Annotated in this window: 92 protein-coding genes and 1 pseudogene (2 of these 93 running past the window's edge); 43 read left to right on the plus strand and 50 right to left on the minus strand. The window is 70.1% G+C overall.

Annotated elements, in window-relative coordinates; genetic code table 11:
• The 4 genes from OG379_RS29530 to OG379_RS29545 all read left to right on the plus strand — a co-directional run.
• Nucleotides 1-1,358, plus strand: the final stretch of a protein-coding gene (locus OG379_RS29530) for an amino acid adenylation domain-containing protein (RefSeq protein ID WP_405666004.1). It extends 6,208 nt beyond the left edge of the window; the window shows 1,358 of its 7,566 coding nt (coding positions 6,209-7,566); its start codon lies beyond the left edge, outside the window; its stop codon occupies nucleotides 1,356-1,358.
• Between the two features lie 71 nt (nucleotides 1,359-1,429).
• The gene (locus tag OG379_RS29535; RefSeq protein ID WP_405666005.1) at nucleotides 1,430-1,882 is read left to right on the plus strand and encodes a GNAT family N-acetyltransferase; all 453 of its coding nucleotides are present in this window, start codon (nucleotides 1,430-1,432) and stop codon (nucleotides 1,880-1,882) included.
• A 99-nt stretch (nucleotides 1,883-1,981) separates the two neighbouring features.
• On the plus strand, nucleotides 1,982-3,040 hold the full coding sequence (locus OG379_RS29540; RefSeq protein ID WP_405666006.1) for a VWA domain-containing protein: 1,059 nt from the start codon (nucleotides 1,982-1,984) through the stop codon (nucleotides 3,038-3,040).
• 296 nt (nucleotides 3,041-3,336) lie between these two features.
• Nucleotides 3,337-4,404, plus strand: coding sequence for an NlpC/P60 family protein (locus tag OG379_RS29545; RefSeq protein ID WP_405666008.1), 1,068 nt, complete (start codon nucleotides 3,337-3,339; stop codon nucleotides 4,402-4,404).
• Nucleotides 4,405-4,502: 98 nt separating this feature from the next.
• Here OG379_RS29545 and OG379_RS29550 read toward each other — a convergent pair.
• The 9 genes and pseudogenes from OG379_RS29550 to OG379_RS29590 all read right to left on the minus strand — a co-directional run.
• Nucleotides 4,503-4,843, minus strand: a pseudogene (locus tag OG379_RS29550) (hypothetical protein); the annotation flags it as partial.
• 167 nt (nucleotides 4,844-5,010) lie between these two features.
• Complete coding sequence (locus OG379_RS29555; RefSeq protein ID WP_405666009.1) at nucleotides 5,011-5,511, minus strand: response regulator transcription factor; 501 nt, start codon at nucleotides 5,509-5,511, stop codon at nucleotides 5,011-5,013.
• Complete coding sequence (locus OG379_RS29560; RefSeq protein ID WP_405666010.1) at nucleotides 5,409-6,518, minus strand: PAS domain S-box protein; 1,110 nt, start codon at nucleotides 6,516-6,518, stop codon at nucleotides 5,409-5,411. The genes OG379_RS29555 and OG379_RS29560 overlap by 103 nt, the downstream gene beginning before the upstream one ends.
• Nucleotides 6,515-7,171 carry a response regulator gene (locus tag OG379_RS29565; protein ID WP_393764540.1) on the minus strand — a complete coding sequence of 219 codons (657 nt, stop codon included), beginning with the start codon at nucleotides 7,169-7,171 and terminating at the stop codon, nucleotides 6,515-6,517. The genes OG379_RS29560 and OG379_RS29565 overlap by 4 nt, the downstream gene beginning before the upstream one ends.
• Nucleotides 7,172-7,203: 32 nt before the next feature.
• A complete protein-coding gene (locus OG379_RS29570; protein WP_405666011.1) occupies nucleotides 7,204-7,632 on the minus strand; it encodes an STAS domain-containing protein in 429 nt (142 codons plus the stop codon).
• Nucleotides 7,633-8,004: 372 nt separating this feature from the next.
• Nucleotides 8,005-8,502 carry a hemerythrin domain-containing protein gene (locus OG379_RS29575; protein WP_405666012.1) on the minus strand — a complete coding sequence of 166 codons (498 nt, stop codon included), beginning with the start codon at nucleotides 8,500-8,502 and terminating at the stop codon, nucleotides 8,005-8,007.
• Nucleotides 8,503-9,336: 834 nt separating this feature from the next.
• Nucleotides 9,337-10,224, minus strand: coding sequence for a carbohydrate ABC transporter permease (locus OG379_RS29580; RefSeq protein WP_405666013.1), 888 nt, complete (start codon nucleotides 10,222-10,224; stop codon nucleotides 9,337-9,339).
• Nucleotides 10,221-11,192 (minus strand): carbohydrate ABC transporter permease, encoded by a 972-nt coding sequence (locus tag OG379_RS29585; RefSeq protein WP_405666014.1) that lies wholly within the window; start codon nucleotides 11,190-11,192, stop codon nucleotides 10,221-10,223. The genes OG379_RS29580 and OG379_RS29585 overlap by 4 nt, the downstream gene beginning before the upstream one ends.
• Nucleotides 11,193-11,285: 93 nt before the next feature.
• Entirely contained in the window at nucleotides 11,286-12,608 is a 1,323-nt protein-coding gene (locus tag OG379_RS29590; protein ID WP_405666015.1) for an ABC transporter substrate-binding protein, read from the minus strand.
• Nucleotides 12,609-12,874: 266 nt separating this feature from the next.
• Here OG379_RS29590 and OG379_RS29595 point away from each other — a divergent pair, with 266 nt between their 5' ends.
• Together OG379_RS29595 and OG379_RS29600 are read left to right on the plus strand one after the other, a co-directional pair.
• Nucleotides 12,875-15,274 (plus strand): glycosyl hydrolase 2 galactose-binding domain-containing protein, encoded by a 2,400-nt coding sequence (locus tag OG379_RS29595; RefSeq protein WP_405666017.1) that lies wholly within the window; start codon nucleotides 12,875-12,877, stop codon nucleotides 15,272-15,274.
• A complete protein-coding gene (locus OG379_RS29600; RefSeq protein ID WP_405666019.1) occupies nucleotides 15,271-16,302 on the plus strand; it encodes a LacI family DNA-binding transcriptional regulator in 1,032 nt (343 codons plus the stop codon). Before OG379_RS29595 ends, OG379_RS29600 begins: the two co-directional genes overlap by 4 nt.
• Nucleotides 16,303-16,409: 107 nt before the next feature.
• On the opposite strand, the gene manA is transcribed toward OG379_RS29600, so the two are convergent.
• Together manA and OG379_RS29610 are read right to left on the minus strand one after the other, a co-directional pair.
• Nucleotides 16,410-17,603: a mannose-6-phosphate isomerase, class I gene (gene manA / locus OG379_RS29605; protein WP_405666020.1), complete on the minus strand. Its 1,194-nt coding sequence runs from the start codon at nucleotides 17,601-17,603 to the stop codon at nucleotides 16,410-16,412.
• A gap of 102 nt (nucleotides 17,604-17,705) precedes the next feature.
• Nucleotides 17,706-18,671, minus strand: coding sequence for an ROK family protein (locus tag OG379_RS29610; protein ID WP_405666021.1), 966 nt, complete (start codon nucleotides 18,669-18,671; stop codon nucleotides 17,706-17,708).
• Nucleotides 18,672-19,678: 1,007 nt separating this feature from the next.
• On the opposite strand from OG379_RS29610, the gene OG379_RS29615 reads away from it, so the two are divergent.
• Nucleotides 19,679-20,989, plus strand: coding sequence for a cellulase family glycosylhydrolase (locus OG379_RS29615; RefSeq protein ID WP_405666022.1), 1,311 nt, complete (start codon nucleotides 19,679-19,681; stop codon nucleotides 20,987-20,989).
• A gap of 232 nt (nucleotides 20,990-21,221) precedes the next feature.
• On the opposite strand, the gene OG379_RS29620 is transcribed toward OG379_RS29615, so the two are convergent.
• The 4 genes from OG379_RS29620 to OG379_RS29635 all read right to left on the minus strand — a co-directional run bounded on the left by OG379_RS29620 (nucleotide 21,222) and on the right by OG379_RS29635 (nucleotide 25,565).
• Entirely contained in the window at nucleotides 21,222-22,751 is a 1,530-nt protein-coding gene (locus OG379_RS29620; protein ID WP_401520186.1) for a helix-turn-helix domain-containing protein, read from the minus strand.
• Nucleotides 22,752-22,930: 179 nt separating this feature from the next.
• The gene (locus OG379_RS29625) at nucleotides 22,931-23,125 is read right to left on the minus strand and encodes a DUF4236 domain-containing protein (RefSeq protein WP_401520189.1); all 195 of its coding nucleotides are present in this window, start codon (nucleotides 23,123-23,125) and stop codon (nucleotides 22,931-22,933) included.
• 107 nt (nucleotides 23,126-23,232) lie between these two features.
• Nucleotides 23,233-23,895, minus strand: a complete 663-nt coding sequence (locus OG379_RS29630) for a GNAT family N-acetyltransferase (RefSeq protein ID WP_405666024.1) — start codon at nucleotides 23,893-23,895, stop codon at nucleotides 23,233-23,235.
• Nucleotides 23,896-24,020: 125 nt separating this feature from the next.
• On the minus strand, nucleotides 24,021-25,565 hold the full coding sequence (locus OG379_RS29635; RefSeq protein WP_405666025.1) for a PucR family transcriptional regulator ligand-binding domain-containing protein: 1,545 nt from the start codon (nucleotides 25,563-25,565) through the stop codon (nucleotides 24,021-24,023).
• 451 nt (nucleotides 25,566-26,016) lie between these two features.
• On the opposite strand from OG379_RS29635, the gene OG379_RS29640 reads away from it, so the two are divergent.
• The 5 genes from OG379_RS29640 (at nucleotide 26,017) to OG379_RS29660 (ending at nucleotide 33,761) form a co-directional block, all read left to right on the plus strand.
• Nucleotides 26,017-27,477 carry a purine-cytosine permease family protein gene (locus OG379_RS29640; RefSeq protein ID WP_405666026.1) on the plus strand — a complete coding sequence of 487 codons (1,461 nt, stop codon included), beginning with the start codon at nucleotides 26,017-26,019 and terminating at the stop codon, nucleotides 27,475-27,477.
• Between the two features lie 115 nt (nucleotides 27,478-27,592).
• Nucleotides 27,593-28,099 carry a nucleoside deaminase gene (locus OG379_RS29645; RefSeq protein WP_405666028.1) on the plus strand — a complete coding sequence of 169 codons (507 nt, stop codon included), beginning with the start codon at nucleotides 27,593-27,595 and terminating at the stop codon, nucleotides 28,097-28,099.
• Nucleotides 28,096-29,454 (plus strand): amidohydrolase family protein, encoded by a 1,359-nt coding sequence (locus tag OG379_RS29650; RefSeq protein ID WP_405666030.1) that lies wholly within the window; start codon nucleotides 28,096-28,098, stop codon nucleotides 29,452-29,454. The genes OG379_RS29645 and OG379_RS29650 overlap by 4 nt, the downstream gene beginning before the upstream one ends.
• Nucleotides 29,455-29,746: 292 nt before the next feature.
• Nucleotides 29,747-32,461, plus strand: a complete 2,715-nt coding sequence (gene acnA / locus OG379_RS29655; RefSeq protein WP_405666031.1) for an aconitate hydratase AcnA — start codon at nucleotides 29,747-29,749, stop codon at nucleotides 32,459-32,461.
• Between the two features lie 70 nt (nucleotides 32,462-32,531).
• Nucleotides 32,532-33,761 carry an ROK family protein gene (locus tag OG379_RS29660; RefSeq protein ID WP_393764502.1) on the plus strand — a complete coding sequence of 410 codons (1,230 nt, stop codon included), beginning with the start codon at nucleotides 32,532-32,534 and terminating at the stop codon, nucleotides 33,759-33,761.
• A 42-nt stretch (nucleotides 33,762-33,803) separates the two neighbouring features.
• Here the strand turns inward: OG379_RS29660 and OG379_RS29665 are convergent, their stop codons facing one another.
• The 6 genes from OG379_RS29665 to xylA all read right to left on the minus strand — a co-directional run bounded on the left by OG379_RS29665 (nucleotide 33,804) and on the right by xylA (nucleotide 40,844).
• Nucleotides 33,804-34,883 (minus strand): YihY/virulence factor BrkB family protein, encoded by a 1,080-nt coding sequence (locus OG379_RS29665; protein ID WP_405666032.1) that lies wholly within the window; start codon nucleotides 34,881-34,883, stop codon nucleotides 33,804-33,806.
• Between the two features lie 150 nt (nucleotides 34,884-35,033).
• Complete coding sequence (locus OG379_RS29670; RefSeq protein ID WP_405666033.1) at nucleotides 35,034-36,413, minus strand: GH1 family beta-glucosidase; 1,380 nt, start codon at nucleotides 36,411-36,413, stop codon at nucleotides 35,034-35,036.
• 9 nt (nucleotides 36,414-36,422) lie between these two features.
• Nucleotides 36,423-37,277: a carbohydrate ABC transporter permease gene (locus tag OG379_RS29675; RefSeq protein ID WP_393764496.1), complete on the minus strand. Its 855-nt coding sequence runs from the start codon at nucleotides 37,275-37,277 to the stop codon at nucleotides 36,423-36,425.
• Nucleotides 37,278-37,282: 5 nt separating this feature from the next.
• The gene (locus tag OG379_RS29680; protein WP_393764494.1) at nucleotides 37,283-38,254 is read right to left on the minus strand and encodes a carbohydrate ABC transporter permease; all 972 of its coding nucleotides are present in this window, start codon (nucleotides 38,252-38,254) and stop codon (nucleotides 37,283-37,285) included.
• 11 nt (nucleotides 38,255-38,265) lie between these two features.
• Nucleotides 38,266-39,528, minus strand: a complete 1,263-nt coding sequence (locus OG379_RS29685; RefSeq protein ID WP_405666034.1) for an ABC transporter substrate-binding protein — start codon at nucleotides 39,526-39,528, stop codon at nucleotides 38,266-38,268.
• Between the two features lie 146 nt (nucleotides 39,529-39,674).
• The gene (gene xylA, locus OG379_RS29690) at nucleotides 39,675-40,844 is read right to left on the minus strand and encodes a xylose isomerase (protein ID WP_405666035.1); all 1,170 of its coding nucleotides are present in this window, start codon (nucleotides 40,842-40,844) and stop codon (nucleotides 39,675-39,677) included.
• Nucleotides 40,845-41,327: 483 nt separating this feature from the next.
• Between xylA and yicI the strand changes: the two genes are divergently transcribed.
• Nucleotides 41,328-43,565 (plus strand): alpha-xylosidase, encoded by a 2,238-nt coding sequence (gene yicI / locus OG379_RS29695; protein WP_405666036.1) that lies wholly within the window; start codon nucleotides 41,328-41,330, stop codon nucleotides 43,563-43,565.
• Nucleotides 43,566-43,663: 98 nt separating this feature from the next.
• Here yicI and OG379_RS29700 read toward each other — a convergent pair whose 3' ends face one another.
• Together OG379_RS29700 and OG379_RS29705 are read right to left on the minus strand one after the other, a co-directional pair.
• On the minus strand, nucleotides 43,664-44,998 hold the full coding sequence (locus OG379_RS29700; RefSeq protein ID WP_405666037.1) for a diaminopimelate decarboxylase: 1,335 nt from the start codon (nucleotides 44,996-44,998) through the stop codon (nucleotides 43,664-43,666).
• Between the two features lie 183 nt (nucleotides 44,999-45,181).
• Complete coding sequence (locus tag OG379_RS29705) at nucleotides 45,182-46,822, minus strand: PucR family transcriptional regulator (protein WP_405666039.1); 1,641 nt, start codon at nucleotides 46,820-46,822, stop codon at nucleotides 45,182-45,184.
• Nucleotides 46,823-46,983: 161 nt separating this feature from the next.
• On the opposite strand from OG379_RS29705, the gene OG379_RS29710 reads away from it, so the two are divergent.
• Nucleotides 46,984-47,607 (plus strand): histidine phosphatase family protein, encoded by a 624-nt coding sequence (locus OG379_RS29710; protein WP_393764249.1) that lies wholly within the window; start codon nucleotides 46,984-46,986, stop codon nucleotides 47,605-47,607.
• Nucleotides 47,608-47,613: 6 nt separating this feature from the next.
• Here the strand turns inward: OG379_RS29710 and OG379_RS29715 are convergent, their stop codons facing one another.
• From OG379_RS29715 to OG379_RS29745, 7 genes are all read right to left on the minus strand, one after another.
• Nucleotides 47,614-47,820, minus strand: a complete 207-nt coding sequence (locus OG379_RS29715; protein ID WP_393764247.1) for a DUF397 domain-containing protein — start codon at nucleotides 47,818-47,820, stop codon at nucleotides 47,614-47,616.
• Nucleotides 47,817-48,650 carry a Scr1 family TA system antitoxin-like transcriptional regulator gene (locus tag OG379_RS29720; RefSeq protein WP_405666040.1) on the minus strand — a complete coding sequence of 278 codons (834 nt, stop codon included), beginning with the start codon at nucleotides 48,648-48,650 and terminating at the stop codon, nucleotides 47,817-47,819. The genes OG379_RS29715 and OG379_RS29720 overlap by 4 nt, the downstream gene beginning before the upstream one ends.
• Nucleotides 48,651-48,667: 17 nt before the next feature.
• Nucleotides 48,668-49,333, minus strand: coding sequence for a signal peptidase I (gene lepB / locus OG379_RS29725; protein ID WP_405666041.1), 666 nt, complete (start codon nucleotides 49,331-49,333; stop codon nucleotides 48,668-48,670).
• 104 nt (nucleotides 49,334-49,437) lie between these two features.
• Nucleotides 49,438-50,076 (minus strand): class F sortase, encoded by a 639-nt coding sequence (locus tag OG379_RS29730; RefSeq protein ID WP_405666042.1) that lies wholly within the window; start codon nucleotides 50,074-50,076, stop codon nucleotides 49,438-49,440.
• Nucleotides 50,077-50,140: 64 nt separating this feature from the next.
• The gene (locus OG379_RS29735) at nucleotides 50,141-50,848 is read right to left on the minus strand and encodes a hypothetical protein (RefSeq protein WP_405666043.1); all 708 of its coding nucleotides are present in this window, start codon (nucleotides 50,846-50,848) and stop codon (nucleotides 50,141-50,143) included.
• 184 nt (nucleotides 50,849-51,032) lie between these two features.
• A complete protein-coding gene (locus tag OG379_RS29740) occupies nucleotides 51,033-52,496 on the minus strand; it encodes a hypothetical protein (RefSeq protein ID WP_405666044.1) in 1,464 nt (487 codons plus the stop codon).
• Between the two features lie 79 nt (nucleotides 52,497-52,575).
• The gene (locus tag OG379_RS29745; protein ID WP_405666045.1) at nucleotides 52,576-56,424 is read right to left on the minus strand and encodes a GH92 family glycosyl hydrolase; all 3,849 of its coding nucleotides are present in this window, start codon (nucleotides 56,422-56,424) and stop codon (nucleotides 52,576-52,578) included.
• Nucleotides 56,425-56,923: 499 nt separating this feature from the next.
• Here OG379_RS29745 and ngcE point away from each other — a divergent pair, with 499 nt between their 5' ends.
• The 9 genes from ngcE (at nucleotide 56,924) to OG379_RS29790 (ending at nucleotide 69,047) form a co-directional block, all read left to right on the plus strand.
• Nucleotides 56,924-58,372, plus strand: a complete 1,449-nt coding sequence (ngcE, locus tag OG379_RS29750; protein WP_405666046.1) for an N-acetylglucosamine/diacetylchitobiose ABC transporter substrate-binding protein — start codon at nucleotides 56,924-56,926, stop codon at nucleotides 58,370-58,372.
• Between the two features lie 50 nt (nucleotides 58,373-58,422).
• Nucleotides 58,423-59,346, plus strand: a complete 924-nt coding sequence (locus OG379_RS29755) for a carbohydrate ABC transporter permease (RefSeq protein ID WP_383734880.1) — start codon at nucleotides 58,423-58,425, stop codon at nucleotides 59,344-59,346.
• Nucleotides 59,347-59,443: 97 nt separating this feature from the next.
• Entirely contained in the window at nucleotides 59,444-60,361 is a 918-nt protein-coding gene (locus OG379_RS29760) for a carbohydrate ABC transporter permease (RefSeq protein WP_393764233.1), read from the plus strand.
• Between the two features lie 268 nt (nucleotides 60,362-60,629).
• On the plus strand, nucleotides 60,630-61,829 hold the full coding sequence (locus OG379_RS29765; protein WP_393764231.1) for an ROK family protein: 1,200 nt from the start codon (nucleotides 60,630-60,632) through the stop codon (nucleotides 61,827-61,829).
• A 119-nt stretch (nucleotides 61,830-61,948) separates the two neighbouring features.
• Complete coding sequence (locus OG379_RS29770; RefSeq protein ID WP_405666047.1) at nucleotides 61,949-63,061, plus strand: sugar ABC transporter substrate-binding protein; 1,113 nt, start codon at nucleotides 61,949-61,951, stop codon at nucleotides 63,059-63,061.
• A gap of 189 nt (nucleotides 63,062-63,250) precedes the next feature.
• Nucleotides 63,251-64,039: an ATP-binding cassette domain-containing protein gene (locus OG379_RS29775; protein ID WP_362939014.1), complete on the plus strand. Its 789-nt coding sequence runs from the start codon at nucleotides 63,251-63,253 to the stop codon at nucleotides 64,037-64,039.
• Nucleotides 64,036-65,313 carry a sugar ABC transporter permease gene (locus tag OG379_RS29780; protein WP_393764227.1) on the plus strand — a complete coding sequence of 426 codons (1,278 nt, stop codon included), beginning with the start codon at nucleotides 64,036-64,038 and terminating at the stop codon, nucleotides 65,311-65,313. Before OG379_RS29775 ends, OG379_RS29780 begins: the two co-directional genes overlap by 4 nt.
• Nucleotides 65,314-65,486: 173 nt before the next feature.
• Nucleotides 65,487-67,400, plus strand: coding sequence for a 1-deoxy-D-xylulose-5-phosphate synthase (gene dxs, locus OG379_RS29785; protein ID WP_405666049.1), 1,914 nt, complete (start codon nucleotides 65,487-65,489; stop codon nucleotides 67,398-67,400).
• Nucleotides 67,401-67,544: 144 nt separating this feature from the next.
• Entirely contained in the window at nucleotides 67,545-69,047 is a 1,503-nt protein-coding gene (locus OG379_RS29790) for an amino acid permease (protein ID WP_405666050.1), read from the plus strand.
• A 5-nt stretch (nucleotides 69,048-69,052) separates the two neighbouring features.
• Here the strand turns inward: OG379_RS29790 and OG379_RS29795 are convergent, their stop codons facing one another.
• Both OG379_RS29795 and OG379_RS29800 read right to left on the minus strand, forming a co-directional pair.
• Nucleotides 69,053-69,454: an NTP pyrophosphohydrolase gene (locus OG379_RS29795; RefSeq protein ID WP_405666051.1), complete on the minus strand. Its 402-nt coding sequence runs from the start codon at nucleotides 69,452-69,454 to the stop codon at nucleotides 69,053-69,055.
• 17 nt (nucleotides 69,455-69,471) lie between these two features.
• Nucleotides 69,472-70,575, minus strand: a complete 1,104-nt coding sequence (locus OG379_RS29800; protein WP_405666052.1) for an LCP family protein — start codon at nucleotides 70,573-70,575, stop codon at nucleotides 69,472-69,474.
• Nucleotides 70,576-70,765: 190 nt separating this feature from the next.
• Here OG379_RS29800 and galE point away from each other — a divergent pair, with 190 nt between their 5' ends.
• From galE to OG379_RS29840, 8 genes are all read left to right on the plus strand, one after another.
• The gene (galE, locus tag OG379_RS29805; RefSeq protein ID WP_405666054.1) at nucleotides 70,766-71,752 is read left to right on the plus strand and encodes a UDP-glucose 4-epimerase GalE; all 987 of its coding nucleotides are present in this window, start codon (nucleotides 70,766-70,768) and stop codon (nucleotides 71,750-71,752) included.
• A gap of 111 nt (nucleotides 71,753-71,863) precedes the next feature.
• A complete protein-coding gene (locus OG379_RS29810; RefSeq protein ID WP_405666056.1) occupies nucleotides 71,864-72,967 on the plus strand; it encodes a hypothetical protein in 1,104 nt (367 codons plus the stop codon).
• A gap of 114 nt (nucleotides 72,968-73,081) precedes the next feature.
• The gene (locus OG379_RS29815; RefSeq protein WP_405666057.1) at nucleotides 73,082-74,581 is read left to right on the plus strand and encodes a hypothetical protein; all 1,500 of its coding nucleotides are present in this window, start codon (nucleotides 73,082-73,084) and stop codon (nucleotides 74,579-74,581) included.
• A gap of 191 nt (nucleotides 74,582-74,772) precedes the next feature.
• Nucleotides 74,773-76,035, plus strand: a complete 1,263-nt coding sequence (locus tag OG379_RS29820; protein WP_405666059.1) for a CDP-alcohol phosphatidyltransferase family protein — start codon at nucleotides 74,773-74,775, stop codon at nucleotides 76,033-76,035.
• Nucleotides 76,032-80,510 carry a glycosyltransferase gene (locus tag OG379_RS29825; protein ID WP_405666060.1) on the plus strand — a complete coding sequence of 1,493 codons (4,479 nt, stop codon included), beginning with the start codon at nucleotides 76,032-76,034 and terminating at the stop codon, nucleotides 80,508-80,510. The genes OG379_RS29820 and OG379_RS29825 overlap by 4 nt, the downstream gene beginning before the upstream one ends.
• Nucleotides 80,500-81,306: a rhamnogalacturonan acetylesterase gene (locus tag OG379_RS29830; protein ID WP_405666061.1), complete on the plus strand. Its 807-nt coding sequence runs from the start codon at nucleotides 80,500-80,502 to the stop codon at nucleotides 81,304-81,306. Before OG379_RS29825 ends, OG379_RS29830 begins: the two co-directional genes overlap by 11 nt.
• Nucleotides 81,303-82,049: an Ig-like domain-containing protein gene (locus OG379_RS29835; protein WP_405666062.1), complete on the plus strand. Its 747-nt coding sequence runs from the start codon at nucleotides 81,303-81,305 to the stop codon at nucleotides 82,047-82,049. Before OG379_RS29830 ends, OG379_RS29835 begins: the two co-directional genes overlap by 4 nt.
• Nucleotides 82,050-82,074: 25 nt before the next feature.
• Nucleotides 82,075-83,328, plus strand: a complete 1,254-nt coding sequence (locus tag OG379_RS29840) for a phosphodiester glycosidase family protein (protein ID WP_405666064.1) — start codon at nucleotides 82,075-82,077, stop codon at nucleotides 83,326-83,328.
• A gap of 78 nt (nucleotides 83,329-83,406) precedes the next feature.
• Here OG379_RS29840 and OG379_RS29845 read toward each other — a convergent pair whose 3' ends face one another.
• From OG379_RS29845 to OG379_RS29865, 5 genes are all read right to left on the minus strand, one after another.
• On the minus strand, nucleotides 83,407-85,536 hold the full coding sequence (locus OG379_RS29845) for a 3-hydroxyacyl-CoA dehydrogenase NAD-binding domain-containing protein (RefSeq protein ID WP_393764206.1): 2,130 nt from the start codon (nucleotides 85,534-85,536) through the stop codon (nucleotides 83,407-83,409).
• The gene (locus OG379_RS29850) at nucleotides 85,533-86,753 is read right to left on the minus strand and encodes a thiolase family protein (protein ID WP_405666066.1); all 1,221 of its coding nucleotides are present in this window, start codon (nucleotides 86,751-86,753) and stop codon (nucleotides 85,533-85,535) included. Before OG379_RS29850 ends, OG379_RS29845 begins: the two co-directional genes overlap by 4 nt.
• A gap of 260 nt (nucleotides 86,754-87,013) precedes the next feature.
• A complete protein-coding gene (locus tag OG379_RS29855; RefSeq protein ID WP_405666067.1) occupies nucleotides 87,014-88,288 on the minus strand; it encodes an HRDC domain-containing protein in 1,275 nt (424 codons plus the stop codon).
• 117 nt (nucleotides 88,289-88,405) lie between these two features.
• Entirely contained in the window at nucleotides 88,406-89,068 is a 663-nt protein-coding gene (locus OG379_RS29860; RefSeq protein ID WP_103517292.1) for a response regulator transcription factor, read from the minus strand.
• A gap of 224 nt (nucleotides 89,069-89,292) precedes the next feature.
• Nucleotides 89,293-89,952 carry a DUF3000 domain-containing protein gene (locus tag OG379_RS29865; protein WP_405666068.1) on the minus strand — a complete coding sequence of 220 codons (660 nt, stop codon included), beginning with the start codon at nucleotides 89,950-89,952 and terminating at the stop codon, nucleotides 89,293-89,295.
• Nucleotides 89,953-90,044: 92 nt separating this feature from the next.
• Between OG379_RS29865 and hemE the strand changes: the two genes are divergently transcribed.
• Nucleotides 90,045-91,154, plus strand: coding sequence for a uroporphyrinogen decarboxylase (gene hemE, locus OG379_RS29870; RefSeq protein ID WP_401520302.1), 1,110 nt, complete (start codon nucleotides 90,045-90,047; stop codon nucleotides 91,152-91,154).
• A 12-nt stretch (nucleotides 91,155-91,166) separates the two neighbouring features.
• On the opposite strand, the gene OG379_RS29875 is transcribed toward hemE, so the two are convergent.
• Nucleotides 91,167-92,546 carry an FAD-dependent oxidoreductase gene (locus OG379_RS29875; RefSeq protein ID WP_405666069.1) on the minus strand — a complete coding sequence of 460 codons (1,380 nt, stop codon included), beginning with the start codon at nucleotides 92,544-92,546 and terminating at the stop codon, nucleotides 91,167-91,169.
• Nucleotides 92,547-92,599: 53 nt separating this feature from the next.
• A complete protein-coding gene (locus OG379_RS29880) occupies nucleotides 92,600-93,580 on the minus strand; it encodes a DUF4349 domain-containing protein (RefSeq protein WP_405666071.1) in 981 nt (326 codons plus the stop codon).
• A 127-nt stretch (nucleotides 93,581-93,707) separates the two neighbouring features.
• On the opposite strand from OG379_RS29880, the gene hemG reads away from it, so the two are divergent.
• Nucleotides 93,708-95,195 carry a protoporphyrinogen oxidase gene (gene hemG, locus OG379_RS29885; RefSeq protein ID WP_405666072.1) on the plus strand — a complete coding sequence of 496 codons (1,488 nt, stop codon included), beginning with the start codon at nucleotides 93,708-93,710 and terminating at the stop codon, nucleotides 95,193-95,195.
• A gap of 4 nt (nucleotides 95,196-95,199) precedes the next feature.
• Nucleotides 95,200-95,913: a hydrogen peroxide-dependent heme synthase gene (gene hemQ / locus OG379_RS29890; RefSeq protein WP_356714022.1), complete on the plus strand. Its 714-nt coding sequence runs from the start codon at nucleotides 95,200-95,202 to the stop codon at nucleotides 95,911-95,913.
• A 283-nt stretch (nucleotides 95,914-96,196) separates the two neighbouring features.
• Here hemQ and OG379_RS29895 read toward each other — a convergent pair whose 3' ends face one another.
• From OG379_RS29895 to OG379_RS29905, 3 genes are all read right to left on the minus strand, one after another.
• Nucleotides 96,197-96,973, minus strand: coding sequence for a TIGR04222 domain-containing membrane protein (locus OG379_RS29895; protein WP_405666073.1), 777 nt, complete (start codon nucleotides 96,971-96,973; stop codon nucleotides 96,197-96,199).
• A 117-nt stretch (nucleotides 96,974-97,090) separates the two neighbouring features.
• A complete protein-coding gene (locus tag OG379_RS29900) occupies nucleotides 97,091-98,098 on the minus strand; it encodes a TIGR04222 domain-containing membrane protein (protein ID WP_405666074.1) in 1,008 nt (335 codons plus the stop codon).
• 6 nt (nucleotides 98,099-98,104) lie between these two features.
• A complete protein-coding gene (locus OG379_RS29905; RefSeq protein WP_405666075.1) occupies nucleotides 98,105-99,397 on the minus strand; it encodes a DUF692 domain-containing protein in 1,293 nt (430 codons plus the stop codon).
• A 529-nt stretch (nucleotides 99,398-99,926) separates the two neighbouring features.
• Between OG379_RS29905 and OG379_RS29910 the strand changes: the two genes are divergently transcribed.
• Nucleotides 99,927-101,285: a family 43 glycosylhydrolase gene (locus OG379_RS29910; protein WP_405666076.1), complete on the plus strand. Its 1,359-nt coding sequence runs from the start codon at nucleotides 99,927-99,929 to the stop codon at nucleotides 101,283-101,285.
• A gap of 6 nt (nucleotides 101,286-101,291) precedes the next feature.
• Here OG379_RS29910 and OG379_RS29915 read toward each other — a convergent pair whose 3' ends face one another.
• Both OG379_RS29915 and OG379_RS29920 read right to left on the minus strand, forming a co-directional pair.
• Nucleotides 101,292-102,044 (minus strand): DUF4142 domain-containing protein, encoded by a 753-nt coding sequence (locus OG379_RS29915; RefSeq protein ID WP_393764261.1) that lies wholly within the window; start codon nucleotides 102,042-102,044, stop codon nucleotides 101,292-101,294.
• A gap of 192 nt (nucleotides 102,045-102,236) precedes the next feature.
• Nucleotides 102,237-103,184: a LysR family transcriptional regulator gene (locus OG379_RS29920; protein WP_405666077.1), complete on the minus strand. Its 948-nt coding sequence runs from the start codon at nucleotides 103,182-103,184 to the stop codon at nucleotides 102,237-102,239.
• Between the two features lie 114 nt (nucleotides 103,185-103,298).
• Here OG379_RS29920 and OG379_RS29925 point away from each other — a divergent pair, with 114 nt between their 5' ends.
• Together OG379_RS29925 and OG379_RS29930 are read left to right on the plus strand one after the other, a co-directional pair.
• Nucleotides 103,299-104,192, plus strand: a complete 894-nt coding sequence (locus tag OG379_RS29925) for an NAD(P)H-binding protein (protein WP_405666078.1) — start codon at nucleotides 103,299-103,301, stop codon at nucleotides 104,190-104,192.
• 89 nt (nucleotides 104,193-104,281) lie between these two features.
• Nucleotides 104,282-104,647 carry a darcynin family protein gene (locus OG379_RS29930; RefSeq protein WP_405666079.1) on the plus strand — a complete coding sequence of 122 codons (366 nt, stop codon included), beginning with the start codon at nucleotides 104,282-104,284 and terminating at the stop codon, nucleotides 104,645-104,647.
• A gap of 21 nt (nucleotides 104,648-104,668) precedes the next feature.
• On the opposite strand, the gene OG379_RS29935 is transcribed toward OG379_RS29930, so the two are convergent.
• Nucleotides 104,669-105,433, minus strand: a complete 765-nt coding sequence (locus OG379_RS29935; protein WP_405666080.1) for a peptidyl-tRNA hydrolase — start codon at nucleotides 105,431-105,433, stop codon at nucleotides 104,669-104,671.
• A 73-nt stretch (nucleotides 105,434-105,506) separates the two neighbouring features.
• On the opposite strand from OG379_RS29935, the gene OG379_RS29940 reads away from it, so the two are divergent.
• From OG379_RS29940 to OG379_RS29950, 3 genes are read left to right on the plus strand one after another with little or no spacing between them, the layout of a single operon-like run.
• Nucleotides 105,507-106,181, plus strand: a complete 675-nt coding sequence (locus tag OG379_RS29940) for an AIM24 family protein (protein WP_104784728.1) — start codon at nucleotides 105,507-105,509, stop codon at nucleotides 106,179-106,181.
• Nucleotides 106,178-107,872 (plus strand): ATP-binding cassette domain-containing protein, encoded by a 1,695-nt coding sequence (locus tag OG379_RS29945; protein ID WP_405666081.1) that lies wholly within the window; start codon nucleotides 106,178-106,180, stop codon nucleotides 107,870-107,872. The genes OG379_RS29940 and OG379_RS29945 overlap by 4 nt, the downstream gene beginning before the upstream one ends.
• A 14-nt stretch (nucleotides 107,873-107,886) precedes the next feature.
• Entirely contained in the window at nucleotides 107,887-108,066 is a 180-nt protein-coding gene (locus tag OG379_RS29950) for a hypothetical protein (protein WP_393764173.1), read from the plus strand.
• A 17-nt stretch (nucleotides 108,067-108,083) separates the two neighbouring features.
• Here OG379_RS29950 and OG379_RS29955 read toward each other — a convergent pair whose 3' ends face one another.
• The 5 genes from OG379_RS29955 to zapE form a co-directional block, all read right to left on the minus strand.
• Nucleotides 108,084-108,998, minus strand: a complete 915-nt coding sequence (locus OG379_RS29955; protein WP_405666082.1) for a polysaccharide deacetylase family protein — start codon at nucleotides 108,996-108,998, stop codon at nucleotides 108,084-108,086.
• An 87-nt stretch (nucleotides 108,999-109,085) separates the two neighbouring features.
• Nucleotides 109,086-110,462 (minus strand): alkaline phosphatase PhoX, encoded by a 1,377-nt coding sequence (locus OG379_RS29960; protein ID WP_405666083.1) that lies wholly within the window; start codon nucleotides 110,460-110,462, stop codon nucleotides 109,086-109,088.
• A 241-nt stretch (nucleotides 110,463-110,703) separates the two neighbouring features.
• On the minus strand, nucleotides 110,704-111,144 hold the full coding sequence (locus OG379_RS29965; protein WP_405666084.1) for a peptidase inhibitor family I36 protein: 441 nt from the start codon (nucleotides 111,142-111,144) through the stop codon (nucleotides 110,704-110,706).
• 260 nt (nucleotides 111,145-111,404) lie between these two features.
• Complete coding sequence (locus tag OG379_RS29970) at nucleotides 111,405-111,830, minus strand: OsmC family protein (RefSeq protein WP_405666085.1); 426 nt, start codon at nucleotides 111,828-111,830, stop codon at nucleotides 111,405-111,407.
• Nucleotides 111,831-111,912: 82 nt separating this feature from the next.
• The gene (zapE, locus tag OG379_RS29975) at nucleotides 111,913-113,052 is read right to left on the minus strand and encodes a cell division protein ZapE (protein ID WP_405666087.1); all 1,140 of its coding nucleotides are present in this window, start codon (nucleotides 113,050-113,052) and stop codon (nucleotides 111,913-111,915) included.
• Nucleotides 113,053-113,089: 37 nt separating this feature from the next.
• On the opposite strand from zapE, the gene OG379_RS29980 reads away from it, so the two are divergent.
• The 3 genes from OG379_RS29980 to murC all read left to right on the plus strand — a co-directional run.
• Nucleotides 113,090-113,869, plus strand: a complete 780-nt coding sequence (locus tag OG379_RS29980; RefSeq protein ID WP_405666088.1) for a pyrimidine reductase family protein — start codon at nucleotides 113,090-113,092, stop codon at nucleotides 113,867-113,869.
• A gap of 158 nt (nucleotides 113,870-114,027) precedes the next feature.
• Complete coding sequence (locus tag OG379_RS29985) at nucleotides 114,028-114,480, plus strand: indole-3-glycerol phosphate synthase (protein ID WP_405666089.1); 453 nt, start codon at nucleotides 114,028-114,030, stop codon at nucleotides 114,478-114,480.
• A gap of 46 nt (nucleotides 114,481-114,526) precedes the next feature.
• A protein-coding gene (murC, locus tag OG379_RS29990) for a UDP-N-acetylmuramate--L-alanine ligase (RefSeq protein WP_405666090.1) crosses the window boundary here: on the plus strand, nucleotides 114,527-115,343 show its 5' portion. The gene runs 578 nt beyond the window's last position; only the first 817 of its 1,395 coding nucleotides appear in the window; its start codon is at nucleotides 114,527-114,529; the stop codon falls past the right edge of the window.

Consider the following 115,343-nt stretch of genomic DNA (forward strand, 5'->3'; position numbering starts at 1 on the left):
GCCACTCGCTGCTCGCCGTGACCCTGGCCCAGCGCATCGGGGAACGCTGCGGCCGGCGCCCCTCCCTGCGCGCCCTGTTCGCGGCGCCGACCGTCGAGGGCGTGGCCCGTCTCCTGGAGAACGAGGCGGGGGAGGAGAGCCAGGCGGGCTCCGTCGCACCGGATCTCGCCGCCGAGGTGCGCCTGGCGGCGGACATCACCGGCACGCGGCGGGACGGCACCGTCCCGGGCCGGCGGCTCTCCCGCCCTTCCTCCCGGCCGCTGCTGACCGGTGCCTCCGGTTTCCTCGGCGCCTTCCTCCTGCGCGACCTCATCGAGACCACCGACGGTCCGGTCGACTGCCTCGTACGTGCCGAGGACGAGCAGCGCGCCGCACACCGGCTACGGGCCAACCTGGAGCGCTACGGCCTGTGGCGCCCCCGGTACGCGGGTCTGATCCGCCCGGTCCCCGGAGACCTCGCCGCCCCCGGCCTCGGCCTGTCACCCGAGGGCCGGGCCGCCCTGGTCCGTCGACTCGGACCCGTGGTCCACAACGGCGCGCGCGTCAACTTCGCCGCCGGTTACGGAGATCTGCGCGCCCCCAACGTGGCAGGCACCGAGGAACTGCTGCGTCTGCTCGCCGACTCCGCGTCACCCGGGATGCATTACGTCTCGACCACGAGCGTCTACGCCCCGGTGGCGGGCCCGGATCCCGTCACCGTCACGGAGTCGACCCCGACAGGACCGGCGTCCGGCCTGCCCGACGGATACGCGCAGAGCAAGTGGGTCGCCGAGCAACTCGTCGGCCTGGCCCGCGAACGAGGGCTGCCGGTGACCGTCTACCGGCCCGGCCGCATCAGCGGCGACACCACCACCGGCGCCTGCCAGGACCGCGACCTGCTGTGGCAGCTCATCAAGGGGTGCCTCCAGGCGGGCGCGGTGCCGGACCTGCCGTACGGGTCGACCGACTGGGTGCCCGTGGACCACGTCAGCGCGGCAGTGGTGGCGCTCTCCGCGTCCGGTCGGACGGGTGCCGAGACCTACCACCTCACCAACCCGGACGCACCGGGGCTGGACCGTGTCTTCGAAGCGGCCACCCGCCTTGGCCACGAGCTGCGCACCGTCCCCGCACCGGACTGGCAGGCCCGCGTCGCGGCGCAGCACGACAACGCGGCTCAACTGTTCCTCGGCGACGCGGGGCAGACCGGGCACGAGGCGACGGACCACCGCGACTTCGACTCCAGCCGGACGGCAAAGGCCGCAGCGGCACTGGGCGTCCACATGCCACTCTTGACGGACGACATCCTGACGCGCTACCTGACCTACTTCCAGGAAACGGGCTTCCTGCCCACTCCGCGGGGGGTACGGGCGACGAGGTAGCCTGCCGCGCGCCTGAAGGCCGCGACGGCCGGCGCCGGGATTGTCAGTGGCGGATGCCAGACTCCGCCGGCATGAGTGAACAGGTGCGTCTGAGAGATGTCGGTGTGTCCGATCTGGAGGTGTTCTTCGCGCAGGAGCACGACCCGGAGTCCGTGCGCCGGTCGAACTTCCCGCCCCGGGAACGCGAGGCTTTCATGAGGCACTGGAGGACGAAGGTCCTGGGTGAGCCCTCCAACCTGGTGCAAGCCGTCACCGTGGACGGGGCGCTCGCGGGCAACCTGGTGGCGTGGTGGGAGGAGGACCGGCGCTTCATCGGGTACTGGCTCGGCCGGCAGTACTGGGGCCGGGGCATCGGTACCCGGGCGCTGGCGCTCTTCCTCGACCTGGAGACGGCCCGGCCTCTGTACGCCGACCCCTTTGCGGGGAACACCGGCTCGGTGCGGCTGCTGGAGAAGCACGGCTTCCGGCGTACCGGCACGGTCATGTACGGCGAGCAGGAGCACATCATGCTGATGCTCCGATAGGCAGCCGACGGGCGGGTGATCGGCGGTCGAGCTCCGTTGTCAGTGGCTCCTCATACAGTGAAAACATCACTGGGGGAGCTTCGGAGAAGGAGCAGATACATGTCCGCAAACAAGATCCAGCACAAGGTGAACCACGTCGCGCTGGTAGTGGACAGTTCGGGTTCCATGTATCAGCACCAGGGTCAGCTCATCCGTGTCGTCGACGAGTTCGTGGCCGGTCTGAAGGCCGAGTCGGACAACCTCGGACATGAGACGCGCATCAGCCTCTACTCCTTCGACCACAGGGTGGAGAACCTGGTCTGGGACATGGATGTGAAGCATCTGCCGTCCATGCGCGGTCTGTACAAGGTCAACAACGGTGCTACGGCCCTCATCGAGGCCTCGCTGAAGTCCCTGGAGGACCTGGGGCACATCTGGGAGGAGTACGGCGAGCACAGTTTCCTCCAGATCGTCGTGACGGACGGCGAGGAGAACGCCTCCGGCGGCGACAGACGGCACGACGGGGACATGTCCATACTCGGCCCCTGGCTCGACAGGATCACGGCGAAGATGGGCGGGCTCCCGAGCCACTGGACCTCCGCGATCCTCGTCCCCAACTCCCTGGCGAAGCGGACCGCCCAGAACTACGGCTTCCCGGCCGGGAACATAGCCATCTGGGACGCCGATTCCCAGAAGGGCGTCGAGGATGCGATCGGCACCGTCCGCGCCGCCGCCACCAGCTTTCTGCGGGGCCGTGAGCAGGGCGTGCGCGGCACGAAGAACCTGTTCGCCGTCGGCCAGGACATATCGGTCGACGAGGTGCGGGCGAACCTCGAACCGGTCTCGGCCGACAGGTACCGGCTCCTGAAGGTCGACAAGGAGGTCGAGATCCGCGCCTTCGTCGATTCGCATCCGGGCGTGTCGTACCAACGCGGCTCGTGCTACTACCAGCTGGGCACCCGGGTCCAGGTTCAGCCCGACAAGGAGGTCATCGTGGTCGAGAAGGACACCGACCGCGCGTACACGGGTGACGCGGCGCGCAGCCTCCTGTTCGGCACGGGCATCCATGGGACCGTCTCGGTCAAGGCGGGGAACAACCCCAAGCTGGAGGTGTACGTGCAGAGCCGCTCGGTGAACAGGAAGCTCAAGGCCGACACACGCCTGCTGATCATGCTCTGACGTGTGGTGCCGGCTCCGCCGGTGCGAATACGGGGCGTCTGAGTCAACGGCCCGTCAGGTCATGGCTACGCGGCGTGTGTTGAGGACTGCGAGGCCGCCTCGCGTGTCGACATTCACGCTGTGAAGATTGCATGGATAACGAGATGGTTACTAAGGTCAGGGCTCGAACCTTCGCACGGTTGATCGCCCACCCGGGGTGACGGCGGAGGAACCGCCGAGTCCGTGACGTGCACGGAGCCGGGGATCACGTCCCCCACAGCCCGGTCGGCGGCTCGAGGAAGAAGGAGCCCGCCTTCGTGGCGTCCCACCGTCGTCCCAAGCAGCCGAGCCGCGCCCGCGTGACCGTGCTCACCGCGACCGCCGCCGCGGCCGTGGCTCTGACCTCCCAGGCCGCCCACGCCGACCCCAAGCCGACCAAGAGCGAGGTCAAGGCGAAGGTCGACAAGCTCTACCACGAGGCCGAGGTCGCCACCGAGAAGGCGAACGGCGCCAAGGAGCAGCAGGACAAGCTCAAGAAGCAGGCCGACGCGCTCCAGGACAAGGTCGCCCGCGGCCAGGACGAGCTCAACACCCTGCGAGGGCAGCTCGGTTCGCTGGCGACCGCGCAGTACCGCTCCGGTGGTCTCGACCCGTCGGTCCAGCTGCTGCTCTCCTCGGACCCGGACAGCTTCCTCGACCAAGCCTCCGCGCTCGACCAGCTGACGGCCAAGCAGGCCGAGTCGCTGCAGAAGATCCAGGCGAAGCAGCGCACCCTCGCGCAGCAGCGCAAGGAGGCACAGGGCAAGCTCGCCGACCTCGCCGAGGTCCGCGAGACCCTGAACGAGAACAAGAAGAAGTCCCAGGGCAAGCTGGCCGACGCCCAGAAGCTGCTGAACACCCTCACCGCCGCCGAGCGCGCCAAGATCGCCGAGGACGAGCAGCGCGCCAGCCGAGCCGCCGGCGAGCGGGTCGACCTCGGGAACAAGACCTCCTCCTCAGCCGGCGGGCAGGTCGACCTCGGCGACGAGGTCCCTGCCTCCGCCCTCGGCGCCGCCGCCCTGCAGGCCGCCAGCACACAGGTGGGCAAGCCCTACGCGCGTATGGGCACGGGTCCCGGCTCGTACGACTGCTCGGGTCTGACCCAGTGGGCCTACGCCCAGGCCGGTGCCCAGATCACCCGCACCACCTTCACGCAGATCAACCAGGGCACCCGCATCGCGCGCAGCCAGTTGAAGCCGGGCGACCTGGTCTTCTTCAACAACACCTCGCACGTGGGCCTCTACGCGGGCAACAACACGGTGTTGCACGCCCCGTACCCGGGCACGTACGTCCGCTACGAGTCGATGAACACCATCGGAAGCTTCCAGGCCGGGGTGCGCATCTGACCGAGCCCGAGGCCGCGCCTCCGGGAGAGCGGCGGCGCGGCCTCGGACGGGCCGCCTCCCGCCCTCGCTGCCTGCCGCGCGCGAGGGCGATCGCGCCCTGGATTGTCCGGATGTTCGGTGAACGGGCCCTCCAGTGAGTCGCTGCAGGCCAGGCAGATGCCGCCGGGCGCGTCGTGCGGCGCGTAGTAGAGGTAGTACCGGCCCAGCGCCGAGGAGATCCGGCCCACCGTGCCCCGGACGCACGGGAAGATGATCTCCCCGGTGGGGTTGTAGGCGAGGGCCTCGGGCCTCAGCAGGGTCCTGACGTAGGTGTAGCCGGGAAAGCCGCCGGGCGCCGACGAGGCGGACGACGCCGCACCCGCGCCGATGGCGAGGGCCGTGCCGGTGACGCCGCGCCGCGCAGGAAGACGCGGCGGGAGAGGAAGGCGGAGCCGGGCAGCGGCCGGTGGACGGCTGCGGTCCCCGTGGCGCGCCAGCCCAGCCGGAGCTGGACCGTCGGTCTTCGCCACCTCGACGCGCCTTCACCGGCCGTGCCGGCCGACGCCGGGGCCGGGCGGCCGGGCGGAGTGCCACTCAGTGGCGGACCGAAACCAACCCCGGCCGCCCTCATCGGGGTTCTGCCGCCCGGCGCATGGCCGCGAGGAGCTCCCGGTTGCTCATCCCTTTGAGCACGTACTCGGAAACGCCGGCGCTCGTCATCTGGTCGATTGAGCCCTTGTCGTCGTACGCGGAGAACGCCACGATTCGGCTGGCCGGTGAACACCGCGCGATGTCCCTGGCGACGGCGTGGCCGCCGCCGGGGAAGCGGACGTCCAGGATGACGAGGTCCGGTTGATGACACCCGGCGAGTCGAAGCGCCTGCTCGTCGTCGCACGCGGTGGCCACGACCTCCATGTCGGGCTGGGCCCGAATGACTTCGCTCAGAGTCTCCAGGAGCATCACGTTGTCGTCACACAGGAGCACGCTGAACGGTGAGCTGAGAGAACTGTCCGGTGGCGTCGCGATCACGGTGCACCGTCCGTCGGTTCCGACGCCGTGAGCGGGAGTGGATTCGGCACCCAGAACTCGACCGTGGTCCCCGTTCCGGGACGGCTGTGCATGGACCACCAACCTCCTGCCGTCTCGGCTCTCTCCCGCATTTCGATGACCCCGAAATGCTCGCGGATACCGTCCATGGGCATCGGTTCGCCGGTTCCGTCGTCCATGACCTGCGTCAGGATGCCCCCGTCGGCCGATTTGACGCGCACGTCGACTCTGCTCCCACGTGCGTGCTTGTGCACGTTCAGCAAGGCTTCCTGGACGATACGGAAGATGGTGATGGCCGTCTCCGGCGTGGGCTCGCGGTCCAGCTGGTGATCGAACGAGTACGCCATCCCCCAGGATGAGCGGACGACGTCGTCCAGGTGACTTGCGAGCCCTTCGACCAGGCCATGCCGGTCGATCCCGGGCGGATGCAACCGGAAGGTCAGGCTTCGGAGACGGCCTATGGCTTCGCGCACCGTCGTGTCGAGCCGCTGCAGTTCTGCGGAGTGCACCTCCGGCACCCGCTCAGCCAGCAGTTCCAGTCGCATCCCGACAGCGACCATGGCCTGGATGGAGTCGTCGTGGACGTCCCACGCGATGCGGCGTCGTTCCGTCTCCTGCGCCTGGACGAGGTGATTGAACAGCCGCCGCCGCTCGCTGAGGGCCTGCTGCGCCGCCCGCCGTTCGGACATGTCGCGGGTGACTTTGCCGAATCCCTGCAGTACGCCTTTGTCATCCCACAGGGCGGTGATGACCACGTTCGCCCAGAACCGCGAACCGTCCTGGCGGACGCGCCAGCCCTCGTCCTCCAGTCTGCCTTCGGCCACAGCGGTTTCGAGCTCCCACTGCGGCTTTCCCGACGACTGGTCCTCAGGCGGGTAGAAAACGGAGAAGTGCTGTCCCAGGATGTCTGCTGCTCCGTATCCCTTGATCCGCTCCGCCCCCGCGTTCCAGCTGATGATGTAACCCTGCGGGTCGAGCATGAAGATGCCGTAGTCCAGCACTCCCTGAACCAGCAGTGTGAAGGCCGTTTCCGACAGAGGAGCCGCCTGCTTCCGCGCCCACTTCTGCGGTCGCGGTTCCCGCGTCATCCGAGGAGTCCTTCACGTCGCGCGATCGTCACGGCTTCCAGCTGTGAACGTGCTCCCAGTTTTTCCAGCACCCGCTGGACATGGTTGCGCACCGTGTTCAGCGCGACCCCCAGCTGATCGCTGATCTCCGCGGTGGTGTGCCCTTCCCCCAACAGGGCAAGGGCTTCCCGCTCCCGCGGAGTCAGGTTCGCACCGACCCCCTGCGTCCTGCCGCTCAGCCGTCCCAGTACGTCACCGAGCACGTCCTGGCTGAACACCATTTCGCCCGCTGCCACCCTGCGAACGGCGTCCTCCAGCTCGCTCAGACCGCGGGCCTTCAGGATCAGACCGGCTCCGCCGGCCTCCGCGACCCGGACGGCCACCGACCCGCTGCCTTCGCCCGCCAGGATCAGTACGCGCCCGTCCGGCACGATTGCCCGCAGATCTGCAATGGCGGTGACCCCGTCACCGTCCGGCAGGCGACGGTCCATGAGTACGACATCCGGCTCGCAACGCCTCGCGTCGGTCAGCGCCGACGCCACCGAGGCCGCGCGCGCTACGACCCGCAGGTCGGGTGAGCGCTCCAGGGCGAGACAGATCGCCTCGGCCACCATGTCGTGGTCCTCGACCAGCAGGATCTTGACCGGTCGACTGTGCGGGGAGGGTGAGGGCATCGGTGCTTCCTTGCATGGGGCGGACCGCATGATCATGCCAGGAGGTCCCGAAGCGGTGCCTCCGCGGTGATCGCGGGTTCCGCGTCACGGCGAGCCGCGACCGTCGCCGAAGCGTGATGGGCCGGCTTCGTGCGCGTGGCCGCGTTCCTCTCGGCGAGGATGTGGTCGGCCCCGACGAGGGAGAGCAGCCGCGCCAACTGGGCGCCGATTCCCTCCACGACGAGATCCACGCCTGCCCGAAGAACGAACGTCCGCGCCCTGAGCAAGGCGCCCAGTCCGGCGCAGTCGCAGAAGGAGACGCCGGTCAGATCGAGGCAGATGCTCATCGGTTGCTTCGGCAGACAAGCCGACACCGCCTCCAGGACGTGGGGGGCGGTGTCCAAGTCGAGTTCGCCGGCGAGGGTTACTCGCGCGACGCCCGAGCGAACCACGACGTTCGAGGTGAAGGGGTGAGCGGTCACGGCGTTCCGCACCTCTCCGGGCTCACGTGCAGCGCGGTCCCATGAGCCCTCTCTGTGGAGCGGGCAGTTGTCGTCAGCTGTCGCATCACTACCTCATAGTGCGAGGACACCAGAACTTATAGTGAATCTGCACTAGGCGTGGAAGTCAACATGCGTCGACAGAGGGTGAGGGGAGGGCGGCGGGAGAGGGGCGCAGAAGCGCATTCGAGCCGTCAGAGTTCTACCGCCTGGCCATGCCCGTGCTCTGCCGATGTATGACGGTCGGTGGCCCGGCGGACACCGCGGACAATGCCCTGAACCGCCAGGAGGCATGGCGTCAGACGACGGCACCCGCCCGGACTCTCCGGGCGGGTGCTCGCGCAGCTGTGAGGATCAGTGGGCCCCGACGACGACTGCGCGGACGCTGTCGATGTGCCTGCAATCGGCCTTCAGGTGCTTCTCCCGGTCACGGAGGAAGACCCTGCCGAGTTCGGTGCGACGCTTGTCCGGCACGTTCTCCCGGGCCCCGTTGAGGATCGTGCGCTCCTCCTCGTCGAGGTGGTGGGTGACGGCCGTTGCGAGTTCCTCGAGCTTCTCGTCCCACTCGTCGGAGCCCACCTCCTCCACCTCCATCAGGGCGAGGAGCGCCTCGTTGCCCTCGTGGTGTTCCTCTTCTCCGTGCTCGACTTCTTCGTTGTCCACGTTCCGGAACCGCTTCAGCGCGGGGTAGACCTCGGCCTCCTCCGCCTCCCCGTGAGCGATCAGGAGCGCGGCGAAGTCCCTCAGGGCCGCCCCCCGGTCCTCCTCGACGCTCCGCATTCGCCGCAGCAGCTCCTCCATGGTGCGATGGTCCTCGAGAATTACGGCCACCACGTCGCGCGCTTCGGACACCACATGCTCCTCTCCACAAACGGTGTTCGGCTGGTACCCCGGGAGGGAGCGGACAAGCCGCCACGGTCACGCGGGCGCCCGTCCTGCTCGGTCCGTCAACCACGTGCCATCCCGGGGCTCCAGCAGTCGAACTGGCCGCACGGTACGACGGCGGCCCTTGCGGGGAAGGTGGTCAGGCGCAGGCGCAGGGCCGGGGATGCGACAGCGACCTCCAGAGCGCCGGGGTGCTCTGCGCTGTCGCACGCACTGTTGGAGGCCGCCGTGGGTCGGCGACCGGTCGCCATCGGCGGTTCGGCTCATCCGGTCGAGCAACCGCGTGATGCCCTGTCGGCGTGGCAGCCCTTTTACGCTTGGGCACCTTCAGGTACGGGCCGCAGTCGCCGCCACACTCCTCCGATACTGCATTTCTGCAGGTCGGGCGGAGTGTAGAGACAGCAGGGCAGACGGACGGCCTGTGGCCGTATGAGTTCGCCCGGCACCTCTGGCACGGCCGAAAGCCGCAGGATCACGGACCGGTATGACCACAACGTGACCAGGCTCGGTGGGGTGAGCGTGCATGACGGTCACGGCGCCGCTCTCGATTGTCTGGAGGCGAGATTCGGGGTGCACCGGTCGTCCGACGACCTGCTCGCCCGGGTTTACAGCGGCGCTGTACCACGATGGTTCCCCGGCTTGCCTGCACATCAGGCTTCGTCGGCGCGGGGCGCCCGCCCCAGCGCATGTCCTTCCCGGCCAGGCTTCCGGGGCGCTGTGAAATCCGGGTCGAGTCGTCCTCGCCTTCAGGGCAGCAGGTTCACACGACGTGTCAGGTACAGGGCCCACGTTAGACGCCCGTTACTTCGTCGCGCCCTGGGCGAAGCCGTTGTAGATGTAGCGCTGGAGGAACAGGAACGCGATCAGGGTGGGAAGGATGACGAGTACGGCTCCCGCAGAGATGTTCTCCCAGTGGGCTCCGAAGGGACCCTTGAAGCGGAACAGGGCCGTGGAGATCGTGCCGAGTTCCTGGGAGGGCATGTAGAGGAACGGGATGTAGAAGTCGTTGTAGGTGGTGATGCCCTTGATGATCACCACGGTGGCGATCGCAGGCTTGAGCAGCGGGAAGATGATCTTTCGGTAGATCGTGAAGGAGTTCGCTCCGTCCAGCCGCGCGGCTTCGTCGAGGGAGACCGGGATGCCGCGGATGAACTGCAGGAAGATGTAGATCGAGACGATGTCCGTGCCCATGTAGAGCAGGATCGGGGCCCACCGTGTGTCGAACAGGCCGAAGCTGTTGATCACCTGGAAGGTGGCCACCTGTGTGGTGACCCCGGGGACCAGGGTGGCGATCAGGAAGAGCGCCATGACGAGCTTCTTCGCGCGGAAGTGGAAACGGTCGATGGCATAGGCCGTCATCGACCCGATGATCACGGTGCCCGTGATCGAGAACAGCAGGATGAACGCCGTGTTGCCGAACGCCGTCACCATGTGGCCGTCGGAGAAGGCGGTGGCGTAGTTGCTGAAGTTCAGCCAGTCGCCGGGCAGCGAGAGTGCACCGCCCTCGGTGACCTCGTCGGACGTCTTGAGAGAGGTGAGGAAGACGACCGCGAGAGGGAGGAGCACGACCAGCGAGGCGACGACGAGCGACAGGTAGACGAGCGTCTGTCCGAGTCGGCCGCGCCGGCGAGCGCGTCGCGGGTCGGACCCGGGACGGGGGTGAGAGGCGGTCTGCGGGGCCGTGGTCATACGAGGTCCACCTTTTCGTCGGGCACGAGCCGGCGCTGGATCCAGGTGATCAGCAGAATGATCAGCAACAGCACCACCGCGGCGGCCGAGGCCAGCCCCGTCTTGTTGAACTGGAACGCGAGCTTGACTGTCTGGATGACGAACGTCGAGGTGCCGGTCGCGCCGCCGGTCATGATGTACGGGATCTCGAAGACCGCCAGGGATCCGGAGATCGCCAGAATGATGCTGAGACTCAGGACTGGCCTGATGCTCGGCGCGATGATGTGGCGGAACTGCTGCCATCTGGTCGCACCGTCCAGTTGGGCGGCTTCGTAGAGCTCGCCCGGGATGGACTGGATGGCACCGAGGAACAGGACGAAGTTCAGGCCGGTGAAGCGCCAGACCGAGACACCCGCGAGCGAGGTGTTGGCCGATGCGGGGTCTCCCAGCCACGCGTGGTCGGTGTCCGAACCGAACCAGGACAGGACCGAGTCCAGGGTGCCGCCGTCCTGGAAGAAGTACAGGAAGACGAATCCGATGGCCACGCCGTTGACGAGGTAGGGGAAGAACAGGAGTCCCTTGAACAGGTTGCGGTACCGCAGGTTGAAGCTGAGCACCGAGGCGAAGTAGAGCGCGATGGCGATCTGCGCCGCGGAAGCCGCGAGGTAGTAGAAGCTCACGAAGAACACCCGGAAGAGCTCGGGCCGGGTGAAGATCTGGACGTAGTTGTCCGCGCCGGTGAAGTTCCGGTCCGGGCTGATGCCGTCCCAGTCCGTGAAGCTGTAATAGATCATGTTCCCCACAGGTACGTAGGTGAACGTGACCAGCAGTACCAGCGGTGCCAGCAGGAAGAGCCACGGGGTCGCGCGTCGCAGCATTCGTCCACGCGTCAGGTGTCCTCGCGGACCCCTGCCGCTCCGGGTGGTCCTGCGAGGTGAGGGGGTGGCGTGGTGTGTCTTCACGCTCGCCACCTCGGTCGTCTCGGTCATGTCGGGCCTTTCGTCATCCGCGTCGTCGTCCTGTGTGCGCGGGAGGACCTGGGCCCCGGCCGGTGTCGTGCGGCCGGGGCCCGCCTCACCGGCTCAGGAGCCGGCGGTCTTCGCCGCCTCGTCCCACTTCTTGTTCAGCTCGGTGAAGTAGTCCTCGAGGCTGCCCTTCTCCGCACCACGGGCGATGTCGATCAGCTTCTGGCGGTAGTCGGGCTTGTTGAGCCCGATCTCGGCCGCGTTGTCGATGTCATTGACCTCGCCGGTATTCCGCTCGGAGCGCTCCACGAACGTGACATCGTTGTCAATGAAATCCTTGAGTGTGTCCGGCATCGGAGCCGACTTCAGAGTGGGAACGGCGCCCTCCTTGGCCGAGTAGCCGGACTTCTCGGTGAACCAGTCGACCCAGGCCCGAGCGGCGTCCTTGTGCTCGGAGTGGGCGTTGACCGCCTGCTGGTAGTCCGAGACAAGCGTGGCGCAGTACTTCTTGTTGCCCTTCTGGACCGGGAACGGCATGAAGCCGAGGTCGTCGGGGTTCGTCCCGGCCTTCTCGGCCGCGTCCTTCATCTGCGTGATCGACCAGGAGCCCAGCATCATGGTGCCGATCTCACCCTTGGCGATCCTGGTCTTGGAGGCTTCCCAGTTCGTGGTGCTGGGGTCCTTCTCCGAGAGGCCACCCTTGACGGTGTCGTGCAGCAGGGTGTCGATCACGTTGAGCTCGCTGCCCTCCTTCCAGGGGGAGACCGCGTCGGCGAGGTCGTTGGTGGCGTAGTTCTCGCAGGTCACCGACCCGATGTTGGCGGTCCACTGGACCAGCGGCCAGCCGTCCTTGAAGTTGGTGTAGTAGGGGACGGCGTCGGTCTTGGCCTTGACCCCCTTGAGCCCCGCGATGAACTCTTCCGGTGTCTTCGGCCACTCGGTGATGCCGGCCTTCTTCCAGACGGCCTTGTTGTAGACGAAGCCGTTGGCGGTGCCGAACTGGGCGAGACCGTAGACCTTGCCGTCGACGTCCGTCTTGTCGCTGAAGCGGTACTTCTCCGACATCTCCTTCGAGGTGCCGAGGGGGGCGAAGAACTTCGGGTAGTCGTTCTTGGAGACGGCGGCCGGGATCATGAGGACGTCACCGTAGTCCTCGGTGTTCATCCGGATCTTGACTTCACCCTCGTAGTCGGTGAGTCCCTCGAATTTCACCTTGACCTTGGGGTAGGTCTTGTTGAACTCCGCCGCGTAGGCGTCCATGGCGCCGCTCTGGACGAGGTCCGTGCGCTGTGTGAGGACGGTGATCGTGCCGGTCGTCTTCCCCGGATCCTTGGGCGCCTTCGCCGTCTCGGCCGACGCCGCGCCTCCGCCGCTGCACCCGGTCACGGCCAGTGTCGCAACGGTCAGAAGCGCGCCTGCGAGCGTCTTCGTCTTCCCCATGTGCCCAACTCCTTTAAATGGCGGCTCAGCTCTGCGGTGGGATGTTGGCACTATGGCAGGAGTGTGTGAACCGGTAAAGCTCTGATTTCCATGGCGATGCCGAATCGTTACCGGCAAGCCCGTCGGTGCAGGTTGGAAGACCTCTTCATGGTCGTGACGTTACGAAAGCATGACTAGACCGGTTTATGGACAGTGTTCACTTGGCGGGCTAAGTTGTGCGGCGTCATACATATGCCAGCGCGCCTGAAGGCGATTGGAGCCGCACCATGAAGGACGTCACCCCGCTCACCGACGGCTGGAGCCTGCGTCATGGCCAGGCGCTGCTGCCGGCGCAGGTCCCCGGCTGCGTGCACACCGATCTGCTCGCCGCCGGAGTCATTCCGGACCCCTTCCTCGAACTCAACGAGACCGAGGTCGCTTGGGTCGGCCGACGGGCGTGGACGTATGGCAACGATGTCTCGCACGACAGCCGGCATGAGCGGACCGACCTCGTCTTCGAGGGCCTGGACACCGCGGCCGGGATCACCTTCGCCGGGCGGGAGGTCGGTACGACCAGGAACATGCATCGCACCTACCGGTTCGATGTCACGGGGCTGACGGGTCGCCTGGAGGTGCGCTTCGCCTCGGCCTACGACGAGGCCGAGGCGGTGCGTGCCCTCACCGGGGACCGGCCCAACGTGTATCCCGAGCCATTCCAGTACATCCGCAAGATGGCCTCCAGCTTCGGCTGGGACTGGGGTCCGACCCTCGTGACCGCCGGCATCTGGCGGCCCGTACGCCTGGAGCACTGGTCGACCGCGCGTCTCGCGTCAGTCCGTCCCCTGGTGACCGTCGACGAAGCCACGGGAAACGTCGAGGTCAGGCTTCAGGTGCAGCGCACGGCCCAGGGGGCGGGCAGGAGTCTGCTGGCCCGCGCCGTGGTCGCCGGTGAGACGGCGGAGGCCCGCTTCGAGGGCGACGAGGCCGTGCTGCGTCTGACGGTCGAGCGACCGAGTCTCTGGTGGCCGCGCGGATACGGCGATCAGGCCCTCTACGACCTGGACGTCACGCTCCTCGACGAGGACGGGGAACTGGACACCTGGCACCGGCGCATCGGGTTCCGTACCGTCGAGCTGGACCGCAGCCCCGACGCGCGGGGCACGGGCTTCACCCTCGTCGTCAACGGCGAGCGAGTGTTCGCCCGAGGGGTCAACTGGATCCCCGACGACGTGTTCCCCTCACGCATCACCCCGGAGCGATACCGCACCCGCCTCGCCCAGGCAGCGGACGCCAACATCGACCTCGTCCGGATCTGGGGCGGGGGCGTCTACGAGGACGAAGCGTTCTACGACGCATGCGACGAACTCGGGTTGATGGTCTGGCAGGACTTCCTCTTCGCCTGTGCCGCCTATCCGGAGGAGCAGCCCCTGCGGGGTGAGGTGGAGGCCGAAGCTCGCGACAACGTTGTCCGGCTCATGCCGCACGCCAGTCTTGTGCTCTGGAACGGCAACAACGAGAACCTCTGGGGCTTCCGTGACTGGGAGTGGGAGAGCGGACTCGCCGGGGACTCCTGGGGCGAGGGCTACTACCTCGGTCTGCTGCCCCGCGTGGTCGCCGAGCTGGATCCCACCCGCCACTACACCGCGGGCAGCCCGTGGTCCGGTTCCTGGGACCACCACCCCAACGACCCCGACCACGGCACGTACCACTCGTGGGAGGTGTGGAACCGCCAGGACTACGCCGAGTACCGCGCGAACGTCCCCCGGTTCGTCTCCGAGTTCGGCTGGCAGGCGCCTCCCACCATGGCGACGCTCCGACGCGCCCTTCCCGGGGAGATCCTGGCACCCGACTCCCCGGGCATGCTGCACCACCAGAAGGCTGAGGACGGCAACGGCAAGCTCAACCGCGGCGTCGAACGCCACTTCACCCTGACCGAGAGCGACTTCGACCGGTGGCACTACCTGACCCAGGTCGTCCAGGCCCGTGCCGTCGCCGCGGGTATCGAACACTGGCGCTCGCACTGGCCCACCTGCGCGGGCACCGTCGTCTGGCAGCTCAACGACTGCTGGCCGGTCAGTTCCTGGGCCGCGATCGACGGGGACGGCCGCCCCAAGCCGCTCCACCACGAGCTGCGCCGCGTCTACGCCGACCGGCTGCTGACCCTGCAGCCCGGCGACGAGGGCCTGGTGCTCGCCGTCGTCAACCAGTCCGCCACACAGTGGCGCACGTCGGTGACACTCCGCCGACTCGAAGCCGACGGCACGCAGCTCGGCCGCAGCGTACTGGAGGCGACCGTCGCCCCGCGTACCGTCCTGCGGCTCCCGGTTCCCGGCGAGACGGTGCCGGCCGGGTCCACCGCCAAGGAGTTCCTCGTCGCCGATGCCGACGGACTGCGGGCCACGTACTTCCCGGTGCCCGACAAGGACTTCGCCTATGTGCGGCCGGACTTCGACGTCGAGGTGGAACCGGTTTCGGTCAGCGGCGGTAGGGTCGACGTCGTGGTCAACGCACGCACCCTCGTCAGGGATCTTCTGCTTCAGGCCGACCGGCTGGGCCCCACCGCCGCCGCCGACCGCGGTCTCGTCACACTGCTGCCCGGCGAGCAGGTCCGCATCCGGCTGGATGGCTGCGGTGACGTGGCCGCGGATGACGTCCGGGCTGCCCTGTCCTGCGCGGATACGAAGTGAACAGTCCGGCACGCATCACCATCAAGGACGTCGCAGCCCGGGCGGGTGTCTCCAAGGGGGCCGTCTCGCTGGCGTTCAACCAGAAGCCGGGTGTCTCGGACGCCACACGCCGGCGGATCTTCGAGGCCGCGAAGGAGCTGGGGTGGGCGCCCAACCTCACCGCGCGCAGCCTGTCCAGTCAGCGGGTCGACATCATCGGACTGGCACTGTGCCGTCCCGCCCGGCTGCTCGGACTCGAACCGTTCTACATGGACTTCATCTCCGGCATCGAGAGCGTGCTTGCCGAACGGTCGTACTCGCTGCTCCTGAGGCTCGTGCGAGACCTCGACGAGGAGACCGAGCTCTACAAGTCCTGGTGGCGCAGCCAGACGATCGCCGGCGCCATCCTGGTCGACTTCCACGAGGACGACCCGAGGGTCCCGTCGCTGCAGTCCATCGGGCTTCCGGCGGTCGCAGTCGGGCATCCGTCCCTCACGGGTTCGTTTCCAGCGGTGTGGACCGACGACGCCACGGCCGCCGCCGAGGCCGTCCGGTATCTGGCGGCGCTCGGGCACCGGCGCATCGCACGTGTCGGCGGTCCGGTCGGTCTCGGGCACAGCGCCATCCGGGCCACCGCCTTCGCACACACGATGCGGGAGCTGGGCCTCGAAGAGGGTCGGCAGATCGCGACCGGTTTTGACGGAAGCGAGGGGGCCAGGGCCACTCGCTCCCTTCTGGTGTCGGCCGAGCGTCCGACGGCCATCGTCTACGACAACGACATCATGGCCGTTGCGGGCGCCGGCGTCGCCGCCGAGATGGGCTTCGTGGTTCCCGATGACGTGTCGCTGCTCGCCTGGGACGACTCGCAGCTGTGCCGCATCACACATCCCACCCTGTCCGCCATGAGCCATGACGTGCACAGCTTCGGGGCACAGGTGGCCCGCACCCTGTTCGCGGTCATAGGAGGTCAGCACACCGGTTCCGTGCAGGTTCCGACACCGTCACTCACTCCGCGCGGTTCCACCGCGCAGGCGCCTGTCCGGAGCTGACAGCCGCATACGCGAAGCACCGCGGCCTCCCCGACCGGACCGGCGGGGAGGCCGTTCTGCTGTCCGGTGCGGGGAGGCCGCGGATCGTGGTGGTGCGTACGAAGGTGTCAGGGAAAGCTGACATCCACGGTGGCGCGGAACGCGGTTCCCCGTCCAGCGACCGTCACCGGCTCACCGACGGGCACGTACACGGCACTGCCGACGGGCACCTCGAGCTCGCCTGCCGGGCCGGTGACGGTGACGGTGCCCGCGGTGCAGACAAGGATCTGCGGGGCGAGAGAGCCGAGCGTCACTGCTCCCTGGCGGGCACCGGGCCGGACGACCGAGAGCTGGAAGTCATCCACGGGGGACGCGAACACCTCCTCACCGTCGGCCGTGGCGGTGGGTCGCAGAACCCGTAGCCGGTGCGCCGAGAACCTGATGACACGCAGCAGTTCCTGCGGGTCCACGTGCTTGGACGTCAGACCGCAGCGCAGCACGTTGTCCGAAGCCGCCATAACCTCCACCCCCAGGCCCCGTACGTACGCATGCGGGATTCCGGCTCCCAGATACAGTCCCTCGCCCGGGGCCAGGCGGAAGTGGTTGAGCATCAGAGCGGGCAGCAGACCCGCGTCGCCGGGGTGGGCCGTCGCGATGGAGTCGTAGACGGCGAACACTTCCCGGAGCGGGCCGCCGCTGCGCGCCTCACGTGTCACGGCGCGCGTGACCTCCTCCACGAGGGAAGGCCCTTCGGACAGGAAGGCGGAGAAGACCTGTCCGAGCGCGGATTCCTCCGGTGCCGAACGCAGGACGCCGATGTGCTGTCTGAGGCTGTCCAGCTCCAACGCGCTCAGCACGTCGGCGCAGTCTCGCACCTCGCGAAAGCCGCAGAGGCCGTCGAACGAGCTGAGCGCGACGATCATTTCGGGCTTGTGATTGCCGTCGGGGTAGTTGCGGTGCGGGGCGTCGAGGGGGACCCGGTGCGCGTTCTCCCGCGCATGGCCGGCGGCAGCCTCCGCGAGGCCGGGGTGCACCTGGAGAGAGAGCGGTGCGTCCGCCGCCAGCAATTTGAGCAGGAAGGGGAGACGTGGCCCGAAGCGCCGCAGAACCGGTTCGCCCAACTCTGCTGCGGGCGCGTTTTCGACGACCCGGTTGAGGGGCTGGAGCTTTCCGTCACGCTCGATCAGGGACGGAGCGGTCGGATGGGCGCCCATCCACAGCTCGGCCTGGGGTGTTCCGTCCGGCTCGACTCCCGTCAGCTCGGGAAGAGCCGTGGTGGATCCCCAACTGTGGCGACGGATGGTGCTGATCATGCGGTCCACTCGGTGGTTCCCTTTCGTGGGTCGCCGCCGACCGACCGGACTGCGGCTGAGGTGTGAACCCTTGGACGGTGCGAGGTACAAGATCCGTCTTCCGCTGAGGAATCACGGGCGGGGTGAAGCCGCGAGCGCGGGGGTGCCGGCCTGCGCGGACGCGACGGCGGCTGCCCCGATGAGCCCGGCGTCCAGAGCCAGGAGCGCCGGCACCACGGGCAGTCCGCGGGTGAAGTCGAGGACGGCGTAGTCGGCCAGGTGCCGTCGCAGTGGCGCGAAGAGCGTGTCACCGGCCTGTGCCACGCCACCACCGATGACCACGATGTCGAGTTCGACCAGGGCCGCCGTCGCCGCGATGGCTGCTGCCAGCGCCTGGGCGGCGCGTGAGTATGCCTCCAAGGCACGCCGGTCCCCACTCCGCGCCGCGGCCGCGACCGCCGCAGCCGTCGGTGCCACCCCGGGCGGCGCGGACCACCCGGCAGCCTGCGCCTGTGCGGCTATCGCCGTACCGCTGGCAAACCCCTCGACACAGCCAGGAGCTCCGCACGGGCACAGCGAACCGCCCAGATCGACGGTGATGTGCCCGATGTGACCCGCGTTTCCCGTCCGGCCGGTGCGGAGCCGGCCGTCAAGGATCAGGCCGCCTCCCACGCCGGTGGACACCACCATGCAGAGAGCGTTCTCGGACTCCCGCGCCGCGCCGAGCCAATGTTCCGCTGCGGCCATCGCCACCGCATCCCCGATCAGAACCGGGCGCAGCCCCACAGGAAGCCGTGGGTGTGCGGCCACCTCGGCGACCAGCGGGAAGTGCCGCCAGGCGGGGATGTTGACCGGACTGACCGTGCCTGCGGCGGTGTCGACCGGACCCGCGCTGGCGATGCCGAGACAGGTCATCTCGTCCCACATCGGGTGGGCCGCCAGTTCGTCGATGACCGAGGCCACCGCTGCCATGAGTTCAGCTGCGGACCTCTGTGCCGGAGTCGGCCGCTGCGCACGCAGCACCAGCGTGCCTGCGTCGTCCACGAGCGCGCCGGCGATCTTTGTGCCGCCGATGTCCAGTGCTCCGTACACGGTCAATCACCTTTCGTGAGGGGGAGCGGGGCTCCATGCGCCCCGGAGCTCACTCTGACGGGTGGTGACAACGTTGTCTAGTAAACAGTTTAGTTTAGGTCAAGGTTTAGTAAAGTGAGGAATCGTGGCTCGTGGCCGATCCGGGCCCGAATTCGCTTCTTCGTCTCGTCCGGTGTCGGCCCGGTGCTCAGGTGGGTACGGGGGCGCCGACGTGAAGCCCAGGTACGGCGGCTGCTGCAGGTGGGCGAAGGTGTTGCCCTCATCGCTGCCGAACCCGGTACTGCGTGCGGTGGCCCTCGATGCCGGCCCCGAGCAAATGATTCGGGTCGACCTTCTTGGCGAAGGTGCCCGTCTCGTCGCCCCCAGGCCCGCAGGGTGGGCCTTCTCGAGGGGTCTCTTCCGGGCTCTGGGCCTCGTCCAGGAGTGGGTGCGCATCGCGTCTCTTTCGTCCTGAGGGGCGGAGCCCGGCCTCGGGAAGGTGTGGCAGGAGGACGGGCCGAATTCTGCGGGTCGGCGAGGTGAACTCCGGCCCTGTACCTGACTCTGTACCGGTTTATCGATCAGAAACGTAGGGGTGTGTCGTGTGACTGTCAATCAATCCAGCCGACCTGTTCTTGCTGGTAGGCGACCGCTTTTGGGTACATGTAAGGGTTGGCCTGGGTGTTTAGCGGTTTAGTCGCGCGGAGAGGTTTGTGGTTGGTGGATGGATCGTGAACTCGCTATTGACAGGGACGCAACACCCGGTGCCTCATGGTGTGGCGACGGCCTGTTCGAGCCACATCCGGCCGAAGTCGCGGCTGGTCGACGTCAGTTGTCCGGCGCTACCCCCACTGCCACGACGCCTGCGAAGCCTGCCCTCGGCGCCCCCGTCGAAGCGCATCCGGCGCTTACCAAGCGTGCCCTCATGGGCTGGTGGGCACGTCAGACATCGTTGTCAGGGGGTGTCGCCCTCCTGCGGCCGCGTCCCGCTCCGCACCCGTCCACGCACCCGCATGCGTATCCGAGGAGAGAAAATGCGAAAGCCGAGAAGCACCCTGATCACGACGGCGGGCATGGCGTTCGCCGCCGCCCTGGGCCTGCTGGGCTCCATCGTCGGCCCTTCCGTCGGCGAGGCCGCGGCGGCGCCCACCGGTATCCGCGTCAGTGACGGAGACGTGGTCGAGGCAAACGGGAACAAGTTCGTCATGCGTGGGGTCAACCACGCCTACGCCTGGTACCCCGAGCGGACGACCGCCCTCGCCGACATAGCGGCCAAGGGCGCCAACACCGTCCGTGTCGTCCTCGGAAGCGGCGACCGGTGGACGAGGACAAGCGCCTCCCAGGTCTCCGCCATCATCGGCCAGTGCAAGGCCAGCAAGGTCATCTGTGTGCTGGAGGTGCACGACACCACCGGGTATGGAGAGGACGGCGCCGCCACCACGCTGGACAAGGCTGCCGACTACTGGATCGACGTGAGGAGCGCGCTCGAGGGCCAGGAGGACTACGTCGTCGTCAACATCGGCAACGAACCGTACGGCAACACGAACGCCGCGGCCTGGACCGGCGCCACGAAGAGCGCGATCAGCAAGCTGCGGAACGCCGGCATCGACCACGCCCTGATGGTGGACGCCCCCAACTGGGGTCAGGACTGGTCCGGGACGATGAGGGACAACGCGGCCTCGGTCTTCGCGTCCGACCCTGACCGCAACACCATCTTCTCGATCCACATGTACGGCGTCTACGACACGGCCGCCGAGGTGCAGGACTACCTGCGCCACTTCACCGACAACGAACTACCCATCGTCGTGGGCGAGTTCGGTGACCAGCACAGCGATGGGAACCCGGACGAAAACGCCATCATGGCGACCGCGCGGTCTCTGGGCGTCGGGTACATCGGCTGGTCCTGGAGCGGTAACGGCAGCGGCGTCGAATACCTCGACATGGTCAACGGCTTCGACGCGAACTCCCTCACGACCTGGGGGAATCGCTTCATCAACGGCGCCGACGGCATTGCCGCCACCTCCGAGACCGCCACCGTCTACGGCGGCGGGGGCGAGCCAGGCGGCGGGGGAGACCCGGGCAGCGGCACCGCCCCCAACGGGTACCCGTACTGCGTCAACGGCAGTTCGTCCGACCCGGACGGTGACGGGTGGGGCTGGGAGAGCAGCCGCTCCTGCGTCGTTCGGGGCAGCAGCGCGGACAGCGGCAGCGGGACCGGCGACGGCACCGCCCCCAACGGGTACCCGTACTGCGTCAACGGCAGTTCGTCCGACCCGGACGGTGACGGGTGGGGCTGGGAGAGCAGCCGCTCCTGCGTCGTTCGGGGCGGCAGCGCGGACAGCTGAGAGCACCCGCGCGTGGGGCTGCAGTCCCGTCGTCCCGTCCGCGGGAAGTGGGGAGGCGGCCTCACGCACGGAGCCGGCCGTCCGGTATCGGCTCCCCCGGGCCCGTCCGCAAGCATGAAACTTCTGCGCGGGCCGGGCGCACCGTGGGGCGGACCAGAAATTCCCTCACACCCGACCTCTCCTCGCATTTTGCAGGTCAGGGAGGGTGTGAGGGTGCCTGGCCGGCAGGTTCTCAGATGTCCCGGAAGATCTCGATCTGCGCACCCACCGAGTTCAGCCGCTCCGCCAGCTCCTCGTAACCCCGGTTGATGACATACACGTTGCGGAGCACGGACGTGCCCTCGGCCGCCATCATCGCCAGCAGCACCACCACCGCCGGCCGCAGTGCGGGCGGGCACATCATCTCGGCGGCGCGCCAGCGGGTCGGGCCCTCGACCAGGACGCGGTGCGGGTCCAGGAGCTGGAGCCGGCCGCCGAGGCGGTTGAGGTCGGTGAGGTAGATCGCGCGGTTGTCGTAGACCCAGTCGTGGATCAGGGTCTTGCCGTGCGCGGACGCGGCGATCGCCGCGAAGAACGGCACGTTGTCGATGTTCAGCCCGGGGAAGGGCATCGGGTGGATCTTGTCGATGGGCGCCTCCAGCTTGGAGGGCCGGACCGTCAGGTCCACCAGCCGGGTACGGCCGTTGTCGGCCGCGTACTCCGCCGTGCGGTCGCAGTCGACGCCCATCTCCTCCAGCACCGCGAGCTCGATCTCCAGGAACTCGATCGGGACCCGGCGGATCGTCAGCTCGGACTCCGTCACCACGGCGGCGGCCAGCAGGCTCATCGCCTCGACCGGGTCCTCGGAGGGGGAGTAGTCGACGTCCACGTCGATCTCCGGCACCCCGTGCACCGTGAGGGTCGTCGTCCCGACGCCGTCGACGCGCACGCCGAGCGCCTCCAGGAAGAAGCACAGGTCCTGGACCATGTAGTTGGAGGAGGCGTTACGGATGACCGTCGTGCCGTCGTGCCGGGCGGCGGCCAGCAGCGCGTTCTCGGTCACCGTGTCGCCGCGCTCGGTCAGGACGATGGGGCGGCCCGGCCGGACCTCGTGGTCGACCTGGGCGTGGTAGAGCCCGTCGGTCGCGGCGATCTCCAGGCCGAAGCGGCGCAGCGCGATCATGTGCGGCTCGATCGTGCGCGTGCCGAGGTCGCAGCCGCCGGCGTACGGCAGGGTGAAGCGGTCCTCGCGGTGCAGCAGCGGGCCGAGGAACATGATGATGGAGCGGGTCCGGCGCGCGGCGTCGGCGTCGATGGATTCCAGCTCGAGCCGGTCGGGCGGCAGGATCTCGAGGTCTACACCGTCGTTGATCCACCGGGTGCGTACGCCGATGGAGTTGAGGACCTCCAGCAGCCGGAAGACCTCCTCGATACGGGCCACCCGGCGCAGCACGGTGCGGCCCTTGTTGAGCAGCGAGCCGCAGAGCAGCGCGACACACGCGTTCTTGCTCGTCTTGACGTCGATGGAGCCCGAGAGCCGACGGCCGCCCACGACACGCAGGTGCATGGGGCCGGCGTAACCGAGCGACACGATCTCACTGTCGAGAGCCTCGCCGATGCGGGCGATCATCTCAAGGCTGATGTTCTGGTTGCCGCGTTCGATGCGGTTGACGGCGCTCTGGCTCGTGGCCAGCGCCTCGGCGAGCTGACTCTGTGTCCAGCCACGGTGCTGACGGGCGTCACGGATGAGCTTGCCGATACGTGCGAGGTAGTCGTCTTCCATGGCTGCACGCTATCTCAGATATGAGATGAAGCTCGTGCCGGGGGTGGGGGATTCGGGTGACGGTCGAGTGCCCGGCCGTGTGGGGGCGCCTGTTTGAAGGGTCGGGCGTGCCGGGCGTCCCGGCGTGCGGAGCTCGGCCGAACGGGTGAGGCCGGCCGAGCCCGCGACGGGGTGCGAGGTCAGCCGCGGCGGCGTGTCGTCCTCCGCCAGCCGAACGGGCCCGGCAGGTCCATGGACGTGGTGCGCCGGCCGGTGCTGCTCGTGGTACGCCTCGGGCCGTGCCGTCCGCCGGTCGTGACGGACCACGAGCGGCGGTTGATGTTCAGCCGGACGCCCGGGAGGATCTGGAAGCTCTTTCGGAAGGTGAGCGGCATCTGTGCCTCCTCTGTCAGGAGTACGGGTATCCCGAAGCCGCCGAGTCATGCACGCGGACCCGTGAGCGTGGGCGCGGGGCCCGCGGGCCCATGCGTCGCGGGCGCGGTCAGTGCTGCGCCGGGTCAGGCCCCCGCAGGGCGTTGGCCAGGGGTGCCGATACGGCCCATCCCGTGCTCTCGTACAGGGCCCGCCCCTCCGCCGACGAGGCCAGCAGGCCGACAGCCGCACCCCGCCCGGCGGCCGCGTCGGTGAGCGTGCGCATGATCAGGCGGCCGAGACCGCGGCGCCGGTGGGCGGGCTGGGTCTCGACCTTGTCGATGACGGCGGTGGCGCCGGAGACGGCCGCCTGGCCTCGTGCGGCGAGCGCGCCGTCGGCTGCGCACACCTGGGCGTACGTGACGCCGTCCTGGGTCCAGGTGCGGAGCCGGTAGCCGTCGGGGAGGAGGGCCGGGGTGCGTGCGGGGTTGAGCTGGGTGGACATCAGGTAGCCGGGTTCGTCGGCGACGGACCAGCCGGGCGTGATCCAGGACGCGAGCGACTCCGCCCGCACGAAGGCCTTCAGCCGGACGCCGGGCCTGGTCGTGCCCGCGGTTATCTCCCGCACCGTCGCCGCGTCGGCGGTGGTCAGGACGTGGCTCGTGGCGTGCGCGGGAGGGCCCGTGCTCACGGTGAAGCCCCAGGACGAGGGGTGCGGTTCGGCTGCTCCCCGCGAGAGGGCCCAGCCGTGGACCCATGCGTGTACGGCCTCGGAGGTGTGGGTGAAGTGCACGGTGCCTTCCCTGGCGGGCGGGTGGTCGGCATCGAAATGTACCGGTCCTGCCCCGCGCGCCGCCGCTGCCGATGCGGCACCCGGGACGGCCCTCCGGGCCGTCGCCCCCTGCGCTGCGAGGTGGCCTACCTGATTCCGAGCGCCAGGCAGAAGTCCACCCGGTCGTGGAGGGTGGCCAGGCTGTGGCCCGTGAGCTGTTCGACGCGCTGGAGGCGGTAGCGCAGTGTGTTGACGTGGACGTGGAGCTGCTGTGCGCACCGCTGCCAGGAGCCGGACGCGTCGAGGAACGCGCTGAGGGTGCCCACGAGGTCGCTGTGGTGCTCGGCGTCGTACCGCTCCAGCACGCCGATCAGCCGCTCCCGGTACATGAGACGCACCTCGTCGGGAACGGCGGCGAGCAGCATCAGGTGCGAGGAGAGTGCCTCGGTGCCCGCGACCCGCACGGGGCCTGTGCCGAGCCGGGCGACGCGCTGGGCGTGTCGGGCCTCCTCCAGCGCCCGGCGCAGCCCGTCCTGCCCCGTCGAGGGCCCCGATACGCCGATCGCGGCCCAGCCGTGCGCGAGGAAGGGGCCGAGCCGGCGGGCGGCCTCCGCGAGCAGGCCGGAGAGGGCGTCGTCCCGGCCGCCGCTGCCGGAGGCCGGGACGAACATCAGATGGCCGTCCGCAGCCGCGAACGGAGCCGAGCAACCGGGTATCTGCTCGTGCACGTCGTCCAGGATCACTGCGGCGAGCTCCGAGCCGTACGGGCGGCCGGTCGTCGTGACGTACGCGACGGCCGGCTGCGCCTCCAGGTCGAGCCCGAGGCTGCGCAGGCGTCCTGCGGCGGGTTCGGTGCGGCCCTCGCGCAGGAGGTCCACGGACTCCCGCAGCAGCCGTTCCTCGATGCGACGGCGTTCCTGCCGGGCGACCCCGTCGAGGGCGAGCAGTGCGCACACCTCCGCGGCGGCGTCCGCGATTCCGGGCGCCCAGTCCCGGTGGTCCCCGGCCGCGGCCAGGTAACCCGCGGGCGGGCGGTGGGCGACGGGGGACTGCACGGGCAGGAAGGTGAGGTGCCCGCCGCCGGGCAGTGGCTGTACGGAGGGGAAGGCGCCGGCGGCGAAGGCCGCCCGCAGGGAGCGCCGGAGATGGTGGGGTGACACGTCCGGCACGGCACCCGCGGTGGGCCGCCCGGTGGCCGAAAGCACCGCGCAGTGCACGCCGGTGGACCGGGCCAGCACCTCGACCAGGCCTTCCGCGCCGGCTCCGGACGCCATGCTGGCCACCAGGCCGCGGTGGAGTCCGGCGCCGGGGGAGCGGCCGACGGGGCCGGCGAGCGCGGCGAGCACGGTCTCGGTGACCGCGGCGTACGACACGTCGTCACCGACCGCCAGCAACGGCAGCCCCTGCCGCTCGCAGGCGTCGGTGAGCGCGCCGGGCAGCTCGCCGACGGCCGCCGAGCCGGCCACCAGGGCCGCGGCGCCCGCCGAGGCGAGCGCCGCGACGAACACGTCGGCGTCCCGGGGCTCCCGGTACCAGGTGGTGGAGGTGAGGACCAGCTCCCCGCCGTCCAGATAGCGGCCGGGGTCGGGCAGATCGGTGGTGTAGACGCCGGTCACCCGGCGGTCCCGTCCGGGCGGGAGCAGCGGGGTGAGGCCGAGGCCGGGTATCCCGAGGAGTTCGGACAGCAGCACCTGGTTCCTGCCTGACGGGAGAGGCGCGGCAGGAGCGGCCGGGCCTCCCGTGGGTGTGTTACGGGCGTGCACACCGCTGGGCACGGGGTTTGGAGAATAGTACGGGGTCACCCCCCTTCCCCGGCCCGTCGTCTGGAGGGCCGTACCGGTCCGCCCGCCGTTCGCCGGGGGTTCACTGAGGGACATCGCAGGACCCGGCCGCATCCCTCCGCCGCCCGGACCGCGCGCCCTCGCGGGACACCGGAGTCCGCGCACCGCAGCCGACCACCCGCGCCACCCCGCAGGACCGCACCACCCGCGCCCTCCCCGCAGGACCGCACCGCCCGAACCAGCCCTCCCCGCAGGACCGCACCACCCGCCCCGAGCCGCATGTCCCCGCGGCCTCGACGCCGCGTTCCACCCGTTCGGTCCCGGCGTCCGGTCGCACTCCCGTCGCCCCTGAGGAGATCCCGTGCGCGCCGAACCGCTGCCCACCAGCCCACCCTCCGTCACCCCGCCCTCCGCCGACGGCGGTGCGCCCGCGCGGGACCGGGGGCCGGGGGCGCACCCGGCCGGCATCGAGCGGGCCGGTGTCGAACCCGTGCCGGTGGACCGCCGGCACGGCCGGCCCCGGTCGCTGTTCACGCTGTGGTTCGGCGCGAACGTGCAGTTCGCGACGCTCAGCGTGGGCGCCCTCTCCACCTCCGTGTTCGGTCTCGACCTGCTGCCAGCGGTCTTCGCCATCACCCTGGGGACCGTGCTCAGCGCGGTGATGGTGGGCCTCTTCTCCACCCGCGGCCCGCTCACCGGCGCACTGCAGCTCATCCAGACCCGAGGACCGTTCGGGCGGCTCGGCGCGCTGCCGTCGGCCGCGTTCACCGTCGTCAACGGTGTCGGCTGGTGCGTCGTCGACACCCTGCTCGGGATGTTCATCCTCCGTGACCTGACCGGCCTCGGTTTCACCCCCGCGCTGCTGCTCATGGCGGCGGCGCAACTGACGGTGGCGGTCCTCGGCTACCGGATGATCCACGCCGTCGAGCGCGGTCTCGCGCTCGCGCTGGTGGTCGTCTTCGCCGTGGTGTCGGTCTACGGATTCGGCGAGGCCCACGCGACCGGACCGACCGATCCCTCGGGTGGTCCCGTCGCCGCGTTCCTGCTGGTCACCGCGGTCACCGCGGCGCGGGGCCTGGGCTGGTCGGCATACGCCTCCGACTACAGCCGTTACCTGCCGGCCACCGCGCGCCCCCGCCGGGTGTTCCTCGCGGCGGGCGGCGGCAGCGCGCTGGCCGGGGTGTGGATCGGTTCGCTGGGCGCGGCGATCGGCACCGTGGCCGCCGTCGACAACCCCAGCACCATGGTCAGCGGCCTGCTCCCGCACGTCCTCGGCACGGTCGTCCTGGGTGCCCTGCTCCTCTCCACCCTCGCGTCCACCGTCATCGACCTGTACTCGGGTGCCATGGCCGCGCTCGCGGCCGGATTCGCCCTTCCCCGCTGGGTGTCCGTCCTGGTCGTCGGCGGCCTGGGCACCGTCCTCTCGTGGTACGCCGGACACGGCGACTTCGCGGCGCAGCTGCAGGACTTCCTGCTGATGACCGGCTACTGGCTGGCGCCCTGGGGCGCGGTGCTCGTCACGGCGTACTGGTGGCGGGAACGCGGCCTGCACGACACGGCCCGGCTGTTCGACTCCCGGCACCGCTTCGGCTGGGGGCTGCCGTCGATACTGATCGCCCTGCTCGCCGAGATCCCGTTCATGAACCAGTCCCTCTACACGGGACCGCTGGCCGCCGCCCACCCGGCCGTGGGGCCCTTCGGGCTGCTCGTGGGATTCGCCGTGTCGGCCGCCGTGTACGCCGCGCTGACCGCCTGGCGTCCCACCCCGCCCGGCGGCCTCCCCGCCTCCGGCACACCGGCCGAGGCCCTGCCCACCGCCTGACCCGCATCAGGCATCCGCCTCCCCGCCCCCGATCCGCCCGCCACCCCGCCGATCCCGCACCGCCCCCCACGAGCCCATGCGCCCGAACCGCACCCGCACGAACCGAGGAGATCCCTTGAACCCCGCAGCCCCCGCCGCCCTGGCCCCCGACGAGGAGGCGTTCCTGACCGCCGCCATCGACCTCGCCGCCCGTTCGCGCAAGGACGGCAACCACCCCTTCGGATCCCTGCTGGTCCTGGACGGAACGGCCGTCCTGGAGGCCGGCAACACCGTCACCACCGGCCGGGACGCCACCGGCCACGCGGAGACCAACCTGGTCCGGCTGGCGACCGCCGCGTACACCCGCGCCGAACTCACCCGCGCCACCCTGTACACCAGCACCGAGCCCTGTGCGATGTGCTCGGGCGCCGTCTACTGGAGCGGTATCGGACGCGTCGTCTACGCCCTCGGAGAGGACGAACTCCTCGCCCTGACCGGCGCCGACGAGGAGAACCCCACCATGGCGCTGCCGTGCCGCACCGTCTTCGCCTCGGGTCAGCGGCCCGTGGAGGTCTCCGGACCGCACCTTCACGACCGGGCCGCGGCCGTCCACGCCGGTTTCTGGACGGGGGCCGGCGCATGACCGCCCGTCACCCCCGCACGCTGATCCGCAACGGCATCGTCCTGCCCTGCGAAGGGCGCAGGGCGGTCCTCGACCCCGGGTCGGTCCTGATCGAGAACGGCAGGATCACCGCCGTGGGCGCCGTCGCGGACCTGGACGCGGCAGCAGCCGACGCCGTCGTCGTGGACGCCACCGGGCACGCGGTCATCCCCGGACTGCACAACACCCACCTGCACTCCGGACTGCTGCGCGGCACCGCCGAGTCCAAATCGCTGTGGGACTGGCTGCGCGACTACGTCGACCCCGCGCACAAGGCCCTCACCCCCGAGATCGCCGAGGCCGCGTCCCTCCTCTGCTACACCGAGTCGCTGCGCGCGGGGACCACCTCGGTCATGGACATGTGGCGCCACATGGAGGGCTCCGCCCGGGCCGCCGCACAGGTCGGCATCCGCGCCACCCTCGTCCCCTACGTCGCGGACCTGCCCGGTTACGACTACTTCGAGACGCTCGACACCAACCGCCGGCTGCTGGAGGAGTACCGCACCCACGCCGAGGACCGCGTCCGGTCCTGGGTGGGTCTGGAGCACCTCTTCTACTGTTCGGAGGAGGCGTTCAAGGCGGCAGCGGCCCTGGCCGACGAATTCGACACGGGCCTGCACACCCACTCCTCGGAGACGACCTGGGAGGTGGAGGAGTCCCTGCGGCTGACGGGCCGCCGGCCGATCGAGGAGTTCCACCACCGGGGCATCCTCGGCCCACGCACGGTCGTGGCGCACTGCGTCTGGCTCGACGACCACGAACTCGACCTCCTCGCGAGCACCGGCACGGCGGTCTCGCACTGCCCCTGCTCCAACATGAAGCTCTCCTCCGGGCCCGCCCGCATCATGGACATGCGAAGCCGGGGCATCACGGTGGGGCTCGGCAGCGACGGTGAGAAGGAGAACAACAACCTGGACCTGCTGGAGGAGATGAAGTTCGCGTCCCTCCTGCAGAAGCTGACGACCCTGGACCCCACGACCGGCGACCCGTGGGACATCCTCGCCATGGCCACGCTCGACGGTGCCCGAGCCCTCGGTCTGGACGGGGAGACCGGCTCGCTCGAAGCGGGGAAGAAGGCCGACGTGGTGACCGTCGACCTGCGTGCCCTGCACACCACCCCGCTGCTGCACGGACCCGACTTCAACGCCGCCGCCCACCTGGTCTTCTCGGCCGGTGCGGCCGACGTGGCCGACGTGTGGGTGGACGGCCACCGGCTGGTGGAGGGCGGCCGGGTCCGCAGCGTCGACCCGGTGACGGTCCGCGACCGGGCCCAGAGCGCCGCCGAGGACCTCTTCCACAGGAGGGCGGCGCTCCCCGCGACGGCTCCGGGGGCGTGACGGCCGTGCCCCGGCCGGTGCGATCACCACACGAGCGGGTAGGCGGCCCGGGTGAGGCCCGCCTGCCCGCGTCGGTGCGGCGCAGGACACGGGTGCCCGGGCATGACCGCGCGGCGGCGATGTACTAGAGTTATCTCGACATCGAGATATCTGCCGAGGCGCACCGCAGCCGCCGCTCGGTAAGGGTTACCTAACTAATCCTTACCTTAGCGGATGGTGGGGGCCGCAGGCGGCGCCGGCCGCACATGAGGCGCGGCGCGGTTGAACGCGCACATTGAAGAAGGAGACTGTCGTGTCGGCGAACAGCTTCGACGCCCGCAGCACGCTGCGCGTGGGTGACGAGTCGTACGAGATCTTCAAGCTGGACAAGGTCGAGGGCTCCGCGCGCCTCCCTTACAGCCTGAAGGTGCTGCTGGAGAACCTGCTCCGCACGGAGGACGGCGCGAACATCACCGCCGACCACATCCGTGCGCTCGGCGGCTGGGACTCCCAGGCCCAGCCCAGCCAGGAGATCCAGTTCACGCCGGCCCGCGTGATCATGCAGGACTTCACGGGTGTCCCCTGTGTCGTGGACCTCGCCACCATGCGTGAGGCCGTCAAGGAGCTCGGCGGCGACGCCACGAAGATCAACCCGCTGGCCCCGGCCGAGCTGGTCATCGACCACTCCGTCATCGCCGACAAGTTCGGCACCAACGACGCGTTCGCCCAGAACGTCGAGCTGGAGTACGGCCGCAACAAGGAGCGCTACCAGTTCCTGCGCTGGGGCCAGACCGCCTTCGACGAGTTCAAGGTCGTCCCCCCGGGCACCGGCATCGTCCACCAGGTCAACATCGAGCACCTGGCCCGCACGGTCATGGTCCGTAACGGCCAGGCGTACCCCGACACCCTCGTCGGCACCGACTCGCACACCACGATGGTCAACGGCCTCGGTGTGCTGGGCTGGGGCGTCGGCGGCATCGAGGCCGAGGCCGCGATGCTCGGCCAGCCGGTCTCCATGCTCATCCCGCGCGTCGTCGGCTTCAAGCTGACCGGCGAGCTCCCGGCCGGCACCACCGCCACCGACCTCGTGCTGACCATCACCGAGATGCTCCGCAAGCACGGCGTCGTCGGCAAGTTCGTCGAGTTCTACGGTGAGGGCGTCGCCGCCACCTCCCTCGCGAACCGCGCCACCATCGGCAACATGTCGCCGGAGTTCGGCTCCACCGCCGCGATCTTCCCGATCGACGACGAGACGCTGAAGTACCTCCGCCTGACCGGCCGTGACGCGCAGCAGGTCGCGCTCGTCGAGGCGTACGCCAAGGAGCAGGGCCTCTGGCTCGACCCGGCCGCCGAGCCGGACTTCTCCGAGAAGCTGGAGCTCGACCTCTCCACGGTCGTCCCCTCCATCGCCGGCCCGAAGCGCCCGCAGGACCGCATCGTCCTCGCGAACGCCAAGGCGCAGTTCGCCCAGGACGTACGCAACTACGTCTCCGACGACGAGGAGGCGGGCAAGGAGTCCTTCCCGGCCTCCGACTCCCCGGCCGCCACCAACGGCGTCCCGTCGAACCCGGTCACCGTCACCGCCCCCGACGGCACGACGTACGAGCTGGACCACGGCGCCGTCACCGTCGCCGCGATCACCTCCTGCACCAACACCTCGAACCCGTACGTCATGGTCGCCGCGGCGCTCGTGGCGAAGAAGGCCGTCGAGAAGGGCCTGACCCGCAAGCCGTGGGTCAAGACCACTCTCGCCCCGGGCTCGAAGGTCGTCACCGACTACTTCGACAAGGCGGGCCTGACCCCCTACCTCGACAAGGTCGGCTTCAACCTCGTCGGCTACGGCTGCACCACCTGCATCGGCAACTCCGGCCCGCTGCCGGAAGAGGTCTCCAAGGCGGTCAACGACCACGACCTGGCCGTGACCTCGGTGCTCTCCGGCAACCGTAACTTCGAGGGCCGGATCAACCCCGACGTCAAGATGAACTACCTGGCGTCCCCGCCGCTGGTCGTCGCGTACGCCATCGCGGGTTCGATGAAGGTCGACATCACCAAGGACGCCCTCGGCGTCGACCAGGACGGCAAGCCCGTCTTCCTCCAGGACATCTGGCCCTCCGAGGCCGAGGTCAACGACGTCGTCGCCAACTCCATCGGCGAGGACATGTTCAACAAGTCCTACCAGGACGTCTTCGCGGGCGACGCCCAGTGGCAGGCCCTGTCGATCCCGACCGGCAACACCTTCGAGTGGGACTCCGAGTCCACCTACGTGCGCAAGCCCCCGTACTTCGAGGGCATGACGATGGAGACGACCCCGGTCGAGGACATCACCGGCGCCCGGGTGCTCGCCAAGCTCGGCGACTCGGTCACCACCGACCACATCTCCCCGGCCGGTGCGATCAAGGCCGACACCCCGGCCGGCAAGTACCTCACGGAGCACGGCATCGAGCGCCGTGACTTCAACTCCTACGGCTCGCGCCGTGGCAACCACGAGGTCATGATCCGCGGCACGTTCGCCAACATCCGCCTGCGCAACCAGATCGCGCCGGGCACCGAGGGCGGCTTCACCCGCGACTTCACCCAGGCTGACGGGCCGGTGTCGTTCATCTACGACGCCTCCCAGAACTACCAGGCCGCGGGCACCCCGCTCGTGATCCTGGCGGGCAAGGAGTACGGCTCCGGCTCGTCCCGCGACTGGGCCGCCAAGGGCACCGCGCTCCTGGGCGTCAAGGCCGTCATCGCCGAGTCCTACGAGCGCATCCACCGCTCGAACCTCATCGGCATGGGCGTCCTCCCGCTCCAGTTCCCGGAGGGTCACACCGCCGAGTCCCTCGGCCTCACCGGCGAGGAGACCTTCTCCTTCACCGGCGTGACCGAGCTGAACGACGGCACCACGCCGCGCACCGTCAAGGTCACCACCGACACCGGTGTCGAGTTCGACGGCGTCGTCCGCATCGACACCCCCGGCGAGGCGGACTACTACCGCAACGGCGGCATCCTGCAGTACGTGCTCCGCAGCCTGATCCGCAAGTAAGGGCACCGCGAAGTGAGCGAGGGCCGCACCCCCGGGGTGCGGCCCTCCGTTCGTTAGGCTCCGAGGTCTGATGAAGAACACCCTCACCTCGCCGGCGGCCAAGGCCGGACACGAGTCCGTGCGCCGTCACAACCTCAGCCTGGTCCTGCGGACCGTCCGTGACGAGGGCGAGGTCACCCGGGCCCGGGTGGCGAGCCTTGTGGGGCTGACCAGGGCCGCCGTCTCCTCTCTGGTCGAGGAGCTGCTCGCGCTGGACTGCCTCAGCGAGTCCGGCAAGACCTCCAGCGGATCGGCCGGCCGCCCCGGCACCGTGCTGAAGCTCTCCCGCACCGGTCCGGCCGGGCTCGGCGTGGAGATCAACATCGACTACGTCTCCGTGTGCGCCGTCGACCTCACCGGCACCGACCGGGTCCGGGTCACCGAGCACACCGACCACCGGGACGTCCCGCCCGCCGAGGTCCTGGCCCACGCCGCCCGGCTCACCAACCGGGTCATCGCCTCCACCCGGGAACAGGAACTGCGGGTGGTCGGCGTCGAGCTGGCGCTGCCCGGCCTCGTCTCGGGCGGCGTCGTCCGGCAGGCCCCCAACCTCGGCTGGAGCAGGGTCGCGGCCGAGGGCATCTTCGGTCAGGCGCTCAGCACGCTGCGCCCGGCCGGGCGGGCGCTGGCCGTCGGCTCCGACAACGAGGCCAACCTCGCGGCCCTCGCCGAGCTGTGGTTCGGCGGACTCGGCGGCGTACGCACCTTCCTCTATCTCACCGGTGAGATCGGCGTGGGCGGCGCGCTCGTGGTGAACGGCGAAATGCTCCGCGGCGCCCACGGGTTCGCCGGCGAGATCGGGCACGTCGTCGTCGACCCGCAGGGCCCCCTCTGCCGGTGCGGCGCGCACGGCTGCCTGGAGCAGTACGCCGGCCGGGCGGCGCTGCTGCGAGCCGCCGGGATCGACCCGGACACGGGTGTGCGCGGGATCGACGAGCTGGAGCAGCGTGCGGCGGCCGGCCAGAAGCGGGCCGTCTCGGCGCTGCGGGAGGCGGGGGACCGGATGGGCGTGGTGCTGGCCGGTGCGGTGAACCTCTTCGACCCGGAGGCGGTCGTCCTGGGCGGGATCTACCGCAACCTCATGCCCTGGCTGGAGGAGTCCGCGGACGCCCAGCTCACCGCGCGGGTGGTGTCGGGCCGCTGGCACGCGAACGGCAGCCGGCTGCGGGCCTCGTCCGTCTCCGGTGACGCGGCGCGGGGCGCGGCGGCCCGGGTGATGTACGAGGTGCTGGAGAACCCGGCGGCGTACGCCCTGCGGTGAGGGCGTACGCCGCACGGCCGGACCGAGCCGTCCGGAGGCCGTTCAGCCGAGGTGGCGGTGGTCCTCCTCGGTCCACTTGGTGGTGTCACGCGGTTCCACGTACGGCTCCTCGGCCTCGGGGTGGCCGCCGTCGATGGCCCGCTGGCGGGCCATCTCCGCATCGAATTCGAGGCCGAGCAGGATCGCCAGGTTGGTGATCCAGAGCCACACCAGGAAGATGATCACGCCGGCGAGGGCGCCGTACGTCTTGTTGTACGAGGAGAAGTGCGCCACGTACAGCGCGAAGCCGGCCGAGGCGATCATCCAGAGCAGCAGGGCGAGGAAGCTGCCGGGGGTCACCCACTTGAAGCCCCGGCCCCGGGCGTTGGGCGCGGCCCAGTACAGAAGCGCGATCATCACGATGACGAGCAGGACCAGGACCGGCCACTTCGCGATCGACCAGGCCGTCATGGCGGGGCCGCCGACTCCCAGGGCGGAACCCGCCCGCTGGGCGAGGGGACCGGTGAACACCACGATCAGGGCGCTGATGACCGCCAGCACCATCAGGGTCACCGTCAGCGCCAGGCGCAGGGGCAGCACCTTCCACACCGGTCGCCCCTCGGGCATGTCGTAGACGACGTTGGAGGAGCGGATGAAGGCCGCGATGTAGCCGGAGGCCGACCACACGGCCAGCAGCAGACCGACGACGGCCATCAGCGACCCCGTGCCACCGTTGCCCTGCAGCTGCTGCACCGCTCCGGAAAGGATGTCCCGGACCGGTCCGGGGGCGAGCTTCTGCAGGTTGTCCATCACCTGCTGAGTGGCGGACTCGCCCGCGATACCGAGCAGGGACACCAGGACGAGCAGTGCGGGGAAGAGCGAGAGGACGCTGTAGTAGGTCAGGGCGGCGGCCCGGTCGGCGAGTTCGTCGTCCGTGAACTCGGCCACCGTGCGCTTCAGCACCGCCCACCACGACCTCCTGGGCATGGCGGCCGGCCCGTCGGGTGCGGCGCGCTCCACCTCCGGGTCCGGACCGATGTGATCCGAGGTCGGTGTGGCGTCGTCCGCGCGGTCTCCGTAGCGGTCGGAGCCGTCGTGGCCGCCGAGGGTGTGGTGAGCCTGTGGTTCCGGTGTCCGTGCCATGGGAGTCCGGTAACCGCCCAGGCCGGACGGAAACCGGTTGAGCCGGGATTCGCTCAGGCTCCGTCCCGCGCCACCGGTGCGCGGGAGAGACACGTACGGGCCCGGGACGGCTGTTCGACCGTCCCGGGCCCGCGAGCCGTATCCGTGCGATCAGGCCCTGTGCGCCGCGATCAGCTGCTGATACCAGCGGTAGCTGTCCTTCGGGGTGCGCTCCAGGGTGTCGTAGTCGACGCGGATGATCCCGAACCGCTTCGCATAGCCCAGCGCCCACTCGAAGTTGTCCAGCAGCGACCACACGTAGTACCCGCGTACGTCGACACCGGCGTCCATCGCCGCGCGCAGCGCCGTCAGATGGGTGCGCAGGTACTCCACCCGGTCCGCGTCGTGGATGGAACCGTCGGCCTCGACGCTGTCGAACTCCGCCGAGCCGTTCTCCGTGATGTGCACCGGAGGCAGGGCGTCGCCGTAGGTCTGCTTCAGCACGGTCAGCAGATCGGTGAACGACTCCGGGACGACCGGCCAGCCCATGGCGGTGCGCCGCACGTCCGGGTACTGGCCCTCCGTGTAGCGGTTGTCCGTGGCCACGCGCAGCGCCGGGTCCGCCTCGCGGTGCGGGGCGGCGGCGACCACGATCGGCCGGTAGTAGTTGATGCCGAGGAAGTCCATCGGCTGGGAGATCAGCTCCAGGTCGCCCTCGCGGCGGAAGTCCTGGCCGGTGATCAGCTCGCCCCAGGTCTCCTCCTCGGTGGCCGGGTAGCGGCCACCGAGGAGCGGCTCGGTCCACACCAGGTTGTGCTGGGTGTCCGCGCGGACGACCGCGGCGAGGTCGGCGTCCGACTCGGTGGCCGGGACGTTGCGGTCCAGGTTGAGCGTGATGCCCGCCTCGCGGACGCCTGCCGCGCGCAGCGCGTTCATCGCGTGGCCGTGACCGACCAGCAGGTGGTGCGCGGCGGCCAGCGCCCCGCGGCCCTCCTGGGCGCCCGGCGCGTGCCGGCCGACGGAGTAGCCGAGGAACGCGCTGCACCAGGGCTCGTTGAGGGTGATCCAGCGCGGCACCCGGTCGCCCAGGTGCTCGGCCATGATCGCCGTGTACTCGCCGAAGCGCTCCGCCGTCTCCCGTACGCGCCAGCCGCCCTTGTCCTCCAGGGCCTGCGGCAGGTCCCAGTGGTAGAGGGTGGCGGCCGGCTCGATGCCCGCCTCCAGGAGCGAGTCGACGAGCCGGGAGTAGAAGTCCAGCCCCTTCGGGTTGACCGCCCCGCTGCCCGTGGCCTGGATGCGGGACCAGGCGATGGAGAAGCGGTACGACTCCACGCCCAGTTCGCGCAGCAGTGCCACGTCCTCGGGGTAGCGGTGGTAGTGGTCGCAGGCCACGTCGCCCGTGTCGCCGCCGTCCGTCCGTCCGGGCGTGTGGCTGTAGGTGTCCCAGATGGACGGGCCGCGGCCGTCTTCCTCCACGGCGCCCTCGATCTGGTACGAGGCCGTGGCCGCGCCGAAGACGAAGCCGGGCGGGAAGACCGGGAAGTCACTCATGGAGAACCTTTACTTGACCGAGCCGCCGGTGATCCCGGCGGCGATGTACTTCTGGGACAGGACGAGGAGGACCGCGGCGGGCACGGCCGAGAGCACGGACGCGGCCATGACCGAGCCCCAGTCGCCGACGTGCGCGCCGATGTACTGGTAGATGCCCAGGGTGATCGGCTTGACGTCGTCCGTCGTGTTCAGCGTGAGCGCGAACATGAAGTCGCTCCACGCGTAGAGGAACGAGAACAGCCCGGCGGTGATCAGTGAGTTGCGGCTCATCGGCAGGACGACCTGGACGAACGTACGGATACGGCCCGCGCCGTCCACCTCGGCGGCCTCGATGACCTCGCGCGGGATCGACACCATGAACGACCGCATCAGCACGATCGCGAAGGGGATGCCCAGCGAGGCGTCCGCCAGCATCAGGCCGAAGTAGGAGTTGACCAGGCCGAGGTCCACGTACGCGCTGTACAGGGCGTTGGCGATGACGATGCCCGGCACCATCTGGGTGATGAGCGTGCCGAAGACGATCGTCTTGCCGCCGCGCAGCTTGAACTGCGCCAGGCCGTACGCCGCCGGCGCGGAGATCGCCAGACAGATCGCCACGGCGCCGAGCGCCACGGCCAGCGAGGTCAGCAGGTTGCCGCCCTGCTCCGTGATGGCGGAGGTGAAGCCGGAGAAGTCGACACCGGTCGGGACCGGGCCCACGTCGACCAGGCTCGCGTCCGGCTGCAGCGCGGTGTTGATCATCCAGTACAGCGGGAACAGCATGACCGCGAGGACGACGACGCCGAAGACGGTCGCACCCCAGCGGCGCTTGGGCCGGTGGACGGCGGGTGCCGGGGCGGCGGGGATCTGGGTGGTGGTCGCCATGCCGGTCACTTCCCCTCGTTGCGGTTGACCCGCAGGTAGAACACCGCGAAGACGGCGGAGATCAGGATCAGGATGTTGCCGACCACGGCACCGGCCCCGAAGTCCATCTGGACGAAGGAGTTCTGGTACGTGAGCGTGCCGAGCGTCTGCGTGGAGTCGGCGGGGCCGCCGTCGGTGAGGGCGAGGACCAGGTCGAGGATCTTGACCGTCGACATGAAGCCGAGGACCAGCACCACGGTGATGACGGGCTTGAGCATGGGCAGGGTGACCGAGCGGAACGTACGCCAGGCGGAGGCGCCGTCGAGCGCGGCGGCCTCGCTCAGCTCCTTCGGGACCTCCTGGAGGCCGCCGTAGAGGATCACCATGTTGAACGGGATGCCGATCCAGATGTTCACCAGGATCACCGAGATCAGCGCCATGCTGGTGCTGGTCAGCCAGGGCGTGTCACCGGGGAGGCCGACGGTGCCCAGGAAGGAGTTGAGGACGCCGGTGTCCTGGTCGAAGATGCGTCGCCAGACGATGCCGGAGACGACCATCGGGACCAGCCACGGCAGCAGGATCAGCGAGCGCAGGATCCCGTTGAGCGGGAAGCGGCGGGTGAAGAAGACGGCGAGGGCCAGACCGATGCAGAACTGGCCGACGAGCGATCCGACGGTGAAGAGGATCGTCTGCCAGAGGGCCTTGCCGAACAGCCCGTCGTTGAAGACGTTGCTCCAGTTGTCCGTGCCGTTGAACGGCGCCTCGCCGGTGAAGAAGGTGGACGGCGAGTAGTCCTGGAAGCTCATCACGATGTTGCGGACGAGCGGGTAGCCGAAGAACAGCGCCATGAAGATCACGGCGGGGGCGATGAACCCCCACTGGGCCAGCGACTTGCGCCGCCTGGCGCTCCGCGGGTTCACGGGCTTCTTGACCGCGCCGGCCGCGGGGGCCTTCGGGTCGGCGGGCAGCGCGGCGGCTGAGGCTGTGGTGGAAGACATGGTTCGTTACCTCAGTTCCCGCTCGTGACCTGCTGCTGGGCACGCTTCAGAGCGGCCTCGCTGGACTCGCCGGTGAGCGCCGACTGGAAGGCGCTCTGCAGGGCGAGCGACACCGACGACCACTGCGCGCCGACCTTCGCGGTACGGGAACGGGCCGTGGCGACCTGGTCGGCCAGCGCCGCCAGCTCGGGGGTCTTCTTCCGCCAGATGTCGGCCGCCTTGGTGTTGGCCGGGACCATCCAGCTGTTGATGGCGTAGGAGATCTCCTCCTGCTCGCCCGACATGCAGCCGATGATCTTGGCAGCCGTCTTCTCGCGCTCGGTGTCGCTGGTGTTGGGCACGGTGAGCACCCCGCCGCCCAGCGGGCCGACCGAGTCGTCGCCCGCCTCGGGCACCGGGATCTCGGCGATGCCCCAGTCGAGCCCCTTCTTGGAGTTCAGGGTCTCGACCTGCCACGGGCCGTTGATCATCATGGCCGCGTTGCCGGCCATGAACTGGTCGTTCACATCGGCCTGGGTCCAGTTGACCGTGGACTTGGAGAGCGAGCCGTCCTTCAGGAGCGCCTTCCAGTAGTCGAGCGCCCCGGCGACCTCGGGGGTGTCGAGCTTCGACTCGTCACCGCCGTTGGACCACATGAACGGGGTGAACTGGAAGACGCCGTCCTCCGCGCCGCCCGCGCTCAGCGCCAGGCCGTACCGCTTGCCCTGGGTCAGCTTCTTGGCCGTCGACTGCATCTCGGCCCAGGTGGTGGGTACCTTCAGGCCGGCCTTGTCGAGGGTGTCCTTGTTGTAGAACAGCGCCAGGGTGTTCACCGTGCGCGCGGCCCCGTAGTACTCCCCGTCGAACGAGCCGAAGTCGACGATCCCCTCGGGGATGTCCGTCGTGGTCAGCCCGAGGTCCTTCAGCGGGATGAGCCCGCCGGCCTCGGCGAACGTCGGCATCTCGGAGGCGTCCAGCTGGAGGACGTCCGGCAGCGACTTCGAGGACGCCATGCGCAGCGCCTTCGTCATGAGCTGGGCGGCCGGGACGCTCTGCTGCTCGATGGTGATCCCGAGCTGCTTGCTGCAGCGCTTGAGGGTGTCACCGTCCCAGCGGTGGTACGACTCGTCGGTCGAGGAGTTCATGACGGTGTAGACGTCCTCGTCCCGCTGCTGGCCGCACCCCGACAGAACGGTGCCGGCGACGATCGCGGAGACGACGGTGAGAGGGACGACGAGCCGCCTGCTGCGACGGGTGCGGCGTCCGGTCCGCCCGTCGGGGGAAGGTTCTGTCACGGTGGTGCCCTTGCGGTGAGAGGGGGGCCGGGACCCATGGGAACGCTCCCACGGGATACTCGTCAAGCCCCTGCGCGGATCCGGCGGTGTCACGGCGGGGGAGAGCTGCGGGGTGTCCGGCGGCGGACCGCCGGACACCAGGGGCATCAGCGGACGCCGATGAGGTGTTCCATGGCGAGCTGGTCGAGGGCTTCGAAGGCCATGGAGCGTTCGGCGGCGGCGGTCGCGTCGAAGTCCTCGTAGGCGGACTTGTCGGCGAGGAGGGCCTTGAGGCCGTCGTCGGCGGTGGGGCGGGCGAGTTCGTCGAGGCGGGAGGCGGTCAGGGCCTCCTGGACGGCGGGGTCGGCGCGGAAGGCGGCGGCGCGCTCCTTGAGGATGAGGTAGTTGCGCATGCAGTTCTTCGCGGACTCCCACACCCCGTCGATGCCGTCGGTGCGCACGGGCTTGAAGTCGAAGTGGAGGGAGCCGTCGTAGCCGGCGGTCTCCAGGAGGTCGACGAGCCAGAAGGCCTGGCGCAGGTCGCCGGCGCCGAAGCGGAAGTCCTGGTCGTACTTGATGCCGGACTGGCCGTTGAGGTCGAGGTGGAAGAGCTTGCCGGACCACAGGGCCTGGGCGATGCCGTGGGGGAAGTTCAGGCCGGCCATCTGCTCGTGCCCGGTCTCGGGGTTCACGCCGACCATCTCGGGGCGTTCCAGGCGCTCGATGAAGGCCAGTGCGTGGCCGATCGTGGGCAGGAGGATGTCGCCGCGGGGCTCGTTGGGCTTGGGCTCGATCGCGAAGCGCAGGTCGTAGCCCTGCTCGGTGACGTAGTCGCCCAGCAGGTCGAAGGCCTCCTTCATCCGGTCCAGGGCCACACGCACGTCCTTGGCGCCGCCGGACTCCGCGCCCTCACGCCCGCCCCAGGCCACATACGTGCTCGCGCCGAGCTCGACGGCCAGGTCGATGTTGCGGATGACCTTGCGCAGCGCGAAACGCCGCACGGCACGGTCGTTGGAGGTGAAACCGCCGTCCTTGAACACCGGGTGCGTGAACAGGTTCGTGGTGGCCATCGGGACCTTCATCCCGGTGCGCTCCAGCGCGTCCTTGAACCGGCCGATCAGCCGCTCCCGCTCGGCCTCGGAGGACCCGAACGGAATCAGGTCGTCGTCGTGGAACGTCACTCCGTGGGCACCGAGCTCGGCGAGCCGCTCCACCGACTCGACCGGGTCCAGCGCGGGACGCGTCGCGTCACCGAACGGGTCGTTGCCACGCCAGCCCACGGTCCAGAGACCGAAGGTGAACCTGTCCGCGGGGGTGGGGGTGAAGCGGTCCGACATTGCACAGCCTCTTGCTCGACGTCAGGCCCGGCGACAGCTCCGCCGGCCGGCCAATTTGTTTGCTTGCAGTACTAATACGCCATCCAGCCAGTCGTTTCTAGACCATTTCCGTGACGTGTCGGTTACGTGGCGCCAACATGGCAGATCCGGGACGCTGTGCCATGGTTCGGTTTCTCGGGCAATACGGGAATTCCCACTGCCTACGGCCCTTCTCGGCCATATTTGTTTTGTGTACGATCAAAATCGAGAGGACCCGCAGCCGCGCTCGCCGCCGGCGCCCTGGCGTCCCGCCCAGCACCCCCGGATCGGCCAAGAGGGTCCGGCGATTGGGGGCGGCGTCGCGGGGCCGGGCACGCCCGTCTGCGGCGTTGTCGTCAGTCAACAACGCTCCGCGTTGCCTCCGTCCTCCGCCTGCAGCCGCCCGCACCCGACCCCGCTCCTTCACCCACCCCCCGATCGCCGGACCCTCTAAGGACCACCCCCATGAAGTTCACCGACGGTTTCTGGCAGATGCGCAGTGGTGTGCACGCCTCGTACGCCACGGAAGTCCGCGATGTCCGCCTCGACGACGACCGTCTCGCCGCCTACGCCGCCGTCAAGCGCGTCGAGCGCCGCGGCGACACCCTGAACGCTCCGCTGATCACCGTGGAGGCCCACGCCCCGGCCGAAGGCGTCATCGCGGTGCGCCTCACCCACCACGCCGGCAAGCGCCGCAAGGGCCCCGACTTCGAACTGCCGGGCGCCGCCCCGCAGTCCGCCGCCACCACCCGTACCGAGGGCGCGAGCGCCGAGCTGACCAGCGGCCCGCTCACCCTGCGGCTGCCCACCGAAGGCGCCTTCGGACTGGAGTTCCTCGACGCGGACGGCCGGGTCCTGACCTCCGCCGGCCGCAAGGGCAGCGCGTTCGCCACCGTCGACGACGGCAGCCACCACATGTTCGCCCAGCTCGCCCTCGGGGTCGGCGAGACCGTCCACGGCCTCGGTGAGCGCTTCACGCCGTACGTGAAGAACGGCCAGACCGTCGACATGTGGCAGGCGGACGGCGGCACCAGCAGCGAGCAGGCGTACAAGAACATCCCGTTCTACCTCTCCTCACGCGGCTACGGCGTCTTCGTCAACCACCCCGGCAAGGTCTCCTTCGAGGTCGGCTCCGAGGCCGTCGGCCAGGTGCAGTTCAGCGTCGAGGACCAGACGCTGGAGTACTTCGTCATCGCGGGGCCCACCCCGAAGGACGTCCTCTCCCGCTACGCCGCCCTCACCGGCCTCCCCGCCCTGCCTCCCGCGTGGTCGTTCGGCCTCTGGCTGACCACCTCCTTCACCACGTCGTACGACGAGGCCACCGTCACCTCCTTCGTCGACGGCATGGCCGAGCGCGGAATCCCGCTGAGCGTCTTCCACTTCGACTGCTTCTGGATGCGCGAGTACCAGTGGTGCGACTTCGAGTGGGACCCGGCCGTCTTCCCCGACCCGGAGGGCATGATCGCCCGGCTCAAGGACAAGGGCCTGAAGATCTGCGTCTGGATCAACCCGTACATCGGGCAGAAGAGTGCCCTGTACGAGGAGGGCGCGCGCGAGGGCTACTTCGTCCTCACCCCCGACGGCGACATCTGGCAGTGGGACAAGTGGCAGGCCGGCATGGCGCTGGTCGACTTCACCAACCCCGAGGCCACCGCCTGGTTCCAGAGCAAGCTCAAGGGCCTCCTCGACCAGGGCGTCGACGGCTTCAAGACCGACTTCGGCGAGCGCATCCCCACGGACGTCGTCTGGCACGACGGCTCCGACCAGGAGCGCATGCACAACTACTACACGCACCTCTACAACAAGGCCGTGTTCGAGCTCCTGGAGAAGGAGCGCGGTCAGGGCGAGGCCGTCCTCTTCGCCCGCTCGGCCGCCGCCGGCGGCCAGCAGTACCCGGTGCACTGGGGCGGCGACTGCTGGTCCTCCTTCGAGGCGATGGCGGAGTCCCTGCGTGGGGGTCTCTCCCTGTCGCTGTCCGGCTTCGGCTTCTGGAGCCACGACATCGGCGGCTTCGAGGGCACCCCCGACCCGGCCGTCTTCAAGCGCTGGCTCGCCTTCGGCCTCCTCTCCTCGCACAGCCGGCTGCACGGCTCGTCGTCGTACCGCGTGCCGTGGGAGTTCGGTGACGAAGCGGTGGACGTGGCCCGGCAGTTCACCCGCCTCAAGCACCGCCTCATGCCGTACCTCTACGGCGTGGCCGTCGAGGCCCACCGCACCGGCGTCCCGACGATGCGCCCGCTGCTGCTGGAGTTCCCGGACGACCCGACCGCCCGCACCGCGGACCGCGAGTACCTGCTGGGCCCGGACGTCCTCGTCGCCCCGGTCTTCACCGACGACGGCGAGGTCGAGTACTACGTGCCCGAGGGCACCTGGACCCACCTGCTGACGGGCGACACGGTCACCGGCCCCGCCTGGCGCCGAGAGACCCACGGCTTCGACAGCCTGCCCCTGCTGGTCCGCCAGGGCGCGGTCCTGGCCCTTGGCGCGGATGAGATCCGCCCGGACGGCGAGTGGCTCGACGGCCTCGAACTCCGCGTCTTCGCCCCCGCCGGGACGGGCGACTTCACCCGCACGGTGACCGTCCCCGACCGCACGGGCGCGGTGGCGGCGACCTACGAGGTGGTCCGCGAGGGCGGCGAGGTCCGTGTCACGACGGACACGGACCGGCCGTACACGGTCACGGTGGTGGGCGGGAAGGCCTGACACCCGGCCGCCCGCCGTCGCGTCCTCACGCCGGACCGCCCGCCCCTGCTGTCAGGGGGCGGGCGGTCCGCCGTGAAGCGGTTGGCGCCGCGGCCCCCTCACAGCGCCAGGAGGGCGTCCGCGTGGGAGAGGCCGCTCTCCTCGACGACTTCCCGCACGCTCTGGGCGTCGCGGACCGTGGCGAGGCGGACCTGCCCGGCGGAATCCGTCCGGTACCCGTACACAGCGGGTCTGGGCAGCGAGTTGTACGAGAAGTGGGAGGAGAAGTAGTACGCCCCGGTGTCGTACAGCGCCACCACGTCCCCGGGCTCGATGGCCGGGAGTTCGCGGGCCGTCGCGGTCAGGTCCCCTGCGAAGCAGCACGGTCCCGCGATGTCCACGACCTGGAGCGGCCCCTCCTTGGGACGGCCCGCGGCGTCGAACACGCCGACGCGCAGGGGCCAGGCCTCCGGCATGAACACCGTGCGGGTGGCCACCTGGGCTCCGGCGTGGGTGACCGCGATCCGCCGGCCGCCGGCCGACTTGGTGTACTCGACGACCGAACCGATGGTGCCGTTCTTCGCCAGCAGCGAGCGGCCGAACTCGGTGACGAGGACGTAGCGGCCGTCGAAGAGCCCCGGGGCCGCGTCGCGCAGTTCGGCGACGTGGTCGGCGTAGGTGGGGCGGTCGTCCTCGCTGTCGAAATTGACGGGCAGGCCGCCGCCGATGTCCAGGCCGGTGATCCGGGCGTGGCCCAGCTGCTTGTTGATCCGCTCCGCGAGCTCGTACGCGGCACCGACCCCCCGGGCGATGAGCGGGAGGGGGCAGCCCTGGGAACCGACGTGCGCGTGCAGGCGGTTGAGCCAGGGGCGCCGGGTGAAGGCGTCGATCACCGCGTCCACGGCCCCCGGGTCGCGCAGCGCGACGCCGAACTTGGACGTCGCGGTCGCGGTGCTCATCGCCCCGATGGCACCGGCGCCGACCTGAGGGTTCACCCGCAGTCCGACGGGGCCGGCGGGCTCGCGGCCGGCCAGCAGGCGGTCGACGCGCTCCAGTTCCTGGAAGTTGTCCACGTTGATCGCGATACCGCGCTCCAGCGCGAACTCCAGCTCCTCGACCGTCTTCGCGGGGCTGTCGAAGACCAGCCGGCCGGGGCTGAAGCCGGCCGCCAGCGCCTGTTCCAGCTCGCCGGGCGAGGCCACCTCGCAGCCCATCCCGGCCTCGGCGAGCAGCCGCAGCACCGGCACCAGCCCGCACGCCTTGGCCGCGAACGTGTGATGGACCGTGGCCGGTCCGTCGAACGCCTCGTTCAGCGCGTCCACCGCGGCCAGCACCCCGTCCACGTCGAGCAGGCCGATCAGGGGGGAGCCGGGGCCGAGCAGGCCCTTCTCGACTGCGCGGGCGAGCGCCGCCTCGCGGGCTCGCTCTCGCTGTGCTGCCGAAGCGGATGTCACCTGAAACACACTCCTACGTGGTGGGTCGCCCGTGCACCGCGCTCGTCCGGCCGCGGACCGTTGTGACCAGCTTCGGTGCGCGGAGCCCGGTACGTCTTCGTCCGCCACCACCGGACCTGGTCGATACACCTGTCCGGCGCCACAACTGAACGATCACGAGACCGGCCGTCCCACCGTCACGGCTCACCCGGTACGCCGGCCCAGACGCAGTCCGACGTCCGCCAGCAGCCGCACGGCCGGATCGGCCAGGTCCACGCCGAACAGCTCCCGGGCCCGGCGCAGCCGGTACCGCAGAGTGTTGGGGTGCACATTGAGGCGCCGCGCGGCGGCGGCCGTGTCACCGAAGGCGTCGAGGTGCGCGGCGACCGAGTCGCCGTACCGCGAGCCGTGCGCCCGGTCGTGCTCCATCATCGCGTGCACGGGGCCCGGCACCGCCCCCCACAGGGGCTCCACCCGGTCGAGCAGTCGCAGCACCGCAGCCTCGGCCGCCACCTCCTCGTACGACGCCACCGCCGACCCGGCCCTGGCAGCCGGCAGACGCGTGGCCCGTTCTCTCAGCACGCGCACCACCAGCTCCGCGGCCTCACGGGAGGCGGGCAGCTCCGCCAGGTCCGCCACCACGGGGCCGGCACCCGCGAAGACCACGCCTCGCGGCACCGAGCGCACCGTCGCCAGCAGCGTGCGCGCGGGATCCGTCTCCCCGCCCACGGCCGGCACCACGGCGTACAGCCGCCGCCCCGACCGCGCGGTCACACACCCCGGACGGTAGGCGGCGGCCTGCAACGCGAGTACGTCGAGCACCCGTTGCCCGGCGTCCCCCGGTGCGGTCTCCCGGCCGTCGTACACCTCCGCCACCATCACGGCGTGCGGCCGGTCCCGCGCGATCCCGATGTCGTGCGCCGCCTGCGTGCCGCCCGCCAGAAGCGCGTGCACGGCGCCCTCGCGCGCCCAGGTGGCGGCCCGGCCCCACGTCCGGTGGTGCGACAGATGCAGGACCGCGGCACGCCCCGCCGTCCGGAGCGCCGCCACCGCGTCCTCCGCCAGCGGCCGCCCGTCGGCGGCGGCCCATATCGAGCCGAGCACCTCGGATCCATGCCGCACCGCGACCGCGAGCCGCTCGGCGTACCGCCCGTCGGCGGGCAGCCGCACCACGTCGTCGGTGTTCCACAGGGCCTGGAAGAAGCCGCTCTCCCGCAGCTCGACGACCCGCCAGCGGGGCACCTCCTGGCCGAGGATCGTGAGCCTGCGCATCGGATCGGGCTCGTGGTCCATGCGCGAGTACGCCAGCACCCGCGACTGCGGGTCCTCGATCGTGATCGCGCCGCCGACGAGGTCCGCCACGGTGTTGGCCAGCCCCGCCAGGTCACCCAGCCGCGGCCCGCCCACCCCTGCCGCGCCCGCGGACCGGTCCGGCCCGCTGTGCACCAGCGCCGTCCGCAACCGGCCGAGCACCTCGGTCCAGCCCTGCCCGGGCCGCCGGGTCAGCAACGCCGTACGCCCCCGCTCCGCAGCCTCCAGCAGAGCCGTCCGCGGCCCGCGGGTGCCCCGCCGCATCACCACGGCCGCCGCCCCGGCACGGTCCGCGGCCCGCAGCACGTCGACCGCGTCGGGCGAGGCGACCTCGACGCCGACCGCGAGCAGGACCAGCCCGGTGGCCACCCAGACCTCCTCGTCCCGCTCCTCACCCGGATCGTGCAGGACCACATCGGACACCGGCACGCCGGTGCCGCACGGTGCCACGACGACGTCGAGCGTCCCGGCGGCGATCAGCGCGAGGAGCTGGGCCAGTGTGGGGCCGAAGCCGTCCGTCTCGGAGATGCGCATCGGCTCATCCTCGCCGCTCGCCGTCCCGGACTGCCATGCCCCGGGTCCAAGACACCGGGGCGAGCCGCCCCTCGCCGGGCCTGATGGAATGCGATCGTTGGCGCGCAGGTTGGCACCAGCGGTACATACGCACGAGTACGGCACAGAGAGCGGAAGCATCCATGGGCGAGTTGATCCTGATCAGGCACGGCGAGACCGAGTGGTCCCGGTCCGGCCAGCACACGAGCTGGACCGACCTGCCCCTCACCGAGCTCGGTGAACGCCAGGCCCGCGCCCTCGTCCCGCTCCTCGCCGAGCGCGAGATCGGGCTCACCCTGGTCAGCCCCTACCTCCGCGCCCGCCGCACCGCCGAACTGGCGGGTCTGCCGACACCCCGCGAGACGCCGGACCTGCGGGAGTGGGACTACGGGGCGTACGAGGGCATCACCACGGTCGAGATCCGCCGCACCCGCCCCGACTGGAACCTCTGGACCGACGGTGTCGCACCGGGCCCCGAGGAGCACCCGGGAGAGAGCCCGAAGGAGGTCGGCGACCGGGCGGACCGGATCCTGGCAGAGGTTCGCGCGGCGGCGTCCCGTCTCGGCGAGGCGGACATCGCGCTGGTCGCCCACTCGCACTTCCTGCGCGTACTCACCGCGCGCTACCTGGGGCTGACCCCCGCGAGCGGGGAGCTCTTCCAGCTCGCCACGGGCGCGGTCTCCCGCCTCGGCACGGAACACGGCAAGCCGGTCGTGACGGCACTGAACATGGCGCTGCCGGAGAGGCTGTTCAACGCCATCGACTGACAGGCCTCAGAGCGAGCCGGCCCTGAGGGCCTCCACGAACTGCGCCCAGCGGGCGGCGCCGAACGCCAGCGCGGGGCCGTCGGGGGCCTTGCTGTCGCGGACGGGGACGACACCGGGGAAGCCGTCTGCGATCTCGACGCACTCGCCGCCGTCGCCGTTGCTGTACGACGCCTTGCGCCAGGCAGCTGTACTCAGGTCGGGCGTGGTGGTCATGGCGTCAGGAACTCCTTCGCCGCCGAGGCGATCCGGTCCAGGGACGCCTCCGGCGACAACGCGGCAGCCCTGGCCAGATCGTAGGCGGAGCTGTGCTGTGCCACCAGTACGGGCTCCTCGATGAGTTGGCCGTTGTACGCGGACTCCGTGTACACGACGGCGGGAGCCTCGGTGAACTGCATCAGCGTCATCGACGCATGGAGCAGGGGGCACGCGCCGGCGGAGAACGGGAGCACCTGGGTGATCAGTCCGGGACGAGACGCCGTCTGCTCGGCAAGGTGGTTGAGCTGCTCTCCCATCACCGCGTCCCCACCCACCGGGACGAGCAGGGCGGCTTCGTGCATCACCAGCCAGAGCACGGGCGCGGCAGGGGAGTCGAGGAGCGATGCCCGCTCCATCCTGGTGCGAACGTGCCCCTCGATGACGTCTTGGCCGGCGAACGGGTGGGCGGACCGGGTGAGTGCCCGCGCGTAGGACTCGGTCTGCAGGAGGCCCATGACGAGCATCGACGTGAAGCTGCCGATGAACGAGGCCTGCAGCTGGAGCTCGGCCGCATCCGCGAAGTACCCCGCCACCTTCGACGTACGCGCCAGCCGACACAGCCGCTGGAGGTGCTCGCCGCTCCCCAGCACCTCGTCCAGCGCGCGTGAGATCTCCTCCTGCGGGCGCCGCTCGCCCGCCTCGAAGAGCCCGATGTAGGTGCCCGAGCAGAACACCCGCTCGCCCAGATCGTTCTGCGACAGCCCCGCCCCCTCGCGCAGGCGGCGCAGCTCCGCGCCGTAGAAGGCACGGGGATTGGCGTACGGGTCCAGGTCCTTCGGCAGCGGCATGCTGCGGAAGGTATCGGCTACCCCACCCCGGTATGCCAGATATCTGTGGACGTCACCCGGACGGGTGGCCGGCGCTTCCCCCGCGCGGCAATCCCCGTCACGAGTGCGGCGACGAGCAGCAGCAGACCGAGCAGCATCGTCAGCCCCAGCCTCGCGGGGCCCGCGCGGTCGTCAAGGGCCCGTGCCACAACGGTCGTCGACGGTACGGTGCCCGACCGGTCGTCCAGGAAGTAGCGGGAATCCCTGGCGTTGGCGCGGAAGTCGCCGAGCACGAAGAGGCGTCCCTCGGGGACCACCACGTCGTAACCGGGCGCCATGCCGGACGGATCGCCGTCCTTGACGTACGGCTCCGTGAGTGTGGTGCCGTTCAAGGTCAGGGGAGCGCCCGGCTGTTGTGCGACACGGTCTCCGCCGACGCCGATCACCCGTCCGAGCGTGGCGAGGCCCTGATAGCGCTCCGGGACGCGGTACAGGACCACATCCCCGCGCCGTACCTCATCCGCGTCGATCCGTTGGAGGGCGACGCGCTCGCCGATGGAGTACGTCGGCTCCATGGAACTGCCGGACACCTCCGCGGACGTGTAGCCCGTCGCGAACAGCACCACGGGTCCCGCCAGTAGCAGTGCCCCGATGGCGCCCGAGGTCCAGGCGGCCCGTCGCAGCCCTCGTCCCGCCCGGCTCATGCTTCCCCCTTCGCACGTGAGTGCGTGCGAGAGGCTAGCGCAACGGCGGACGGCCGGTACCTCGCCCCCGAGGTACCGGCCGGTTCCGTGCGGCGTGCCCGGTTTCAGGCCGCCTTCTTCTTCAGAGAGGTGAGGTGGGCGAAGACGACGACGTTGGCGGAGTAGCCGTTCTTCTTGTCGAAGCGTCCGCCGCACGTCAGAAGCCTGAGCTCCGGACGGCCGGTGGCGCCGTACACCTTGTCGTCGGGGAACTCGTCCTTCGTGTAGGTCTTCACCTTGTCCACGGTGAAGACCGCGGTCCGCTTGTCCGCCCGGGTGACCTTCACCGTGTCCCCGCGGCGAAGGGCGTTGAGGTTGAGGAAGATCGCCGGCCCCGTCGCGGTGTCCCGGTGACCGACGAGCAGTGAGGTTCCCGCTTCTCCGGGGGACGGGCCCTTGCTGTACCACCCGACCAGCTTGGGCTTGCTCAGCGGCGGGGCGCCGAGCCTGCCCTTCCTGTCGAGGGCGAGGCCGGTGACCGGGGCCTCGATGAAGATCGCGGGGACGGCGACCTTCACCGGCCGGGAGTGCACCAGCGGGGCATGCGATGCGGGCACCGCCTTCTGCGGCTTGTGCGGTGCCCTCCGGAACGGCGGTGCCCCGCCGCCCGCGGCGTCGCTGCCGCGGGCGGCGGTGACCGACGAGGCGTCCTCGGGCGAGTCGGAACTCGCCCACACGACGCCGGTCACCAGCGAGAAGGTCACGCACAGGGTGATCGTGAGCCGGCATGCACGGCTCGGTCCCCGTCGTCGCCGTCGGCCGCGCGGGTTATGCCTCGTTGCGGGCACGACGGCGCGCGGATCGACGGACCATGATCAGCCCCGCGATACCGGCGGCACCGGCGACCAGCGCTGCCGAGGTGCCGACGTTCGACTCACCCTCGGAGCTGACGCTCTCCATGTCCGGGACGCCGCCGCCACCCGCCGGCACCGCGCCGGACGGCTTCTCGTAGATAGCGTCGGACTTCTTCTCGCTGCTCTTCTCGCTGTCCTTCTCGGCACCCGACTCCGAGTCGCGCTGGCTGCCTTCCTCGCGGCCGCCGCCCTGACCCGGCCTGGGGGCGCAGTCGACCTCGAAGCTCCTCTGCTTCGGGCCCGCCGGGACGGTCCACACCAGCTGGTACGTGCCCTCCGGGAGCAGGTACTGCTGGCTGCGGGCCTGGCCGTTCACGAGGGGGAGGGTGCCCAGCAGCGTGTCGCCCGGGGGGACGGTCGGGGGCTGCTCGGTGATCGTCCAGGGGACGGAGGGGAAGGACTCGAAGTTGCTCGCCTTGAGCACGAACTTGCAGACCTGGACGCCGTCGCGGTCACCACGCGAGTGCCACCCGACCGAGGTGACCTCGACGTCGCCGCTGTCCCCGGGCAGGGCGTAGGCGGCGGGGGCTCCGGCCAGAGTGACGCCGGCGACGGCGGCAGCGGCGGCCAACGTGACGCCCGTGCGGGCGCTGCGGGAGCGGGCGGAAGTGGAAATGCGCATGCTGGGCTCCTTCAAGCCGAGATGATTGTCGTACTGATCACCTGATCGCCTAAGAGATGACATGGATCGTCAAAAGAGTCTGTCGGGACACCGTAAAAACGCCCAAAAGTACCCTGACTAGCCGATAGCAGTCAGTGGATCCCCAGGTGGAAGTCGTCCGAGGACCCGGAAAGGGAAGAGCGGATCAGGCGGACCGACGCCGCCGCCGCAGGCAGGCGACCGTCAGCGCCAGGGCTGCGGCAACACCCGCAGCGACCGAGCCCCAGACGGCGGGGCGCAGGAAGGCCCGGTAGACCGGGGCGGGCGAGGCGTCGAGCGGGATGACCGCGGTGTCGTTGCCGGGGGTGCGGTCGTAGGGGTTGTAGGTCCGGATCGTGCCCCGGGCACCCGCGACCTGACGGTCGATGCGGACGTGGAACACGATGGCCGTCGTGCCGTCGTCCTCCTCCGCCCAGGAGAAGGCCTCACCGCCGAGGTCGCAGACGAAGGCCCCGCCGGGCTTCTCCGGCTGCTCGCACCCCCACTTCAGGTCGCTGTCCTCGAAGGAGTACGGAACGGCGGTGACCGTGGTGCCTTCCGGCGGGACCACCTCGAAGCGGCCCTTCACCTCGTCGCCCAGCAGCTTGCCGGGGCCCAGGTTCCGCGCCCCGAGCCGCACCTCCACCGTGTCGCCGACGCGTCCACGGACGGTCCCGGTGACCGGGCGGTGGTCGGCCTGGACCGTGGTCCCGACCCGGACGGTGCCGTTGACGCCGTCGAACCGGCCGCCCTCCGCGCGGACCAGGGTGAGGGGGGCGCCCGTACCGCGCGCGGTGTGGCCGGCGGGCCTCGTAGGGGCCGACGACCAGGTGTAGGAGAGCGTGCCGGACAGTTCCTTCTCCGCGGCGACGTAGGCGAGCGGGGCGCTGGTGCGGTACGCGGCGCCCGGTGCGGCCTTCGTGGGGAACACGCACCACGCCGAAGTGGGGGAGGCGCCCTCGTAATAGCAGTTGCTGTGACGGTTCTTGAGGGTGAGGCCGCCTGACGTGGTGATGTGCAGGGCGACGCCCCGGTCCGCGGCGAACCGGGTGTGGTTGGCGAACTCCGGTGTCAGCGGGGCGGGTCGGCCCGGCTCGACACCGCTCACCTTCAGCTCCTCGTCGGGCGCGTCCAGCGTGGGCCCGCCGACGACCATGCGCGTGGTGCCGGTGACGGGCGCCGCGTTCTCGGCGCTCGCCGTGTAGGTGACCGTGCCGCTGTCGCCCGGCTTCACGCCGTCCAGCCCGAGGATGTCGAAGGGCGCGTTGCTCTCGCCGTCGTTCTGCAGCGTGCCGTACTCGCAGGTGTAGATCCAGCCGCTGCCGGTGCAGTTCCCGTAACCGCCCTCGCCCACGCGGGCGATGCCCTTGAGTCCCGACGCGTCCACCACGACCTTGATGTCGCGGGCCGGTTCCTTGTTGCCCGGGACGACGGAGACCGGCACCTGGAAGTCCCCGTTCGTGGCCCCGGCTCCCTCGTCCGCGTTGTAGACGACCATGGTGCGCGGCACGTCCTCCAGGCTCAGCGCGACGGCGTCCGACGCGGTCGCGGAGGCCGGCGCGAAGGCCGTCGCGAGAAGCGCGGCCAGAGCCGCGCGTCCGGTGATCCGCGCCCATATCCGTGAAGCCATGCGGAGCACTATGCCACCGGGGGCCGGCCACCCGCTCGTGCGGACGGCCGGCCCCCGGCTCTCGACTCCCCTCAGGCGGTCAGGAGATCAGCTCGATCTCCGCGAGCGTCGCAGCGGCCGTGCTCACCAGCCGGTACTTCGCGTACGCCTTCGGTGCCTGCACCGAGAACACCCGGGTCTGCTTGTCCCAGGCGAACGTCTGGCCGGACCTCTTGTCGATGTCCTTCCAGGACGTGCCGTCCGCCGACCCCTGCAGCACCCAGCCTGTCGGGGCCTTCGCCGCCGTGGCCGAGGTCAGCGTGTACTGCACGGCCTTCGTGCCGTCGGCGGCCGGCAGGTCCACCGACTCGACCGAGGCCGAGGTGGCGGAGGTGTTGTCGTACAGCGCGCCGTCGCCCTTGAGCACGTCACCCTTCGGCGTCGGCACCTTGTCGTCCTTGGTGACGGAGACCGGGGCCGCGTTCTTGCCCGTGCCCCACGCCGAGGGCTTGGAGCCCATGTCGAACTCCAGCACGCCGCCCTTGGCGAGCAGGTCGTGCGGCAGCGAAGTGGAGGTCCACTTCTTGCCGTTGACCTTCAGCCCCTGGACGTAGATGTTCGTCGCGCTGTTCTTCGGAGCCTTGACGACCAGGTCGCGGCCGTTCTCCAGGTGCACGGTCGTCTTCGTGAAGAGCGGCGAGCCGATGGCGTACTCACCGCTGCCCATGACCAGCGGGTAGAAGCCGAGCGAGGAGAAGAGGAACCAGGCCGACTGCTCGCCGTTGTCCTCGTCGCCGTGGTAGCCCTGGCCGATCTCGCTGCCGGTGTACAGACGGCCGAGGACCTCGCGGACCTTCTCCTGCGTCTTCCAGGGCTGCGAGGCCGCGTCGTACATGTACGTGGCGTGGTGCGCGACCTGGTTGCTGTGGCCGTACTGGCCCATCCGCACGTCGCGCGCCTCGGTCATCTCGTGGATGACGCCGCCGTACGAGCCGACGAACTCGGGTCCGGCCGTCTCCGGGGTCGAGAAGTACGTGTCCAGCTTCTTCGCCAGACCGTCACGGCCGCCGTAGAGGTTGGCCAGGCCCCGGCTGTCCTGCGGGGCGGTGAAGGCGTAGCCCCAGCCGTTGGTCTCCGTGTAGTCGTAGCCCCAGACGCGGGGGTCGTACTGGTCGGAGGGGAGGCGCCAGTCGCCGTTCGGCTTCTTGCCCTGGAAGAAGCCGGCCTTGTCGTCGAAGAGCTTGACGTAGTTCTGCGCGCGGTTGAGGAAGTACTCGGACTCCTCCTTGTAGCGCTGCTTCTTCGTCTTCTTGTAGAGGGCCTGGCCCATCTGCGCGATGCCGTAGTCGTTGAGGTAGCCCTCCAGCGACCAGGACAGGCCCTCGTGCGTCTCGGTGTTCGCGTAACCGGTGAAGACCGAGGTGTCCATGCCCTTGCGGCCGACGCCCGAGGACGGCGGGGTGACCGTGGCGTTCTTGACCGCCGCGTCGTACGCCGCCTCGGCGTCGAAGTCGACACCCTTGACGTACGCGTCGGCGAAGGCCACGTCGGAGCTGGTCCCGGTCATCAGGTCGGAGTAGCCGGGGGAGGACCAGCGGGAGATCCAGCCGCCGTCCTTGTACTGCTGGACGAAGCCGTCGACCATCTTGCCGGCCTGCTTCGGCGTGAGGAAGGAGTACGCCGGCCAGGTCGTCCGGTAGGTGTCCCAGAAACCGTTGTTGACGTACACCTCACCCTTGACGATCTTCGCGCCGGTGTGGGTCGGGGTGTCAGTGCCGGTCTGCGGCGAGAAGGGGCTCGCGTAGGTGCTCCTGCCGTCGACCTGCTCGAAGCCCGAGTTCGGGTAGAGGTAGAGCCGGTACAGGCTGGAGTAGAGCGTGGTCAGCTGGTCGGCGTTCGCGCCCTCGACCTCGACCTTGCCGAGGATCTTGTCCCAGGCCTTCTGCGCGTTCTTCCGGACCTTGGAGAAGGAGTCCTTCGCCGGCAGCTCCATGGCGAGGTTCTTCTTCGCCTGGTCGACGCTGATGAGCGAGGTGGCCAGGCGCAGGCCGACCTTGCGGTCCTTGCCCGCGTCGAAGCGGAAGAAGCCGGTGACGTCGTCTCCGCCGCCGCCCTTCAGCTTGCCGCTGTCGGTGACCGGCGCGTCGAAGGAGCCGTATACGAAGAGGCGTGTCGCTCCGGTGGAGCCGCCGCTCTTCACATCGGAGTAGCCGGTGAAGGAACCGGTCTTCGCGTCGAGGGTGAGGCCGCCGTCGTTGGAGACGTTGTCGAAGACGAGGCTCGCGTCGTCACCGGGGTAGGTGAACTGCATGCGGGCCGCGTGGTCGGTGGGCGTCATCTCGGCCTTGAGGCCGTTCTCGAACGTCACCCCGTAGTAGTGCGGGGTCGCCGTCTCGTTCTCGTGGCGGAACGGCAGCGCGCGGGCCTTGCGGGAGGCGTCGGGGGTGCCGGAGGCCGCCGAGGGCATCATCTGGAAGGTCTGGCGGTCGCCCATCCAGGGGCTCGGCTCATGGCTGGCGCTGAACGCCTGCAGCGTGGGCAGGTTGTCCTCGTTGTTGCCCCGCGCGTAGTCGTACAGCCAGCTCGTGGAGCCCGCGTTGGTCACCGGCGTCCAGAAGTTGAAGCCGTGCGGGACCGCGGTCGCGGGGAAGTTGTTGCCGCGCGAGAAGCCGCCGCTGGAGTTGGTGCCGCGCACGGTCGACGCGTAGTCCGAGAGGTGCGCCTTGCGCTTCTCCGGAGCCTTCGGGGCGATCGTGACGTCGTCGATCCAGCCCTGGAACTTCGACGGCCCCTTGGGGGAGTCGTACGCCACCAGGATCCGGTCGACGGTCTTGCCCGCCGCGACCGTGCCGATCCGCGAGGCGACCTTGTTCCACTGGTTCACGTACAGCCGCTTGGCGTCGGCCTGGCCCTGCGGGGTGAGCAGCCCGCCGTGGCTGTCGGTGGCCTTGAGCTCGCTCAGGTAGGTGCCGTCGGTGAAGGCCAGGTCCACCGCGACGTGCGTCGCGGGGTAGTCGAGGTCCGTCTCGGCCATCTGCGGGTAGACCAGGTAGGACAGCTGGGTGTCCTTGGTGACCGCCGTATTGACGTCGAAGACCTTGTTGTACGAGTAGGCGTGTCCGTCGGGCTTGTGCGTGCCCGCGTAGCGCAGCGCCTTCTTTCCTGTGAACCCGGCGCCCTGCTTGGCCGTGGGGGAGCCCGAGGGGCCACGGTCGGCCTGCGTGCGCATGTCGTCGGGGGCGGGGGTGGAGGTGTCCCCGTCCGAGAACTGCACGTCGGCGAGCTGGAGGGCGTCGGACGCGCCGTTGTTCTTCGTGAACTCCAGCCGGAAGTGCTGGTAGGCGGTGTCCGTCGTGAAGTCGTACGACTTGGTCTGGAGGCGCTCGGAGAACGTCTGGCCGGTCCGGGTGTCCAGGTCCGTCCAGGTCTTGCCGTCCGCGGAGCCCTTCAGGGTCCAGTCCTTGGGGTCCCGCTCGTCGTGGTCGTTGGCCGAGGTGAGGGCGTACGTCACGACCTCGGTGGGCTCGACGAGGTCGAACTCGACCCAGCCCGTGGGCTGGAAGGCCAGCCACTTGGTGCCGGGCTCGACATCGACCAGGTTCTCCTTGACCTCACCACCGTCGGTGTTCTCGCCGCTGGCACGGAGATCCGTGACCTGATCGGTGATATTGCCCGGTATTCCGGCGGAGAATCCGCCGTCGACACCCGATGCCCTCTTCTTTCCGTCGACGCCTTCTTCGACGGTATTGCGCCAGTCAGGCTGCTTTTCGTCCGCCTCGAACGAGGAGCTGAACGAGGTGTCGCCGGAAGGCCTCTTGGTGGCGCCGGAGGGCTGTGCGAGCGCCGCGGTGGGGGCCGCCAGGGCGAGGACGAGAGAGGCCGCGAGGACCGCGGCGGAGCGGTTGTGTCTGTGGCGAGGGCCGTGCTGAGGACCACGTAGGGGCTGCATACGGAGCCGTTCCTCCCGGGGGCATGCTTTGGACAACGTTGTCATTCGAGGATGCGGGTTCCAGTAGGGAGCCAAGTGACGGGATGTGTCAAGGGTGTTGCACGGTGTCGACGCCGGTGATTCGACCGTATTGCGGAAAAAGGCGATTCCGCGCGAAGGCGCGCGGTGCCGAGGTGTCCGTGAGGTCTCAACTCGGGAAAGACTGCCGCTCAACCATGCATTCGATCTTGCTCAGTTGGCGGCAAGTGGACTATACCTGTCGGCGTCTGCACAGCCGCTTCACAACGGCACGCGGGCACGGGGGAGGGTGGAACAGCTGTGGGCGCCGCGAGGCGTTCTGCCGTACGTTCCCCCGAAACTCCCCCACTGCACCTGGTAATCCGGCAATCTGCACGACCCAAGCGCAACTGACCGCGGTGGCGGTGCCCTTCGCCTGAGGCGAATTCTCTACGGGTGACCGGTACACCGCCTGAGTCCTGGAGAAGGCGAGGACTTGAGCATGGGATCCACCTCCGGCCGCACGAATGAGGGCCTTGGCCGTCGCGATGTGATCAAGCGTTCTGCCGCACTCGGCCTGATCGCTGTTCCGACGATGAGCTTCCTGTCGGCGTGCGCGAGCAGCGACGGCGGAAGTGACGAGAAGGTCGAGAAGGGCACCAAGAGCGCGAAGAACCCGCTCGGTGTCAATGAGACCGCAGCCCTCGAGGTCGTCATCTTCAACGGTGGCTTCGGCGAGCAGTACGCCATCGACGCCGAGAAGAAGTTCAACGAGGCCTTCCCCAAGGCACCCAAGGTCAAGCACTCCTCGACCGAGAAGATCCAGTCGATCCTGCAGCCGCGCTTCAACGGCGGCACCCCGCCGGACCTGATCGACAACTCGGGTGCCGAGCAGATGGACATGGGTGTCCTGGTCGGCAAGAAGCAGCTGGCCGACCTGACGCCGCTGATGGACGCCCCGTCCTACGACGACCCGGCGAAGAAGGTCCGCGACACGCTGCGCCCCGGTGTCCTGGAGATGGGCCAGTTCGACGGCGACCCGGTCTGGATCATGTACTACGCGTACACGGTCTACGGGGTCTGGTACTCCCAGACCAACCTCGAGAAGCTCGACGCGGCGTACCCGGAGACCTGGGACGACATGCTCGCGCTCTGTGCCAAGGCGAAGAAGAAGGGCATCGCCGGCTGGACGTACCCGGGCAAGTACCCGTACTACCTGCCGTTCTCGCTCTACCCCTTCATCGCCAAGATCGGCGGCCGCGAGGTCCTCGACAAGATCGACAACCTGGAGCCCAACGCCTGGAAGGACCCGGCCGTCAAGGCCGCCTTCGAGGCGTACTACGAGCTCTTCCAGAAGGGCTACATCCTCAAGGGCACGCCCGGTCTGACGCACATCCAGTCGCAGACCGAGTGGACCAAGGGCAAGGCGCTCTTCATCCCGAACGGCTCGTGGGTGGAGAACGAGGCCGCGCCCACCACGCCCGAGGACTTCAAGATGATGGTCGGGGCCCCGTCCAGCCTGGACTCCTCCGACAAGATGCCCTTCGGGACCCTCTGGGCGTCCGGCGGTGAGCCGTTCATCGTGCCGGCGAAGTCGAAGAACCCCGAGGGCGGCATGGAGCAGCTGCGCATCATGCTCAGCGAGGAGTCCTCCAAGAACTTCACCAAGTCGGTCAAGTCCCTCAGCGCCTTCAACGGCGGCACCGACGGGCTGACGCTCTCCACCGCGCTGCAGTCCGGCGTCGACGTCCTGGCCAAGGCCGGCGACAACGTGGTGAACCCGCGCATGCAGGACTGGTACGTGAAGCTGCAGAAGGAGCAGATCGGTATCGCCGGCATCGGCGAGATGATGGCCGGCCGCGCGACCCCGGCGGAGACCATCAAGAAGATCCAGGCCTTCGCGGACGCGGCGGCCAAGGACGAGTCCATCAAGCACTACAAGCACCAGTGAGCAACCGTCACCAGCGGCGGCACCCGCTCGGAAATCGGGGTCGGTAAACGATGCAGCACGGCAAGTACCGGTTCATCGTGGGGTTCCTGGTAGCCCCACTGGCGTTGTACGCCATCTTCGTCATCTGGCCCTTCGCCCAGTCCATCTACTACTCGTTCACGGACTGGACCGGACTGAGCTCCGACTTCAAGATGGTCGGCTTCGACAACTACAGCCGGATGCTCGACGACGACATCTTCTGGAAGTCGCTGCAGCACAGTGTGCTGCTGGCGCTGCTGCTGCCGCTGGTGACGCTGGGCCTCGCGCTCTTCTTCGCCTTCATGCTCAATGTCGGCGGCCGGCGGCGTAAGAACGCCGCGGTCGCCGGCGTGCGGGGCTCCGCTTTCTACAAGGTCGCCTATTTCTTCCCGCAGGTCCTGTCGATCGTGATCGTGGCCCTGCTCTTCCAGTTCGCGTTCAACCCGACCTCGGGAATGCTGAACGCGACGCTCAAGGCCGTCGGCCTCAAGAGCCTCCAGCCGGACTGGCTCGGCGATCCCGATCTGGCGCTGTACTGCGTGATGGTCGTGCTCATCTGGTCGACGGTCGGATTCTTCGTCGTCCTCTTCTCCGCCGGGATGGCGTCCATTCCGAAGGACTTCTACGAGGCCGCGCTGCTGGACGGCGCCGACCGCATCACGACGTTCTTCAAGATCACGCTGCCGCTGCTCTGGGACACCGTGCAGTCCGGATGGGTCTACATGGGCATCCTGGCGCTCGGCGTGGAGGCCTTCACCGCCGTACAGGTCATGACGGTCGGCCCCGGCGGCCCCGACTACTCCACCACCGTCCTGCCGCTGTACGTCTACCAGACGGCCTTCCGGGACGCCCAGGCCGGCTACGCCACCACGATCGGTGTCGGCCTGCTCATCGTCACCATGCTCTTCGCGGGCATCGTGATGCGGCTGGGCCGGCGCGAGCGGCTGGAGTTCTGATGCCGTTCGTTGCGAGGCATGGCGACCGGATGACCGGCGGCGCGCAGAACAGTTCGGTCCCGGCGGCCGGCTCGACAGTTGTACGAGGTGAGCACCCATGAAGGTCACAGAGACTCCTCCCGCCGTTCCGGCCCCGCGCTCGCCGGTGACGAAGACGGACCTCCCGGCGGGCGAGCCGGCGAAGAGCAGCGAGGGCAAGGTCCTCAACGTCTTCTCGCACGGTGTGCTGGTCATCTGGGCGGTACTCGTCGTCATGCCGCTGCTCTGGGCGGTGATGTCGTCCTTCAAGACGGACGACTCGATCCTGTCGACGCCCTGGTCGCTGCCTGACACGCTCCACTTCGAGAACTGGTCACGGGCCTGGACCCAGGCGAGGATGAGCGACTACTTCCTCAACACCATCATGGTGGTGGGAGGTTCACTCATCGGCACCCTGCTGCTGGGCTCGATGGCGGCGTACGTGCTGGCGCGGTTCGACTTCCCGGGGAACCGCTTCGTCTATTTCCTCTTCATCGGGGGGATGAGCTTCCCGATCATCCTGGCGCTGGTCCCGCTGTTCTTCGTCATGAACAACATGGGCCTGCTGAACTCGATCCACGGGATGATCCTGGTCTACATCGCCTACTCCCTGCCCTTCACCGTCTTCTTCCTCACCTCGTTCTTCCGGACCCTGCCGACGTCGATCGCGGAAGCGGCCATGCTCGACGGGGCGTCGCACACCCGGACCTTCTTCCAGGTGATGCTGCCGATGGCGAAGCCCGGTCTGATCAGCGTCGGCATCTTCAACTTCCTCGGACAGTGGAACCAGTACATGCTGCCGACGGTGCTGAACACCGACCCGAAGTACAAGGTGCTCTCCCAGGGTCTGGTCGAACTGGCCACCAGCCAGGGGTACAAGGGGGACTGGTCGGGTCTCTTCGCCGGCCTGGTCATGGCGATGCTGCCGGTCCTCGCCGCGTACATCGTCTTCCAGCGCCAGGTCGTCGCGGGGCTGACGGCGGGGGCGCTCAAGTAGCGGCGCGCGCGTTCAGCTGTCAGGTCTTGTCGTCACTCGGGTAACAGGAGTCACCGGAAACGAACAGGCTCTCCGAGCGGGGAACCACCCTTCGGCCATCGGCCGGGGGGTGGTTTTCGTGCCCTTTCCGATGCTTTCGCGCCCGTCAGGATGTGGAGGCCCCATGCTCATCGGAGGCTGCGACTGCTCAAGGTCTTGACGGGGGGCACCCCAAAACGCTCAGCTTAGGGTTCACATGTTAGAGAAAACGGCAGGAGTGAGAGAGTCGATGGAGACTCCGGGGTCGCAGACATCTCTGCATCGGGCCAACCTTGAGCGGGTCGTACGTGCCGTAAGGATGGCAGGGTCGCTGACCCAGGCCGAGATCGCCAGGAGCACCGGCCTCTCCGCAGCCACCGTCTCCAACATCGTCCGTGAACTCAAGGACGGCGGCACGGTCGAGGTGACCCCCACCTCGGCGGGCGGGCGCCGTGCCAGGAGTGTCTCCCTGAGCGGGGACGCAGGAATCGTCATAGGGGTAGATTTCGGGCATACCCACCTCCGTGTGGCCATCGGCAACCTGGCCCACCAGGTACTGGCCGAGGAGTCCGAGCCGCTCGATGTGGACGCCTCGTCGGCCCAGGGCTTCGGGCGGGCGGAACAGCTGGTCAACCGCCTGGTCGAGACCACCGGGATCAGTCCCGGGAAGGTGATCGGCGTGGGGCTCGGCGTGCCGGGCCCGATCGACGTCGAATCCGGCACGCTGGGCTCCACCTCGATCCTGCCGGGCTGGACGGGCATCAATCCCAGCCAGGAGCTCGCCGGGCGCCTCGGTGTCCCGGTGTACGTGGACAACGATGCCAACCTGGGGGCCCTCGGCGAGCTCGTCTGGGGCAGCGGCAGGGGCGTCAGGGATCTTGCGTACATCAAGGTCGCCAGCGGTGTCGGCGCCGGTCTGGTGATCGACGGGACCATCTACCGGGGCCCCGGAGGCACGGCCGGCGAGATCGGCCACATCACCCTCGACGAGTCGGGCCCTGTGTGCCGCTGCGGCAACCGCGGCTGCCTGGAGACCTTCACCGCCGCCCGGTACGTCCTGCCCCTGCTCAAGCCCAGCCACGGGGCCGATCTCACCATGGAGCGGATGGTCCAGCTGGCCCGCGAGGGCGATCCGGGCTGCCGCCGGGTCATCGGGGACGTCGGCCGTCACATCGGCAGCGGGGTGGCGAACCTGTGCAACCTGCTCAACCCGAGCCGCGTCGTGCTCGGCGGATCCCTCGCGGAGGCGGGGGAGTTGGTGCTGGCGCCCATCCGTGACTCGGTCTCGCGGTATGCCATTCCCAGTGCCGCGCGGCAGCTCTCCGTGCTCCCCGGGGCGCTCGGCGGGCGGGCCGAGGTGCTGGGTGCGCTGGCCCTCGTGCTCAGCGAGATGGGGGATTCAACCCTTTTGGAGAGCACCCTCCCCGCGGCGACTCCTGCCTTCACTTAGATAACGAATGGCACCGTTGTCATCTCGTTAAGTATTTACTCCTTGACGCTGACGTCGCGGCCGAGTTGACTTCCAGCCACCTCGGCCGCAACGTCGCGGCCTCGTCAGGGAGGTTCGAAATGAACACGCGTATGCGTCGTGCCGCCGTTGCCGTTGCCGCCACCACCATGGCCGTCTCTCTCGCCGCTTGCGGGAGCGCCAAGGAGTCCGGCGACAAGACCAGCTCGGACTCGGCGAAGAAGGGCGACGACCTCAAGATCGGTCTGCTCCTTCCCGAGAACGCCACGGCCCGTTACGAGAAGTTCGACAAGCCGATCATCGAGAAGAAGGTCAGCGAGCTGACCGGTGGCAAGGCGGAGGTCGTCTACTCCAACGCCCGCCAGGACGCCACGCTGCAGGCGCAGCAGGTCGACACCATGATCACGAACAAGGTCGACGCGCTGATCATCGACGCCGTCGACTCCAAGGCCATCGAGAACAGCATCAAGAAGGCCAAGGACGAGGGCATCCCCGTCGTCGCCTTCGACCGTCTCGCCGAGGGCCCGATCGACGCCTACACCTCCTTCGACAACGAAGAGGTCGGCCGCGTGCAGGGCACCGCCCTGCTGGAGGCCCTGAAGGGCAAGACCAAGCCCACCGTCGTGATGATGCACGGCGCGATCACCGACCCGAACGCCGCGCTCTTCAAGAAGGGCGCCAAGTCGGTGCTCGACGGCAAGGTGACGTACGGCAAGGAGTACGACACCAAGGAGTGGAAGGCCGAGAACGCCAACGCCAACATGGAGGGTGCGATCACCTCCCTCGGCAAGGACAAGATCGACGGCGTCTACTCCGCCAACGACGGTCTGGCGGGCGGCATCATCCAGGCGCTCAAGTCCGCGGGCGTCACCAAGCTCCCGCCGATCACCGGCCAGGACGCCGAGCTCGCCGGTGTGCAGCACATCGTCGCGGGTGAGCAGTTCATGAGCGTCTACAAGTCGTACCCGCAGGAGGGCGTCGTCGCCGCCGAGATGGCCGTGGCGCTCGCCAAGGGCGAGAAGCTCGACTCGATCGCCACCTCCAAGGTCGACAACGCCAGCACCAAGGGCGTTCCGACGGTCCTCGTCCCGGTCGTCTCGCTGACCAAGGACAACATCAAGGACACCATCATCAAGGATGGCATCTGGACGATCGACGAGATCTGCACGGCCAAGTACAAGGCCGCCTGCGACTCGGTCGGTCTGAAGAACTAACTCCCACCGCGCGACCGGCCCCAGGCCGGAGACGCGCGGACCCGAAGCCTGTCCGGCGCCCCGCCCACCAACTGTCCCGCTACCGGGCGGGGCGCCGGACGGAACGCTTCAGCGGTTTCTTACTCTTCTGCTCGACCACCGCGCCTCCCCCCAGGCGCGGCATCCCCGCCGGGTCAGGCGGCGAAGGAGATGGTTCACGTGTCCGCTACGCCCGTGTTGGCGTTGCGAGGGGTCTCCAAGCGATTCGGTGCCGTCCAGGCGCTCACCGATGTAGAGCTTGAGGTCCACGCCGGTGAAGTGGTCGCCCTGGTGGGCGACAACGGTGCCGGTAAATCAACGCTGGTCAAGACGATCGCCGGGGTGCACCCGATCGATGACGGAGTCATCGAGTGGGACGGCCGGCCGGTCCAGATCAACAAGCCGAACGACGCCCAGAGCCTGGGCATCGCGACCGTCTACCAGGACCTCGCGCTCTGCGACAACATCGACGTCGTCGGCAACCTCTACCTCGGCCGGGAGATCCGTAAGTACGGAATCCTCGACGAGGTCGAGATGGAGCGCCGCTCCCGCGAGCTCCTGTCCACGCTGTCGATCCGTATCCCCAGCGTCCGCATCCCGATCGCCTCGCTCTCCGGCGGACAGCGCCAGACCGTAGCCATCGCCCGCTCCATGCTCGGTGAGCCCAAGCTCGTCATCCTCGACGAGCCCACCGCCGCCCTCGGCGTCGAGCAGACCGCGCAGGTCCTCGACCTGGTCGAGCGGCTGCGTGAGCGCGGTCACGCGGTCATCCTCATCAGCCACAACATGGCCGATGTGAAGGCTGTGGCCGACAAGGTGGCCGTGCTCCGGCTCGGCCGGAACAACGGGGTCTTCGATGTGAAGACCACCTCGCAGGAAGAGATCATCTCCGCCATCACGGGCGCCACGGAGAACGCCGTGACCCGTCGTGCGGCTCGTAACGCGGAGGTCAAGAAGTGACAACCGACAAGACGTCCACGGCCGTGGTCAACCCGGAGGCCGCCAAGGGCGCGGACACCGCGGTCGACCCCCGGCTGCTCGTGCGCGAGCAGGGCTTCGGCGGGTACATCACCGAGTTCAAGCGCAAGATGCGCGGTGGCGACCTCGGCTCGATCCCGGTGGTCATCGGCCTGATCATCATCTGCGTGGTCTTCCAGAGCCTGAACTCCGAGTTCCTCTCCGCGAAGAACATCAGCGACATCGCCGTGGCGATGGTGGCCACCGGCATGATGGCCGTCGGCATCATCTTCGTGCTGCTGCTCGGTGAGATCGACCTGTCGGTCGGTTCGGTCAGTGGTGTCTCCGGCGCCGTCGTGGCCGTGCTCAGCGTGACCAACGGCATGAACGAGTGGCTCGCCCTCGTCGTCGCGATCGTCAGCGGCGCGGTCATCGGTGCCATCCACGGCTTCTTCTTCGCCCGGATAGGCGCCCCCGCCTTCGCCGTCACCCTCGCCGGCCTGCTGTTCTGGCTGGGGCTCATGCTCCAGCTGCTCGGTGACACGGGCACGATCAACCTCGACAGCGACGGTGTCGTCGGCAAGCTGACCACGTACTACTTCACGGACGTCGCCGCCGCCTACGGTCTGGCCGCTCTCGCGGTGATCGCCTTCTTCCTCTCGGCCTTCCTGGACAGCCGCCGCCGTGAGGCCGCGGGCGTCCCCTCCCGGCCGGTCACCGACATCGTGGTGCGCACCGCCGTCCTCGCGGTGTTCGCCTTCGCCGCGGCGTACATGTTCAACCAGTACCGCGGTCTCCCGCTGGCCCTGGTCCTCTTCCTCATCGTCCTCGTCGGCACGGACTTCATGCTGCGCCGTACGACCTACGGCCGGAAGATCTTCGCGCTCGGCGGCAGCGTCGAGGCGTCCCGCCGCGCCGGCATCAACGTCACCGCGATCCGCGTCTCGGTCTTCGCGATCGCCGGCACCTTCGCGGCCATCGGCGGCCTCTTCTGGGCCTCCAAGATCGCCGCCGTGAACCAGGGCTCCGGCACCGGTGACCTCCTGATGAACGTCATCGCCGCGGCCGTCATCGGCGGCACCAGCCTCTTCGGAGGCCGGGGCCGCACCTGGAACGCCCTCCTCGGCGTGATGGTGATCGTCTCGATCCAGTACGGCCTGTCGCTGGAAGGCATCAAGACCCCGGTCCAGTACATGATCACCGGTGGTGTGCTTCTCGCCACGGTCGTCATCGACTCCGTCACCCGCAAGACGCAGAAGACCGCCGGCCGCGCCTGACCGTCGCACCTGCGCACATGTGCCCGGCATCCTCCGTGATGCCGGGCACCCGCGCGTCCGGCGGGACCCGGCGCGGCGCGACGGAATGCGCCGCCCGATGACCGGGGCCGCCGACGGAACATTAGACTCATCGGATCGGCAAGCTCGATCAGCTCAAACGCAAGGAGGCACGGGTGGACCTGCTGACCCGCATCAGGGGACCGCGCGACCTGGACCGGCTCGGCCTCGAGCAGCTCGACCAGCTCGCCGGGGAGATCCGTACCTTCCTCGTCGAGGAGGTGTCCAAGACCGGCGGCCACCTCGGCCCGAACCTGGGCGTGGTCGAGCTGACCATCGCCCTGCACAGGGTCTTCGAGTCCCCGCAGGACAAGGTCCTCTTCGACACCGGTCACCAGAGCTATGTGCACAAGCTGCTCACCGGCCGGCAGGACTTCTCGAAACTCAAGAGCAAGGGCGGCCTCTCCGGATACCCGTCCCGTGCCGAGTCCGAGCACGACGTCATCGAGAACTCGCACGCCTCGACGGTGCTCGGCTGGGCCGACGGCCTCGCCAAGGCCAACGAGGTCCTGGGCAAGGACGACCACGTCGTCGCCGTGATCGGTGACGGCGCGCTCACGGGCGGTATGGCCTGGGAGGCGCTGAACAACATCGCCGCCGCCAAGGACCGCCCCCTCGTCATCGTCGTGAACGACAACGAGCGCTCGTACGCCCCGACCATCGGCGGCCTCGCGAACCACCTCGCCACCCTGCGCACCACCGACGGGTACGAGCGGTTCCTGGCCCGCGGCAAGGACATCCTGGAGCGCACGCCCGTCGTCGGCAGGCCGCTGTACGAGACCCTGCACGGCGCCAAGAAGGGCCTCAAGGACTTCATCGCCCCGCAGGGCATGTTCGAGGACCTCGGCCTGAAGTACGTCGGGCCCATCGACGGCCACGACATCGAGGCCCTGGAGTCCGCGCTCCAGCGGGCCAAGCGCTTCGGCGGCCCGGTCATCGTGCACTGCCTCACCGAGAAGGGCCGCGGCTACACCCCCGCCCTCGAGGACGAGGCGGACCGCTTCCACGCGGTCGGCAAGATCCACCCGGACACCGGCCTGCCGATCTCCACCTCCGGCCTCGACTGGACCTCGGTCTTCGGCGAGGAGATGGTCAAGCTGGGCCACGAGCGCGAGGACGTCGTCGCCATCACGGCGGCCATGCTCCAGCCCGTCGGCCTCGGCAAGTTCGAGGAGGCCTTCCCGGACCGGATCTACGACGTCGGGATCGCCGAGCAGCACGGCGCGGTCTCCGCGGCCGGCCTGGCCACGGGCGGGCTGCACCCCGTCTTCGCGGTCTACGCGACCTTCCTGAACCGCGCCTTCGACCAGGTCCTCATGGACGTCGCCCTGCACAAGTGCGGCGTGACCTTCGTCCTGGACCGGGCCGGCGTCACGGGCACCGACGGCGCCTCGCACAACGGCATGTGGGACATGTCGATCCTCCAGTGCGTGCCGACCCTGCGCATCGCCGCCCCGCGCGACGCCGACCAGGTCCGCGCCCAGCTGCGCGAGGCCGTCGACGTGGACGACGCGCCCACCGTCGTCCGCTTCTCCAAGGGCGCGGTCGGCCCCGCGGTCAACGCCGTGGGCAAGGCCGGAGGCATGGACATCCTCCGGGAGGCCGGTACGGACACGCCGGACGTCCTCCTGGTCTCCGTCGGCGCCCTCGCCCCGATGTGCCTGGAGATCGCCGCTCTGCTCGACGCCCAGGGCATCTCCACGACCGTGGTCGACCCGCGCTGGGTCAAGCCCGTCGACGAGGCGCTCGCCCCCCTCGCGGCGGAGCACCGGGTCGTCGTCACCGTCGAGGACAACAGCAGGGCAGGCGGTGTCGGCTCCGCCATCGCCCAGTCCCTGCGCGACGCGGACGTAGACGTACCGCTGCGCGACTTCGGCATCCCGCCGGTCTTCCTCGACCACGCCTCGCGCGGCGAGGTCATGGCGGAGATCGGGCTGACGGCACCGGACATCGCCCGCCAGGTCACCGGCCTGGTCGCCAAGCTCGACGGCCGTTACGAGAGCCGCGCCGTCGAACCCGTACGCGACTGATCCCCCAGCACCGCTCTGGGCCGGTCGGCCACCCCACTCGGGTGGTCCGACCGGCCCATTCGCGTGAAATCGGGGCGTACTGCGCATTCGGGGGCGGTCCGTTCCGAATCATGGCGTGCACGACGAGTGCGTGGAGGTACGCCGGTGAGCACGCAGCAGGACACACCCCCCAGCGGAAAGGGACTGTTCCGGACCAAGACGGTCGAACAGTCCATCCGCGATACCGAGGAACCGGAGCACGCGCTCAAGAAGTCCCTCTCCGCACTGGACCTCACGGTCTTCGGAGTGGGTGTCATCATCGGCACCGGCATCTTCGTCCTCACGGGCAAGGTCGCCAAGGAGACCGCGGGCCCCGCCACGGCGCTCGCCTTCGTCGCGGCGGGCGTCGTCTGTGCGCTCGCCGCCCTCTGCTACGCCGAATTCGCCTCCACCGTCCCGGTGGCCGGATCGGCGTACACCTTCTCCTACGCCTCGCTGGGCGAGCTGGTCGCCTGGATCATCGGCTGGGACCTGGTGCTGGAATTCGCGCTGGGCACCGCGGTGGTGGCGGTCGGTTGGTCCGGCTACGTCCGCTCGCTCCTGGACAACGTCGGCTGGACGATGCCCGAGGCGCTCTCCGGACCGGACGTGGCGAGCGGCTTCGGCTTCGACATCCTGGCCTTCGCCCTGGTGCTGATCCTGACGGTGATCCTCGTCCTCGGGATGAAGCTCTCCGCCCGGGTGACCACGGTCGTCGTCGCCATCAAGCTCGCGGTCGTGGCCATCGTGATCATCGCCGGCGCGTTCTTCATCAAGTCGGCCAACTACTCGCCCTTCATCCCCGAAGCCGAGAAGCAGACCGGCGGATCGGGTCTGGACGCGCCGCTGGTCCAGCTGATCTTCGGCTACCAGCCGACGAACTTCGGCATCATGGGCATCTTCACCGCGGCGTCCATCGTCTTCTTCGCCTTCATCGGCTTCGACGTCGTGGCCACCGCTGCCGAGGAGACCAAGCTCCCGCAGCGGGACATGCCGCGCGGGATCCTCGCCTCACTCGTCATCTGCACGCTGCTCTACGTCGCCGTGTCGATCGTGGTCACCGGCATGCAGCACTACTCCGAACTCTCCGTCAGCGCCCCGCTCGCCGACGCGTTCAAGGCCGTCGGACACCCCTTCTACGCCGGCGTCATCAGCTTCGGCGCCGCGGTCGGACTCACCACGGTCTGCATGATCCTGCTGCTCGGCCAGACCCGGGTGTTCTTCGCGATGAGCCGTGACGGGCTGCTCCCGAGGTTCTTCTCGGTGACGCATCCCCGCTTCGGGACCCCGTACCGTCCCACCATCCTGCTCGGCGTGATCATCGCGATCGTGGCCGGCTTCACGAGCATCAACGAGCTGGCGACCCTGGTGAACATCGGCACGCTGTTCGCGTTCGTGGTCGTGGCCCTCGGCGTCATCGTCCTGCGCCGCACCCGCCCCGATCTCCACCGCGCCTTCCGGACCCCGTGGGTGCCGCTCCTGCCGATCGTGTCGGTGGCGGCCTCGGTCTGGCTGATGCTGAACCTGCCGGCGGAGACATGGCTGCGGTTCGGGATCTGGATGGTGCTCGGCGTGATCATCTACTTCGTGTACGGGCGCCGCAACAGCCGTATGGTGAAGGCCTCCTGACCCTGTCAGGCCCCTCGTGGGGGCGGCAGCGGCCGTACCGTACGCGGGCCCGTGCACCGGGCCCCGTACGCCTCGACCCGCTGCCGCAGCCCGCGGTCGGCCGTGACCACGACGCAGGGCCGTGCGCCGTGGGCGGCGGCGGCCAGTGCGGCGATCAGATCGTCACCGCTGCCGGACGCCGCCTCCACGCGTACGCCCGGCACGGACTCGACCTGCCGCGCGGCGCCCTCCACGACGAGCACGAGCTCGACGGGACCGGCGTGACCGGGAAGCCCCTCGGCGGCGTACGGGGCCAGTGAGTCCCGCAGCCGCTCGGCGGCGCCGTGCCGGTCGCGCCACCAGCCGTCGGGTACCGACCCGACGACGTTGGCGGCGTCGACGATCACCAGAGTCCTCTCAACGGTCATCCCCGAAGGATGCCAGGTCAGCCGCCGGTGGCCGGAGACTTCTTGGCGGACTCGGGAATCGTGCCGTCCTTCCGGATCGCTTTCCACAGGTCGCCGGCCTGCGGCTCGGCGGCCACGACGCGGTTCGGATCCTGCTTGTCGTAGGCGACCGGCAGCATGATCGTCTCCATGGAGGAGGGATCGACACCGTTCATCGAACGGGCGAACTCGCTGAGCGAGGTCAGGGAGGCGAGTCCCTCGTCGGTGGTCAGCGACTTGGTCGCCGAATTGGCGATCTTGTACGTGGTCGTCGGACTGCCCAGCAGATCCTGCGACTTGATCTCGGTGAGCAGCGCGAGCAGGAACTGCTGCTGCAGCCCGATCCGCCCCAGGTCGCTGCCGTCCCCGACGCCGTGCCGGGTGCGGACGTAGGCGAGGGACTCGGTGCCGTCGAGCTTGTGCGTACCGGCGGTGAGGTCCAGGCCGGAGGACTTGTCCTTGATCGGCTCCTCGACCTTGACGGTGACTCCGCCTATCGCGTCGACCAGATCCTTGAACCCCGCGAAGTTGATCTCCAGGTAGTGGTCGATCCGGACCCCGGACATCTTCTCCACGGTCTTCACCACACAGGCCGGACCGACCTGGGAGTAGACGGAGTTGAACATGACCCGCTCCGCGGACGCCATCGTGGACCCGTCGCCCTTGACGCACTCGGGCCGGGTCACGAGGGTGTCACGCGGGATGGACACGGCGACGGCCTCGGTGCGTCCCTCGGGTATGTGCACCACCAGCGCGGTGTCGGACCGCGCACCGCTGACGGCGCCGCCACCGCCCAGCTCCTTGTTCTCCGCCCCGGCGCGTGAGTCGGAGCCGAGGACGAGCAGGTTCTGACCTGTGGTGGGAAGCTTCTCGGGACGGTCCTCGCCGAGCGCCTTGTTGATGTCGACGCCCTTGATGTTGCCGTCGAGGTCCTGGTACATCCAGTACGCCGTGCCGCCGCCCGCGAGCAGGAGCACCAGCAGGACCCCGAGCGTGATCTTGAGGCCGCGGCGGCGCTTGCGTTCCTTCTTGCGGCCCCGGCCTCCTGCTCGCGATGCCGAGTGACTGGTGCGCGCGTCGGGTGTGCTCTCGTCGTGGCTCATCGTGCTCGAGTCCTCAAATCTCGTTGCCCGTTGTGGGCAGGGGAGTACGTGGGACTCGGGTGGGGGGCTGGACCGGTCCGTGAAAGTTTGACTGACCGAGCACTATAGAACAGACAAGCGCTTGAACATGTGAACCAAGTGAACATGGGGCGGATGATGCGTAGGCCCTGTGTCGAACTACTATTCGCCCATGACTTGGTTGATTACGGGCGGGGCGGGGTTCATCGGCTCTCATGTCGTCCGCGCGATGCTGGCGGCCGACGAGCAGGTTGCCGTCTACGACGACCTCTCGACGGGAGACCCGTCCCGGGTTCCCGAGGGCGTCCCCTTCGTGAAGGGATCGACGCTCGACGGCGCCGGCCTGCGGCGCACCCTGGGGGAGCTCTCGGTGCGGGGTGTGGTGCACCTCGCGGCGAAGAAGCAGGTGGCGGAGTCCGTGGCCGACCCTCTGCACTACTACCGCGAGAATGTGCACGGCCTCCAGACGCTGTTGGAAGCAGCCACGGAGAGGGGGGTCCGCGCTTTCCTCTTCTCCTCGTCCGCGGCTGTGTACGGAATGCCTGACGTCGACCTGGTGACGGAGGACACGCCCTGCGCGCCGATCAATCCGTACGGCGAGACGAAGCTCGCCGGTGAGTGGATGGTCCGTGCGGCGGGGAAGGCGCACGGAATGGCGACCGCCTCGATGCGCTACTTCAACGTCGCGGGGGCGGCGACGCCGGAGCTCGCCGACACCGGCGTCTTCAACCTCGTTCCCATGGTCTTCGAGAAGCTCACCCGGGGAGAGGCGCCGGTGATCTTCGGTGAGGACTACGGGACCCCGGACGGCACCTGTGTGCGGGACTTCATCCATGTCGACGACATCGCTTCGGCACATCTCGCCGCAGCGCGGGCCCTCCTCGGCAGGGAGGCCGGTACGGACCTCACCATCAATATCGGACGTGGTGAGGGCGTTTCCGTGCGGGCCATGATCGATCTCATCGGTGACGTGACCGGATACGGAGCCGGCTCCGCGCCTGTCGCCGCCGCACGAAGGCCGGGAGACCCGGCGCGGGTGGTCGCGTCCGCGGACCGGATCCGGGAGGAACTCGGATGGTCGGCCCGGCATGACGTCCGCGAGATGGTGGCCTCGGCCTGGGAAGGCTGGTGCCTCCGGCACCCGGACGCCCGCCGCTGAGCCTTGCGGCCGTTCACCGAACCGACGTTGTCCGCCCGCTGTCCACGAAGTCCCGGTTCCCGCGCCCTCGTCCGACGAGGGCCACATGCCCTGGGAGGGTGAGAACACACCATGCGAGGTGTCTCCCTCGACGAAGCCAAGCGCACAGGTCCGGCTCCCGCCACCGTCCCGGAGGCCGGAGCGGTGACCGGGGGCCCTTGGCTGCTCGCGGGCCATGACGGCCGGCTGACTGTCTACGTGCATGCCGGCGGAACCGTCCTGCGCTGGACGGAAGAGGCCGCGGGGTCGCGGCACTGGGCGGGCCCCGACGTCATCCCGGCCAAGGGCATCACCCACCTCACCGTGATCCAGGGGCAGAACCGTTATGCCCACTTCCTCGGCCGTCGGTCGCGTCCGCGCGCCGATGACTGGTCCACGGTGGACATCGTGCGTGCCACTCAGTACCAGACCGGCCGTCCGATGACGGAGTGGCGTTCGCTGGGCAATCCCTTCAAGGAGATCGCCCGGGCGGTCGAGGTCGGCGGTCCCACCGGGGCCGTCGCCCAGGACGGGGCCCTCCATGTCTGCGTCCCCACCGGGCTGGGTTCGCTCGCCCTGCGCCGTGAGGACAAGCAGGGCCAGTGGGAGGCCTGGGGCAAGCTGCCGGCTGCCGGCGTCACGGACCAGCCCGCTCTGGCGGCCACGTCCGCCGGCCTGGTCGAGGCTTTGATCCCCGCGCGTACGGGGGCGCTGCACCTCTGCCAGCAGAAGCCCGGCGGTCCTCTGGTGCCCGGGTACGAGGTCGGTGCGATTCCGCTGCCCGGTTCCGTGAGCTCGCTGGAGACCTCGCCCGGGAGCGTGACCTACTACCTGACCGATGTGCGCAGTGCCGGCGTCGCCGCCTTCCGCGCGGGGCGCTGGCCGGTGCCTCTGGGGGGCGAGCCGGGAGACGGACGGATCGACGCGGTGCGCACGATGCTGGACGGGCTCGACTGCACGGTGCTGGCCTTCAGGAGCCTCGCCGGGACGGTCCGGCTCGGAGCCTTCGCGACCGAGGGTGAGCAGAACGGTGTCTGGTGGACCGACACCGGACGGCAGTGCGCCGGCGATCCCTCCCTCGCCGTCGACGGCCGGGGACGGATGGCTGTGGCCGTCGTCGGTACGGACGGTCGGCCGGCCGTGGCCCGGCAGGAGGACAGCCAGGGGCTGACCTTGAGTGACTGGCACCGGATATGAACCCCGTGGTGCGACGCGACACCGGGAAGGACGGACGACGTGGCCCGCAGAGCGAGTGACGGCCGGGCGCAGAGGTCTCAGGCCCCTCGCCCGGCCGGCGATGACGTCAGGAAGGTGACGGTCGTCGCCGGCGGCCCGGGCGACGCGGCACTCCTTGTCGCGACCGAGGACCACGGGACCGAGATCCGGGTGCTGTGCGTCGGCGAGGGGAGCAAGGACGAGCGTGCCGCGCTGGAGCGGGCTCTCGCCGAGGCTTCCCGGCGCGGGTGTCCGGTCCCCGGTGGCCCGACGTTCGCCGGCCGGGACCCCGACGGCCACGGGGCGCTGCTCCGGGCACTGCGCGAACTGCGCCCGGGGTGGGTCCGCCTGGCGGATCCCGATCCGGAGCGCGTGGGCTACGACGAGGGCGCGGGCGTACCCGTACACGAGGATCCTGAACGGGCGGCCGCCGCTCTGGAGGCACTCGCCGCGGTGCGTGCCTACCAGCTGGAGTCGGGAACCCCCGTCTTCGTGGACTGCCGCCGTGCGGCGGCGGACGAGAAGCTGGACGCGGGGTCCGCGTCGCGTTATCCGCGTACGAAGCACTGGCTGACAGAGGGGTTCGACGGCCGCCTGACGGCGTTCCTGCCGTCCGCCGCGGGCGTGGTGCGGTGGGTCCAGTCGGAGCCGGAAGGCGCCGACTGGCTCGGGCCGGAACTGCTCCCCGGACCCCGTCTGATGCCGGGGCTGTCCGTGGTGCAGGACCCCCACGGGTTCGTGCACCTGCTGGCGCTGCGCCGGACCGTACGCGGGGGCGGGGGCGACGACGTGGAGATCGTGCACGCGGTGCAGTACCGCACCGGACAGCCGCTCACTCCCTGGCACTCGCTGGGCTCCCCCAATCCCGGGGACCGGTACAAGAGCAGGGAGGGCGGCTTCCCGGCGATGGCCTTCGACGGAGCGGGGGGCCTCCTCGTCTTCGCCCGGAACTTCGGGCACAGCGTGAGCTACCGCCATCAGTCGTCCGACGGAGCGTGGACGCCATGGCAGCACCTCAGCGGTCTCCGCGTCGCGGACGAGCTGGTGACCGTCACCACCGGGCGCGGGGAGGTGGAACTCCTGGCCCGCGCACGGGACTCCGACGCGGTGGTGCGCTGGGCCCGCTCAGGGCCCGGCGGTGCCTGGGCCGAGGACCGGAGCGTCCCTTTCACGCCCGTGCGGGGAACGATGTCCGCGGGGCCGGAGCCCGGCACCGTCCTGTTCCGGGACCTGTTGACGAACGAGCCCGGCATCTGGTGGCCGGGAGCTGCCGCTCCTCTGCCGCTCGGGGGCGCCGAGGGCAGCGGGCCGCTGACCGGTGTCCGGGGAGTGGACGTGGACGGCTGGGCCTACGCGCTCCTTGTCCGTTCGGGCCTCGGAGGGGAGAGCACCGTCGGGGCCTACGCGGAGGGACGCCCGGACGCGGGCGTGTGGTGGAGCGCGGCGGGCAAGGACACACCGCTCCCGCCCGCGGCCGTCAGGTCTCGGAACGGAATGGTCACATTGGCGGTGCTCACCGCGGGGGCGCGACTGGCCGTTGCTCACCGGAAGTCACGAAAAAGCGGTCTTGAGTTCGATTCCTGGTACACAGTGTGACAATTTCCGACCGATTGCGACCTTAAGGGCTCGGAATGGTAACGACCCTGGGCGCATGTTGTTGAGTTCTTGATAAAGTCTGTGAATCTTTCATGTGAACGACCGGGGGGGACCTGGTGAACATGAGGGCGCCTCGTACCTGCCCATGCATGAGCGAGGAACTGTTTACTGGTTCTCGTGACTGAGGGGTTATGGCCAAGCTGTCCCTGCGCGCTGTTCAGAAGCTGACATGCAAGAAGCGTGACGCTTGGTGGACGGTGCTTCTGGTCGACCCTGTGGCGACCCGCATGCTGATCGTCATGGCACGGTTCGGCTTCATCACGCCCAACCGCGTCACCTGGGCGGCGCTGTTCGTGGGGCTCGGCTCGGCCGGATTCTTCCTCAAGGGCGACCCCGTCTCCCTCGCCATCGGCGCCGCGCTGTACCACCTGAGCTTCATCTTCGACTGCATCGACGGGAAGCTGGCGCGGCTCAAGGGCAACGGCACGGTCTTCGGCGGTTGGCTCGACTACGTCTTCGACCGCATCCGGGTGCTCTTCTGCGCCCTGGCCCTCATGGGCGGTCAGTACCTGGACAACGGCGACGAGCGGTATCTGCTCGCCGCCCTCATGGTGGTCTTCCTCGACATGCTGCGCTACGTCGACGCCCTTCAGATCTACAAGATGCGCATGTCGATGCGGACGAAGATCGAGAAGGTGACGAAGGAGAAGCGCGACGCCGAGCGCGCTGTTGCGGCCGAGGCGGCGGGCCGGGTCACGGCGGAGCCGGAGGAGCAGCAGATCCAGTTCATGGAGGATCTGCTCCGGGAGAATCCCGAGGCCGAGGCGGAGACCCTCAAGGAGCAGGCCACAGCCGCCCACGTGGTGGACCTGCACGCACAGTTCCGTCACCGATTCCCTTGGTACCAGCGCGTGCGTCACGCCATGCTGCGCAGCCGCATCAGGCCGCACCTCATCAGCGGCATCGAGTTCCAGATGTTCATCTTCATCGTCGCCCCGCTGATCGGGCAGATCCTGATGACCACACTGGTGTCGGCAGCGCTGCTCGGAGCCTTCGAGCTGATCATCATGTACAAGTTCTGGCTTTCCACCCGCGACTTCACCAAGGTGATGGCCGAGCTCAGCTCGGCGCCGTCCACGGCGGGCACCATCTCCCCCCAGCTGCACAGGGGCCGCCACCGCCGCGGGGTCGAGGAGGGGCTGCGTGACGCGGAGCGCCTGCTGGACCAGCAGCCGGACGAGGACCCCGGCTTCCAGCCCTACCCCCAGCCGTACACGGGTTACGTCCCGAACGAGCAGTACGCGTACCAAGAGGCGTGGCCGCCTGCGGAAACGTATCAGCAGGCCGGCCACACCTATGGCCATCCGGTTCAGGGTGAGCGGCTGTACGCCGCCCCCCACGCGCCCCAGCCGGAGCAGAACGGATATCTGGGCGACCGAGAAGGCAATCGATGAGGCACGAACAGGACACCCCCGATGTGTGGGTGACCGTCGTCATTCCGGCCTACAACGCGGCGACGACGATCGGCAAGGCACTCCAGTCGGCCGTGAACCAGACGTACGAACTGGTCGAGATCGTCATCGTCGACGACGCCTCGACGGACAACACGCTCGACATCGTCAAGAGCTTCGCCGGCACCAACGGCCGCGTCCGTGTGCTGCGCCGGCCCACCAACAGCGGGGGCGTCGGAGCGCCGCGGAACATGGGCATAGCCCAGGCCGCCGGCCAGTACGTCATGTTCCTCGACGCCGACGACGAGCTGCCGCCCCGCGCCTGTGAGCTGCTGGTGGCCAGCGCGCTGGAGACCGGGAGCGACATCACCGCGGGCAAGGCGGTGCGGGTCAACCGGGCCACCAGCGAGACCGAGGGCTGGGCGCCCGAGGTGTACGCGATGCGGCGTACCGTGCCGGGTCTCGTCGAGTTCCCCCTGATGCTGTCCGACCCCATCGCCGCCGCGAAGCTGTACCGCGTGGAGTTCCTCCGGAACGGCGGGATCTGGTTCCCGGAAGGCGTGTTCTACGAGGACACCTACTTCTCCACGGTGGCCGGCTGCCTCGCCGACGGGATCACCGTCATCACCGACCCCGTGTACCGCTGGATGTGGGAGCCCGACGGCGGTTCGATCACCGGCCGCACCGGTGAGCTGCGCAGCATCACGGACCGGGTCGCCGTGCACCGTGCCACCGACGCGTTCCTCCTCGACCGGGGCCTGTGGCCACTCAAGGTCCGCAAGGACTCCAAGTTCCTCGCACACGACCTGCGTCTCTACATGCGGGCTCTGGCGGAGGGCGATCCGGAATTCCAGCAGGGCTTCGCCGAGATCGCGAGCAACTACCTCTTCTCGATCAGTGACGAGGCCTTCGAGCTGTGCGACCCGGTCGACCGCGTACGGGCCTACCTCCTCATGTACCAGGAGACTGAAGCGGCGCTGACCACGCTGGACTACGCCCAGCGCAGGAGCACGCTCTCCTCCTTCCTCGTCGAGGAGGAAGGGCACGTCTACTGGTCCGGGGACCATCTGCACCTGCCGGACGCGCGCCGCATGCTCGACGTCACGGAGCTCGGCCTGTCGACGGCGAACCTTTCCCAGGTGCCGCTGTTCGCCCAGCTCGACCACTGGGCCGTCAAGGGAGTGGAGCTGCGGTTCGAGGGCCGGCTGGTCAACCGGTTCGGGCGGATCAACCCCGGTGACGATCTCAAACTCGCCCTGGCTGTGCGCAACCGGCACTCCAAGCGGGACGTCACGGTGCCGATAGCGGGCCCCGGGGTGGACGAGCGGTTCATCACGTTCGACGGCGTGGTGGACCTCGCCGCCGTACTCGGGAAGGAATTCTCCGACAGCACCGTCTGGAACGTCTCGGTCGTCGTCGAGTGGAACCGGAACCGCTCGCGGTCCCCACTGAACGTGCGTGACGTGGAGCTCTCCGGACTGACGTTCCACGCACGGGACGAGGAGCTGGAGGGGTACCGCACGGTCTCCGGAAACCTCGCCCTGCGGTGCGCTGTGGCCGGACGCCGGACCTTCGAGACCGAGCAGAACGACCCCGACGCGCCCTGGATGTGGTGGCGCAGCCTGATCCACCCGCCGATCGCCACCCTCGACTACGCCTTCGAGATGGCCGTCGTCGTTCCCTGCTACAACGTGGCGAAGTACCTGGACGACTGCCTCGGCTCCATCGCGGCACAGGAGGGCTTCGCCGCGACCCAGGTCATCCTGGTGGACGACGGCGCCACCGACGAGACACCCCAGATCCTCGACCGCTTCGCCCGGCACTACGCCAATGTCACCGTGGTCCACCAGCAGAACGGTGGTCTCGGGAACGCGCGCAACAACGGCCTCGACCAGGTCACCGCGCCCTACGTCACCTTCCTCGACTCCGACGACATCCTGGGCGAGGACGCCCTGTCGAAGATGCTGCAGGCGGCGTGGCGGGACGGCTCGGAAGTGGTGGTGGGGGACCTGGTGAACTTCCCCGACCGACCGTACGGCCCCTGGAAGCAGTACTTCGGCAAGGGCGACCGCCGCATCGACGACTTCGCCTCGGTGCCGGACCTGATCTTCAGCGGTTCCGCCTGCAACAAGCTGTTCAGCACCGGTCTCCTCCGCCGCCTGGGCGTGCGCTTCGGCGAGGGGGTGCACTTCGAGGACGCCTGGGTGACGCTGCCGAGCATGTTGCGCGCCGACGGGATCAGCCTCGTGGACGAGCCGGTGTACTACTACCGGGGCCGCCCGGACGGCACGTCCATCATGGACTCGCTGTGGAGCAAGCCCGCCAACTACTGGGACCACCTCAGGCTGAACCACTACCTCCTCGCGGTTTCCGAGAGGGAGCGTCCTGAGATCCGGCGCATGTTCCACCGCTACGTGACGCGCACCTACAAGGGATTCCTGTGCAACGCGCGTAACGTCATGGGCCGCTCCCAGCTGGCGGAGATCTTCCCCGGCCTCCGGGATCACTACGCGACGGTCCCGGACGAGGTGATCGCCGAGTTGGTGACAAATCCCGCGCAGCAACTCGACCACTACGCCGCCAAGACCGGGAACTTCGAGCTCTTCGCCGATCCCGACCGGGTACTGGAAGGGGCCACTCCGGCCGTTCAGGTCGACGACGAAGGCTTCTACCGTACGTTCGGGGGCGGTGCGGCGGAGTCCAGGGCCGCGCGGGTCAACGACCCCAACGTGGTGGTGGAGTCGGTCCGGGCCCGTGGCGATGTGCTGGTGATCGAGGGGTGCATGTCCTTCCCCGGCATGAGCATCGACGGTCAGATGGTCAACCGCCTCGAATTCGTCCACCAGACGCGGCAGGGGAAGGTGGTCGTCCCGCTGCGGCAGGTCTACCGCAGAGACCTCATGAACGCTCGGAACGGGCGGGACCTGTACGCCGGGTGGTACGCCGAGATACCGGCAGCGGACCTCGTGGGCGGCGGGTTCAAGTCCGGGGACTTCCGGCTCCGTGTGCGTGCGGCCGACGGATCGCGCCACCGGAATGTGGTGATGAAGGCCCGGCTTCCGCTGCACCGGCTGAAGGGCGCGGGCCAGGTCGGCGACTACCGCTACATGCTGACCATCGGAGGCGGTGAGTCGCTGCACTTCAGGCTGGTCGACCGGACGCTCAAGGCCCGGACCAAGCAGAAGTTCTGGCGTGCGGCGCGTGAGATCCGCATCATGAAGCACCGAAATCCCGGCTGGCGGATGAGGCTGGCCTACTGGATCTCCTATCCGTTCCTGCGGTCCCGGGAGATCTGGATCATAGGCGAGCGGTCCGACACGGCGCAGGACAACTCCTACCACTTCTTCAAGTGGATCAGGGAGAACCGGAAGCGCCGGAAGGCCTACTACGTCATCGACGAGAAGTCCCCGGACTACAAGAAGGTGCAACCGTACGGGAACGTCCTGAAGCTCGGTTCGCTGAAGCACCGGATGTACCTGCTGCACGCCACCAAGCTCATCGGCGCCTACGATTCGGAGTCCTACCTGGTGCCCGAGGGGTACCGCAAGGCGCTCTATCTGCACCGGTTCGGCGAACTGATCCGGTATCAGCGCGTCTTCCTCCAGCACGGCATCACGTACAACGACGTGACCAGCGGTGCGGCACAGCTGATCACCAGCTACGACATGATCCTGGCCGGCGGACGGCAGGAGCGGGAGTTCTTCGCCGAGGAAGCCGGCTACGGCTCCCGGGCGGTCCTGGCGGGTTTCCCCCGTTTCGACGCGCTGCGCAAGGAGCCGCGTGACCGGCCCAGGGTGCTGCTGATGCCCACGTGGCGTCAGTGGATCGTCACGGCTTCGTACAAGAAGTCCGCCGGTCCGGCCAAGTCCTCCTTCATGCAGTCCGAGTACTTCCGCTTCTACAAGGAACTGCTCTCCAACCCGAGACTCGTCCGGGCACTGGAGAATGCGGGCGTGGACCTGGAGTTCTTCCCGCACTACGAGATCCGCCCGTATCTCCACCATTTCCAGCTGGAGTCGGATTCCATCGTCGTCGCGGACCCGAAGTCCAGGAATGTGCAGCAGGCGATGAAGGAATGCTCGCTGATGGTGACGGACTACTCTTCGGTGTTCTTCGATGTCGCTTACATGGACACTCCGATCGTCTATGTGCCGTTCGACGAGGAGGACTTCTACGGGCGGCACTACAAGCGGGGTTACTTCAACCTCACCGAGGACGGTTTCGGGCCGGTCTGCCGCACCGTGGACGAAGCCGTGGACGAGATCATCGCGTCGATCGGCCGGGGATTCACCGTGGAGAGCCCCTACCGCGAAAGGGCGGAACACTTCTTCGCCTACCGCGACCACGGGAACTGCGCCAGGGTCTACGAGGCGATCGACGGCCTCGGCGACTCGGGCGCCGAGGCGCTCGGACCCGCTGCCTCCGCCGGCCGGGAGACCGCAGCGGAGCGACAGTCGGGATGGGTCGATGCGGCCTGAGTACGGTGTCCGGCAGGGCCCTGTCCGCATGTTCCTCGCCGGCGACTCCAGTGTCTGCACCCGAGAGGTCAGCCGCGCGCCGATGACCGGCTGGGGGCAGGTGCTCCCCCTCTTCCTCACCGGTGAGGTCGAGGTGGTCAACTGCGCACGGGCCGGAGCGAGCTCCAAGACGTTCAGTGAGCGGGGCCGGCTCGACTGGATCCTGGAGCACCTGCGGCCCGGTGACTACCTGGTCGTCTCGTTCGGCCTGATCGACCACAAGCCGGAACCGGAACTGCGCACCGAGCCCTTCGGCGACTTCCAGCGCCATCTGCGACGGTTCGTCGACGGTGCCAGGGACCGCCAGGCCCATCCGGTCCTGGTGAGCCCGCACGAGCGCTGGACCTTCGACGCGCACGGCAATCTTCCCCGGGTGTTCGGCGAGTACCCCATGGCGATGCGGGAGCTGGCGGAGCAGACGTCGACGCCCTACATCGACCTCTACGAGCAGAGCCTCGAATGGTGGACGCAGCTCGGCCCCGAGCAGACGCGTGCGCTCTTCATGTATCTGGAGCCGGGACAGTACGCCACCTACCCGGAGGGCATAGAGGACAGCACCCACCTCCTGCCCGCCGGCGCAATCGCGTGCGCCCGGTTCGTCGCGCACGCGATGGCGACCCGGCGCATCGTCCCGGAGCACTGGGCCCAGGATCTGGATCGCGAGAGTTTTCCGCCCGAGGCCATGGGCTGGCTGGACGATGCCACGCACCAGGCCATCACACGTACACGTACCAAGGGCACGGGGAGCACGTTGTGAACGACGTCGACAGCGCGCCGCGCCATCTGGTGTCCCGGGTCAGCGCGGTCCAGCAGGACGATCCGTCCATCCGGCTGACCGTGGAGCTGACCGCCGACGCAAACCCCGATGTTCCGCTCAGGCCCGGACAGTCGGTCGTCTTCGATCTGACCCTGTTCCCCGAGGGCGGTGGGCATCGCTACTACGGCTATGTGATGGCACCGCCGTTCGCGAAGGTGGCGTCCGTCGGGCAACTGGCCGGAATGAGCATGCTGGCGTCGGGGGACAGGTACGCGACTTCTGTGGAGGCGGGCACCACACGGGTCGCCCGGTTCACCGCCCGGATGCGTGACGACACCGGGGCAGGAGCCTTCCTCGTGCCCGAGGTACGGTCCGGAATCATTGCCCGTGGAGGGTCGAGCCTGACCAGCGGTACCCATGCGGTGAAGCAGCGCGGCTTCCGCATCGCGCCGCTGCCGGTGCCAGGGCGCACGCTGCGGGTGGCGCCCGGGTACCGGGGCCTGCTGACCGGCCTGACCGAAGGACTGGGCGAGCACGTCCAGCTGGTCGGTGTCGGCCCGGCCGTATTCGGTGCGACCTACATCGCGCCGGACGGGGCGGTGACGTACACGCCGTTCGACGGCCATACCGGGTACGACCGTTTCGACTACGTCCTCGACGACGGCGCCGGCCGTCTCGTACGAGGACGGGTGACCGTGTGCGTCGGTGACACGGGCGCGGCACCCGGTGTTCTCGCGGGCTGACGGCCGTGCGCGACCGCTCCGGCGTGTGGGCGCGCTGGCGCTTTCCGTCGGGGCGGTCGTGGCGGCGTGCTCCGTCCCGGCCCAGTCCCCGCCCGTCGAACGGCCCGGCCGCACCGGTCAGGCTCCGCACCCCCGGCTGCCCGCAGGCGTGGCCTTCGAGCAGCTCACGCACACCCTCGAGGACGGCAGCCCGGTCCGCCTGAGTGTGCTCTCGGTGTCCCCCTCCGCGCGGGTGACGGTCTCGGCTGTCCACGGAGACCGGCTGGACTCCTCGCGGACTGTCACGGAGATGTCGGACCGGGCAGGCGCGGTGGCGGCGGTCAACGCCTCCTTCTTCGACATCCGTACAGGACCCGACTTCGGCGGCCACGAGGGCGATCCGCTCGGTGTCTACGCCTCCGACGGCGACCTCCTCAGCGAGGCGGCCGACGGGAGTACCGCACTGATCCTCGGGCCCCCCGGCAGCCGGCCCCGGACCGCCGACATCAGTACCTCCTCCGCGCTCCTCGCCTCGGACGGGGCCGCCCGGGAACTGGACGGCATCAACCGTGTCCCGGGCCGGATCCTCGGCTGTGGCGGGGTGGGCGGGGACACGCTCGCCAGGACCGGCCGGCCGGAGTCGAGGCCACTCCGCAATCAACTGTGCGTGGATCGCGACGAGATCGTCTCCTTCCGCCCGGCCTGGGGGAGCGATTCCCCGCCCGGACCGGAGGGCAGTGAGGAAGCCGTGCTTGACGCGAGGGGCCGCGTGACCGCGCTGCGGAGCCCCGCGGGCGGACCGATCCCGGCCGGTGGCAGCACACTCAGCGGCATCGGGCAGGGTGCGGACTGGCTGGAGGCACATGCCTCGCAGGGCAGCTCGGTCCAGGTCACCTCCGGGGTGCAGGACCGGTCCGGGAGGCGGGTGGCGGGGGCCGGGGTGTCGGTGATCGGCGCGGGCCCCGCGCTCGTACGCGACGGGGAGGTCTGGATCAACGGTGCGGCCAACGGCTTCGCGGCCGCCACACTCGCACGGCGGGAGCCCCGCACCGTCGCGGGAATCACTGCGGACGGCACGCTGCTGCTGGTGACCTTCGACGGCAGGGATCCCGGGCGCAGCGTCGGCGTGTCTATGACCGAGGCGTCGCGGAGCCTTCTGCGGCTGGGGGCCACCGAGGCCGTGAACCTCGACGGCGGCGGGTCGGCGACGATGGTTGTCGACGGGGCGGTGCGCAACCGTCCGGCCGACGGTGGCGCGGAGGAACGCGAGGTCGCCACCGCGATCGTCGTGACCGGCTGAAGCCCGGTCGGGACGACGAAGGGCCCGGCAAGCCAACCGACTTGCCGGGCCCCTCGGTCATGTACGACGGATGCGTACTTACGCCGGGACGCTCGCCACGCCCTGCGCCAGGAACGGCTTGCCGTTCACCCGCTCCGAGACGCCCTCGCGGTCCAGGTACGGCGTGATGCCGCCCAGGTGGAAGGGCCAGCCCGCGCCGGTGATCAGGCAGAGGTCGATGTCCTGCGGCTCGGCGACGACGCCCTCGGCCAGCATGAGGCCGATCTCCTGGGCCACCGCGTCCAGGACGCGGTCACGGACCTGGTCCTCCGTCAGGACGGTGTCGCCCTGCTTGAGGAGCGCCGCGACCTCAGGGTCGAGCTCCGGCTTGCCGGAGTCGTAGACGTAGAAGCCGCGCTTGCCCGCCCTGACGACCGCCGCGAGGTTCTCGGAGACCGTGAAGCGGTCCGGGAACGCGCGGTTCAGGGTCTCGGAGACGTGCAGGCCGATGGCCGGGCCCACCAGCTCCAGCAGCACCAGCGGGGACATCGGCAGGCCGAGGGGCTCGATGGCCTTCTCCGCCGTCTCGACCGGGGTGCCCTCGTCGATGATGTTCTGGATCTCGCCCATGAAGCGGGTGAGGATGCGGTTGACGACGAACGCCGGGGCGTCCTTCACCAGCACCGCGGTCTTCTTCAGCTTGCGGGCGACGCCGAAGGCCGTGGCCAGCGAGGCGTCGTCGGTCTGCTCGCCGCGGACGATCTCCAGGAGCGGGAGGATCGCGACCGGGTTGAAGAAGTGGAAGCCGACGACCCGCTCGGGGTTCTTCAGCTTCGACGCCATCTCGGTGACCGAGAGGGACGAGGTGTTGGTGGCGAGGATCGCGTGCGCCGGGGCGACCGCCTCGACCTCCGCGAACACCTGCTGCTTGACGCCGATCTCCTCGAAGACGGCCTCGATGATGAAGTCGGCGTCGGAGAAGCCCTCCGCCTTGTCCAGCACACCGGAGACCAGGGCCTTGAGGCGGTTGGCCTTGTCCTGGTTGATGCGGCCCTTGCCGAGCAGCTTGTCGATCTCGGCCTGGACGTAGCCCACGCCCTTGTCGACGCGCTCCTGGTCGATGTCCGTGAGGACGACCGGGACCTCCAGGCGGCGGAGGAAGAGCAGGGCGAGCTGGCTGGCCATCAGGCCCGCGCCCACCACGCCGACCTTGGTGACCGGGCGGGCCAGGGACTTGTCCGGGGCGCCGGCCGGGCGCTTGGCGCGCTTCTGGACCAGGTTGAAGGAGTAGATCCCGGAGCGCAGCTCACCGCCCATGATCAGGTCCGCGAGGGCCTGGTCCTCGGCGTCGAAGCCGGCGCCCAGGTCGCCGCTCTTCGCCGCGGCGATGATCTCCAGCGCGCGGTACGCGGCGGGGGCCGCCCCGTGCACCTTGGAGTCGGCGATCGCCTTGCCGCGGGCGACGGCCTGGTCCCAGGCGTCACCGCGGTCGACCTCGGGACGCTCCACCGCGATCTCGCCCTTGAGGACGGAGGCGGTCCAGATCAGCGACTGCTCCAGGAAGTCCGCGCCCTCGAAGATCGCGTCGGCGATCCCGAGCTCGAAGACCTGCTTGCCCTTGAGCTGACGGTTCTGGTTGAGCGAGTTCTCGATGATGACCGAGACGGCGCGGTCGGCGCCGATCAGGTTGGGGAGCAGCGCGCAGCCGCCCCAGCCGGGGACCAGACCGAGGAAGACCTCGGGCAGCGAGAACGCCGGCAGCGCGCTGGAGACGGTGCGGTACGAGCAGTGCAGCCCGATCTCGACACCGCCGCCCATGGCCGCGCCGTTGTAGTACGCGAACGTCGGGACCGCGAGGCCGGAGAGGCGGCGGAAGACGTCGTGGCCGCCCTTGCCGATGGCCAGCGCGTCCTTGTGGTCCTTGAGGAGCTCGACGCCCTTGAGGTCCGCGCCCACCGCGAAGATGAACGGCTTGCCGGTGACGCCGACGCCGACGATCGCGCCGTCGGCGGCCTCCTTCTCGACCTGGTCGACGGCGGCGTTCAGGTTCGCCAGCGACTGCGGGCCGATGGTGGTCGGCTTGGTGTGGTCGAAGCCGTTGTCCAGCGTGATGAGGGCGAAACGGCCCGCACCGCCGGGAAGGTCGAGGTGGCGCACGTGCGCCTGCGTGACGACCTCGCCGGGGAACAGCTCGGCCGCACCCTTCAGAAGCTCAGTGGTGGAGCTCACTTGTTGCCTCCGTTGAAGTTCGGGTTCTCCCAGACGACGGTCGCGCCCATGCCGAAGCCGACGCACATGGTCGTCAGGCCGTAGCGGACCTCCGGCTGCTCCTCGAACTGGCGGGCCAGCTGAGTCATCAGGCGGACGCCGGAGGAGGCGAGCGGGTGGCCGTAGGCGATCGCGCCGCCGTACTGGTTGACGCGCTGGTCGTCGTCGGCGATGCCGTAGTGCTCCAGGAAGGCGAGCACCTGCACGGCGAAGGCCTCGTTGATCTCGAAGAGACCGATGTCGTCGATGGAGAGGCCGGCCTTGGCGAGGGCCTTCTCCGTCGCCGGGATCGGGCCGTAGCCCATGACCTCCGGCTCGACACCCGCGAAGGCGTACGACACGAGGCGCATCTTGACCGGGAGACCCAGCTCGCGGGCGGTCTCCTCGGAGGCGAGCAGTGAGGCGGTGGCGCCGTCGTTGAGACCCGCGGCGTTACCGGCCGTCACGCGGCCGTGGGCGCGGAACGGGGTCTTCAGACCGGCCAGCGACTCCAGGGTGGTGCCCGGGCGCATCGGCTCGTCGGCGGTGACCAGGCCCCAGCCCGTCTCCCCGGCCTCGGCGTTGGTGCGGCGCACGGAGACCGGCACCAGGTCCTGCTGGATCGTGCCGTTGGCGTACGCCTTGGCGGCCTTCTCCTGCGAACGGACCGCGTACTCGTCGGCACGCTGCTTGGTGATCGAGGGGTACCTGTCGTGCAGGTTCTCCGCGGTCATGCCCATGAAGAGGGCGGACTCGTCGACCAGCTTCTCCGACACGAGACGCGGGTTCGGGTCCACGCTCTCGCCCATCGGGTGGCGGCCCATGTGCTCGACACCGCCGGCGATGACGACGTCGTACGCGCCGAAGGCGATGGAACCGGCCGTCGAGGTGACGGCGGTCAGGGCGCCCGCACACATGCGGTCGATGGAGTAACCGGGTACCGACTGCGGCAGACCGGCCAGGATTCCGGCGGTGCGGCCGAGCGTCAGGCCCTGGTCGCCGATCTGCGTGGTCGCGGCGATGGCGACCTCGTCGATCTTCGCGGGGTCCAGGTCCGGGTTGCGGCGCAGCAGCTCCCGGATGGCCTTCACGACGAGATCGTCGGCGCGGGTCTCGTGGTAGATGCCCTTCGGGCCCGCTTTGCCGAACGGGGTGCGGACGCCGTCGACGAAGACGACGTCCCGGATGGTACGAGGCACGGTGGCTCTCCTCCAGGGTGCGGGATGGCACTGCTGCGGGCGCACGCATCGGCGCGCCACGCCCCTCATGCTACTTGCGGGTAACCGGACTGCCCACCCCCCACCACCGGAGCGGTGAACGTCACATGCGGAGGGGGTCCGGGAAGACCGGGTAACTGGCGTGAATTCGATCCTCCTCGACAGACCGGCCAGGGGTGCGGCCCCGACACGCGTACGCCCCCTGCCGGATCCGGCAGGGGGCGTACGCGTGTCGCGCGGTGTCAGGCGCTGGTGTCCAGGGCGCGCAGCAGCAGCGGACCGACCTGTCCGATCTGCCAGCGGCGCGCGCCGTGCCCGGCCAGCGCGGTCTCGACCGCGTCCGGGGTCAGGACCTTGGGCGGCTCCCAGCAGATCCGGCGCACGGTGTCCGGGGTGATCAGATTCTCCTGCGGCATGTGCAGCCGCTCGGCGAGCTCCGACACGGCGGTACGGGCCGCCGAAAGCCGGGCCGCGGCGGCCGGGTCCTTGTCCGCCCACGAGCGGGGCGGCGGCGGTCCGGCGGGCTGCTGGCCGGGCTGGGGCAGCTCCGACTCGGGCAGCTCCTTGGCCCGGTCGACGGCCGCCTGCCACTGCTCCAGCTGGCGGCGCCCCATGCGGTGCCCGAAGCCGGGCAGCGCGGTGAGAGCCTGCACATTCGCCGGGAGCGCCAGGGCCGCCTCGATGATCGCGGCGTCCCCGAGCACCTTGCCGGGCGAGATGTCACGGCGCTGCGCCACCTGGTCACGGGCGGTCCACAGCTCCCGTACGACCGCGATCTGACGGCGGCGCCGCACCTTGTGCATGCCGGAGGTCCGGCGCCACGGGTCCTTGCGCGGGGGAGCGGGCGGTGCCGAGGCGATCGCGGCGAACTCCTCCAGCGCCCACTCCAGCTTGCCCTGCCGGTCCAGCTCCTCCTCCAGGGCGTCGCGCAGGTCCACCAGCAGCTCGACATCGAGCGCGGCGTAGCGCAGCCAGGGGTCGGGCAGGGGGCGGGTGGACCAGTCGACCGCGGAGTGGCCCTTCTCCAGGGCGTAGCCGAGGACGTTCTCCACTATGGCGCCCAGGCCGACGCGCGGGAATCCCGCCAGGCGTCCGGCGAGCTCCGTGTCGAAGAGCGAGGTCGGGGTCATGCCTATGTCGCGCAGGCAGGGCAGGTCCTGGGTGGCGGCGTGCAGGATCCACTCTGAGCCGGTGAGGGCCTGGCCGAGCGTGGACAGGTCGGGGCAGCCGACCGGGTCGATCAGCGCGCTTCCCGCACCCTCGCGGCGCAGCTGCACGAGGTAGGCGCGCTGGCCGTAGCGGTAGCCCGAGGCGCGTTCGGCGTCGACGGCGACGGGGCCGGTGCCCGCGGCGAAGTCCGCGACCACCTGGGCGAGCGCGTCGTCGGTCGCCACCACCGGGGGGATGCCCTCGCGCGGTTCGAGCAAGGGGATCGGCGCCGGGGCGACGTCGTCCGGGGGAGCGCCCCCGGTGGTTCGCAGTGAAGTGTCTGCTGCGGTCTCTTGGGCGTCGGTCACATGCCAAGGGTATCTGTGTATGTGCGTCGCCCGTCGACGGAACGTTCCGTCGACGGGCGGCCATGCACGTAAACCGGCCGGTTACGCATCCGCGCAGGTGCCGGCAGGGTGCGGGGGTCAGTGGATGATGCCCGTGCGCAGGGCCACGGCGACCATTCCGGCGCGGTCTCCGGTGCCGAGCTTGCGGGCGATGCGGGCGAGGTGGCTCTTGACCGTGAGGGCGGAGAGGCCCATCGAGACGCCGATGGCCTTGTTGGACTGGCCTTCGGCGACCAGGCGGAGCACCTCCACCTCACGGCCGGAGAGTTCGCGGTAGCCGCCCGGGTGGCTCGGGGAACCGGGAGGCCTGCGGTGCATACGGGCGGCATTGGCGCCGATCGGGGCGACGCCGGGACGGGTGGGGTGGCCGATGTTGGTACGGGTGCCGGTGACGACATAGCCCTTCACGCCGCCCGCGAGGGCGTTGCGAACCGCGCCGATGTCATCGGCGGCGGAGAGGGCGAGGCCGTTCGGCCAGCCGGCGGCTCGGGTCTCGGACAGCAGGGTCAGCCCGGAACCGTCGGGCAGGTGGACGTCGGCAACGCAGATGTCGCGCGGGCTGCCGACGCGGGGGCGGGCCTCCGCGATGGACGACGCCTCGATGACGTCACGAACTCCGAGGGCCCACAGATGGCGGGTGACGGTGGAACGGACGCGCGGGTCGGCCACGACGACCATGGCCGTCGGCTTGTTCGGGCGGTAGGCGACCAGGCTTGCGGGCTGCTCGAGGAGAACGGACACCAGGCCTCCTGGGGAGTGGAGTGGGGGGACGGGCCGGCTCGGGGATGAAGCCGGGGCGAACCGTGCTTGAAGGGTCATTGACCTCTTCGGCAGCAGGTGCGTCCTCCTTTAGGGGAAGATCACGATTTAGTGAGTAACAATTCGGGCAAATAGGACACGCGATCGATTGTACGAAAAGAGAGCCGGTCCACGTGCGACCGGCTCCCCACGAAAATGACGCAGCGTTATGAGACCTGCGGCCCGCGCCTCTGGGGCAGCGTCACCACCGCCGCGTCGGAGGTGGCCGACGGCGGCAGGCCGGCGAGCTGGCAGAGCAGATCACCCCAGGCGACCAGGTGCGCCGCCGTGTCCGGCACCCCGCCGCGCCCCTCGCGCGGCGTCCACGAGGCCCGGATCTCGATCTGCGTCGCCGGGCGGCGCGCGGACAGCGCGCCGAAGTAGTGCGAACCGGCGCGCGTCACCGTCCCGCCGGCCTCCCCGTACGAGAGGCCCCGGGCGTCCAGCGCCCCCGTGAGCCAGGACCAGCAGACCTCGGGCAGCAGCGGGTCGGCTGCCATCTCCGGTTCGAGTTCGGCGCGTACGAGCGTCACCAAGCGGAACGTGCCCTGCCAGGTGTCGTGTCCGGACGGGTCGTGCAGGAGGACCAGGCGGCCGTCGGCGAGATCGTCCTCGCCCTCCACGACTGCGGCCTCCAGGGCATACGCGTGCGGGGCGAGCCGCTGCGGCGGCCGTGTCGGCTCGACCTCCAGTTCGGGGCGCAGGCAGGCGGAACGCAGCGCGTCGACCGCCGACCGGAACGCGGGCGGGACGCCGTCGCCGTCCGCGCCCTCCTCGCTGTCAGTGCCATCGGAATGATCGGAAAATTGTCCCTGAGCCGGAGCCATGCGGGGAAGAGTAGGCGGAACCGGAGCGCCGTGCAGGGAGGGACACCCATGCGGCGTCCGGCTCGTTGTCACTCCGTGCGAAGATTCTGTGCGTGAGTGCCAACGACCTTCCCCAAGAGCTCAGCTCCGTCCGATCAGGGGAGGGCCCGTCCTCGGGCCTGCGGACGACCCCCGCCACCCACGACTCGGCGTTCCTCAAGGCGTGCCGCCGGGAGCCGGTGCCGCACACCCCGGTCTGGTTCATGCGACAGGCGGGACGCTCGCTGCCCGAGTACCTGAAGGTCCGTGAGGGCATCGCGATGCTCGACTCGTGCATGATGCCGGAGCTGGTCACGGAGATCACGCTGCAGCCCGTGCGCCGTCACAAGGTCGACGCCGCGATCTACTTCAGCGACATCGTCGTACCGCTCAGGGCCATCGGCATCGACCTCGACATCAAGCCCGGCATCGGCCCGGTGATCGCCGAGCCGATCCGCACCCGCGCCGACCTGGCCCGGCTGCGCGACCTCACGCCCGAGGACGTCCCGTACGTCACCGAGGCCTTCGGGATGCTCACCGCCGAGCTCGGCGCCACGCCGCTCATCGGGTTCGCGGGTGCGCCGTTCACCCTCGCGAGCTACCTGGTGGAGGGCGGCCCGTCCCGCAACCACGAGCGCACCAAGGCCATGATGTACGGCGAGCCCGAGCTCTGGGCCGACCTGCTCGACCGGCTCGCGGAGATCACCGGCGCGTTCCTCAAGGTCCAGATCGAGGCCGGCGCCTCCGCCGTGCAGCTCTTCGACTCCTGGGTCGGCGCCCTGGCCCCGGCCGACTACCGCCGATCCGTGATGCCGGCCTCCGCGAAGGTCTTCGACGCCGTCGCGCCGTACGGCGTCCCGCGCATCCACTTCGGCGTCGGCACCGGCGAGCTGCTCGGCCTGATGGGCGAGGCCGGCGCGGACGTCGTCGGCGTCGACTGGCGCGTCCCGATGGACGAGGGCGCCCGCCGGGTCGGCCCCGGCAAGGCGCTCCAGGGCAACCTCGACCCGGCGGTGCTGTTCGCGCCGACCGAGGTGGTGGAGGCGAAGACCCGCGAGGTGCTCGACGCCGCCGCCGGTCTCGAGGGCCACATCTTCAACCTCGGGCACGGCGTCATGCCGGCCACCGACCCGGACGCCCTGACGCGCCTGGTGGAGTACGTCCACCAGCAGACGGCGCACTGACCGCCGCCTCTCCTACCCACCGGCCGCCCGCACCGCCGACACGGCCTTGCGGGCGGCGACCAGGACCGGGTCCCAGACCGGCGAGAACGGCGGCGCGTAGCCGAGGTCGAGGGCGGTCATGGCCTCCACCGTCATGCCGGCGGTGAGCGCCACGGCCGCGACGTCCACGCGCTTCGCCGCCCCCTCACGTCCGACGATCTGCACGCCCAGCAGCCTGCCGGTCCGGTACTCGGCGAGCATCTTCACCGTCATGGGCTTCGCCCCCGGGTAGTAGCCGGCGCGGCCCGTCGACTCGATGGTCGCCGTGACGAAGCGCAGGCCGACCGCGCGTGCGTCCTTCTCACGCAGCCCGGTCCTGGCGATCTCCAGGTCGCAGACCTTGCTCACCGCCGTGCCCACCACGCCCGGGAACGTGCCGTAGCCCCCGCCGACGTTGGACCCGATGATCTGGCCGTGCTTGTTGGCGTGGGTGCCGAGCGCGATGTGCCGGGTGCGGCCGGCGACGAGGTCCAGGACCTCGACGCAGTCCCCGCCCGCCCAGATGTCGTCCTGCCCCACGACCCGCATCGACAGGTCCGTCAGCAGGCCGCCGTGCGGCCCCAGCGGCAGACCGGCCTCACGGGCCAGGGCGGTCTCCGGCTCGACGCCGATTCCGAGCACGACGACGTCCGCGGGGTAGGTCCCCCCGTCCGTGACGACCTCCGTGACCCGGCCGTCCGGGCCGGTGCCGATACGGGTGACCCCGGCACCGTTGACCGTGGTGATGCCCAGCCCGTCCATCGCGTCGTGGACCAGCTTCCCCATGTCCGGGTCGAGCGTCGCCATCGGCTGGGCACCGCGGTTGAGCACCGTCACCTCGAAGCCGCGCTTGAGCATCGCCTCGGCCATCTCGACGCCGATGTAGCCCGCGCCGACGACGACCGCCCGGCGCCCCGGAGCCCGTTCCAGCGATTCCAGGAGTTCCTGGCCGTCGCCCAGGGTCTGCACGCCGTGGACACCGGGGGCGTCGATCCCGGGCAGCTCGGGGCGCACCGGCCGGGCGCCGGTGGCGATCACCAGCTTGTCGTAGCCCGTCCAGTAGGTCTCGCCGCTGTCGCGGTCCAGCGCCCGTACCCGGTGCCCCGCGACGTCGATCTCCGTCACCTCGGTGCGGGTGCGCAGATCGATCGAACGGGCCCGGTGCTCCTCGGGCGTACGGGCGATGAGGTCGTCCGGCCCCTCGACGTCCCCGCTCACCCAGTACGGGATTCCGCAGGCGGAGTACGACGTGAAGTCGCCGCGCTCGAAGGCGACGATGCTCATCGCGTCCGGCCCCTTGAGCCTGCGGGCCTGCGACGCGGCGGACATGCCCGCCGCGTCGCCCCCCACGACCACCAGTCGCTCCGCCGTCATGTGCCGGGTCCCTTCGCCGCCGTATGCAGGGTCAGGGGCCCACGCTACGACGCCTATGGGGCAGGCGTGGCCTGCCGCGTCTCCGACGCCGGCTCCCGGGACGTCGTACGGCGTCGTGGCAGACGGCCGCGGAGCAGCCGCCACAGGAGCACCAGGACTGCCGCCGCGGCCAGGAACGGCGCCGTGGCACCGATCGCCACCGCGATCCACCGCAGCATCGTCACGAACGCGTCCCAGCCGCCTTCCAGCGCGTCCAGGAAACCGGTGTCCTCGTCCTCGGGGTCCTTCCCGTCCTCGTACGGCTCGCTGAGTTCGAGCGTGACGGTCGCGAGCGAGGTGCGGTCCTTCAGTGACGCCTGCTGCGCGAGCAGGGACTCCAAGTCGGACTGCCGACTGCTCAGTTCGCCTTCCAGAGTCACCACGTCCGTGAGCTTCTCGGCCTTGTCCATCAGGTCACGGACCCGTGCGACGCTCGCCCTCTGCGTGGCGATCCGGCTCTCGACGTCGACGACCTGCCCGGTGACGTCCTTCGCGTTCGACGTGCGCGACAGCAGCTTCCCCGACCCGGCGAGGCCGCTCAGCACCTCCTCGTACCGGGCCTGCGGCACCCGCAGGACGAGATGGGACATGTCGTGGGTGTCGTCGACCCGTTCCGTGGTCTCGTCCGCCACGATTCCACCGGCGTCCTCCGCGGCGCTCCGGGCCGCGGCGACCGCCTTCGGCACGCTCTTCACCTCGATCGAGAGCGTGGCCGTGCGGATGACGTGGACCGCGACCGTGGAGCCCGGATCCGGTGCCGAGGAGGCGCCGTCGGCGGGCTTCACGGCCGACTTCCCGCCGGCACCGGCCTCCGCGGGCGCCGCCGCCTTGTTGTCGCCCGCGGACTGCAGTTCCCGCGTGCCGCTGTCGCCGGAGGCGCCGCACGCGCCGGTGGCCATGAGCACCACGAGCAGCCCGGCGGCCGCCGTCACGCGTGATCCGCGGCTGCCGGGGCGAGTGGGTGGATGACTGTCCGTGTGTCGGTCGAAAGGCATAACGCGTCCCCCCAGGGCCGTTGTTGATGGTGCCGGTTCGACGTAAGGGGTCCGTGTGCGGGTTTCGTGTCCGCGGTTTCGAAGCGGTCACGTTCGGGACTCGGCCCGGGTTTGAGAGAGTGGACCCATGCAGCGTTCTTCTCAGCGCGACACCACACGCACGGGCCACGTCGTCGTCATCGGCGGCGGCATCGCCGGACTCGCCGCCGCCCACCGGCTGCTGGACTCCGGCCTCAGGGTCACCGTCCTGGAGGCGACTGAGCGGCTCGGCGGCAAGCTGATGACCGGCGAGATCGCGGGCACCCGGGTCGACCTCGGTGCCGAGTCGATGCTCGCGCGCCGGCCCGAGGCGGTCGGGCTGGCCACGGCGGCCGGACTCGGCGACCGGCTCCAGCCGCCCGCCACCGCCACCGCCTCGGTCTGGACCCGCGACGCCCTGCGCCCCATGCCCAAGGGCCATGTGATGGGCGTGCCGGGCGACCCGTCGGCGCTCAGCGGCGTGCTCTCGCCCGAGGGCCTGGCCCGGATCGCCGAGGAGCGCGATCTCACCCCGACCGCTGTCGGCGACGACGTCGCGGTCGGCTCGTACGTCGCCGACCGGCTCGGCCGTGAGGTCGTCGACCGGCTCGTCGAGCCGCTGCTCGGCGGGGTGTACGCGGGTGACGCCTACCGGATCTCGATGCGCGCGGCCGTGCCCCAGCTCTTCGAGGCCGTGAAGGAGGGCGGCCCACTCCTCGACGGCGTGCTCCGCATCCAGGAGAGGGCGGCCGCCCGGCAGCAGACCGGACCGGTCTTCCAGGGCATCGAGGGGGGCATCGGCACCCTGCCGGGGGCCGTGGCCGACGCCGTACGGGCCAAGGGCGCCGAGATCCTCATGGAGACCCCGGTGCTCGGCCTGACCCGGACCGGCGAGGGCTGGGACGTGCGCACCGACAGCCGGGTGATCGCCGCCGACGCCCTCGTCCTGGCCACCCCCGCCTGGTCCGCGTCCACCCTGCTCGCCGCCGAGTGCCCGGCCGCCTCGGTCGAGCTCGCCGCCGTCGAGTACGCCTCGATGGCCCTGGTCACCATGGCCTTCCGGCGCACCGACATCGAGAACACCGAGGCGCTCCGGGGGCGCTCCGGATTCCTCGTACCGCCCGTCGACGGGCGCACGATCAAGGCCGCCACCTTCTCCAGCAACAAGTGGCAGTGGGTGGCCGACGCGGCCCCCGACCTCTTCGTGCTGCGCACCTCCGTCGGCCGCTACGGCGAGGAGGAGCACCTGCACCGTGAGGACTCCGAGCTCGTCGCCGCGTCCCTGGGCGATCTCGCCTCCGCTGCCGGGCTGACGGCCCGGCCCGTGGACACCGAGGTCACCCGGTGGATCGGGGGGCTGCCCCAGTACCCCGTGGGCCACCTCTCCCGCGTCGCCAGGATCCGCGAGGAGGTCGCCAAGCTGCCCGGTCTGCGGGTGTGCGGAGCGGTGTACGACGGCGTCGGGATCCCGGCCTGCGTCGCGAGCGCGCACCGCGCCGCGGACGAGATCGTCCAGGACCTCACGGGTCCGGGCACGGGGGAGATCGACAACATGCCGCCCCGGGTTCGGGGCACCGGGAGCGAGGCGGGACAATAGCCGTATGAGTGCGCCAGAAAAGCTTCCGAACGCAGGCAAGAAGGCCAAGGACCTCAACGAGGTCATCCGCTACACCCTGTGGTCCGTCTTCAGGCTGAAGGACGTCCTTCCCGTGGACCGCGCCGGTTACGCCGACGAGGTCCAGGAGCTGTTCGACCAGCTCGGGGCCAAGGACATCACGGTCCGCGGCACGTACGACGTGTCCGGCCTCCGGGCCGACGCCGATCTGATGATCTGGTGGCACGCCGAGACCTCCGACGAGCTCCAGGAGGCGTACAACCTCTTCCGGCGCACGAAGCTGGGCCGCGCACTCGAGCCTGTCTGGTCGAACATGGCGCTGCACCGCCCCGCCGAGTTCAACAAGTCGCACGTGCCGGCCTTCCTGGCCGACGAGACCCCGCGCGACTACATCAGCGTGTACCCCTTCGTGCGCAGCTACGACTGGTACCTGCTGCCCGACGAGGACCGCCGCCGCATGCTCTCGGACCACGGCAAGATGGCCCGCGGCTACCCCGACGTGCGCGCCAACACGGTCGCCTCCTTCTCGCTGGGCGACTACGAGTGGGTCCTCGCCTTCGAGGCCGACGAGCTGTACCGCATCGTCGACCTCATGCGTCACCTGCGGGCCTCCGAGGCGCGGCTGCACGTCCGCGAAGAGGTCCCGTTCTACACCGGACGCAGGAAGTCCGTCGCAGACTTGGTGGCCGGACTCGCATAGCCAGCGTTTCCGGTCATCCCGACCCGGAAGATCAGTTGGCGGGCAACGGCGCGTGTGACGCCGCCCGTCGTTCCAGCGACACCGGGTCCGGTACCGGGTGCACATCGGCCGACGGCCGGCGAACTGTCGTGACCCGCGGGGGAGTCAGCCATTCCTCCCCGTGGGGCGCCGCTCCTCGCCGGTCCGGCCGATGTGCCCCGGGCCGCACAACTGAACAGGACAGCACCAGGGCCGCCCCCGACGCCGGGGGCGGCCCTGGTGCTGCACGGCGCCCGACCAGGGTTCAGCCGCCGTTCCGCGCCCCGCTCAGCATCGCCGCCCGCAGGCCCGGGTCCTCCAGAGCTCGCACGCCCCTCACCGCCACTGCCGCCAGGAGATCGCGGTCCGCACCGCGCACCGGGGCCGGCAGTGAGTCCAGCCAGCGCTGCCCGGACGGGGAGGCCCACGGGCTGTACGGATGGTTCTCCACCCGCGCGATGGCCAGGCAGCCCAGCGTCAGTACGAGCGGCAGCCCGAACCACGCGGCCACCGGCCCGGCGTCACCCGTGTCCTGACCGGGCATCAGCATGGCGGTGACCGCCAGGGCCACCACCAGCACCGCCGCGCCCCGTACGGCCCGCACCGCGGACTCCAGACCCGTGCGGGCCCCGTGCGGCACGGCGAGGCCCGCCGCGACGAGGCGGTCGGCGAGGGAGAGTACGGCATCGGCCGCCGCCGCGGCGGCCCGGATGGGGCCTATCCGGGACTGCCCTTCCGGGCCGATCGCGCGGATCACGGTGCGCTCGACCTCGTCCCGGCCCTCCGGGTCGACCACCGTGGCCCAGCCCGTGTGAGCGAGCAGCAGCCGGCGCCGCAGATGCATGGAGACCAGCGCGAGGTCGGCCACCCGCTGCGGTCCGCCGGCCAGGAACGCCGTCTCGTACAGAGTGAGTTCGGGGGAGACGGGTGCCCGTGCGGCACGGGGCTGCGGATGGGCCGCGCCCGCGGTGAGGAGGCACAGCCGGATGCAGGAGACGGCGGCCGCGCCCCACGCGACCAGAAGAAGCAGGACCCAGAGCATGGCCGAGTTCTATGCGAAAACGGCAGGGAAGCGCCATGGGCTGTTCACGATATGGACCAAACTCGGTCACGGGCGGTCATGAGTGGCTGAATCCATACGCCTGCCGACCCCGCTCCCTCACGAGCCTCCGCCGCAGCTGGACCCTCCGCCGCAACTCGACCCGCTGCTGCAGCTGGACCCGCCGCCGCAGCTCGACCCACTGCTGCCGCAGCTCGATCCCGAACTGCACGCGGAACCCGTCCCCGAGTCACCGCCCCCACCACTGGACCCGCCGCAGCTCCCGCCCCCGGGGCCCGCCCCGGCGCACCACACCACCGGCACGAACGCGACGGCGGCGGACGAGGACGAGGAGACCGACGAGGAGCGCCCGGCGGGCCGCTGCCTGGCCGCAGCCACCAGCTGCCCCTGGAGCTCGGGGTCGGGGAGTGCGGTCAGTCCCCGGGTGGCCACCAGGTGGGCCGGGTCGGTCACATGGGCGTTGGCCGCCCGGCAGCTGTCGGCGGCCCTGCGTCCCGCCCTGGTGAGCCGCGCCCCGGCCGAGGCCGCGGTGGCCAGACCGACCACGGCTCCGGCCGCGAGCGCGGGCAGTACCTTCAGGACGAAGGGGAACGGCAGGTCCGCGTACGAGTCGTGCAGGGCGTACTGCGCGACGGTCAGTGCGATGGCGACCGGGAACCCCACTATGCATCCGATGCCCAGGGTGAGCGCCCAGGTACGGCGCGCCCGGCTCTCGCCGGGCGCGACCAGCAGCCCCCGGGCGGCCAGTCCGTCGCCGATCTCCTGCACCGCCGGATGCCGCATCACGGCCTCCCGCAGGATGTGGAGGGCGCCGCTCGGGGCCGCAGCCAGCTCCTGGAGCACGGCGCGCTCCACGGCGTCCCGGGCCTCGGGCCGCTGGACCACGATGATGCCGGGACCACCGATGCGCAGGCGCCCGTCCGTGTGCATGCGGGTGAGAGCGGTGTCCACGACCCTGGCCGGGCCACCGCTGAGAAAGGCCTCCTCGGAGAGGTCGTGCACATACACGGTGCCGCTGTCCCCCAGGCCGGCGCGGCGCGTCGCGACGACCAGGAGCGTGCAGGAGACGGCCACGGCCATGGTCAGCAGAAGGGCAAGAGCGTTCATCCGAAGTCACCTTCCGAGCAGGGCGGTACGGGCGGCGTGGACCAGGCGGGCCCCTCGGCGCGGCGGGTGGGGGGCGGCGCGCTCCTGCCACCAGCGGGTCAGCCTCCGGCGGGCCGCGTCGTCGGCCGGGCGGCCGGTGGCGAGCAGCTGCTCGGCGAAGCCGAGCGCGTCACGGCGGTAACCACCGGACATCGGCCGGTTCCTGGCGTACGCCAGGAACGCCTTCCGGTAGTCGTCGCCGAGGATCTCGGGCAGTTCCGGTGCGACCTTGGCGACGACGTCGGCCCGCTTCGCGGCCAGGGCGCGGCTCTGCACCCCGAGGCGCCGGTGGTCGAAACCGTCCGGGGCGGGCGTGCCGGCCACGAGCGAGGAGAGCAGCGCGGTCTGCGCCACGGAGGTCCGGTCGCGGGCCCCGGCCGCGCGGACGGCCGGCTCCGGCGGCCGGGAGGGCCGCTTCCGGCCGGCCCCCGGCGCGGGGGCCGCGGCGGCCAGGGTGGAGCGGATCGCGGTCAGTTCACCGGCCAGCTCGCCGGCCGGCGGGAAGTCGTCGTCGCGCTCCAGCAGGACCCCGGGCGGGTCCACGCGGGAGCGGAGCGCGCCCAGCACGTCCAGGACGGGGCGGGTCACGGGGTGGGCGTGCGTGTCGTGCCAGACGCCGTCCTTCTCGACGCCGCCCGCCACATGGACGTACGCGATGGCCTCCACCGGCAGTTCGTCGAGCGCCGTCGCGGGGTCCTCGCCGCGGTTCACGTGGTTGGTGTGCAGATTGGCGACGTCGATCAGCAGCCGTACGCCGGTGCGCTCGACCAGCTCCGCGAGGAACTGGCCCTCGGTCAGCTCCTCGTCGGGCCAGGAGATCAGGGCGGCGATGTTCTCCAGAGCCAGCGGGACGGGCAGCGAGTCCTGCGCGATCCGCACGTTCTCGCAGAGCGCCTCCAGGGCGTCCCAGGTCCTCGGCACCGGCAGCAGATGCCCCGCCTCCAGGACCGGCGACGCGGTGAGCGGTCCGCCGGCGCGCACGAACGCGATGTGCTCGGTCACCAGGGGGGTGCCCAGCAGCTCGGCGCGTGCGGCGAGGCCGGCGAGACGGCCGGGATCCGGGCGGTCGGCGCCGCCCAGGCCCAGCGAGACCCCGTGCGGGACGACCGTGACCCCGCGCTCCCGGAGGCGTACGAGGGACTCGGGGAGGTGGTCCGCGCAGAGGTTCTCCGCGACCGCCTCGACCCAGTCGATCCCCGGCAGCGCCTCGACGGCATCCGCGATCTCCGGCCGCCATCCGATGCCGATCCCCAGCTTCATGGTGTCCCCTCCCCGTCCTGTGCAGGGGTCATGGCCCCGTCGTGCGGCGGTGAACCCGGAAGGGGGGACGTTCAGAGCTCAATTTGAGGTTCCCGGACAGGACCGAAGTGCGCCGTTATCTGATCGTGATGCTCCTTGAGGGCTCATCGGTACCCCTCCGACCTGCGGAAACGCGGAGTAACACAGATATGCCGACGAGCCGGACACTCCGGATTAATTCCACGGTCTGTTGACGGAGATCAACAGCCCTTCGCATGCTGATCGACATGCCATCCAAGGACGGCCGCACCCTCCCGGCGGGGTGTCCGGGCCCGCACCGCACGACCGCCGCGCCGCGCATCCCGTAGCTCCCGACGCGGGCGTGGACCGCCGCCCGGCTCCGCTCCACCGGCGCGTACGTCCGCCGGAGAAGCCGAACCCCACCCGACCGAAACCGGCCCAGGACCGGGCCGGACGATCCGCCGTGCCCGCCGACGGTCCTCGCGGACCGGCACGGTGTCCCGGACGAACGAAGGAGAACGTAACCGATATGACCAGCACCGAGAACAGGCCGCACCTCGGCCGGCGGTCCCTGCTGGCCCGTGCCGCCGGAGTGGGTGCGGCGGCCGCGCTGCCCGTGGCCGCCGCACCGGCGGCGCAGGCCTCGGCCGCCCCGGCTCAGGGCTCCGCCGCTCCGGCCGCGGGGAAGGGGCGGTACCCGGCGAACTGGCCCGATCCCGAGCCCTACGGCCTCGCGGACACCCGGCAGGACCTGTGGCCCCGTGAGGACAACTCGTTCGTCCTGCCGCTGGAGCTGCGCCCCCGCGACAAGGAGCGCGGCGTGGTGTGGATGCGGGACACCTACGTCAACTGCTTCGTCGTCGACGGCCGTCCGCTCTACGTCGCCACGGGCACCACCCGCGTGCCCGGCCTCGAAGCGGCAGGCCCGTGGAACGACGGCATCTTCGTCTGGACGGCCCGCTCCCTCAAGGGACCCTGGAAGCTGGCCGACACGACCGGGATCCGGCCCGGCGCGGAGAAGGGCAAGGTCTGGTCGCCGGAGTTCACCGACGAGAACCGGCCCGGGCGCACGGTCGTCGCCCCGTGGCAGGAGTACTGGTACGACGAGGAGTTCGGCAAGCGCGGCCAGGCGTGGGCCCCGGAGCTGCACCTTTTCCGGGGGAAGTGGTACATCGTCGCGTGCATGGGGGACCACTCCGAGAAGGTGGGCTCGTTCATGCTCGTGAGCGAGGGCGGGGTCGAGGGCCCGTACCGGCTCGTCGAGGGCAACCTGGAGAAGCCCTTCGGTGAGTCGTTCATCGGAGGGCCGAGCTTCATCAAGCCCGGCGCCTACCACCACATCGACGGCAGCCTCTACAGCGAGGGCGACGACGCCTGGCTCGTGCTGCACAACAACCTGTACGCGAAGTTCCGCGACGACATGGAGGACATCGTCCCGACGACGGGCCTCCCCGCGTTCCGGCAGACCCCCTACACGCCCGAGCCGTATCTCGAAGGCGCGTACGTGTTCAAGTACGGGGGGAAGTACTTCCTCCTCCACGCCGCCTGGGACCGGACGTCGGTCGAGGCCGACGGCACCGCGCGCCAGGCCTACGACCCGGGCGGCGCGGGCCGTGTGCAGTACCAGTACGACGCGGTCGCCGCCGTCTCGGACACCTTCGAGGGCCCGTACTCCCAGCGCTGGACGGTCGGCGTCGGCGCCGGGCACAACAACTTCTTCGAGGACTCCCGCGGCGACCTGTGGGCGACGTTCTTCCGCAACCCGAACTTCGGCCACTGGTCCAATCCTTCGCGGCTCGCCGACGCGGCCGTGCCCGGTGTCGTGCGGGTGGAATGGACGGGGCCGAAGGGCAACCGCCTGTACGTCCAGCGCCGCGACCGTGACTGACGGGTCCTACGGCTGAGGCAGCGGAGCCATCGTCGGTGGCACCGGGCGGGAGGTGAACGACTGGTCGCCGCTCGGAGTCACCGGCACCGGGACCTGCGGGACACCCGCACCCGAGCCCACGGGAGGCCCCGAGGGGCTGGCCGTCGAAGCGCCGGCCGCTTCGCGCGCCAGGCCGTCGAAGTCGACGAAGCCGGTGCGCTCCAGCATCGTGATGTGGTCGAGCACGGTCTGGTTGGCGTCGGAGGCCAGCTGCCGGATCAGTGAGTTGCGCGTGGTGTGCCGGACCTGCGCGATCAGCGCGAACACCTTGCCGTGCGCGGCGCGCAGGAGATTGGCGAACTTCTGCTCGTACTCCTGGCCACTCGCGGCGGTGAGCTCCCTGAGCCAGCCCTGCTGCTGCTCGGTCGGCTGGTTGGGGAGCTCCACCCCGAGCTTGGCCGCCACGTCGCGGGCCCGCCGGTCCAGGTCGGTGTGACCGACCACCAGGTGATCACCGGCGAGCTTCACCCCCTCGCTCGGTGCGCGCTCGATGGCCTGCTGCCCCGCGGGCAGTTCCCACAGCCCGGCGAGACGCACCTTGACCAGGAAGTCCCGGTCGGTCGCGGAGAGCGGGCCCCACTGGGTCGCGACGCTGGAGGCGTTCAGATTGGCCTCGCCGGTGCCGGAGCGGTCGGCGTACGACCACACGGGAAAGGCGAGCGCGCCGAGCGTGGCGACCAGCGCGGCGATGATGAGGGCCGTTCCGTTGATGCGTCGCAGCAAGATGTCTCCCGGGCCGGTGTGTGACAGCTCGAATCAACCGCCAACTGACACGGTGTTCAACCTACTTGGCGGTAATGCCGGTGCGGCAGTACGGGGAGATACGTATATCGGCGCAGGGATGTTCAGCCGGGCGTGAAGTCGTGGGTGCGCCACCCGCACGGTCCGGTGGGCCGGCGGCGCGGGACCGCGTCAGACGGCCGGGCTCCCGGCTGCGTGAAGAGTCCGGCGGACGGCGTCGCGGAGCCAGCGGTGGCCTCCGTCGGCTGCGTGGCGGGGGTGCCATGCCATGCCGATGGTCAGTGGCGGCAGGGGCAGGGGGATGTCGAGGAGGCGCAGACCCAGCGTGGTGGCGACGTCGGTGAGGGGGGAGGGGGCGGCGCCGGCGGGCGCGGTCGGAATGAGACAGACGGTGTCGCTGCGGGCGGCGAGGGCCATCGCGGCCATGTGGCCGGGGAGGACGACGGCGACCCGGCGGTGGAGGTTCCGTTCCGCCAGGGCGGTGTCCAAAGGGCCGGTGAACCGGCCGCGGCGGCTCACCACGACGTGTTCGGCGTCAGCCAGCCGGGCCGGCGTCAGGACCCCTTCGGTGAGGGGGTGGCCGGGCCGGACGGCCGCCGCCATCCGGAGGGTGACCAGCTCCTCGACCCGGGTCTCGGGGTCGACGTGGTCGATGGATCCGACCTCCAGGTCGATCCGCCCGTCGCGGAGCGCCGGTCCCGCTTCCAGGTCCTCGGTCCGGAACCGCAACGAAACCCCTGGCGCCTCCTGCCGGGCCAGCCGCAGCAGCCCGGGGGTCAGCGCCGCGCCGACCAGGTCGGCCGCCTGGAGGGTGAAGGTGCTCCGCAGTGCGGCGAGGTCGACACCGGTGCCGGGAGCGAGCAGCGCTCCGAGGCGGTGCACCACCGCGGCGGCCTCGTCGCGCAGGGCCTGCGCGCGGGGCGTGGGGACCATGCTCTGGCCGGCCCGGACCAGGAGGGGGTCCTGAAGGATGCGGCGGAGGCGGGCGAGGGTGCGGCTCATGGCGGCGGGGGAGGTGTGCAGGCGTGCGGCGGCACGGGTGACGCTCTGCTCGGCCAGCAGCGCGTCCAACGCGACGGCGAGATTGGCGTCGATGACAGGCTCTGAACTGCTGCTCATGGGCGTAATTCCATTTCAGGCAAGTATTCCGTGCTGAAGTTCCCATTGTGGCAACACTGTGGTCCTCCGCAGGATGAGGGACGTACCGATCCGGCACGACCCCATGAGGTTTCCATGATCGTCATCACTGCTCCCACCGGGAACATCGGCCGCCATCTGCTCCCGCTGCTCGTGGAGGCCGCACCCGCCCACGGCGAGGAACTGCGCGTGATCGTGCGCGACCCCGCACGGCTCCCCGACGCGGTGCGCGAACGCGTCGAGGTGGTCGCCGGCTCGCACGGCGACGCCGATGTCGTCGACCGGGCCTTCGAGGGTGCGGACGCCGTGTTCTGGCTCGTTCCCCCGGACTCCTCCCTGTCGCCGGAGGACGCCTACCGCGGCTTCACCGGCCCCGCCGCCAAGGCGCTCGTCGCCCACGGCGTCGGCCACGTCGTGGGCGTCTCCACACTCGGCCGCGGAACCCCGGCCGCGGACCGCGCCGGACTCGTCACCGCCTCCCACGCCATGGACGACCTCATCGCCGGCAGCGGCGTCGCCTACCGGGCCCTGGCCAATCCGTCCTTCTTCGAGAACCTCCTGGAGGAGGCCGGCTCGATCCGCGAGAAGGGTGTCTTCACCGATGCGGTCCGCGCGGACCGCAAGGCCCCCCTCGTCGCCGTCGCCGACATCGCGTCCGTCGCGTCCGGCCTGCTGCTGGAGCGCTCGTGGGCCGGGAGCGACAGCGTCCCGGTCCTCGGGCCGCAGGACCTGTCCCCCGAGGACCTGGCCCGCATCATGACCGAGCAGCTCGGCCGCCCGGTCCGCTACGAACGCCGGTCGTTCGACGAGCTGTACGCCGAGCTCATCGGCTACGGACTCGACGCGGCGTTCGCCCAGGGCGTCGTCGACATGAAGCGGGCCAAGGACGAAGGGCTCGACGCAGGTGTCGCCCGCACGCCGGACACCGCTTCGCCCACCACCTTCGAAGAGTGGTGTGCCCGGACCCTCGGGCCCGCCGTCCTCTCCTGAAGAGGCGCCGCCCGAAGATGCGCCGCCCCGTCACCTGCCCACGAGTAGCCCACCGCACCACCATCACTGCCGCCCCGGAGGCTCCCGTCATGTCCACAGAGGAAACCGCACCGCCGGTCACCGCTTTCATGCTCATCAAGACCATGCCCGAGTGGCTCGCCATGACCCCCCAGGAACGGGTGAACGCGTTCGCCACCGAGGTCATCCCCGCGATCAAGGCCAGGACCACCGGCGTCCGGTCACGCTTCTACGACACGGAGTTCTACTCCACCCGCGTCACCGACGTCTGGGTCTGGGAGGCCGACGACCACAACGCCTACCAGCTCCTCATCGACGCACTGCGCGAAACCCCTTTCTGGGACCGCTACTTCGAGATCGTCGACCTTCTCGTCGGCACCGAGAACGGCTACGCCCGTACCTACGGGCTCGACCCCGTCGCGACGGTCACCACCTGACGGGAGGCCCGGCCCGGCGGGTCAGCGGCGCAGGGCCGGATGGTCGGCGACGACCGTGCAGGAGCCCGGCGCGATCTCGGTGAATCCGGCGTCCCGCACCACCGGGAGCCCGGCGGCGGTGAGTTCACGCCAGCGGGCGGCGTCCGGGGTGGCGACGGAGAGCGGGAACCCCGCCTCGCGCCACGCCTTGCGCTCCGTGTCCGACAGCTCCCACCAGGCGAGCTGGGCGCCGTGGCCCGCCTGAGCCATGGCCTTGCCCGCCGACATGTCGACGTCCGGGCTCATCCACAGCACCGGACCGGCCGGATCGGGCGCGGCCGGAGGCTCCGGGTCGTCCAGGTCGGTGCCCGACACCTGGAGCTTGGCCAGCTCCTTGGGCCAGCCGTCCAGGGGCACCGGCGGGAACACCCGGACCTCGGCGTGCTCGCCCGTGACCGTGATCCCGGGCAGCGCGGAGGCCTTGCGCCACTCCGCGCCGCGCGCCCGCCGCACCACCTTGCGGATCCGGGCGTCCTGCCAGTCGCGCATGACCTGCGCCCACTCGCCCTCCGCCCCGCCCTCGTCCTCACCGAGCGAGCGGGGGTCCGAGAGGATCGTGAGCACCGCGCGCGCCGCGGTCACCAGGGCGTCGTTGCGCGCCGGGGGGTCGGTCTTCTCGAGGTGCACCACCAGCGGCAGGACGAACTGCGGGGCTTCGTCACGGGCCGTCGGATCCGTACGGAACGGGCTGTCGGCGGAGGCCTCCGGCGCGGCGGGAAGGGGCTCAGGAATGCTGTCGCTGCTCACGCGTCCAGTCTGCCAGGCCCCTCCGGCAACGCGTTCTTGGCGGAACAGAGGGCTCCGGGTGAGGATGCGCGCTATGAAGAGCGACCTCTTTTCCAGCGAGCACATGGCGCAGCAGGCCACCGCCCCCGGCATGACCCTGCAGAACGCCAAGTCCATCAAGTACGCCGTCAACGGTGAGATGCACGCGCGTCAGGGATCCATGATCGCCTTCCGTGGCGATCTCCGGTTCGAGCGCAAGGGCCAGGGCATCGGCGGCATGCTCAAGCGGGCCGTGACCGGCGAGGGGCTGGCCCTGATGGCGGTCACCGGCCAGGGAGAGGCCTGGTTCGCCCACGAGGCGGCCAACTGTTTCATCGTGGAGATGGAGCAGGGCGACGTCCTGACCATCAACGGCCGCAACGTCCTCTGTTTCGACGCCAGTCTGTCCTACGAGATAAAGACGGTGAAGGGCGCCGGAATGACCGGCGGCGGCCTCTTCAACAGCGTCTTCAGCGGCTACGGCAAGCTCGGCCTGATCTGCGACGGCAACCCCATCGTGATCCCCGTCACCGCGCAGCAGCCGGTGTACGTCGACACGGACGCGGTCGTCGGCTGGAGCGCCCAGCTCTCCACCTCGCTGCACCGCTCGCAGAGCGTCGGCTCCATGGTGCGCGGCGGATCCGGCGAGGCGGTCCAGCTGATGCTCCAGGGTGAGGGGTTCGTGATCGTGCGACCGAGTGAGCTCAAGCCGGAGAAGTCGTCCTCTTGATCCTTCGAGGAGTGGGCCGCCGGTACGGCCTGCGCGGTCCCTGGGTGCTGCGCGGGCTCGATCTGGAGCTGCCCGCGCGCGCCCTGGTCCGGATCGAGGGCCCCAACGGTATCGGCAAGTCGACTCTGCTGAGGCTGCTCGCCGGCATCGACGCGCCGACCGAGGGGAGCCTCACGGACCGGCCGCGCACGGCGTACGTCCCCGAACGCTTCCCCGCGGCGCTGCCGTTCACCGCGGCCGGCTACCTCGTCCACATGGGCCGCGTCCACGGGCTCCCGACCGCCGAGGCCGCCGTGCGGGCCCAGGAGTGGCTGGCGCGCTTCGGTGCCTCCGGCCACGCCCGTACGCCTCTCGCGGAACTCTCCAAGGGGACCAGTCAGAAGGTCGCCGTCGCCCAGTCGCTCCTCGCCGAACCGGACCTCCTCGTCCTGGACGAGGCCTGGACCGGGCTCGACACCGCGGCCCGCGACGAGCTGGACCGCGCGGTCGCCGAGCGGGTCGCGGACGGCGCCACGGTGGTGTTCGTCGACCACGACCCGAAGCGGCTCGCCGGGGCGGCCGACCTCGCGTACCGGCTGGAGGACCGCACGCTCACCCCGGCGGCGGATACGCCCGGCGATACCGGCCCGCACGTCCGGATCGAGGCGACGGGCCGCCCGTCCGCCGCCCTCCCGCCAGGCCTGCCGGGCGCACCCGTGGTGGAACGGGACGCCGGGAACCCGGCCGCGGTCCGGCTCACGACGACCGCGGCGCACTCGGACACCGTGCTCCACGCCCTCCTCACGGCCCGACCGCCGTGGCACGTCACCGGACTCTCACAGCTCCCCGTACCGGTCCCGGCCCCCGTGCCCGCCGCCGCGGACGGGGCGGCCGCAGGCCCGATGCCCCGTCCGGCTCCCGGCGCGGTGCCCGCGGACACGGCCGCTCCCGTGCCGGAGCGCCCGGGGCCCGCGGGCGCGGTCGCTCCCGTGCGGGAGACGGGCTCCCGCACGGCCCGTGCGGTCCGCCCGCCGGTGGGTGTCACGACCGCCCTGATCCGCTACCAGGCCGCGACCCTGGCACGCTCCCAGCGGTGGCTGGCGCCCCTCCTCCTGTACGCGGCGGTCCTCGGCGTCGGCGTACGGGCGGGGCAGCCGCTGCTGGACTCGCTCGGCTACGCCGCCGCGGCGCTGCTCCCCGCGGCCGCCTGGCTCGTGCGGCTCTGCGTCACCCAGGAGCCCCTCGCCGCCCGGACCGTCACCGCCGCCGCTGTCGGGCCGTCGCGCGCCCATTGCGCCTCGCTGCTCACCGGCCTGGGGTGCGCGCTCGCCCTGGGCGCCGCGGGTGCGGGGATCGTCCTGCTGATCAGCGAACCGGTCAGCACCGACCACACCGTCGCCGTCCCGCTCCTGCCCGCCGCGCTCGCCGGACTGCTCGCGGCCGGGTGCTCCGCGCTGCTGGGAACGGCGGTCGGGGCGCTCTGCGCCCGGCCGGTCCTGCACCGGCACGGCTGGTCGCTCGCCGCCACCGTCCTCGGCGCGCTGCTCGCCCTCGTGACCGACGGCTCTCCCGCGAAGGCCGCGGTGACGGGCCTGGTCTCGGGTTCGCTCACCGGCACGGTGCGGGTGCCGCTCCTGCCCCTGGCGGGTGCCCTCGCCGTCGGCGTCGCGGTGGCCGCACTCACCTCCCGGATCGCCGCTCTGCGCGAGTGAGTACGCTCGGGCGTATGGACGATGCGTACTGCGAGACGCCGGCGCCGGACCCCGCACCCGTGGACGCGGGTCCGCCGTACGCCGAGTGCGTGCTGTGCCGGAAGCCGACCGAACACCCGGAGTCGACGAAGGGCGCCACCCTCTGCCCGGTCTGCGCTTGGCAGGAGGCGGGGCGCACCGCCTGTTCCGGCTGACGCGCGGGCGGGGGTGCTCAGCCGCGCATCAGCTCGGAGACCTTGACGAAGCGGTAGCCGCGTGCGCGCAGCTCCGGGACGATCCGGCGTACGGCGTCCTCGGTGACGGGCGCCGCGCTGCGGGTGCAGTGCATGACCACCAGAGACCCCGGCTCCACCCCCTCCAGCACCTGCTCGGCCACCGCGTCCGCGTCCGTGGCGAAGGCGTCACCGCTGACCACGTCCCACTGGACCGCGGTCACACCGGCCGGACCCAGGGCCTTCAGCGACGCGTCGTCGTAGCAGCCGCCGGGGAAGCGGAAGTACGGCACGACGTTGCGCGCCCCGGTCTTCCGGATCGCGGTGAAGGCCCGCTCCACATCGCCCCGCATGTCCGCCTTCGCGACGGTCGGCAGGCCGTAGCAGGGGGAGGAGAAGGCGTAGTGGCTGAACGAGTGGTTGGCGATCTCGAACAGGGGATCGGTGCCGATCGAGCGGGCCTGGGCGGGATACTCCTGCGCCCACCGGCCGGTCATGAAGACCGTCGAGGGGACCTTCAGCCGACGCAGCGACGTGATCAGTCCGGGGTTGTCGAAGCGCTCGCCGTCAGCGGCACGCGGCCCCTGATCCGCCGTCATGTCCGCGTCGAAGGTGAGGGCCACGACCTTGTCGGCCCCGCCCGCCCCGCTGCGGGCGCCGGAGCCCTTGCCGTTCCCGCCCGCCCGTCGTTCGAAGACCGGCGTGAGACCACCGGGGCCGGGGGCCAGGACGGGCGGCTCGCTCTCCGGAACCCGCGACGGGGATGTGGGCCCCGTCGCGGGTTCCGTCGCCGGTGAAGGAGAGGCCGTCGGGAGCGCGGCGGTCGTCGCGCGGGTCGCCTCGGAGCTTCCGCAGCCGGTGAGCACTCCACCCACCACAGCCAGCACGATCATCGTACGAACGGATTTGATCATCGAAGGACGCTAGCCGTGGTGCGGCGGATCGTGCTCGCGGCGCTCCGGCCGCCGGGCAGCCGGATCACCCGACTGCCCGTACCCCTGTCAGCGCCAGGGACCCGTCACCGCGAACGTCGTCCCCGGCGTGTAGCAGTTCACGAACATCGTCCCGCCGTCCGGTGAGAACGTGACGCCCGCGAACTCGCCCCACTCCGGCTCCTCGGGCGTCCCGATGTTCTGCCGGCCGCGCGCCATCGGGTAGACCTCGCCGCGCCGCGTCACCCCGAGCACGTGCTGTGCGCCGCCCCCGTCCTCACAGACCATCAGCCCGCCCCCTGCGGCGAGGCAGATGTTGTCCGGGGACTCGCCGGGCAGCTGGACGTCGGTGTCCGGGCCGAAGACGATCACCAGGGTGAGCCTCCGCCGCTTCGGCTCGTACCGCCACACCTGGCCGAAGTGGTCGGCGGCCGACCCCTCCGCGCTGTGCGCGAAGCTGGAGACGAAGTACACCGAGGAGCCGCCCCAGTAACAGCCCTCCAGCTTCTGGGCGTGTGTGATGCCCTTCGGCCCGAAGTCCTGCAGCCGGATCGGCGTCCGCGCCGCCTGTGGGTCGGGTACGGGGACCCACTCGATCCGGTCGAAGCTCGCTCCCGTCTCCTGGATCACGGAGAGGTCGGGCACGCCGGGCACCCGCATGGCCTCGAGCGTGCCGCCGGCCCGCAGGGAGCCCGTGCCGCCGAGCGGCTTCTCGGGCAGGAAGCGGTAGAAGAGCCCGAACGGTTTCTCGAAGGCGTCCTCCGTCTCGTACACGATGCCGTTCTGCGGGTCGACCGCGACGGCCTCGTGCTGGAAGCGCCCCATCGCGGTCAGCGGTACGGCCCCGGTGCGGCGCGGATCGGCGCCGTCCACCTCGAAGATGAAGCCGTGGTCCTTCGTGTAACCGTTGGTGCCGGCCCTGTCCTCGGTCTCCTCGCACGTCAGCCAGGTGTTCCAGGGGGTGGGCCCACCCGCGCAGTTGACGGCCGTGCCCGCGATGGCGACGCGCTCGCCGCGTACGTTGCCGCGGCCGTCGAGTTCGAGGGACGTACAGCCGCCCTTGCCCATCGGGTCGTAGGTGAGGCCCTCGACCGTGGGCACGCCGATCCTTCCGGTGTTGCGGTTCTCGTGATTGCGCACGAGGTGGACGCGGCCGTTGCGGCCCGCGAAGGCGGCCATGCCGTCGTGGTTGCTGGGAACCTGGCCCTCGCCGGAGCGGAGCTGGTCGCCCTCCCGGGAGAGCACCCGGTAGCGGAAACCTTTCGGCAGATCGAGCAGGCCGTCGGGGTCCCGCACGAGGGGGCCGTAGCCGCTGTGCCCCCTGGCGTCGGCGGTGCCGGAGAAGAGTTCGGTGAAGGCCCCGGTGAAGGCGACCGAGGCTGCGGTCGCGGCGCTGCCGGCCAGGACCTGTCGTCGTGTTGCGAGGTGTCGGGATGTGGATGACATGAGGCAACTCCCTGTTGGCGGACAGGTGAAGTGACGTGCTCGGTCAGGCCTGCCCCGTGGGACGCCCTCGTGAACACTGTCATGCTCATGTATAACGCTGGGTTCGCCGGGGCGTGCCGGTCGCGCCGTGGAGATGCCCGTCGGACGACTGCCGAGACCCTCCCTCCCGCCCGTCGGCGGGTGAGAGGCCCTCGGCTGCTGTGTCCTCAGTGGTCACCGGCCGAGCGGTGGCCGTGCCCCGTCACCCGCAGGCGCCGGTGATCCACTGGTGCGAGCGCAGTGCGCGGCCCTGCGTGAAGTTGCCGCCCCGGCCCTGCGGGGTGCAGCCGACACGGTTCGTGTTTTCGGCGCCCGCGTAGTAGGCGACGCCGGACGCGCTGCTGGTGCCGGCGTTCCACACGGACCTGGCCAGGGTGCCGTTCTTGGCCCAGGAGCACTGGATGTCCCCCCTGTACCAGTCGGGATCGGCGTTGAGCCAGGTGCACTTCGTGCCCCCGTAGTTCGCCTGGGGCCAGAAGCAGACATGCCCGCTGGCGCAGGATGCGGCCGCCGCGGCGGACTGCGCCGCGGTGGGCTGGGCGACGGTGTCCGACGCCGCGCCGGCCTGGCCGGGGAGGGCGACGACCGCCGCACAGGCGGCGGCGAGTCCGAGTGCGGCTTTGACGCGCTGGATCCGATTCATGGCAGTGCTCCTTCACGAGACCGATGCGTTCCGGTGAGCGCGGAAGTCAGGGCCCCGGGGCCGCGCCCTTGCGTCAGTGAGTATTCCTGCCGAAGGAGACCCGACCGCGGTGTCGGAGAAGGCAATTGCTGCCACCCGGGTGCAGGATGCTGCCAGCCGGAATGGAGCAGGGATCCGGGCGGCACGGCGATGGCCGCACCGCCCGGACGCGCACGGTCCCCCGGGAGGCGGGCCTCCCGGGGGACCGTGCGCGGTGGTTCTCAGGCCAGCGACGCGGTGAGCGTGATGGTGGTGCCCGAGAGCGCCTGGCTGACCGGGCAGTTCGCCTTGGCGTCCTCGGCGGCCTTCACGAAGCCCGCCTCGTCCAGGCCCGGGACCTCGCCCTCCACCGTGAGGTGGATGCCGGTGATGCCGGTGCCGGGCTGGAAGGTGACCTCGGCCTGGGTGTTCAGCCGGGTGGGCGGGGTGCCCGCCGTGGCCAGGCCGTTGGACAGGGCCATCGAGAAGCAGCTGGAGTGCGCGGCGGCGATGAGCTCCTCGGGGCTGGTCTTGCCGTTCGCCTTCTCCGCGCGGGACGGCCAGGAGACCGGGTACTCCCCGATTCCTGAGGAGTCGAGGGTGACAACGCCCTTGCCCTCGAGCAGGTTGCCTTCCCAGACCGTGTGCGCCTGACGCGTGGTAGCCATGCTGGATCCCTTCAAACGGTGTGCGGTTGGTACGGGCGCACGCGGCACCCGGAGGCACTCGTACGCCCTGCAACCCCCGAACCTACTGCGCCACCAGTCCCTTTGCGTCACGCGCCAGCGCCGTCAGCCGCGAGATGGCCCGGAAGTACTTCTTCCGGTACCCGCCGTTCAGCATCTCGTCGCTGAACAGCCGGTCGAAAGGAAGACCGGAGGCGAGCACCGGGACCTCGCGGTCGTACAGCCGGTCCGCGAGGACGACCAGGCGCAGCGCCGTCGACTGGTCGGGCACCGGCTGCACATCGGTGAGGCAGACCGCGGTGATCCCGTCCGTCAGCGCGCCGTACCGGCTCGGATGCACCCGGGCGAGGTGGTCGAGCAGGGCGGGGAAGTCGTCGAGCGAGGACCCCGGCGTCGCGTACGCGGCCCTGGTGACCTGGTCGTCGGAGTACGGCGGCGGCGCCTCGGGGAGCCCTCGGTGGCGGTAGTCCTCGCCGTCGATCCGCAGCGGCCGGAAGTGGGCGGACAGCCCCTGGATCTCGCGGAGGAAGTCGGCCGCCGCGAAACGGCCCTCGCCGAGCTTGCCGGGCAGGGTGTTCGAGGTCGCGGCCAGCGCGACACCCGCCTCGACGAGCCTGCCGAGCAGGGAGGACACCAGGACCGTGTCACCCGGGTCGTCCAGTTCGAATTCGTCGATGCAGAGCAGCCGGTGCCCGCTCAGGGTCTGGACGGTCTGCTGGAAACCCAGCGCGCCGACCAGGTTCGTCAGCTCGACGAAGGTGCCGAACGCCTTGAGTGAGCGGTCGGCCGGGGTGGCGTGCCAGAGAGAGGCCAGCAGGTGGGTCTTGCCGACGCCGTAGCCGCCGTCGAGGTAGACACCGCGCGGCCCGGTGGGCGCAGCCTGTTTCTTCCCGAAGCGCCCACCCGTCGCCCGCCACCACCCCGCAGAGGATGCGCTTCGCGCTCTTCCCGTCTTCCCCGAGCCTGAGGCATGTGCTCCGCCGAGCCCCGCCGCGAACGAGCTGAGGACCTCGACCGCCTCGGTCTGGCTCGGCTGGTTCGGGTCGGGTACGTACGTATCGAAACGCACCGAGTCGAAGCGCGGCGGCGGCACCATCTCCGCGACCAGACGGTCGGCGGGGACGCGCGGCTCGAGGGCGCACAGGGACTGCGGGGCCGTTTCGGCTATGGGGCTCTGCCCCGGCACGGCTGTGGAGGACGACACAACCATCCACTCTAAGGGCCGTGCCAGACTGCTGGGCATGCGACGCCTGCTCCCTGTGACGGACCTGACAACCCCGCCCGCCGCCCCTGCGGCCGCCGACCGCGAGTGGACGCTCGACGAGCTGGCGGACGCCTACGCGTATCCCGACGGTGAGCGCCCCTGGCTCCGCGCCAACATGGTCACCACCCTGGACGGCGCCGCCCAGCACGACGGCCGCTCCCAGGGCATCTCCTGCCCCACCGACATGCGGATCTTCGGCACCCTGCGGGGCCTCGCCGACGTGGTCGTCGTCGGCGCCGAGACGGTGCGTCTGGAGGGCTACCGGCCGGCGCGGGCCCGCGAGGCCTTCGCCGCCCGGCGCGAGGCGGCGGGCCAGGGCCCCGCCCCTGCCGTCGCGGTCGTCAGCGCGAGCCTGGACCTGGACTTCTCGCTCCCGCTCTTCGTCTCGCCGCTGGTACCGACCTTGGTGGTCACCGGGGCGACGGCACCCTCGGACCGGGTCCGGGCGGCCCGGGAGGCGGGGGCCGAGGTGCTGTTCGCCGGGGACGGCGCCGCCGTCGACCCGGCGCGTGCGGTCGCCGCACTGGGCCGGCGTGGCTTCAGCCGGCTGCTCACCGAAGGCGGACCGCGCCTGCTCGGCCAGTTCGTGGCGGCAGGGGTGCTGGACGAGCTCTGCCTGACCCTGTCCCCGCTGCTCACCGCCGGAGACGCGCAGCGCATCGCGGGCGGTCCCGCCGTCACCGTGCCGGAACGTTTCTCCCTCCTCTCGCTCCTGGAAGAGGCAGGATTCCTCTTCACTCGGTACGGGAAGATCTGACACTTAGCGGAATTACCCGTTCCGGTTAGCTCCGGGTGGGCACACTTAGTCCTGCTACCCCCTGCAATTGCGGGGAAGGATGGTTTCAGCAACAGCGGCCGTCCCTGCGGCCGACGAGATGAAGCGGAAGGGCGCCTGTCGTGTTCACAAGCGTTTTGATGATCGAGAAGCCGCTCACCCCCGAGGACGTCGAATTCGTCACGACCCTCCACGGCGAGGAGCGGATCTCGTTCGTCGTGCTGATGCAGCCCCGCGGTGACCAGGCCGACGTACTGCTGCGCGCGATCGACGACGTGGCGATCGGCGAGCTGCGGGACGCCGTCCGTGAAGGGGAGCAGCCGGAGGGGAAGGAGGCCAGGGAGCCCGCCGAGATGGCGCTGGAGTTCTCGCTCCGGGAGCTGCGCGAGGCGGGGTCGGACGCCGTCGGACAGGTGGTCGAGGACCACCCCCTGGACAAGCTGAAGACCGTCGTCGACGACTCCGGGGCCGACGAGGTGATCGTCCTGACGGCGCCGCACTACGTCGAGGAGTTCTTCCACCGCGACTGGGCGTCCCGGGCCCGCCACAAGGTCGGCGTACCGGTGCTCAAGCTCTTCGCGCACAGCGAATAGGCTGGGGGCCGACCCAGACCCACCCCACAGCTCGGGAGAGACACGTATGGCACCCGGTATTCCTGCCGCCCTGGAACGGCCGCACTTCATCGGCATCGGCGGCGCCGGAATGTCGGGCATCGCGAAGATCCTCGCCCAGCGCGGCGCGAAGGTGGCGGGCAGCGACGCCAGGGAGTCCGCCACCGCCGAGGCACTGCGCGCGCTCGGAGCGACCGTCCACATCGGGCACGCCGCCGGACACCTGGCCGACGACGCGACCTCGGTGGTCGTCTCCAGCGCCATCCGCGCCGACAACCCCGAGCTGGTCCGTGCCGCCGAGCTGGACATCCCCGTCGTCCACCGCTCCGACGCGCTCGCCTCCCTGATGGAGGGCCTGCGCGCCATCGCGGTCGCCGGCACGCACGGCAAGACGACCACCACGTCGATGCTCGCCGTCGCCCTCTCCGAGCTGGCCCTCGATCCCTCGTACGCCATCGGCGGCGACCTGGAGGGCCCCGGCACCAACGCCACGCACGGCAGCGGCGACATCTTCGTCGCCGAGGCCGACGAGAGCGACCGGAGCTTCCAGAAGTACGCCCCCGAGGTCGCGATCGTCCTCAACGTCGAGCTGGACCACCACGCGAACTACGCCTCGATGGACGAGATCTACGAGTCCTTCGAGACCTTCGTCGGCAAGGTCGTCCCGGGCGGGACCCTGGTCGTCGCCGCCGACCAGCCCGGCGCCGTCGAGCTGACCCGTCGGGTCCGCGAGCTCTCCTCCCTCAACGTCGTCACCTACGGCGAGTCCGAGGGCGCGGACGTACGCGTGCACAAGGTCACCCCGCGCGGCCTGACCAGCGAGGTCACGGTCGTCCTCAACGGCA

Source organism: Streptomyces sp. NBC_01166, assembly GCF_045039765.1.
Taxonomy (GTDB): domain Bacteria; phylum Actinomycetota; class Actinomycetes; order Streptomycetales; family Streptomycetaceae; genus Streptomyces.

What these genes read in the sequence shown, in the direction of transcription:
- OG379_RS29825 (WP_405666060.1), top strand. Translation starts at nt 76,032, where the DNA reads ATGAGGCACGAACAGGACACCCCCGATGTGTGGGTGACCGTCGTCATT.
- OG379_RS29810 (WP_405666056.1), top strand. Translation starts at nt 71,864, where the DNA reads ATGCGAGGTGTCTCCCTCGACGAAGCCAAGCGCACAGGTCCGGCTCCC.
- OG379_RS29580 (WP_405666013.1), bottom strand. Translation starts at nt 10,224, where the DNA reads ATGACCACGGCCCCGCAGACCGCCTCTCACCCCCGTCCCGGGTCCGAC.
- OG379_RS29675 (WP_393764496.1), bottom strand. Translation starts at nt 37,277, where the DNA reads ATGGCGACCACCACCCAGATCCCCGCCGCCCCGGCACCCGCCGTCCAC.
- OG379_RS29585 (WP_405666014.1), bottom strand. Translation starts at nt 11,192, where the DNA reads ATGACCGAGACGACCGAGGTGGCGAGCGTGAAGACACACCACGCCACC.
- OG379_RS29875 (WP_405666069.1), bottom strand. Translation starts at nt 92,546, where the DNA reads ATGACGGCGGAGCGACTGGTGGTCGTGGGGGGCGACGCGGCGGGCATG.
- OG379_RS29760 (WP_393764233.1), top strand. Translation starts at nt 59,444, where the DNA reads ATGAAGGTCACAGAGACTCCTCCCGCCGTTCCGGCCCCGCGCTCGCCG.
- OG379_RS29540 (WP_405666006.1), top strand. Translation starts at nt 1,982, where the DNA reads ATGTCCGCAAACAAGATCCAGCACAAGGTGAACCACGTCGCGCTGGTA.
- OG379_RS29705 (WP_405666039.1), bottom strand. Translation starts at nt 46,822, where the DNA reads ATGCGCATCTCCGAGACGGACGGCTTCGGCCCCACACTGGCCCAGCTC.
- OG379_RS29900 (WP_405666074.1), bottom strand. Translation starts at nt 98,098, where the DNA reads ATGAACGCTCTTGCCCTTCTGCTGACCATGGCCGTGGCCGTCTCCTGC.
- OG379_RS29665 (WP_405666032.1), bottom strand. Translation starts at nt 34,883, where the DNA reads ATGGCACGGACACCGGAACCACAGGCTCACCACACCCTCGGCGGCCAC.
- OG379_RS29940 (WP_104784728.1), top strand. Translation starts at nt 105,507, where the DNA reads ATGAAGAGCGACCTCTTTTCCAGCGAGCACATGGCGCAGCAGGCCACC.
- OG379_RS29650 (WP_405666030.1), top strand. Translation starts at nt 28,096, where the DNA reads ATGACCGCCCGTCACCCCCGCACGCTGATCCGCAACGGCATCGTCCTG.
- OG379_RS29955 (WP_405666082.1), bottom strand. Translation starts at nt 108,998, where the DNA reads ATGATCAAATCCGTTCGTACGATGATCGTGCTGGCTGTGGTGGGTGGA.
- OG379_RS29880 (WP_405666071.1), bottom strand. Translation starts at nt 93,580, where the DNA reads ATGCCTTTCGACCGACACACGGACAGTCATCCACCCACTCGCCCCGGC.
- OG379_RS29925 (WP_405666078.1), top strand. Translation starts at nt 103,299, where the DNA reads ATGATCGTCATCACTGCTCCCACCGGGAACATCGGCCGCCATCTGCTC.
- OG379_RS29560 (WP_405666010.1), bottom strand. Translation starts at nt 6,518, where the DNA reads ATGACGCGGGAACCGCGACCGCAGAAGTGGGCGCGGAAGCAGGCGGCT.
- galE (WP_405666054.1), top strand. Translation starts at nt 70,766, where the DNA reads ATGACTTGGTTGATTACGGGCGGGGCGGGGTTCATCGGCTCTCATGTC.
- OG379_RS29965 (WP_405666084.1), bottom strand. Translation starts at nt 111,144, where the DNA reads ATGAATCGGATCCAGCGCGTCAAAGCCGCACTCGGACTCGCCGCCGCC.
- OG379_RS29970 (WP_405666085.1), bottom strand. Translation starts at nt 111,830, where the DNA reads ATGGCTACCACGCGTCAGGCGCACACGGTCTGGGAAGGCAACCTGCTC.
- OG379_RS29595 (WP_405666017.1), top strand. Translation starts at nt 12,875, where the DNA reads ATGAAGGACGTCACCCCGCTCACCGACGGCTGGAGCCTGCGTCATGGC.
- OG379_RS29740 (WP_405666044.1), bottom strand. Translation starts at nt 52,496, where the DNA reads ATGGCTTCACGGATATGGGCGCGGATCACCGGACGCGCGGCTCTGGCC.
- OG379_RS29930 (WP_405666079.1), top strand. Translation starts at nt 104,282, where the DNA reads ATGTCCACAGAGGAAACCGCACCGCCGGTCACCGCTTTCATGCTCATC.
- OG379_RS29905 (WP_405666075.1), bottom strand. Translation starts at nt 99,397, where the DNA reads ATGAAGCTGGGGATCGGCATCGGATGGCGGCCGGAGATCGCGGATGCC.
- OG379_RS29775 (WP_362939014.1), top strand. Translation starts at nt 63,251, where the DNA reads ATGGTTCACGTGTCCGCTACGCCCGTGTTGGCGTTGCGAGGGGTCTCC.
- hemG (WP_405666072.1), top strand. Translation starts at nt 93,708, where the DNA reads ATGCAGCGTTCTTCTCAGCGCGACACCACACGCACGGGCCACGTCGTC.
- OG379_RS29770 (WP_405666047.1), top strand. Translation starts at nt 61,949, where the DNA reads ATGAACACGCGTATGCGTCGTGCCGCCGTTGCCGTTGCCGCCACCACC.
- hemQ (WP_356714022.1), top strand. Translation starts at nt 95,200, where the DNA reads ATGAGTGCGCCAGAAAAGCTTCCGAACGCAGGCAAGAAGGCCAAGGAC.
- OG379_RS29765 (WP_393764231.1), top strand. Translation starts at nt 60,630, where the DNA reads ATGGAGACTCCGGGGTCGCAGACATCTCTGCATCGGGCCAACCTTGAG.
- OG379_RS29615 (WP_405666022.1), top strand. Translation starts at nt 19,679, where the DNA reads ATGCGAAAGCCGAGAAGCACCCTGATCACGACGGCGGGCATGGCGTTC.
- OG379_RS29830 (WP_405666061.1), top strand. Translation starts at nt 80,500, where the DNA reads ATGCGGCCTGAGTACGGTGTCCGGCAGGGCCCTGTCCGCATGTTCCTC.
- OG379_RS29565 (WP_393764540.1), bottom strand. Translation starts at nt 7,171, where the DNA reads ATGCCCTCACCCTCCCCGCACAGTCGACCGGTCAAGATCCTGCTGGTC.
- OG379_RS29800 (WP_405666052.1), bottom strand. Translation starts at nt 70,575, where the DNA reads ATGAGCCACGACGAGAGCACACCCGACGCGCGCACCAGTCACTCGGCA.
- OG379_RS29535 (WP_405666005.1), top strand. Translation starts at nt 1,430, where the DNA reads ATGAGTGAACAGGTGCGTCTGAGAGATGTCGGTGTGTCCGATCTGGAG.
- OG379_RS29625 (WP_401520189.1), bottom strand. Translation starts at nt 23,125, where the DNA reads ATGCCGCTCACCTTCCGAAAGAGCTTCCAGATCCTCCCGGGCGTCCGG.
- OG379_RS29670 (WP_405666033.1), bottom strand. Translation starts at nt 36,413, where the DNA reads ATGAGTGACTTCCCGGTCTTCCCGCCCGGCTTCGTCTTCGGCGCGGCC.
- OG379_RS29720 (WP_405666040.1), bottom strand. Translation starts at nt 48,650, where the DNA reads ATGCCGCTGCCGAAGGACCTGGACCCGTACGCCAATCCCCGTGCCTTC.
- OG379_RS29735 (WP_405666043.1), bottom strand. Translation starts at nt 50,848, where the DNA reads ATGCGCATTTCCACTTCCGCCCGCTCCCGCAGCGCCCGCACGGGCGTC.
- ngcE (WP_405666046.1), top strand. Translation starts at nt 56,924, where the DNA reads ATGGGATCCACCTCCGGCCGCACGAATGAGGGCCTTGGCCGTCGCGAT.
- OG379_RS29755 (WP_383734880.1), top strand. Translation starts at nt 58,423, where the DNA reads ATGCAGCACGGCAAGTACCGGTTCATCGTGGGGTTCCTGGTAGCCCCA.
- OG379_RS29980 (WP_405666088.1), top strand. Translation starts at nt 113,090, where the DNA reads ATGCGACGCCTGCTCCCTGTGACGGACCTGACAACCCCGCCCGCCGCC.
- yicI (WP_405666036.1), top strand. Translation starts at nt 41,328, where the DNA reads ATGAAGTTCACCGACGGTTTCTGGCAGATGCGCAGTGGTGTGCACGCC.
- OG379_RS29745 (WP_405666045.1), bottom strand. Translation starts at nt 56,424, where the DNA reads ATGCAGCCCCTACGTGGTCCTCAGCACGGCCCTCGCCACAGACACAAC.
- OG379_RS29710 (WP_393764249.1), top strand. Translation starts at nt 46,984, where the DNA reads ATGGGCGAGTTGATCCTGATCAGGCACGGCGAGACCGAGTGGTCCCGG.
- OG379_RS29985 (WP_405666089.1), top strand. Translation starts at nt 114,028, where the DNA reads ATGATCGAGAAGCCGCTCACCCCCGAGGACGTCGAATTCGTCACGACC.
- OG379_RS29620 (WP_401520186.1), bottom strand. Translation starts at nt 22,751, where the DNA reads ATGGAAGACGACTACCTCGCACGTATCGGCAAGCTCATCCGTGACGCC.
- OG379_RS29950 (WP_393764173.1), top strand. Translation starts at nt 107,887, where the DNA reads ATGGACGATGCGTACTGCGAGACGCCGGCGCCGGACCCCGCACCCGTG.
- OG379_RS29795 (WP_405666051.1), bottom strand. Translation starts at nt 69,454, where the DNA reads ATGACCGTTGAGAGGACTCTGGTGATCGTCGACGCCGCCAACGTCGTC.
- OG379_RS29920 (WP_405666077.1), bottom strand. Translation starts at nt 103,184, where the DNA reads ATGAGCAGCAGTTCAGAGCCTGTCATCGACGCCAATCTCGCCGTCGCG.
- lepB (WP_405666041.1), bottom strand. Translation starts at nt 49,333, where the DNA reads ATGAGCCGGGCGGGACGAGGGCTGCGACGGGCCGCCTGGACCTCGGGC.
- OG379_RS29960 (WP_405666083.1), bottom strand. Translation starts at nt 110,462, where the DNA reads ATGTCATCCACATCCCGACACCTCGCAACACGACGACAGGTCCTGGCC.
- OG379_RS29820 (WP_405666059.1), top strand. Translation starts at nt 74,773, where the DNA reads ATGGCCAAGCTGTCCCTGCGCGCTGTTCAGAAGCTGACATGCAAGAAG.
- OG379_RS29660 (WP_393764502.1), top strand. Translation starts at nt 32,532, where the DNA reads ATGAAGAACACCCTCACCTCGCCGGCGGCCAAGGCCGGACACGAGTCC.
- OG379_RS29590 (WP_405666015.1), bottom strand. Translation starts at nt 12,608, where the DNA reads ATGGGGAAGACGAAGACGCTCGCAGGCGCGCTTCTGACCGTTGCGACA.
- OG379_RS29910 (WP_405666076.1), top strand. Translation starts at nt 99,927, where the DNA reads ATGACCAGCACCGAGAACAGGCCGCACCTCGGCCGGCGGTCCCTGCTG.
- OG379_RS29680 (WP_393764494.1), bottom strand. Translation starts at nt 38,254, where the DNA reads ATGTCTTCCACCACAGCCTCAGCCGCCGCGCTGCCCGCCGACCCGAAG.
- xylA (WP_405666035.1), bottom strand. Translation starts at nt 40,844, where the DNA reads ATGTCGGACCGCTTCACCCCCACCCCCGCGGACAGGTTCACCTTCGGT.
- OG379_RS29865 (WP_405666068.1), bottom strand. Translation starts at nt 89,952, where the DNA reads ATGGCTCCGGCTCAGGGACAATTTTCCGATCATTCCGATGGCACTGAC.
- OG379_RS29715 (WP_393764247.1), bottom strand. Translation starts at nt 47,820, where the DNA reads ATGACCACCACGCCCGACCTGAGTACAGCTGCCTGGCGCAAGGCGTCG.
- OG379_RS29895 (WP_405666073.1), bottom strand. Translation starts at nt 96,973, where the DNA reads ATGCTCTGGGTCCTGCTTCTTCTGGTCGCGTGGGGCGCGGCCGCCGTC.